This is a genomic window from Aurantimonas coralicida DSM 14790, from assembly GCF_000421645.1.
In the GTDB taxonomy this organism is placed as follows: Bacteria; Pseudomonadota; Alphaproteobacteria; order Rhizobiales; family Rhizobiaceae; genus Aurantimonas; species Aurantimonas coralicida.
Genome location: NZ_ATXK01000003.1, coordinates 56,217 through 171,559, shown reverse-complemented (window position 1 = coordinate 171,559; position 115,343 = coordinate 56,217). Strand labels below are relative to the sequence as shown.

103 protein-coding genes (1 of these 103 only partly in view) are annotated in these 115,343 nt (G+C 68.1%); 62 read left to right on the top strand and 41 right to left on the bottom strand.

The window, feature by feature from the left end:
- Positions 1-87 precede the first annotated feature (87 nt).
- The 9 genes from H536_RS0109350 to H536_RS0109310 form a co-directional block, all read right to left on the bottom strand.
- Entirely contained in the window at positions 88-270 is a 183-nt protein-coding gene (locus tag H536_RS0109350) for a hypothetical protein (protein WP_024350225.1), read from the bottom strand.
- Between the two features lie 143 nt (positions 271-413).
- The gene (ggt, locus tag H536_RS0109345; RefSeq protein ID WP_024350224.1) at positions 414-2,033 is read right to left on the bottom strand and encodes a gamma-glutamyltransferase; all 1,620 of its coding nucleotides are present in this window, start codon (positions 2,031-2,033) and stop codon (positions 414-416) included.
- A 29-nt stretch (positions 2,034-2,062) separates the two neighbouring features.
- Positions 2,063-4,090, bottom strand: coding sequence for an alpha/beta hydrolase domain-containing protein (locus H536_RS0109340; protein ID WP_024350223.1), 2,028 nt, complete (start codon positions 4,088-4,090; stop codon positions 2,063-2,065).
- Positions 4,091-4,101: 11 nt separating this feature from the next.
- On the bottom strand, positions 4,102-5,088 hold the full coding sequence (locus H536_RS0109335; RefSeq protein ID WP_035694797.1) for an ABC transporter ATP-binding protein: 987 nt from the start codon (positions 5,086-5,088) through the stop codon (positions 4,102-4,104).
- Positions 5,085-6,116 carry an ABC transporter ATP-binding protein gene (locus H536_RS0109330; protein ID WP_029702967.1) on the bottom strand — a complete coding sequence of 344 codons (1,032 nt, stop codon included), beginning with the start codon at positions 6,114-6,116 and terminating at the stop codon, positions 5,085-5,087. The genes H536_RS0109335 and H536_RS0109330 overlap by 4 nt, the downstream gene beginning before the upstream one ends.
- Positions 6,113-7,009 carry an ABC transporter permease gene (locus H536_RS0109325; protein WP_024350220.1) on the bottom strand — a complete coding sequence of 299 codons (897 nt, stop codon included), beginning with the start codon at positions 7,007-7,009 and terminating at the stop codon, positions 6,113-6,115. The genes H536_RS0109330 and H536_RS0109325 overlap by 4 nt, the downstream gene beginning before the upstream one ends.
- Before the next feature lie 5 nt (positions 7,010-7,014).
- Positions 7,015-7,932 (bottom strand): ABC transporter permease, encoded by a 918-nt coding sequence (locus H536_RS0109320; RefSeq protein WP_024350219.1) that lies wholly within the window; start codon positions 7,930-7,932, stop codon positions 7,015-7,017.
- A gap of 51 nt (positions 7,933-7,983) precedes the next feature.
- Positions 7,984-9,528: an ABC transporter substrate-binding protein gene (locus H536_RS0109315; protein ID WP_024350218.1), complete on the bottom strand. Its 1,545-nt coding sequence runs from the start codon at positions 9,526-9,528 to the stop codon at positions 7,984-7,986.
- A gap of 23 nt (positions 9,529-9,551) precedes the next feature.
- Positions 9,552-11,393 carry a CocE/NonD family hydrolase gene (locus tag H536_RS0109310; RefSeq protein ID WP_024350217.1) on the bottom strand — a complete coding sequence of 614 codons (1,842 nt, stop codon included), beginning with the start codon at positions 11,391-11,393 and terminating at the stop codon, positions 9,552-9,554.
- 106 nt (positions 11,394-11,499) lie between these two features.
- On the opposite strand from H536_RS0109310, the gene H536_RS0109305 reads away from it, so the two are divergent.
- The gene (locus H536_RS0109305; protein ID WP_024350216.1) at positions 11,500-12,432 is read left to right on the top strand and encodes a LysR family transcriptional regulator; all 933 of its coding nucleotides are present in this window, start codon (positions 11,500-11,502) and stop codon (positions 12,430-12,432) included.
- Between the two features lie 99 nt (positions 12,433-12,531).
- A complete protein-coding gene (locus H536_RS0109300; protein ID WP_024350215.1) occupies positions 12,532-13,923 on the top strand; it encodes a M20 family metallopeptidase in 1,392 nt (463 codons plus the stop codon).
- A gap of 74 nt (positions 13,924-13,997) precedes the next feature.
- Here the strand turns inward: H536_RS0109300 and oiaX are convergent, their stop codons facing one another.
- Positions 13,998-15,245 carry a 3-oxo-isoapionate-4-phosphate decarboxylase OiaX gene (gene oiaX / locus H536_RS0109295; protein WP_029702964.1) on the bottom strand — a complete coding sequence of 416 codons (1,248 nt, stop codon included), beginning with the start codon at positions 15,243-15,245 and terminating at the stop codon, positions 13,998-14,000.
- A gap of 141 nt (positions 15,246-15,386) precedes the next feature.
- Here oiaX and H536_RS0109290 point away from each other — a divergent pair, with 141 nt between their 5' ends.
- From H536_RS0109290 to nanR, 7 genes are all read left to right on the top strand, one after another.
- Positions 15,387-16,331, top strand: coding sequence for a D-ribose ABC transporter substrate-binding protein (locus H536_RS0109290; protein ID WP_024350213.1), 945 nt, complete (start codon positions 15,387-15,389; stop codon positions 16,329-16,331).
- Between the two features lie 75 nt (positions 16,332-16,406).
- A complete protein-coding gene (locus H536_RS0109285) occupies positions 16,407-17,054 on the top strand; it encodes a DUF2291 family protein (RefSeq protein WP_024350212.1) in 648 nt (215 codons plus the stop codon).
- A 1-nt stretch (position 17,055) separates the two neighbouring features.
- Positions 17,056-18,615 (top strand): sugar ABC transporter ATP-binding protein, encoded by a 1,560-nt coding sequence (locus H536_RS0109280; RefSeq protein ID WP_024350211.1) that lies wholly within the window; start codon positions 17,056-17,058, stop codon positions 18,613-18,615.
- Entirely contained in the window at positions 18,615-19,685 is a 1,071-nt protein-coding gene (locus H536_RS0109275) for an ABC transporter permease (protein WP_024350210.1), read from the top strand. Before H536_RS0109280 ends, H536_RS0109275 begins: the two co-directional genes overlap by 1 nt.
- Positions 19,686-19,697: 12 nt before the next feature.
- Positions 19,698-20,717, top strand: coding sequence for a Gfo/Idh/MocA family protein (locus H536_RS0109270; protein WP_024350209.1), 1,020 nt, complete (start codon positions 19,698-19,700; stop codon positions 20,715-20,717).
- A complete protein-coding gene (locus H536_RS0109265; RefSeq protein ID WP_024350208.1) occupies positions 20,714-22,510 on the top strand; it encodes a D-apionate lactonase family protein in 1,797 nt (598 codons plus the stop codon). The genes H536_RS0109270 and H536_RS0109265 overlap by 4 nt, the downstream gene beginning before the upstream one ends.
- Before the next feature lie 4 nt (positions 22,511-22,514).
- Positions 22,515-23,261, top strand: a complete 747-nt coding sequence (gene nanR, locus H536_RS0109260) for a transcriptional regulator NanR (RefSeq protein WP_024350207.1) — start codon at positions 22,515-22,517, stop codon at positions 23,259-23,261.
- Positions 23,262-23,285: 24 nt separating this feature from the next.
- On the opposite strand, the gene H536_RS0109255 is transcribed toward nanR, so the two are convergent.
- The gene (locus tag H536_RS0109255; protein ID WP_024350206.1) at positions 23,286-24,656 is read right to left on the bottom strand and encodes a four-carbon acid sugar kinase family protein; all 1,371 of its coding nucleotides are present in this window, start codon (positions 24,654-24,656) and stop codon (positions 23,286-23,288) included.
- Positions 24,657-24,762: 106 nt separating this feature from the next.
- Between H536_RS0109255 and H536_RS0109250 the strand changes: the two genes are divergently transcribed.
- Positions 24,763-25,590, top strand: a complete 828-nt coding sequence (locus tag H536_RS0109250; protein ID WP_024350205.1) for a phosphogluconate dehydrogenase C-terminal domain-containing protein — start codon at positions 24,763-24,765, stop codon at positions 25,588-25,590.
- Positions 25,591-25,684: 94 nt separating this feature from the next.
- On the opposite strand, the gene H536_RS0109245 is transcribed toward H536_RS0109250, so the two are convergent.
- The 4 genes from H536_RS0109245 to H536_RS24335 are packed head-to-tail and all read right to left on the bottom strand — an operon-like array spanning position 25,685 to position 27,225.
- A complete protein-coding gene (locus H536_RS0109245) occupies positions 25,685-26,101 on the bottom strand; it encodes a GFA family protein (protein WP_024350204.1) in 417 nt (138 codons plus the stop codon).
- 38 nt (positions 26,102-26,139) lie between these two features.
- Positions 26,140-26,604 (bottom strand): SRPBCC family protein, encoded by a 465-nt coding sequence (locus H536_RS0109240; protein ID WP_024350203.1) that lies wholly within the window; start codon positions 26,602-26,604, stop codon positions 26,140-26,142.
- Complete coding sequence (locus tag H536_RS0109235; protein WP_024350202.1) at positions 26,601-26,921, bottom strand: ArsR/SmtB family transcription factor; 321 nt, start codon at positions 26,919-26,921, stop codon at positions 26,601-26,603. Before H536_RS0109235 ends, H536_RS0109240 begins: the two co-directional genes overlap by 4 nt.
- Positions 26,911-27,225: a hypothetical protein gene (locus H536_RS24335; RefSeq protein ID WP_155898443.1), complete on the bottom strand. Its 315-nt coding sequence runs from the start codon at positions 27,223-27,225 to the stop codon at positions 26,911-26,913. Before H536_RS24335 ends, H536_RS0109235 begins: the two co-directional genes overlap by 11 nt.
- Here H536_RS24335 and H536_RS0109230 point away from each other — a divergent pair.
- Complete coding sequence (locus H536_RS0109230) at positions 27,224-29,629, top strand: ATP-binding protein (protein WP_024350201.1); 2,406 nt, start codon at positions 27,224-27,226, stop codon at positions 29,627-29,629. The two genes, H536_RS24335 and H536_RS0109230, sit on opposite strands and share 2 nt — an antisense overlap.
- A 42-nt stretch (positions 29,630-29,671) precedes the next feature.
- Here the strand turns inward: H536_RS0109230 and H536_RS23220 are convergent, their stop codons facing one another.
- Together H536_RS23220 and H536_RS0109220 are read right to left on the bottom strand one after the other, a co-directional pair.
- Positions 29,672-33,562, bottom strand: coding sequence for a PAS domain S-box protein (locus tag H536_RS23220; protein ID WP_024350200.1), 3,891 nt, complete (start codon positions 33,560-33,562; stop codon positions 29,672-29,674).
- A 172-nt stretch (positions 33,563-33,734) separates the two neighbouring features.
- Entirely contained in the window at positions 33,735-34,109 is a 375-nt protein-coding gene (locus H536_RS0109220; protein ID WP_029702955.1) for a response regulator, read from the bottom strand.
- A gap of 254 nt (positions 34,110-34,363) precedes the next feature.
- Here H536_RS0109220 and H536_RS0109215 point away from each other — a divergent pair, with 254 nt between their 5' ends.
- The 5 genes from H536_RS0109215 to H536_RS24330 all read left to right on the top strand — a co-directional run bounded on the left by H536_RS0109215 (position 34,364) and on the right by H536_RS24330 (position 38,745).
- A complete protein-coding gene (locus tag H536_RS0109215) occupies positions 34,364-35,599 on the top strand; it encodes a GGDEF domain-containing response regulator (RefSeq protein WP_024350198.1) in 1,236 nt (411 codons plus the stop codon).
- Positions 35,596-35,961: an Hpt domain-containing protein gene (locus tag H536_RS0109210; protein ID WP_024350197.1), complete on the top strand. Its 366-nt coding sequence runs from the start codon at positions 35,596-35,598 to the stop codon at positions 35,959-35,961. The genes H536_RS0109215 and H536_RS0109210 overlap by 4 nt, the downstream gene beginning before the upstream one ends.
- The gene (locus H536_RS0109205; RefSeq protein ID WP_024350196.1) at positions 35,958-37,235 is read left to right on the top strand and encodes a GGDEF domain-containing protein; all 1,278 of its coding nucleotides are present in this window, start codon (positions 35,958-35,960) and stop codon (positions 37,233-37,235) included. Before H536_RS0109210 ends, H536_RS0109205 begins: the two co-directional genes overlap by 4 nt.
- A gap of 183 nt (positions 37,236-37,418) precedes the next feature.
- A complete protein-coding gene (locus H536_RS0109200) occupies positions 37,419-38,390 on the top strand; it encodes a tripartite tricarboxylate transporter substrate binding protein (RefSeq protein ID WP_035694841.1) in 972 nt (323 codons plus the stop codon).
- A 214-nt stretch (positions 38,391-38,604) separates the two neighbouring features.
- A complete protein-coding gene (locus H536_RS24330; RefSeq protein WP_155898442.1) occupies positions 38,605-38,745 on the top strand; it encodes a hypothetical protein in 141 nt (46 codons plus the stop codon).
- 15 nt (positions 38,746-38,760) lie between these two features.
- On the opposite strand, the gene H536_RS0109190 is transcribed toward H536_RS24330, so the two are convergent.
- Positions 38,761-39,522: a class I SAM-dependent methyltransferase gene (locus H536_RS0109190; RefSeq protein ID WP_024350194.1), complete on the bottom strand. Its 762-nt coding sequence runs from the start codon at positions 39,520-39,522 to the stop codon at positions 38,761-38,763.
- An 83-nt stretch (positions 39,523-39,605) separates the two neighbouring features.
- Positions 39,606-41,912: a bifunctional diguanylate cyclase/phosphodiesterase gene (locus tag H536_RS0109185; RefSeq protein WP_024350193.1), complete on the bottom strand. Its 2,307-nt coding sequence runs from the start codon at positions 41,910-41,912 to the stop codon at positions 39,606-39,608.
- A 134-nt stretch (positions 41,913-42,046) separates the two neighbouring features.
- On the opposite strand from H536_RS0109185, the gene H536_RS0109180 reads away from it, so the two are divergent.
- Positions 42,047-42,574: a hypothetical protein gene (locus H536_RS0109180; protein ID WP_024350192.1), complete on the top strand. Its 528-nt coding sequence runs from the start codon at positions 42,047-42,049 to the stop codon at positions 42,572-42,574.
- Here the strand turns inward: H536_RS0109180 and H536_RS0109175 are convergent.
- The gene (locus H536_RS0109175) at positions 42,562-43,317 is read right to left on the bottom strand and encodes a hypothetical protein (protein ID WP_029702945.1); all 756 of its coding nucleotides are present in this window, start codon (positions 43,315-43,317) and stop codon (positions 42,562-42,564) included. The genes H536_RS0109180 and H536_RS0109175 overlap by 13 nt on opposite strands.
- 314 nt (positions 43,318-43,631) lie before the next feature.
- On the opposite strand from H536_RS0109175, the gene H536_RS0109170 reads away from it, so the two are divergent.
- From H536_RS0109170 to H536_RS0109155, 4 genes are all read left to right on the top strand, one after another.
- Entirely contained in the window at positions 43,632-44,531 is a 900-nt protein-coding gene (locus H536_RS0109170) for a metal ABC transporter substrate-binding protein (protein ID WP_024350190.1), read from the top strand.
- Between the two features lie 88 nt (positions 44,532-44,619).
- Entirely contained in the window at positions 44,620-45,567 is a 948-nt protein-coding gene (locus H536_RS0109165; RefSeq protein ID WP_024350189.1) for a manganese/iron ABC transporter ATP-binding protein, read from the top strand.
- Positions 45,564-46,451, top strand: coding sequence for a metal ABC transporter permease (locus H536_RS0109160; protein WP_024350188.1), 888 nt, complete (start codon positions 45,564-45,566; stop codon positions 46,449-46,451). The genes H536_RS0109165 and H536_RS0109160 overlap by 4 nt, the downstream gene beginning before the upstream one ends.
- Positions 46,448-47,326, top strand: a complete 879-nt coding sequence (locus tag H536_RS0109155; RefSeq protein WP_024350187.1) for a metal ABC transporter permease — start codon at positions 46,448-46,450, stop codon at positions 47,324-47,326. The genes H536_RS0109160 and H536_RS0109155 overlap by 4 nt, the downstream gene beginning before the upstream one ends.
- 65 nt (positions 47,327-47,391) lie before the next feature.
- On the opposite strand, the gene H536_RS25335 is transcribed toward H536_RS0109155, so the two are convergent.
- From H536_RS25335 to H536_RS0109135, 4 genes are all read right to left on the bottom strand, one after another.
- Positions 47,392-47,523 (bottom strand): hypothetical protein, encoded by a 132-nt coding sequence (locus H536_RS25335; protein WP_280137473.1) that lies wholly within the window; start codon positions 47,521-47,523, stop codon positions 47,392-47,394.
- A gap of 160 nt (positions 47,524-47,683) precedes the next feature.
- Positions 47,684-48,265 (bottom strand): copper chaperone PCu(A)C, encoded by a 582-nt coding sequence (locus tag H536_RS22520; protein WP_024350186.1) that lies wholly within the window; start codon positions 48,263-48,265, stop codon positions 47,684-47,686.
- Positions 48,266-48,321: 56 nt separating this feature from the next.
- Entirely contained in the window at positions 48,322-48,732 is a 411-nt protein-coding gene (locus H536_RS0109140) for a hypothetical protein (protein WP_024350185.1), read from the bottom strand.
- Between the two features lie 85 nt (positions 48,733-48,817).
- Positions 48,818-49,564, bottom strand: coding sequence for a siderophore-interacting protein (locus H536_RS0109135; RefSeq protein ID WP_024350184.1), 747 nt, complete (start codon positions 49,562-49,564; stop codon positions 48,818-48,820).
- 371 nt (positions 49,565-49,935) lie between these two features.
- Here H536_RS0109135 and H536_RS0109130 point away from each other — a divergent pair, with 371 nt between their 5' ends.
- From H536_RS0109130 to H536_RS0109115, 4 genes are all read left to right on the top strand, one after another.
- Positions 49,936-50,808 (top strand): siderophore ABC transporter substrate-binding protein, encoded by an 873-nt coding sequence (locus H536_RS0109130; RefSeq protein ID WP_192844227.1) that lies wholly within the window; start codon positions 49,936-49,938, stop codon positions 50,806-50,808.
- Positions 50,809-50,884: 76 nt separating this feature from the next.
- Positions 50,885-51,856: an ABC transporter permease gene (locus tag H536_RS0109125; RefSeq protein ID WP_024350182.1), complete on the top strand. Its 972-nt coding sequence runs from the start codon at positions 50,885-50,887 to the stop codon at positions 51,854-51,856.
- 91 nt (positions 51,857-51,947) lie between these two features.
- Positions 51,948-52,868 (top strand): iron chelate uptake ABC transporter family permease subunit, encoded by a 921-nt coding sequence (locus H536_RS0109120; protein WP_051141565.1) that lies wholly within the window; start codon positions 51,948-51,950, stop codon positions 52,866-52,868.
- Positions 52,865-53,623: an iron ABC transporter ATP-binding protein gene (locus H536_RS0109115; RefSeq protein ID WP_024350180.1), complete on the top strand. Its 759-nt coding sequence runs from the start codon at positions 52,865-52,867 to the stop codon at positions 53,621-53,623. The genes H536_RS0109120 and H536_RS0109115 overlap by 4 nt, the downstream gene beginning before the upstream one ends.
- 103 nt (positions 53,624-53,726) lie before the next feature.
- Here H536_RS0109115 and H536_RS0109110 read toward each other — a convergent pair whose 3' ends face one another.
- On the bottom strand, positions 53,727-54,281 hold the full coding sequence (locus H536_RS0109110) for a carboxymuconolactone decarboxylase family protein (protein ID WP_024350179.1): 555 nt from the start codon (positions 54,279-54,281) through the stop codon (positions 53,727-53,729).
- Positions 54,282-54,489: 208 nt separating this feature from the next.
- Between H536_RS0109110 and H536_RS0109105 the strand changes: the two genes are divergently transcribed.
- Positions 54,490-55,101: a TetR/AcrR family transcriptional regulator gene (locus H536_RS0109105; protein WP_024350178.1), complete on the top strand. Its 612-nt coding sequence runs from the start codon at positions 54,490-54,492 to the stop codon at positions 55,099-55,101.
- A gap of 60 nt (positions 55,102-55,161) precedes the next feature.
- Positions 55,162-55,806, top strand: a complete 645-nt coding sequence (locus H536_RS0109100; protein ID WP_024350177.1) for a DsbA family protein — start codon at positions 55,162-55,164, stop codon at positions 55,804-55,806.
- A gap of 64 nt (positions 55,807-55,870) precedes the next feature.
- Here H536_RS0109100 and yghU read toward each other — a convergent pair whose 3' ends face one another.
- The gene (gene yghU / locus H536_RS0109095) at positions 55,871-56,749 is read right to left on the bottom strand and encodes a glutathione-dependent disulfide-bond oxidoreductase (protein WP_024350176.1); all 879 of its coding nucleotides are present in this window, start codon (positions 56,747-56,749) and stop codon (positions 55,871-55,873) included.
- Between the two features lie 361 nt (positions 56,750-57,110).
- The gene (locus H536_RS0109090; protein ID WP_024350175.1) at positions 57,111-59,174 is read right to left on the bottom strand and encodes a TonB-dependent receptor domain-containing protein; all 2,064 of its coding nucleotides are present in this window, start codon (positions 59,172-59,174) and stop codon (positions 57,111-57,113) included.
- Positions 59,175-59,609: 435 nt separating this feature from the next.
- Between H536_RS0109090 and H536_RS0109085 the strand changes: the two genes are divergently transcribed.
- From H536_RS0109085 to cls, 5 genes are all read left to right on the top strand, one after another.
- Positions 59,610-61,532 (top strand): IucA/IucC family protein, encoded by a 1,923-nt coding sequence (locus H536_RS0109085; protein ID WP_081651880.1) that lies wholly within the window; start codon positions 59,610-59,612, stop codon positions 61,530-61,532.
- The gene (locus H536_RS0109080; protein WP_024350173.1) at positions 61,529-63,259 is read left to right on the top strand and encodes an IucA/IucC family protein; all 1,731 of its coding nucleotides are present in this window, start codon (positions 61,529-61,531) and stop codon (positions 63,257-63,259) included. The genes H536_RS0109085 and H536_RS0109080 overlap by 4 nt, the downstream gene beginning before the upstream one ends.
- Positions 63,256-64,506 (top strand): AMP-binding protein, encoded by a 1,251-nt coding sequence (locus H536_RS0109075; RefSeq protein WP_024350172.1) that lies wholly within the window; start codon positions 63,256-63,258, stop codon positions 64,504-64,506. The genes H536_RS0109080 and H536_RS0109075 overlap by 4 nt, the downstream gene beginning before the upstream one ends.
- A gap of 8 nt (positions 64,507-64,514) precedes the next feature.
- Positions 64,515-65,801, top strand: coding sequence for a DUF6005 family protein (locus tag H536_RS0109070; protein ID WP_024350171.1), 1,287 nt, complete (start codon positions 64,515-64,517; stop codon positions 65,799-65,801).
- A gap of 195 nt (positions 65,802-65,996) precedes the next feature.
- Positions 65,997-67,394, top strand: a complete 1,398-nt coding sequence (gene cls, locus H536_RS0109065) for a cardiolipin synthase (protein WP_024350170.1) — start codon at positions 65,997-65,999, stop codon at positions 67,392-67,394.
- Positions 67,395-67,438: 44 nt separating this feature from the next.
- Here the strand turns inward: cls and H536_RS0109060 are convergent, their stop codons facing one another.
- Positions 67,439-69,013: a gamma-glutamyltransferase gene (locus tag H536_RS0109060; protein ID WP_024350169.1), complete on the bottom strand. Its 1,575-nt coding sequence runs from the start codon at positions 69,011-69,013 to the stop codon at positions 67,439-67,441.
- Between the two features lie 89 nt (positions 69,014-69,102).
- A complete protein-coding gene (locus tag H536_RS0109055; protein ID WP_024350168.1) occupies positions 69,103-69,882 on the bottom strand; it encodes an IclR family transcriptional regulator in 780 nt (259 codons plus the stop codon).
- Positions 69,883-70,018: 136 nt separating this feature from the next.
- On the opposite strand from H536_RS0109055, the gene H536_RS0109050 reads away from it, so the two are divergent.
- The 8 genes from H536_RS0109050 (at position 70,019) to H536_RS0109015 (ending at position 80,664) form a co-directional block, all read left to right on the top strand.
- Positions 70,019-71,632 (top strand): ABC transporter substrate-binding protein, encoded by a 1,614-nt coding sequence (locus H536_RS0109050; protein WP_024350167.1) that lies wholly within the window; start codon positions 70,019-70,021, stop codon positions 71,630-71,632.
- An 83-nt stretch (positions 71,633-71,715) separates the two neighbouring features.
- Complete coding sequence (locus H536_RS0109045; RefSeq protein WP_009210491.1) at positions 71,716-72,657, top strand: ABC transporter permease; 942 nt, start codon at positions 71,716-71,718, stop codon at positions 72,655-72,657.
- On the top strand, positions 72,657-73,550 hold the full coding sequence (locus tag H536_RS0109040; protein WP_024350166.1) for an ABC transporter permease: 894 nt from the start codon (positions 72,657-72,659) through the stop codon (positions 73,548-73,550). The genes H536_RS0109045 and H536_RS0109040 overlap by 1 nt, the downstream gene beginning before the upstream one ends.
- The gene (locus H536_RS0109035) at positions 73,550-75,241 is read left to right on the top strand and encodes an ABC transporter ATP-binding protein (RefSeq protein WP_024350165.1); all 1,692 of its coding nucleotides are present in this window, start codon (positions 73,550-73,552) and stop codon (positions 75,239-75,241) included. The genes H536_RS0109040 and H536_RS0109035 overlap by 1 nt, the downstream gene beginning before the upstream one ends.
- Complete coding sequence (locus H536_RS0109030) at positions 75,238-76,779, top strand: M81 family metallopeptidase (RefSeq protein ID WP_024350164.1); 1,542 nt, start codon at positions 75,238-75,240, stop codon at positions 76,777-76,779. The genes H536_RS0109035 and H536_RS0109030 overlap by 4 nt, the downstream gene beginning before the upstream one ends.
- A gap of 46 nt (positions 76,780-76,825) precedes the next feature.
- A complete protein-coding gene (locus H536_RS0109025) occupies positions 76,826-77,989 on the top strand; it encodes a M20 aminoacylase family protein (RefSeq protein ID WP_024350163.1) in 1,164 nt (387 codons plus the stop codon).
- 37 nt (positions 77,990-78,026) lie between these two features.
- On the top strand, positions 78,027-79,163 hold the full coding sequence (locus tag H536_RS0109020) for a M20/M25/M40 family metallo-hydrolase (RefSeq protein WP_024350162.1): 1,137 nt from the start codon (positions 78,027-78,029) through the stop codon (positions 79,161-79,163).
- 28 nt (positions 79,164-79,191) lie between these two features.
- Positions 79,192-80,664, top strand: coding sequence for an amidase (locus H536_RS0109015; protein WP_024350161.1), 1,473 nt, complete (start codon positions 79,192-79,194; stop codon positions 80,662-80,664).
- A 51-nt stretch (positions 80,665-80,715) separates the two neighbouring features.
- On the opposite strand, the gene iolB is transcribed toward H536_RS0109015, so the two are convergent.
- The 8 genes from iolB to H536_RS0108975 all read right to left on the bottom strand — a co-directional run bounded on the left by iolB (position 80,716) and on the right by H536_RS0108975 (position 90,336).
- On the bottom strand, positions 80,716-81,525 hold the full coding sequence (iolB, locus tag H536_RS0109010; protein WP_024350160.1) for a 5-deoxy-glucuronate isomerase: 810 nt from the start codon (positions 81,523-81,525) through the stop codon (positions 80,716-80,718).
- Positions 81,526-81,588: 63 nt separating this feature from the next.
- Positions 81,589-82,494, bottom strand: coding sequence for a myo-inosose-2 dehydratase (gene iolE / locus H536_RS0109005; protein WP_024350159.1), 906 nt, complete (start codon positions 82,492-82,494; stop codon positions 81,589-81,591).
- Between the two features lie 48 nt (positions 82,495-82,542).
- On the bottom strand, positions 82,543-84,372 hold the full coding sequence (gene iolD / locus H536_RS0109000) for a 3D-(3,5/4)-trihydroxycyclohexane-1,2-dione acylhydrolase (decyclizing) (RefSeq protein ID WP_024350158.1): 1,830 nt from the start codon (positions 84,370-84,372) through the stop codon (positions 82,543-82,545).
- The gene (locus H536_RS0108995) at positions 84,369-86,288 is read right to left on the bottom strand and encodes a bifunctional 5-dehydro-2-deoxygluconokinase/5-dehydro-2-deoxyphosphogluconate aldolase (RefSeq protein ID WP_024350157.1); all 1,920 of its coding nucleotides are present in this window, start codon (positions 86,286-86,288) and stop codon (positions 84,369-84,371) included. Before H536_RS0108995 ends, iolD begins: the two co-directional genes overlap by 4 nt.
- Positions 86,288-87,067, bottom strand: a complete 780-nt coding sequence (locus tag H536_RS0108990; protein ID WP_009210502.1) for an ATP-binding cassette domain-containing protein — start codon at positions 87,065-87,067, stop codon at positions 86,288-86,290. Before H536_RS0108990 ends, H536_RS0108995 begins: the two co-directional genes overlap by 1 nt.
- Before the next feature lies 1 nt (position 87,068).
- Complete coding sequence (locus tag H536_RS0108985) at positions 87,069-88,175, bottom strand: ABC transporter permease (RefSeq protein WP_024350156.1); 1,107 nt, start codon at positions 88,173-88,175, stop codon at positions 87,069-87,071.
- Positions 88,176-88,435: 260 nt separating this feature from the next.
- Entirely contained in the window at positions 88,436-89,362 is a 927-nt protein-coding gene (locus tag H536_RS0108980; RefSeq protein WP_024350155.1) for a sugar ABC transporter substrate-binding protein, read from the bottom strand.
- A gap of 137 nt (positions 89,363-89,499) precedes the next feature.
- On the bottom strand, positions 89,500-90,336 hold the full coding sequence (locus H536_RS0108975) for a MurR/RpiR family transcriptional regulator (protein ID WP_024350154.1): 837 nt from the start codon (positions 90,334-90,336) through the stop codon (positions 89,500-89,502).
- Between the two features lie 80 nt (positions 90,337-90,416).
- Between H536_RS0108975 and H536_RS0108970 the strand changes: the two genes are divergently transcribed.
- Genes H536_RS0108970 through H536_RS0108960 form a run of 3 tightly spaced genes read left to right on the top strand, consistent with a single transcriptional unit; the run spans position 90,417 to position 93,367 of the window.
- A complete protein-coding gene (locus tag H536_RS0108970; protein ID WP_024350153.1) occupies positions 90,417-91,541 on the top strand; it encodes a Gfo/Idh/MocA family protein in 1,125 nt (374 codons plus the stop codon).
- 10 nt (positions 91,542-91,551) lie between these two features.
- Complete coding sequence (gene iolG, locus H536_RS0108965) at positions 91,552-92,553, top strand: inositol 2-dehydrogenase (protein ID WP_024350152.1); 1,002 nt, start codon at positions 91,552-91,554, stop codon at positions 92,551-92,553.
- A 28-nt stretch (positions 92,554-92,581) separates the two neighbouring features.
- Positions 92,582-93,367: a TIM barrel protein gene (locus tag H536_RS0108960; protein ID WP_024350151.1), complete on the top strand. Its 786-nt coding sequence runs from the start codon at positions 92,582-92,584 to the stop codon at positions 93,365-93,367.
- Here H536_RS0108960 and H536_RS0108955 read toward each other — a convergent pair whose 3' ends face one another.
- Positions 93,368-94,228: a DMT family transporter gene (locus H536_RS0108955; protein WP_024350150.1), complete on the bottom strand. Its 861-nt coding sequence runs from the start codon at positions 94,226-94,228 to the stop codon at positions 93,368-93,370.
- A 164-nt stretch (positions 94,229-94,392) separates the two neighbouring features.
- Here H536_RS0108955 and H536_RS0108950 point away from each other — a divergent pair, with 164 nt between their 5' ends.
- From H536_RS0108950 to H536_RS0108915, 8 genes are all read left to right on the top strand, one after another.
- Positions 94,393-95,751: an aminotransferase-like domain-containing protein gene (locus H536_RS0108950; RefSeq protein ID WP_024350149.1), complete on the top strand. Its 1,359-nt coding sequence runs from the start codon at positions 94,393-94,395 to the stop codon at positions 95,749-95,751.
- Positions 95,752-96,220: 469 nt separating this feature from the next.
- Positions 96,221-97,288 carry a TRAP transporter substrate-binding protein DctP gene (gene dctP / locus H536_RS0108945; protein ID WP_024350148.1) on the top strand — a complete coding sequence of 356 codons (1,068 nt, stop codon included), beginning with the start codon at positions 96,221-96,223 and terminating at the stop codon, positions 97,286-97,288.
- A 173-nt stretch (positions 97,289-97,461) separates the two neighbouring features.
- Positions 97,462-98,010 carry a TRAP transporter small permease subunit gene (locus tag H536_RS0108940; RefSeq protein ID WP_024350147.1) on the top strand — a complete coding sequence of 183 codons (549 nt, stop codon included), beginning with the start codon at positions 97,462-97,464 and terminating at the stop codon, positions 98,008-98,010.
- Entirely contained in the window at positions 98,007-99,320 is a 1,314-nt protein-coding gene (locus H536_RS0108935; protein ID WP_202814802.1) for a TRAP transporter large permease, read from the top strand. Before H536_RS0108940 ends, H536_RS0108935 begins: the two co-directional genes overlap by 4 nt.
- Positions 99,321-99,349: 29 nt before the next feature.
- Positions 99,350-99,664: an NIPSNAP family protein gene (locus H536_RS0108930; RefSeq protein WP_024350145.1), complete on the top strand. Its 315-nt coding sequence runs from the start codon at positions 99,350-99,352 to the stop codon at positions 99,662-99,664.
- Positions 99,661-100,461, top strand: coding sequence for an alpha/beta fold hydrolase (locus tag H536_RS0108925; RefSeq protein WP_024350144.1), 801 nt, complete (start codon positions 99,661-99,663; stop codon positions 100,459-100,461). The genes H536_RS0108930 and H536_RS0108925 overlap by 4 nt, the downstream gene beginning before the upstream one ends.
- 52 nt (positions 100,462-100,513) lie before the next feature.
- Positions 100,514-101,275 (top strand): SDR family oxidoreductase, encoded by a 762-nt coding sequence (locus H536_RS0108920; protein WP_024350143.1) that lies wholly within the window; start codon positions 100,514-100,516, stop codon positions 101,273-101,275.
- A gap of 206 nt (positions 101,276-101,481) precedes the next feature.
- Positions 101,482-102,123, top strand: coding sequence for a TetR/AcrR family transcriptional regulator (locus H536_RS0108915; protein WP_024350142.1), 642 nt, complete (start codon positions 101,482-101,484; stop codon positions 102,121-102,123).
- Positions 102,124-102,138: 15 nt separating this feature from the next.
- On the opposite strand, the gene H536_RS0108910 is transcribed toward H536_RS0108915, so the two are convergent.
- The gene (locus tag H536_RS0108910) at positions 102,139-102,858 is read right to left on the bottom strand and encodes a GntR family transcriptional regulator (protein ID WP_024350141.1); all 720 of its coding nucleotides are present in this window, start codon (positions 102,856-102,858) and stop codon (positions 102,139-102,141) included.
- Positions 102,859-103,094: 236 nt separating this feature from the next.
- On the opposite strand from H536_RS0108910, the gene H536_RS0108905 reads away from it, so the two are divergent.
- From H536_RS0108905 to H536_RS0108860, 10 genes are all read left to right on the top strand, one after another.
- Positions 103,095-103,481, top strand: coding sequence for a cupin domain-containing protein (locus H536_RS0108905; RefSeq protein ID WP_024350140.1), 387 nt, complete (start codon positions 103,095-103,097; stop codon positions 103,479-103,481).
- An 81-nt stretch (positions 103,482-103,562) separates the two neighbouring features.
- Positions 103,563-104,513, top strand: a complete 951-nt coding sequence (locus tag H536_RS0108900) for a 3-hydroxyacyl-CoA dehydrogenase (protein WP_029702936.1) — start codon at positions 103,563-103,565, stop codon at positions 104,511-104,513.
- Positions 104,514-104,515: 2 nt separating this feature from the next.
- Positions 104,516-105,313: an aspartate dehydrogenase gene (locus H536_RS0108895; protein WP_029702935.1), complete on the top strand. Its 798-nt coding sequence runs from the start codon at positions 104,516-104,518 to the stop codon at positions 105,311-105,313.
- 84 nt (positions 105,314-105,397) lie between these two features.
- A complete protein-coding gene (locus tag H536_RS0108890; protein ID WP_155898441.1) occupies positions 105,398-105,586 on the top strand; it encodes a hypothetical protein in 189 nt (62 codons plus the stop codon).
- Between the two features lie 205 nt (positions 105,587-105,791).
- Positions 105,792-106,490, top strand: coding sequence for a DUF2848 domain-containing protein (locus tag H536_RS0108885; protein ID WP_024350136.1), 699 nt, complete (start codon positions 105,792-105,794; stop codon positions 106,488-106,490).
- Positions 106,491-106,878: 388 nt separating this feature from the next.
- Positions 106,879-107,757, top strand: a complete 879-nt coding sequence (locus H536_RS0108880) for a maleate cis-trans isomerase family protein (protein WP_024350135.1) — start codon at positions 106,879-106,881, stop codon at positions 107,755-107,757.
- On the top strand, positions 107,754-108,791 hold the full coding sequence (locus H536_RS0108875) for a TRAP transporter substrate-binding protein (protein WP_024350134.1): 1,038 nt from the start codon (positions 107,754-107,756) through the stop codon (positions 108,789-108,791). Before H536_RS0108880 ends, H536_RS0108875 begins: the two co-directional genes overlap by 4 nt.
- 91 nt (positions 108,792-108,882) lie before the next feature.
- Positions 108,883-109,437 (top strand): TRAP transporter small permease subunit, encoded by a 555-nt coding sequence (locus H536_RS0108870; RefSeq protein ID WP_024350133.1) that lies wholly within the window; start codon positions 108,883-108,885, stop codon positions 109,435-109,437.
- A 42-nt stretch (positions 109,438-109,479) separates the two neighbouring features.
- Positions 109,480-110,787 (top strand): TRAP transporter large permease, encoded by a 1,308-nt coding sequence (locus H536_RS0108865; protein WP_024350132.1) that lies wholly within the window; start codon positions 109,480-109,482, stop codon positions 110,785-110,787.
- A 5-nt stretch (positions 110,788-110,792) separates the two neighbouring features.
- Positions 110,793-112,202 carry an amidase gene (locus H536_RS0108860; protein ID WP_024350131.1) on the top strand — a complete coding sequence of 470 codons (1,410 nt, stop codon included), beginning with the start codon at positions 110,793-110,795 and terminating at the stop codon, positions 112,200-112,202.
- On the opposite strand, the gene H536_RS23215 is transcribed toward H536_RS0108860, so the two are convergent.
- The gene (locus H536_RS23215) at positions 112,148-112,984 is read right to left on the bottom strand and encodes a hypothetical protein (RefSeq protein WP_024350130.1); all 837 of its coding nucleotides are present in this window, start codon (positions 112,982-112,984) and stop codon (positions 112,148-112,150) included. The genes H536_RS0108860 and H536_RS23215 overlap by 55 nt on opposite strands.
- Positions 112,985-113,112: 128 nt before the next feature.
- Between H536_RS23215 and H536_RS0108850 the strand changes: the two genes are divergently transcribed.
- A complete protein-coding gene (locus tag H536_RS0108850; protein WP_024350129.1) occupies positions 113,113-113,823 on the top strand; it encodes a GntR family transcriptional regulator in 711 nt (236 codons plus the stop codon).
- A gap of 86 nt (positions 113,824-113,909) precedes the next feature.
- Here H536_RS0108850 and H536_RS0108845 read toward each other — a convergent pair whose 3' ends face one another.
- On the bottom strand, positions 113,910-115,343 hold the 3' portion of the coding sequence (locus H536_RS0108845; RefSeq protein WP_024350128.1) for an ABC transporter ATP-binding protein. Its footprint extends 375 nt past the window's final position; only the last 1,434 of its 1,809 coding nucleotides appear in the window; the start codon falls outside the window, past its right edge; the stop codon is at positions 113,910-113,912.

The window sequence follows — 115,343 nt, the reverse complement described above, 5'->3', positions numbered from 1 at the left end:
TCGACGACGCCGCCCGGCCGAAGCCCGCACGCCGCCGCGCGGTTTGCGGCGTCAGCGGTCAGGAATGTTGGGGTGGGGAGAGGCCGCCTAGCGGCCCTGGGCCATCTGCTTGGGCCATTCGACGCGATCGCAGCCCCAGCCGGCGTCCTCGTGTTCGAGCCCGGCCTTGGCGTAGAGACTGTCGATGCTCTCGACGAGCGACTGCTCGATCGCTTCTGCTTCGGTGATGTGGCCGCGCTCCAAAGCGCTCACGATCTCGGATGCCAGCATGTCACGATCTTTCGTTTGTTACTCGTGTGCCAACGCGGCACATGCCGGCCGGTTCCGAAGAAATGCTCCGTTCGGTCATGTCGTGTGCCGCTGCGGCATCCGGCCGCGGCCGGCCCCGGTTCCGGCACTGACGGGCGAAGGCTTCAGCCAAGGCCGTAGGCCACCCCGTCGCGGCCCGGATCGGCGGCGCCCTCCAGCGTGCCGTCGGGGCGGATTCCCACGGCATGAACCCAGCCGATCGTATGTCCGTAGGGATTGCGGATCACCTCATAGCCCTCGCTCTCCAGTTCCCGGGCGACCGAGCGCCGGATGCGATTGGAGACGTCGATGGGGTTGCCGGTCGAGGAAAAGCGCGGCGCGGCCACCGCTTCGCCGACGGACATGCCGAAATCGACGACGTTGAGGATGGCCTGCAGGACGCCCATGACGATCTGGGTGCCACCCGGCGCCCCGAGCACCAGTTCGGGCCGGTCCCCATCGAAGACGATGGTCGGGCACATGGCACTGAAGCGCGACTTGCCGGGTGCGATGCTGCCGGCGCGGCCGGGGCGCGGGTCGAAGACGCCCATGCAGCCATTGTAGAGGAAGCCCAGCCCGTCGGTGATGACGCCCGAGGGCATGCCCAGCGAATGGGTCATGGAGACGCAATTGCCGTCGCCGTCGACCACCGACAGATGGGTCGTATTGACCGGCACCGCGTTCGGCGCCTGAAGCCGCGGCACCTCTGCGCGCACGCCGGCGCGGATCTCGCCCGCCAGTTCGCGCGCATAGGCCTTGTCGGTCAGATGCGCCAGCGGCACGTCGAGGAAGCGCGGATCGCCGACATGGCGGTCCTTGTCGATGGTGGCGCGCTTCATCGCCTCGCAGACGGTGCGGATGTAGTCCGGCGAGTTGTGCCCGAGCCCGGCGAGGTCGAAATTCTCCAGGATGTTCAACATCTCGACCAGCATCACGCCGCCGCCCGGCGGCTGATTGGTGGTGATGCGGCGGCCGCGATAGCTGGCGGTCAGCGGTGCGTTGCGCTGCGGGGCATAGTCGCTGAGATCGTCGCCCGACAGCAGCGCGCCGTTGGCGGCCATGTCGGCGGCGATGCGGGCGCCGATCTCGCCGGTATAGAAATCCTCGGCGCCGTGTTCGGCGATCCGCCGCAGGGTCGCGGCGTAGTCGGGATTGCGGATCGGCTCGCCGACCGTCAGCGGCGTGCCGTCGGGGCGGCAGTAGAGCGCGCGCCCGGTGGCGCTGAAGGCGAGGCGCTCGGCCGTCGCCGCGCGGCCCATCTTGGAGCCCTCCATGAAGAAGGTGTACATGGCCGGGCGCACGAAATAGCCGTTCTCAGCCCACTCGATCGCCGGCTGCAGGATGGTTTCCCAAGACAGGCGGCCATGGGCCCGGTGCACCTCCTCATAGGCGCGCAGGGCCGCCGGAACGCAGATCGCGCCATAGCCGAGATCGTTGACCCGGTCCTTCAGGACGAAGCCGAAGCCGTCGCGCGTCTCGCCCTCGACGCGGTCTTCCCACATGTCCGGGCGGGCAGCCTTCGGCGCCGGGGCATGGAAGTCGAGATATTCGTGCAGCCCCTTCCCCGGCATGTAGAGGCCGAGACTGCCGAAGCCGGCGATGCCGCACATCAGCGGATCGACGACCGTCTGGGCCAGCGCGCAGGCGATCGCCGCGTCGACGGCATTGCCGCCCTTCTCCAGCATCTCGATGCCGGATTCGGCCGCTTCGGGCTGCGGACAGACGACCATCGCCTGAGACTGCATGCTGTCGCTCCTGTCGGGGATCGGAAAGGTCAGAGACGCACGAGGTGGCGCGGCCGGCCCCATTCGCCGGCATCGGCGACCGCGCGGGAGACGTCCTCGCGCAGCATCAGCCCGTCGGCGACCAGCGCCTCCGCGGCCTGGCGGATCGCCGCCACATAGCCGTCGGCGGTGCCGTAGCGGGCGAGGACCGAGCGCCGGGGGTCGCCGGTCTGGCCGCGTTCGTCCTCGCTGTCGGGAAACGGAATGTAGCTGCCGGTGATGCCGACCATGGCACCATGGCCGACGTCGCGGCGGCGCACGCTCCAGCCGGTATAGGTGCCGAGCGGCGCCTGGACCATCGGCGCGCGGATGCCGGCGAGATCGTTGCCGTCGCCGTCGACGGCCGGCACCTGCACCGGGTAGCACTCGCCGGCCAGGATCTCCGGCGGCTCGTTGGCGATCATCCCGGCATCGATGTCGGGACCGAAGTCGAGCCGCTCCAGCTTGCTCGGGCCACGCGGCAGGGCGACGCCGGGGATATGCGGGAACGCCGCCCGCCACATGTCCTCGGCGACCAGCGTGCCGTCGGCGCGCGCCGGAATGCGGCTTGCCGGGGGCGGCGTGCCCTCGCTTGCCCATGCGTCGAGATTGTCGAGCCCGGCGCGAAACAGCATCGAGGTGGCGACGACGTTAAAGCATTCCTGCGCCAGCCCCTTGGCGGGCGCGGTAACGAGCGGCGAGGCGTAGTGCTGGGAGCTTGCCCACAGATACACCCGGACATTGTCGGGCTGGGCCAGGTCGCGGCCCTTGGTGTCGGTGTGCACCAGCGAGGCCCGGCGGTGCCAGTATTCGCAGGCGGTATCCGTATGGATGACCAGCGGATCGGTGTCCGGCCGCTTGAGGATGGCGTCCTCGCAGCCCGAATAGTGATCGGTGGACATCGCATAGGAGAAGGGAAAGCGATCGGCCGGCGAGAAATGGTTCTCGTGTTCCTGGCCCGGCAGCAGCACCAGATTGGCGAAGCGGTGGTTCATCCACATCTTGCCGGCACCGGCGACGTGCGGCATCACGCCGTCGAAGACCTTGCGGTTCCTCGCGTCGGCATTGAAGCCGAGATACAGGAAGTCGCGGATGCAGCGCCCGGTCTGGGAGCGGCCCCAGGCATAGGCCTTCTCGACGCCGACACCGTTGTCGCGCAGCGGATTGGCCTGCCCGCTGGCGGTCGTCTCCCCGTGCTTCAGGAAGCTGACGAAGTCCCGCACGGCAACATGGCCGACGCCGAGAACCAGCGGGTCGCGGGCCTCGTAGACGATCTCGTAGATCCAGCCGGTCTCGAAGCCATCCGGCAGGAAGACATGGCTGTCGGAGGCGATGATCGCCTCCTCCATGCCCTGATTGTCGACACCACCACCGCGCTCGGTGCGGGCAAACGCCCAGGCATCGGCCGGGATCTCCTCGCGCACGCTGTGGGCGTAGCGCCGGCGGGTCAGCCGCGCGGTGCGGGTGTCGAGCGAGACGGTGGGATAGCTGCGCGTCGAGACCAGCGAACTCAGCGGGAATACCCGCGTGCCGGGCTCCACCGCGATGAATTCCGAGCGGGTCCGGCCGGTGATCGAACGGCCGTTCTCGCTCGCCACCGGTGCGTCGAGCAGCATGCGGCCATTGCCCGGCAACAAATCGCCTTGCCAGGCGAGCCAGCCGACCGAATAGCCGCGCCGCATCAGGAAGCCGTTGCCGGCATCGGCGCGGCTGCGCGGGTCGTTGGTGGACGGCGCGTCATTGAAGAACTGCAGCGCGCGCTTGTTGCCGCGATTGCCGTAGTCGAAGAACAGCCGACGATTGCCGCGCGACAGATCGACCGGCTTGAGGATGCAGAAATCGGCCGCGAAGACGACGCGGCCCTCGGCATCGACGGGGGCAAGGCCGATATCTGTCACGACGCGCTGGGCCTCGGCCGCGGGATCGACCCGGAAGATCACCCGGCCGGACAGCCGCTCGTAGGGACCTGCGGCGCCGAAGCTCTCGCCCTCGGCGAACAGGCAGCGCTCGTCCAGCCGGTAATCGATCTCGGAATCCATATGCGGTCCCTTCAGCCTGCCGCGCGCGCGGGATGCGCCGCGGCGCCGAAATTGTTCGGGTGGTGACAGCGAAAGACCGGGTCGATGCCGGCAGGGTTCGGATCGACCTCGGCGCACAGCGCGTCGGCCTTGGGGCAGCGCGGATGGAAGGCGCAGCCGGAGGGCGGATTGACCGGGCTGGGGAACTCGGCCTCGAGCCCGAGTTCGGGCAGTCGGGCGCCGGCGCGCGGCGGCAGCACCGCCTTCAAGAGGGCATCGCTATAGGGATGGCAGGGCCGCTCGAAGATGGCGTCGGCGTCGCCGCGCTCGACGATCTGGCCGAGATACATCACCGCCACCTCGTCGGCGAGGTGGTGCACCACGGCCAGGTTGTGGCTGATCAGGATCATCGTCAGGTTCAGTTCCTGCTTCAGCCGGTGCAGCAGATTGAGGATCTGGCTCTGCACCGAGACGTCGAGGGCCGAGGTCGGCTCGTCGCAGATCAGGATTTCAGGCTCGCCGATCAGCGCCCGGGCGATCGCGACGCGCTGGCGCTGGCCGCCGGAGAGCTGGCTGGGATAGGCCTCGACCAGATGCCGCGGCAGTCCCACCTCGCCCGCCATTTCGTGGACGCGCGCGCGCCGCGAGGCAGCCGTCCCCTCGCCGCGCACCTTCAGCGGCGCGCCGATGATCGCCTCGACGGACATGCGCGGATTGAGCGAGGAATAGGGATCCTGGAACACCGGCTGGATCAGCCGGGCCCGAGCCAGACGCTCATAGTCCTGGATCGGCCGGCCGGAGACCAGCACGGTCCCCGCGGTCGGGTCCTCGATGCCGAGGAGGATGCGGGCGAGCGTGCTCTTGCCGCAGCCCGATTCCCCGACGAGGCCGAGCGTGCGGCCGCGGTCGACGCTGAGATCGATGCCGCGCAGGGCCCGCAGGGTTGCCTTCTTGCGGAAGGCGCCGCCGACGGCATAGTCGCGCGTGACGCCGCGCATGCTGAGAACGGTCTCGGTCATGAGCTTGCCTCCGACTGCCGTGTCCAGGCTTCGGGATCGCGTCCGCTGCCGTCGGCCGGCAGGACGCAGCGCATCAGATGGCCGCCGCCGGCATCGCGCAGCGCGATCGGCCCTTCGGCGCAGGGCGCATGGGCATAGGGACAGCGCTCCAGGAAGCCGCAGCGCGTCAGGTCGCCGGTCTGGCGCGGCACGACGCCCGGAATGAAACCCAGCGTCTCGCCGCGCCGGGTCTCGCCCGGCACCGGGATCGAGCGCATCAGGCCCTCGGGATAGGGGTGCAGCGGGCGGGCAAGCACCTCGTCGCAGGTCCCCGCCTCGACGACCTCGCCGCCATACATCACGACGATGCGGTCGGCCATGCCGGCAACCACGCCGAGATCGTGGGTGATCAGGATCAGGCCGATGCCGGTCTCGCGCTGGATGTCGCGCAACAGCCGCAGGATTTGGGCCTGGATGGTCACGTCGAGAGCCGTGGTGGGCTCGTCCGCGATGATCAGTTCGGGCTCGCACAGCAGCGCCATGGCGATCATCACGCGCTGGCGCAGGCCGCCGGAAAGCTGGTGCGGATACTGGGTCAGCCGCTCCTCGGGCGACGGAATGCCGACCTTGCGCAGGAGCTCCAGCGAGCGCTCGCGGGCGGCGCTGCGCGAGACCTTGCGGTGCTGCCTCAGGATCTCGGCCATCTGGTCGCCGATCCGGTAGCAGGGATCGAGGGCCGTCATCGGATCCTGGAAGATCATGGCGATGCGGTCGCCGCGCAGCTTGCGCCAGCGCCGCGGCGAGGCCTCGCTCAGGGATTCGCCGTTGAGGTCGATGCGCTCGGAGGTCAGCTTCGCCTGGCGCGGCAGGAGGCCCATGATGGCCAGCGCCGTCAGGCTCTTGCCGCAGCCGGATTCCCCGACGATGGCAACGGTCTCGCCCTTGGCGACGCTGATGTCGATGCCGCGGACAGGGCGCAGCACGGTGTCGCGGACGGGGATCTCGACTTTGAGGCCGGTCACTTCGAGGATGGGGGCGGTCATGCTCATGCCTTGCCCTCCGGCGTGGTGACATCGCGCAGGGCATCCCCGACGAGATTGATCGCGAAGATCAGCAGCACCAGCGCGGCACCCGGCACGGCGATCATCCAGGGGCGGAACAGGAGCTGGCTCTTGGCTTCGGCCACCATCAGCCCCCAGGACACGTTCGGCGGCTGGACGCCGAGGCCGAGGAAGGACAGCGCTGCCTCCAGGAGGATGGCGTGGGCCAGCTCGATCGAGGCGACGACGATCAGCGGCCCCATGATGTTGGGCAGGATCTCCCGGATCAGGATGCGGCTGGTGGAGCTGCCGATGGTGCGTGCCGAGGTGATGTATTCGCGCGAGGCCAGCTGCTGGGTGGCGCTGCGCATGACGATAGCGAAGCGATCCCAGAGCAGAAGCCCGATCACCATGACCAGCAGCGACAAAGAGCTGCCGACCAGCGCCACGACGACCAGCGCGACGAGGACGACCGGCAGCGTCAGGCGGATGGTGATGATGAAATTGACCACCAGATCGACCCAGCCGCCCCAGTAGCCGGCGGCGACGCCCATGGCGGTGCCGATGGTGCCGGAGATGAGAATGGTCAGGAAGCCGATCATCAGCGAGATGCGGGCGCCGAAGAGGAGCCGCGTGAGGTAGTCGCGGCCGAGCCCGTCGGTGCCCAGCGGATGCGCCCAGCTGCCGCCCTCGGCCCAGACCGGCGCGACGAAGCGTTGGCCGAGATCCTGGATCGACGGATCGTAGGGCGTCAGCCACGGCGCGAACATGGCGGCCAGGAAGATGACGAGGATGATCAGCCCGCCGACCCAGAAGCTGCCATGCCGGAGGGCGCGGCCGACGGCCACGCGGGTCGGCGAGACCGCGATCTGGAGAGGCGGAGCGTGGGTGACTGGGGGCATGGAACTCACGAGATGCGGATCCGCGGATCGAGGGCCGCGTTGAGGAGGTCGGCGACGAGGGTCAGGATCGCGTAGGCGACGGCGATCAGCAGCAGGATCGCCTGGATCACCTCGATGTCGGCGCGCTGGATGGACTCCCAGGCGAGATGGCCGATGCCCTTGAGGGAAAAGATCGTCTCGATGACGATCGAGCCGCCCAGCATGAAGCCGAGCTGGACCGCGGCGAGCGAGACCACCGGCACAATGGCGTGGCGCAGGCCATGGCGCACCACGACCCGCCAGGGCGTCAGGCCATAGGCGCGGGCCGTGCGCACATGGTCGGCCTGCATGACGTCGAGCATGCCGGAGCGGGTCAGGCGCATGATCGCCGGGGTGGCGTAATAGCCGAGCGCCACCGAGGGCATGATGAAATGCGCCCAGGTGGAATCGCCGGAGATCGGCAGCCAGCGCAGATAGACGCCGAAGAGATACATCAGGCCGAGCGCGAAGAGGAAGGACGGCAGCGCCTGGCCAGCGACCGCCAGCCACAGCGAGATGCGGTCGATCATTGTGTTGGGGCGCAGCGCCGCCAGGACGCCGAGCGGAATGGAGAGCGCCAGCGCGAAGGTCAGCGCCAGGACGCCCAGTGTTGCAGTGACCGGCACGTGCTCGGCCAGGACATCCACAACGTCCATGCGCAGGTAATAGGAGCGGCCGAAATCGCCCTGCAGGAGACGGCCGATCCAGTCGAGATATTGCAGGATCAGCGGGCGGTCGAAGCCGAAGAGTTCACGCACCGCCGCGATGTCGCTGGCCGAAGCCCCCTCGCCGGCCATCGCCGCCGCGGGATCGCCGGACATGTGGACGAGCAGGAAGGCGATCACCGAGGTGACAGCCACCACGAGAAACGTCACCAGCAGGCGTTTGAGAATGAAGAAGAGCATTGAGCCTCGGGTCGGTGGCCGGGGAGCCTGACGCTCCCCGGCGGACGCTGGTTATTTCCACTTGGCGAGATAGAAATGCGCCATCTCGTCGGGGGTCACCGGATAGTCCAGGTCCTTGTTGAAGGCGTAGGTCCGGCCATAGATGAAGAGCGGGATGTAATAGGCTTCATCCGCGATCTTCTTGAGCGCCTTGGAGTAGAGCGCCTTGCGGGCCTCGGTATCCGTGGTCGTCTCGGCTTCCGTCAGCCAGTCGCGCACTTCCTCGTCGCGGGCGTAGTCGTCCGGCCCGAACTGGAAGTAGTAGCCGGTCGAGGCCGAGGCATCGAGCATGCCGTTGGAGCCGAAGGTCAGATGCGCGATCTGGGTCTCGTCGCCGGCGATCAGCGGACGCAGGGCCCGCCACTGCAGGAACTGCAGGTCACCCTTGATGCCGACGGCGCGCAGATAGTTCAGCACCGCTTCCGAATAGGGCCGGTCGCGATAGGCGTGGAACGGAACCTCGAAGCCATCGGGGTAGCCCGCCTCGGCCAGCAGCGCCTTGGCCTTCTCCGGATCGTAGGGGTACTGGGTGACATCGGTCTCGCAGCCGAACTGCACCGACACGCACATGGATTTCTGCACCGTCGAGCCTTCGCCGACGAGGTTCTCGGTGATCGCCTCGCGGTCGATGGCATGGGCGATGGCCTGACGCACGCGGATGTCGGTCATCGGCGTCTCGCCGGTGCGGCCGGCGGCGTCCAGCGCCAGGAACGACATGCGCATGGTCGGCGCCGAGACGACGGTGAGGTTGTCCATGTCATTGAGCATGCCGGCATTCTCGGGCGGCACGCCCCAGATCCAGTCGACGCCGCCGGTGACGACCTCGGCGATCTGGGTCTCGGGGTCCTTGATGGTCCGGTAGATGATCTTGCCGATGGACGGCTTGCCCTTCGGGCTGCCCTCGAAATAATCCGGGTTGAGCTCCAGGGTCAGCGACTGGCCGGCCTGGTAGTCGGTCAGCTTGTAGGGCCCGGTGCAGACCGGGTTGACGGCGCCCCAGTCGCGGCGCGTCGTGCCGTCGGCACCCGGCACTTCCGGCGCGCTGTCGTAATGGCCGGCCGGATAGATCGGCGAGGTGCCGGACAGATATTCGAAGGCCGCCGGCGTCGGCGCCTTGGCATGGATGCGGACCTTGTGGTCGTCCACCACCTCGACATTGTCGATCCAGTCGACGATCACGCGGATCTTCATGTCGCTGTCGGGCGCCGCGACATGGTTCAGCGTGTCGGCCACGTCCTGGGCGTCGAAATCGGTGCCGTCGTGGAACTTGACGCCTTCGCGCAGGTCCATCTCCAGCGTCTTGTCGTCGACCCATTCCCAGCTCGTCGCCAGCAGCGGCTGGTACTCGTTGGTCTCCGGGTCGCGGTGGATCAGGCTGTCGCACTGGGCGTAGGCGGTGATCAGCGCCTCGCGCTGGTTGCCGTAATAGAGGTCGGGGGTATCCATCTCGGTGGATGTCGCCCAGACGAAGGTGTCGTTGTCTTTGCCGGCCAAGGCCGGCGAGGCCGCGAGCGTCATCGCGCAGGCGGCCATCAGGGTATTTCTCAGCGTCTTCATCGTGCTTCCCTCTCCTGGTTTCCTCATCGCGGCTGGCTCGCCGTCATCGGCAGTTCGACCAGCGACCCGCCGGTTCCGCCTCGAACGATCGTCAAAAGGGGCGGTCGCCCGTGCGGCAGCTGCACGTAATGATCGCAGTCCGCACCGGCGATCGAAAGGCGGATGCAGCTTCCGGCGCCGAACGTCCACGACGTCGGCAGCAGCGCGAAGCGCATCCGCGCCGGCTTGCCGGGCACCATCGGTACGGCGCTGGCCCGGCTGAAATCGCGATAGGGCCACGACCAGTCCTGATCGGCCGGCGCCGGCATCTCGTGCCGGTGCAGGGCCCGCAGCACCCCCTCGGTGACGTAGCGAACGGTGCCGTCGGCCTCGACCTCCGACAGATAGACGTGAATCACCGCGTCGCCCTCGCTGGACGCGATGGACAGGTCGACCACCGGATGGCCGGACATGCGCGCGGCGGCTTCGAGCGGCGCGCTGGTATAGGACTGCATCGCCGCGTCGCGGCCCTGCCAGTCGGCGTAATAATCGGTGGTGTTGAGGGCGGCGAGGCGCTCATGGCGCGTGTCGTTGCCGGTGCCGACGGTATAGTCCACCTGGTAGGCGTCCTCGCCGGCAACGCCCCTTGCGGAGGCCAGACGACCGCCCTCGTCCAGATGCAGGACCTGCCGCTGTTGATGCGGCGGCCATGCGTCGGCGGCCTGCCAGACTTCCTCGTGCATGGAGAAATAGTGGATCGGCGCCTCGTCCTTCAGCCCGGTGTCGAGGCCCATCAGATATTCGTCGAAGAACCGCAGCACTCCGGCCAGGACGTCGAAGTCCGGAGCGGTGTGATCCCGCCAGGGCGACACATTGGTGCGGGCGCCATGGTCCCACGGACCCAATAGCAGATGCTGCCGGCGATTGGGGAGCGACCGATAGCGGGCGATGGCGCCATTGGCGAAGCCGGCCCCGTCCATCCAGCCCGAAATCGAGTAGATCGCCACGTCCGGCGCGATGTCGGCGGCGTAATGGTAGGGGCTGAAGCAGTGCGCCCCGAAGGACGGATCGTAGGGCAGCCGGTCGTCGGCGAAGGGAAACTCGCCGATGAAGTCCGGCATGTGGAAATTGCCGAGATGTTCGCGCACCGCTGCACGGCAGAGCGTGCCGTCGCCGTCCTCGTCCACCGGCTGCGGACCGGCAAAGTCCGGATTGTCGAAATAGGGCTGGTTCGCCAGCACGTCGCGGCGGTCATGGTCGAGCCCGACCATGATGTCGTCGTAGCTCGCCGCCAGTTTGTTCAAGAGCACGCCACCCGGATAGAGGTGATCGACCCAGGTGTTCCAGACCGCGAAGAGCGGCGCGATCGCCTTCACCGCCGGATGGCCGGTACTGGCGAGGAAACAGGCGGCCGCGCCGAGATAGGAAATACCGGTCGAGCCGATGGTGCCGTCCGACCAGGGCTGGGCGACGATCCAGTCGGCGATCTCGCGGAAATCCTCGCGCTCGGCTGGGGAGCGGAAACTGTCGCGGGTGCCGAAGCTGGCGCCGGTGCCGCGCACGTCGACCACCACCACCGCATAGCCGCGCGGCACGAAGGCATCGCGGTAGCGCGCCGCGTTGGGGCTGGGCTCGGTGTCGGCGGAGGCCCCGTCCCGCAGCGCGAACCGGCGGTAATAGGGCGTCAGGATCAGGATGGTGGGAATGCGGTCCGGCCGTTCCGGCCCTTCCGGCAGGTAGATGTCGGCGGCGATCCGGCAGCCATCGCGCATCTCGATGTAGCAGGAGGCCGGCCGGGCCGGCAGCGCGAACTGCGCGGGGCGCTCGTCCCGATAGCGCGACGGCGGCTTTCGCCAGGCGTCACCTTTCGTATCGCTATCAGACATCGGAACTCCGTACGCGCCTCTCAGGGTGGTCAGCGTACGGGGCCTGTGCCATGCGTCAATTTCGATCTTCGCAAGATCTCATGCGCAAAGCGAATGGAGTGAACCGGTGAATCTGAAGGGTCTGGAAGCCTTGCGCGCCTTCATGGAGGGCGGTTCGCTGAACGGGGCCGCCGAACGTCTGCACCGCACGCAGCCGCAGGTCAGCCGGCTTCTGGCCGCGCTGGAGGACGAGGTCGGCTTCGCGCTGTTCACTCGCACGAAGCGCCGGCTGGTGCCAACCACCGAGGCGCGCGAATTCTACAGCCATGTGGAGCACGCGCTCTACAGCCTCGACGAAGCCATGCACGCGGCGCAGCGGGTCAAGGCGCGCCAGCGCCGGCATGTGCGCATCCTGACCGCCCCGAACATCACCGGCGCGCTTCTGGGGGATGCCATCGCGACGATGACGGCGGAAGACCCCGGCTTCACCGCCGCCATCGATTCGCGTTCGCGTCTCGACATCGAGAAATGGCTCGGCCGCGAGCAGTTCGATCTGGGCATCACCGTCCTGCCGATGGACAATGACGCCATCGACATCGAGCCGATCGCCTCGATCCGCGCCGTCGCCGTCATGCGCCACGATCACCCGCTGGCCGGGCGCCGCCGGATCCACGCCGAGGATCTGCGCGACCTGCCGCTGATCGCCAACGCGCCGCGTACCGTCATGCGGCAATCCCTGGACGCCGCGTTTCGCAAGATCGACGCCACGCCGACGATCCGGCTGGAAACACCGAACGGCATCGTCGCCTGCGAACTCGCCGGTCTCGGCGTCGGCGTCGCCGTCGCCGACGGCTTCGTCGCCCGCTCGAGCCTCAAGCCCGGCATGGTGATCCGCCCGTTCGAGCCGGCAATCGAACTGCATTACGTGTTCATCCTGCCGAAATGGCAGGCCCGCACGCCGACGATCAACCGGCTGACCTCGCTCGTGCGGTCCGCAGCGATCGAGGAAGCCGCGCTGGCCAACCAGCAATGGCTCGAATCCGAAGATAAGCCGGCCTGACGTTCATGCGCGGGGCGCAAGCTCACTTGTGTTTTTGGCATTTGACGCGGGAGCGCCCGGTGGCGAGGCTTCGCGCGAAGTCGAGGAGGAGATCTGCCCGTGAGTCGTGACGCCGCCATCGCCCTTGCCCAGGAATCGTTCGATTCCGGTCGTTTCCGCGCCGAACTCGCACGCCGCGTGGCCATGCCGACCGAGAGCCAGAACCCCGAGCGGCGGGCGGAACTGCTGCGCTATCTCGAAGAGGAGATGACCCCGGCGCTGGAGAAGCTCGGCTTCACCACCGAGATCGTCACCGACGACAGCGCGCCGGGCCCGTTCCTGATCGCCGAGCGGATTGAAGACCCGGCGCTGCCGACCGTCTTTGGCTACGGCCATGGCGACGTCATCCGCGGTCTCGATGCCGAATGGGAAGACGGCCTGTCGCCCTGGTCGGTGACCGATCGCGGCGATCGCTGGTACGGCCGCGGCGTCGTCGACAACAAGGGCCAGCACGGCATCAATCTCGCCGCGCTGGAAGCGGTGCTGGAAACCCGCGGCCGCCTCGGCTTCAACGCCAAATATCTGATCGAAATGGGCGAGGAAGTCGGCTCGCCCGGCCTGCATGCGGTTTGCGACACATATCGCGACCGGCTGAAAGCCGACGTCCTGATCGCGTCCGATGGTCCGCGCCTGACGGCCGACCGGCCCACAATCTTTCTCGGCTCACGCGGCGGCGTGAATTTCGACATCTGGATCGACGCCCGCGAGGGCGGCCGGCATTCGGGCAATTGGGGCGGCCTCCTCTCCAACCCGGCGGTGCAGCTCTCCCACGCCATCGCCAGCCTGGTGGGGCCGACCGGCCAGATCCGCATTCGCGAGATGGTGCCGACCCATGTGCCGGATGCGGTACGCCGGGTGCTGGCCGATTGCGACATCACCGCCGGCGAGGAAGGCAAGATCATCGAGCGGGACTGGGGCGAGCCGGGCCTGACGCCGTCGGAGCGGGTCTTCGGCTGGTGCGCCCTGGAAGTCCTGGCTTTCGAGGCCGGCAATCCGAAGACGCCGGTCAATGCCATCCCGCCGCGAGCCTGGGCCCGGATGCAGCTGCGCTACGTCGTCGGCATCGATCCGCAGGCGGTGATGCCGGCGATCCGCCGCCATCTCGACCGGCAGGGCCTCGGCATGGTGCAGATCGGCCTGACCAGCGACGGCATCTTCAAGGCGACGCGCCTCGATCCCGACGACGCCTGGGTCGGCTGGGCAGTGGATTCCATCGCCAAGACGACCGGCGCCAGGCCGGCGATCCTGCCCAATCTCGGCGGCTCGCTGCCCAACGACGCCTTCTCCGAAGTCCTGGGCATGCGCACCATCTGGGTGCCGCATTCCTATCCGGGCTGTTCCCAGCATGCGCCCAACGAGCATGTGCCCACCGGCATCGTGCGCGAGGGCCTGGCGATGATGGCCGGTCTCTATTGGGACCTCGGCGAGAACGCACCCGCCGTCGAACGGTAGGACGTCACGAAAGAGGGCCGGGAGCCTGCTGCCCGGCCCTGCCTCCTTCGCATGTCAGCGCGGATACGGGGCGCTCAGCCCCATTTGGTCAGCGAAGCGGCCAGTTCGGGATGGTCCCGCGCCTTGTTGGCCAGCGACAGGCCCTCGGCCGCCGCGTCCCAGGCCTGGCGGATGGCGCGCACGCCGGCGGCCGGCCCCATCGGATGGCCATGGATGCCGCCACCGCCGAGATACATCAGGTCGAGCGTGCGGCCGGTGCGCTCATAGGTCTCGACCGCCTGCCCGCCCCACTGGCCCGAACAGACGACGGGCAGCGGCCGGTCGGCCTCGGAGAAGATCGGCGTCATGCAGTCTTCGAAGGAGCGCACGAAGCTCTCGTCCGGCTCCCAGTATTTCGCCTGGATGCCGTTGATCTGGAACTGGTCGACGCCGAGCAGCCGCCAGATCTTCTGATAGGCCCGGAATTCCAGACCCAGCCCCGGATGGCGGGTCAGGATGTCCCAGCCATTACGGTGGGCATGCAGGCACAGCGCCGAGCGCTTGCGCAGGAAGCTCATGCCGCCATAGCCGATGGAGTTGATGTTGACGACGGCGGCGTTGCCGCCGGCCTCGACCACGCGGTCATGGTTGCGCATCATCGTGTCGGGATCGGCCGACGAAATGCCGAAGGCGTACATCACCCGCTTGCCGGTCTTCTGCTCGTGATCCCGGATCACCGGCATGATGGCCGCGATGCGCTGCTCGAGCGGCGAATAGGCCGGGCTCATCAGCTTCTCGTCGTCCTTGATGAAATCGACGCCGGCGGCGCAGAGATCGGCGACGACCGCGGCGGTCTCGTCCGGCAGAAGCCCCAGCGACGGCTTGATGATCGAGGCGATCATCGGTCCCGCCTCCACGCCCATCAGCCGGCGCGAGCCGGCGATGCCGAATTGCGGCCCGGGATGGCACGCCCAGGCCTGCGGCAGGTCGATGTCCATCACGCGGATGCCGGTGACGCCCTTGACCGCGAAGACGCCGCCGATGGTGATCGTCATCAGCGCGGCGATGTCGGTGCCGACGGCCTCCAGCGGATAGGCAATGGTGACGTCGGCGCGGTGATACGGGCCCTGCCCTGCCGGATCGGGAATCGACGGGACGGCCAGCGGCTCGAGCGGCGTGACCTGCTCGACGCGGGCGGCGCAGCGGGCGCGCACGGCCTCGGTCTCTGTCGGCAGTTCGGTGAAGGTGCCGGTCGACTGGTCCGACGCGATCTTGGCGGCCATCGCCTCGACGTCGCCGGCGCATTCGATGCGATAGGTCACCCTGATCATGTCGTCCGCCATCGCATTATCCTTCTTGTCGCACGCCATCTCAAATACTCATCATACCTGTTGACATAGTAATGACGATCTCTCAAGCTTCGGGCCGATCTAGGGAGGAGGGCATCCGCACCGGGTGCCACGAATGATCGGGAGGAGCCTTTCATGCTGTTGAACCGTCGTATTCTCATTTCCGCGCTGGCTGGCGCTGCCAGCCTGATCGCGATGCCGGCATTCGCCCAGGACAAGGGCCTGATTGCCATCATCACGCCGAGCCATGACAACCCGTTCTTCAAGGCCGAGGCCGTCGGCGCCGAAAAGCGCGCCCAGGAACTCGGCTACGAGACCCTCGTCCTCGTCCATGACGACGACCCGAACAAGCAGTCGGAAATGTACGACACGGCGATCGCGCGCGGCGCCAAGGCGATCATTCTCGACAATGCCGGCGCCGACGCCTCCGTCGCGCCCGTACGCCGTGCCAAGGAAGCCGGCATCCCGTCCTTCCTGATCGACCGCGAGATCAAGGAAAGCGGCATCGCCGTCAGCCAGATCGTCTCCAACAATTACCAGGGCGCGCAGCTCGGTGCCGAGAAGTTCGTCGAGCTGATGGGCGAGGCAGGCAATTACGTCGAGCTGCTCGGCCGCGAAGCCGACACCAATGCCGGCATCCGGTCCTCGGGCTATCACGACATCATCGACCAGTATCCGGACATGAAGATGGTGGCGCAGCAGTCCGCCAACTGGTCGCAGACCGAAGCCTACGAGAAGATGGAGACCATCCTCCAGGCCAATCCGGACATCCAGGGCGTCATCTCCGGCAACGACACCATGGCGATGGGCGCCTGGGCTGCGCTGGAAGCGGCCGGCCGCACCGACGTCATCCTCGTCGGCTTCGACGGTTCCAACGACGTGCGCGACTCGATCAAGAAGGGCGGCATCAAGGCCACCGTGCTGCAGCCGGCCTATCGCCAGGCCCAGCTCGCCGTCGAGCAGGCCGACCAGTACCTGACCACGGGCTCCACCGGCCAGCCGGAGAAGCAGCTCATGGACTGCGTGCTGATCGACGAGAGCAACGCCGACAAGCTCGAGACCTTCGCGCTCGCCGACTGACGCTACTCGTCTCCCAAGACACGCTCGTGCCTGGCCATCGTGCCAGGCACATCACCGTTCAGGGGCAGGCCTGCCATGCGCAACAGAACCATCCGCACCACCATTCTCGCCGCCTCGGTCCTCTGCCTCTGCGGCTTCACCATCGTCTGGGAATCCGAGAAGACCGCCGGTGAAGGCGCCGCGGTCGCCGCGACCGACGAGACCCGCATGGCGGCCTATGCCGAAGAGGCATGGGAGCCGAAGGTCATGCCGGAGATCGCCAGCCACGTCGTGCCGCTGACCGATCTGCGCGCCGCCATGGCCAGCGATCCCGACGCCGCCGGCGAACAATACGGCTTTCCCCGCGACGGCGAGACCAGCCCGTGGAACTTCGCCGTCTCCGGCGAGGGCAAGATCGTCGAAGCCAAGCTGAAGAGCCGCGCGGCCAAGCTGCAGGTCGACACCGACGGCGACGGCAAGGGCGACGTCACGGTCCAGCTCGGACCGATCATCCGCGGCACGGCGCTGCGCGACGCCATGCCGTTCATCGTCTTCACCGATTTCCGCGACCAGATCGAATTCGCCAAGCTCGCCAATGCGCTGAACGCCGTCGCCCATTCGCGGCTGACGCTTCCCGAGGGCGACGTGGTCGGCCAGACCGCCCGTTTCGAGGGCGTCATCGCGCTGAAGGGCAACGCGCAATCGGTCGAGCTGGTCCCGACCCAGCTCCAGATCGGAGAGTGAGATGGCCGACGCTGCCCATCCGATCGGCCTGTCGATCCGCAACGGCCTGAAGGTCTATCCGGGCACGGTCGCCCTCAAGGACGTCGATTTCGACCTCTATATGGGCGCCGTGAACGTGCTGGTCGGCGAGAACGGCGCCGGCAAGTCGACGATGATGAAGGTCATCGCCGGCGTCGAGCAGCTGACCCAGGGCACCATCCTGATGGACGGCGAGGAACGGGTGTTCCGCTCGACCGACGAGGCCGCTCGCCACGGCATCGGCATCGTCTTCCAGGAGCTCAACCTCTTCCCCAACCTGTCGGTCAGCGACAACATCTTCATCGCGCGCGAAAAGACCCGTGCCGGCGTCGACATCGACATGGCCGCGCAGCGCGAGGAAACCCGCCGCCTCCTGCGCCGGCTGGAGCACGACATCGACCCCGACACGCTGGTCGGCGACCTCAAGGTCGGCCAGCAGCAGATCGTCGAGATCGCCAAGAGCCTGGCGCAGAACGCCCGCATCCTGATCCTCGACGAGCCGACCTCGGCGCTGTCGGCCTCCGAGGTGGAGATCCTGTTCCGGGTCATCGCCGATCTGAAGGCCAACGGCGTCGGTATCGTCTACATCTCGCACCGGCTGGAAGAGCTGATCCGCGTCGGCGACTACATCACGGTCCTTCGCGACGGCGCCATCACCGGCGCCCGCTCGATGGACGGCGTCGACGTGCCCTGGATCGTGCGCAACATGATCGGCGAGGCCTCGAAGGATTTCGCCAAGGAGGTCGAGCACGATTACGGCGCCGAGATCTTCCGGGCCGAGCATATCTCGCTGCCCAACAAGAGCGGCGGACTGGCCGTGGACGACGTCTCCTTCTCGCTGCGCGAGGGCGAGATCCTCGGCGTCTACGGCCTGATGGGCGCCGGGCGCTCGGAACTGCTCGAATGCATCATCGGGCAGCAGCGCGACTATGCCGGCTCCTTCTTCATGCGCGGCGAGCACCTGGCCAAGCGCGGCGTCTCCGACCGGATTGCCCGCGGCCTCGCCCTCATTCCCGAGGACCGCAAGCAGGACGGGCTCGTGCAGATCCTGTCGATCCGCGAGAACATGACGCTGTCCAGCCTCGGCGCCTTCACCCGCGGCATCCACATGTCGCTGAAGCGCGAGGCCGAGACCGTCGCCGACTTCATCCGCCGCATGACCATCAAGATCGCCTCCCCCGAGCACGAGGTCTCCTCGCTGTCGGGCGGCAACCAGCAGAAGGTCGTCATCTCCAAGGCGCTGATGACCGACCCGAAGATCCTGCTCATGGACGAGCCGTCCCGCGGCATCGACATCGGCGCCAAGGCCGAGGTGTTCCGCGTCATGCGCAAGCTGGCCGCCGACGGCCTCGGCATCGTCTTCGTCACCTCGGACCTCGAAGAGGTGATGTCGCTGTCCGACCGGATCCTGGTGATGTCGAACGGCCGGGTGACCGGCGAGTTCAGCAAGGACGAGGCGACCGAAACGGCGCTCGTCGAGGCTTCGGCAATGGGGCACGCCCCCGACCACGCACCCAGTTCCGCCTTCAAGGAGGCCTCGTGATGACCGCCCAGACCGCCACCGCCGTTCCCCGCCGGGAGATGGACAGCACCTCGATGCTGCTCGTCATCCTGAAGGCGCGCACCTTCATCGCGCTGATCCTCGTCTTCGTCTTCTTCGCCTTCGCCGCGCCGAACTTCCTGTCGACGGCGAACATGGTCATCATGTCGAAGCACGTCGCGCTCAACGCCTTCCTCGCCATCGGCATGACCTTCGTCATCGTCTCCGGCGGCATCGACCTGTCGGTGGGCTCGATCGTCGGCCTGTGCGGCATGGTCGCCGGCTGGCTGATCCTCAACGGCATCGATCTGGGGCTTGGCTGGTCGATCCAGTTCAACACGATCGAGATCTGCCTCCTGGTCATCGTCGTCGGCGTGGCCGTCGGGGCGATCAACGGGTTCCTCATAACCAAGCTCAACGTCGCGCCCTTCATCGCGACGCTGGGCACGCTCTATGTCGCCCGCGGTGCCGCCATGCTGTCCTCGGACGGCCGGACCTTCCCCAACCTCAACGGCAACGCCGAATACGGCTCGGACACCTTCCGGATGATCGGCGCCGGCGACTTCCTCGGCATTCCGATCTCCATCTGGATGCTGATCGCGGTGGGCTGCGTCGCCGCCTATATCGCCAAGCGCACGCCGCTCGGCCGCTACATCTATGCCGTCGGCGGCAACGAGAAGGCCGCGGCCCTGTCCGGCGTGAAGGTCAACCGGGTCAAGTATTTCGTCTACATGTTCTCGGGCTTCTGCGCCGCGCTGGTGGGCATCATCATCGCCTCGCAGCTCGTCGCCGCCCATCCGGCCACCGGTGACACCTTCGAGCTCAACGCCATCGCCGCGGCGGTGCTCGGCGGCACGTCCATGTCGGGCGGGCGCGGCAAGATCGGCGGCACCATCATCGGCGCCTTCGTCATCGGCGTCCTGTCGGACGGCCTCGTGATGATGGGCGTCTCGGCCTTCTGGCAGACCGTGATCAAGGGTCTCGTCATCATCGCCGCCGTGGTCATCGACCAGGCCCAGCAGCGCGTCCAGAGCCGCGTCGCCCTGCAGGCCCAGGCGGCCCTCGGCAAGTAAGGAGAGTACCCCATGAAAGGCGCATTGATCGGCTGCGGCTTCTTTGCACAGAACCAGCTGCATGCCTGGCGCGACATCGACGGCGCGGAGATCGTGGCGCTCTGCGACCGCGATCCCGAGCGGCTCGCCGCCACCGCCGAGACCTTCGGCATCGCCCGCACCTATACCGACGCGGCGGCAATGTTCGCGGCCGAGGAGTTGGACTTCGTCGACATCGCGACGACCGTCCAGAGCCACCGGCCGCTGGTCGAGATGGCTGCCGGCGCCGGCTGCCACGTCATCTGCCAGAAGCCCTTCGCCGAGACGATGGACGACGCCCGCGCCATGGTGGCCGCCGTCGAGGCCGCCGGCCGCACGCTGATGGTGCACGAGAACTTCCGCTGGCAGTCGGCCGTGCGCAAGGCCATCGAGACCGTACGCAGCGGCGCGATCGGCACGCCCTTCTTCGGCCGCGTCGCCTTCCGTTCGGGCTACGACGTCTATTCCGGCCAGCCCTATCTGGCCGAAGGCGAGCGCTTCATCATCGAGGATCTGGGCATCCACATCCTCGACATCTCGCGGGCGCTGTTCGGTGATGTCGAGCGTATCGCGGCGACCACGCAGCGGGTCAATCCGAAGATCAAGGGCGAGGACGTGGCCACCATGCTGCTCGCCCACGAAGGCGGCGTGACCTCCGTCGTCGACTGCTCCTATGCCACCCGCCGCACGCCGGAGACCTTTCCGCAGTCGCTGCTGGAGATCGACGGCACCGAGGGCACGCTGCGGCTCGACGCCGGCTACAGCCTGGTTGTCCAGACCGGTGGCGACGAGACCGTGACCGACGTGTCGCCGCCCGTCCTGCCCTGGGCCGAGCGTCCCTGGCATAACATCCAGGAGAGCGTGCGGATCATCCAGCAGCATTTCGTCGCCTGCATCGACGCCGGCACCCAGCCGGAAACCTCGGGCGCCGACAATCTGAAGACCCTGGCGCTGGTCCAGGCCGCCTACCGCTCGGCCGAGACCGGCGAGACGGTGAGGCTGTCCGACATATGAGCGATCCGGTCGAACTCTACGGCACGGACCAGCCGCTCGAAACGGCGCGTTCCGTCGAGCTCGGCCCCGTCGCCTTCGCCTTTCGCAACGGCGCGATCTCCCACCTGACCGTGGGAGGCCGCGAACTCCTGCGGCAGGTGGCGTTCCTCGCCCGCGACCGCGACTGGGGCACGCTGTTTCCCGAGATGGGTCCGGTACGCGAGAGCCGCGAGGGCGATGCGCTGGTGCTCCGCTGCGCCCTCGCCTTCACCAACCCGCCGGGACGGCTCGATGTGAACCTGACCATCCGCGTCCGGCCGGACGGGCTGGACTTCGAGGCGGTCGGCAAGGCGAGCGGCCGGTTCGAAACCAACCGCACCGGCTTCACGGTCCTCCACCCGATCACCGGCCAGGCCGGGGCACCCGTCACCGTCACCCATACCGACGGACAGGTCGAGGAGGGCCATTTCCCGCAGCGCATCGCGCCGTGGCAGCCCTTCATGGACATGGCCGGCATCACCCATCGGGTCGCGAGCAAGGAGTGCCGCTGCCGTTTCGAGGGCGATGCCTTCGAGATGGAGGATCAGCGCCAGTGGGGCGACGCCTCCTTCAAGACCTACAACCGGCCGATCGCCCTGCCCTGGCCCTACGACATCGCCGATGGCGAGGAACTGCGCCAGGCCGTGCGCCTGACATGGTCGGGCGTCCCGGCAGCCGCGCCGAAGACCGCCGCACCGCCGGCCGCCGGAACGACGTTCCCGCAGACGGCCATTCTTGTTACCGCCGACCATGCCCGTCGGGCCGTTACCAGTCTCGGCGATCTCGACGCGGTCCGGCCGCAGCGCCTGCTCTGCCATGTCGACGCCAGCCTCGGCGATGTCGCCGGGCAGTTCGTCGCCCACGCCGCCCTTCAGGCCGCCGCGCCCTCCCATGGTTTCGACCTGGAGATGATCGCCGATTTCGGCGGCGATGCGGATGTCGATCCGGACCCGATCCTCGCCGGCTATGCCGACGCCATGCGCGCTGCGGGCTTTGCGCCGGACAGCGTCATGGTCTGCCCGTCGGTCGACCGGCAATCGACGCCGCCCGGATCGGCCTGGCCGCCCTGCCCGCCGCTCGACGCGATCCATGCCGCCGCACGCCGCCGGTTCGACGTGCCCCTGATGGGCGGCGGCATGGCGAGCTTCTTTCCCGAGCTGAACCGCAAGCGCCCGCCGGTGGAGATGCTCGACTTCGTCGTTCATTCGCTGTGCCCGATCGTCCACGACGCCGGCGACCGCGCCGTGATGGAGACGCTCGAGGCCGTCGCCCACATCACCGCCTCGGCGCGGGCGATCATCGGCGATCGCGACTACCGCATCGGCCCGTCGACCATCGCGATGCGGCAGAACCCTTATGGCGCCCGCACCATTCCGAACCCGGATCGCCGCCGCGTCGCCATGGCCGACGACGATCCGCGCCATGCCGGCCGATTTGCCGCCGCCTATGCGGTGGGGCTCGCCACCGCGCTGGCCCCGGCGGGGATCTCGGTCTGGACGCCAGCCGAACTCTATGGACCCCGCGGCCTCTTCGCGCCGGACGGCAGCCGCCTGCCCCTGACCGAAGCGATCGCGGCGCTGGCGGCATGCGCCGGGATGGCGGTGGTGGCGAGCGAAGTGGACACACAACGCGCCCATCTTGCCCTGTCGGGCGCCGTGTTCGACGCAAACCTCACATTAGAACCCTTCGAAGACTTGCCACCTTTTGGTTGGAAGGTAAGAGACGACGTCGGCGCAACGCTGCGGCAGGGCGGCGCGACGAGATCGAAGAGGTAAAGCGGTGTTCCAGCTCGATTCAGGCCAGGAGGGCGAAAAGATCGTCCGGCGCAAGCTCTCGGATCAGGTGCTGGACAAATTGCGCCACATGATCCGGTCGCGCGAATTGCGCGCCGGCGACTACATGCCCTCCGAGCGCGCCCTGATGGAGCGCTTCGGCGTCGGCCGACCGGCGGTGCGCGAAGCGCTGCAATCGCTGCACAATGCCGGTCTGATCACCATCAGCCATGGCGAGCGCAGCCGGGTCAACGAGATCACTGCCGGCACGGTTCTCGACCAGACCGACGAGATTGCCCGCCTGCTGCTCAACGCGGTGCCGTCGAACCTGGAGCATCTGAAACAGGCGCGGCGCATGTTCGAGCTCGGCATCGTCCGAGTGGCCGCCGAGAACGCCACCGACGCCGATGTCGCAGAACTGCGCGAACTGGTGCAGCGCCAGCGCTCGCTCCTCGGTGGCGACCCGGTGCCGTTCATCGAGGTCGACATGGCGTTCCACACGCGCATCGCCGACATCGTCGCCAACCCGATCATCTCGGCCGTCTCGGTCGCCATGCTGCGCTGGCTGTTCCAGTACCACACCTCGCTGCTGCACTGGTCGAACAACGAGGAGATCACCCTGACCGAGCACGACTGCATCGTCGACGTGATCGCCGCGCACGATCCCGACAAGGCGGTGGAGACCATGCGCGGCCATCTCAACCGGTCGCTCGACTTCTACAGCTTCGGCGACGGCGAGACGCCGCCGCGCTGATCGCCCGGGCCCGGTGACTGGGGTTCAGCCGCGCGGGCCGCCGCCGTCCCTGATCCAGCCGAAGAAATCCTCCGAGCCCATCTGGCCGCCCTTCAGGGCAATCTGCAGCCCGTCATGGGCGCCCTTGCCATAGGCGGTGGACAGCGACGCGCCCGGAATCGTCGGCGCGCAGGCGACCAGCGCGTCGAGACCCAGTTGCCGCATGCCGTGACCCGACGTGTCGCCGCCCGAGATGACGGCGCGGCGGATCCCGGTCTCGCTCAGCGTCCGGTCGAGGATCCGGCCGAGGGCCTCACCGATGCGCCGGTTGGCGATCTCGATGGTCAGGCCGCTCTGCGAAACCGTCGACCGGAAGGCCGCGACCGCCTTGTCCTGGTTGCCGAGCGCCGAATGGACCAGCGGGCTGGCGCCATCTGCGGCCGCCTCGCAGGCCGCCGCGACGAGCCGGTCTTCCTCCGCCGCAAGGTCCGCCGGCGAACCGCAGACGCGCGTCGCGTCGAAGGGCAGCAGCGCAAAACCGTTGGCGGCGGCCCAGGTGAGCTGCGCGCCGGTCATCGGCGACACCGATCCCGAGATCACGGCGATCCGGTCGACGCGCCCGGCGCTGCCGGCCGGTTCGGCCGGGGCGATCAGGCCGATCTCCAGCCAGTGGCGCAGCAGCGCGAATTCGATGCCCTGGCTGCCGACCACGAAGCCGAGCCGGTCGCGGTTTTCCCACAGAAGCCGGCCTGCCGCCGTCTCGCTCGCCGGCTCCATCGAATCGATCGACAGGAGCCGCGCACCGTCGCGCAGGGCCGCCTCCAGCCGCGGCTGCGGGCCGGACCACAGTGCCTCCAGGTCGATCAGCGCCGAGGGCAGCGACGTCTGCTCGGCCAGATGCTTCAGGAGATCGGCCTCGTGCATCGGCGTGACCGGATGGTCCGACATCACCGGATGCCGGTCGAGCCGGTAGACGCCGTCGAAGGTGCCGGCGAAGAGATGGCCGAAGGCCTGGTAGCGGCGCATCTGCGGCGCGGCGGTCAGGATCGGCACCGCGTCGGCCGGACGAATGGCGAGGCCGAGATCGATCGCCTTGCCGATATTGCCGGTCTGCGGCGAGGAATCGAAGGTCGAGCAGACCTTGTAGTGCAGCAGCGGCGCGCCGAGATCGTGCAGGAACTGCAGCGGCGCCGGCATGTGCTCCGCCATCCACTCCGGGCCGTGGCTGCGCGCGGTGGACGCGATGCCGATCGCCCGGCAGGCGCTGAAGCGGGCAAGCAGTTCGGCGTCCGGCACGTCGCTGAACAGAACGGTCGGCACGCCCGCGAAGGCCAGCGCTTCCATCACGGCGGCCGATCCGGTGAAGTCGTCGCCGTACCACGTCACCCAAGGCGTGACGGGCTCTGTCTCTTGCATGAAGCTACCTCGAAGGCCCGTGGCGGGCGTTGACATTTCGGTCCTATTATTATCTCATCATACCAGTTTAGGAAAGGTCCCGTCGGACCTCGGAGGAGTGTAGGCAATGACCACTGTGGCGCTGTTCGGCGCAGGCGGCAAAATGGGTGTCCGTCTTTCCCGCAATCTGGCGAAATCGGATTTCGACGTCCGCCATATCGAGGTCGACCCGAAGGGCCAGGAGCGCCTGAAGGATGCGATCGGCGTCGATTGCGTCGACCAGGAGACCGGACTGGACGGCGCCGACGTGGTGATCCTCGCCGTACCGGACACGGTGATCGGCAAGGTCGCGTCACTGGTGGTTCCGAAGGTCGCGCCGGGCACCATCGTCGTCGTGCTCGATGCCGCGGCGCCCTTCGCCGGCCATCTCCCGGAGCGGGCCGACATCACCTATTTCGTCACCCATCCCTGCCATCCGCCGATCTTCCACAACGAAGAGACCGAGGCCGGCCGCAAGGACCATTTCGGCGGCGTCGCGGCCCAGCAGGGCGTCGTCAACGCGCTGATGCAGGGCCCGCAGGAGCATTACGAGATCGGCGACAAGGTCGCCCGCGCCATCTACGCGCCGGTGGCCCGCACCTACCAGGTGACCGTCGAGCAGATGGCCTATCTGGAGCCGGGCCTGTCGGAGACGGTCTGCGCCTCGCTGCTGGTGGTCATGCGCGAAGCCATGGACGAAGTGGTCAAGAAGGGCGTGCCGCATGATTGCGCCCGCGACTTCCTGCTCGGCCACATGAACATCCTCGGCGCGGTGATCTTCGACGAGGTCGACGGCGTGTTCTCCGACGCCTGCAACAAGGCCATCGAATTCGGCAAGCCGATGCTGATGCGCGACGACTGGAAGCGCGTCTTCGACCGCGACGAGATCGCCGCAAGCATCCAGCGCATCACCTGAGGCACGACGCTTCATCGACCTGACAGGAAACGGGCGCGTCGCAGGACGCGCCCGTTTCGTTTGTGATCGACGCTGCCCGCGCTTCGTCTGCCGTCTAGCCCGGCGGCATCTCGGCAAAGCTCTTCAGGCCCGGACCGACCCGGTCCCATTGCTGGGCGCGGGCCGCATAGGTCACCATGCCCGGATGGAAGCAGCTCGGGTCGTCGAGACTGCCGACATGGATCGCGATCATTTCGGGCATCGCCTCGAACGTCACGAAAACAGGCGAGCCGCAGATCGGGCAGAAGGCGTTGTGCTTGACGTTGCCGCTGTCACCGGCGACCGGCCAGGACTTCAGCTCACCCTGGACGATCAGGTCCTCGCGCCGGTCAAGAACCACGTAGGACGCATGGCCGGTGCCGCTGCGCTGCTGGCATTGGCGGCACTGGCAATGAAGCGCGGCGATCGGTACGCCGGCCTTTTCGTAGCGGATCGCGCCACAGGCGCATCCGCCGGTATAGGCTTCAGACATCTTCCGTATCCTCGAAAAGCGCAGCGCTCCGCGCCGCGTCAGGCGGCCCTCGCCCTGCCGGACAGATCGAAGCCCCGGCCCGTTTCCAGATAGGATTTCAGGCTGGACAGGACGAGCGGCCAACCCTTGCTGACCCCGGCGGCCATGCCGCTGCCGACCTGCAGGTCGTCATGGCTGACGCTCAGCCGGACGCCGTGATCGTTCGGCTCGATCTGGAATGTCACCCGGCTGTAGCTGTCCGGGTCGGATGCCTGGGACGCACCGGTCCAGGTCATGACCAGACGGTGCGGCGGCGCGCTCTCGACCACCTTGCCGACGATCTCCACCGGCCGCTCGTCATTGTCGCGGACATGCCGCCAGGTGGAACCCGGGGTCCATTCGGAGACATTCTCGTGGCCCCAGTAGAGCCGCGCGACATCCGGCCGGGTGATCGCCTCGAAAACCTTCTCCGGCGTCGAAGCGATGTAGGTAATGTAGACAAAACTGGTCCTGTCCTGCGTCATTTCCGTTCTCCTTCGAGTTCGTTCTTCAGGTCGTGCAACAGGGTGAGCCGGTGCGTTTCGAACTTGCGCACCCAGCGCTCGTAGATGTCGTGCAGCGGCACCGGATTGATGAAGTGCCGCTTCTCCCGCCCGCGTTTGACGGTGCTCACGAGATTGGCCGCCTCCAGGATTCCCAGATGCTGCGTGGCCGACTGGCGAGCCATCTCGAGATTCAGGCAGAGCTGCCCGAGGGTCTGGCCATTCTCTTCGCAAAGGCGGTCCAGCAGCTTTCGGCGGGTCGGATCGCCGAGCGCCTTGAAGACCTTGTCATCGTCCATCGATCTCATTTCCATGCTGACGGCCCATGATATGCAGTTTTTTACCTGCATGTAAAGACAGACAGGTTTTTACCTGCATATCGCGGCGCCGCGCCTTGTCGGGTGTGTCACGGAAAGGCAACGCTCGCAGCCATTCTGCGACCGGCAATGTCGCACGAGGCGGGGCGGCAACAGGTCCTGCCCGGTCGGCGTGAAGGGATTGGTGAACCGTCTTTGCCGAAATCGCCGTGCTTGTGGTACCGCTGCGCCAGATAGATCGAGGGCGCTTCACATTCGGCCCGGATCGGCAGACTGCGAGCAGCATGACCCCTCTCTGGCAATCCCTCTTCGCCAATCTGGCGCTTGTTTCGATTCTCGTGCTCGCGTGGGATTTCGTCACCGAATGGACGACCCGGCTGTCGCCGAAGATCCAGTCCCTGCTGCTCGGGCTGATTCTCGGCATTGGCGCCGTCGTCTCCATGGCCTCGGCGCAGCCGTTGATCGCCGGCTTCGTGATCGATCTGCGGGCGCCGCTGGTCGCCGCCGCCGGCTTCTTCGGCGGGCTGCCGGCGGTCATCATCGCCGGCGTCGCTGCCCTGTTCTACCGCGTGTATCTGGGTGGCGCGGGCGCCATGGCCGGCGTCGCGGACATCGTCATCACCATCGTCGTCGGACTGGCCGCCTATTGGTGGACACGCACGCGTCCGCGCACGATCAGCGTCATCCTGGTCTTCGGCCTGGCGGTGGCCTTCGGCCGGCTGGTGGCGTTCCTGGCGATCCCGGCCGATCTGCGGCTGTCGCTTCTCGCCCGCACCGGCGTACCCTTGCTGGTGCTGACCTTCATCAGCGCCGTGCTCATCGCCGTCGTCCTGCAATGGCAGGCACGCCGCCGCGAATTGTCGGCGACCAACGCCATCTACCGCGCCATGGTGCGGGAGCTTCCGGACTGCCTCAACGTGAAGGACGTCGACGGGCGGTTCATCGCCGCAAACCCGGCCACCGCCACGATGATGCGGGTTCGCGGTGCCGCCGACCTGATCGGCAAGACCGATTTCGATTTCTACCCGCCCGAACTGGCGACGCGCTTTCGGGCCGACGAGGTCGCCATGCTGGAGAGCGGAAAGGCGATCCGGACCGATCAGATGACCGTGTTCCCGGACGATTCCGAGGGCTGGCTCAACACGCTGAAGGCGCCGTTCCGCGATCATACGGGCCGGATCGTCGGCATCATCACCTATAATCGCGACGTCACCGAGCAGAAGCGCAATGCCGCGGTGAAGAACGAGTTCATCGCCACGATCAGCCACGAGCTGCGTACGCCGCTGACCTCGATCCGCGGCTCGCTCGGCCTGATCACCGCCGGTGTCACCGGCGAATTGCCGCCCAAGGCCGCCCACATGGTCGAGATCGCCCACAACAACAGCGAACGGCTGGTGCTGCTGATCAACGACATTCTCGATCTGGAGAAGCTGGAATCCGGCAAGATGCCGTTCGACCTGCAGCGAACGCGCTTGCGCCCCCTCCTGGAACAGGCGATCGCCGCCAGTTCCAGCTACATGCCCGAGCGCCGCGTCACCATCCGGCTCGTCGACGAGGCGCCCGACATCGAGGCGAAGACCGACACCAACCGCCTGCATCAGGTCTTCGCCAATTTCCTCTCCAACGCGGTCAAGTTCTCGCCGGTCGACGGGACCGTCACCGTCACGATCGCGCGGCTCGGCGAGGACTGGGTGCGCATGTCGGTCTCCGACCAGGGCCAGGGCATCCCCGAATCCTTCCGCAAGCGCATTTTCGGCAAGTTCGAACAGGCCGACGCCACCGACAATCGACAGAAGGGCGGCACGGGGCTCGGCCTCAGCATCGCCAAGACGATCGTCGAGAAGCTGGGCGGCAAGATCGGCTTCGATACCGGCGATACCGGCACGACCTTCCATGTCGACCTGCCCGAACTGGTCGCCCGGCAGAACGATCCGGCCGGTGTCATCGACCATCGGCCCCGCGTTCTCGTCTGCGAGGACGAACGGGATATCGCCGAGATCGTGGCCGCCCATCTCGACGCGCAGGGGTTTGCCAGCGACATCGCGCCGGGCATCGCGACGGCGCGGACGCTTCTGTCCAACTTCGAATATGTTGCCGTCACGCTCGATATCCGGCTGGCCGGTGACAGCGGCATCGAGCTCTTCCACGAGATCCGCCGGTCGCCGCGCAATCCCGATCTGCCGGTTCTGGTCATCTCGGCCGTGGCCGACGAGACCCGCGAAGCGCTGAACGGATCGGCCGTCGGCATCATCGACTGGCTGGCCAAGCCGATCGACACGGCCAAGCTGCGTGCCGCGCTGGACCGCGTGGCGATCCGCTCGCCCGAGAGCCGGCCGCGCATCCTGCATGTCGAGGACAATCGCGACGTCACCGAAGTGCTTGCCGGCGGGCTGGGCGGCGATGTCTGCGTCACCTCTGCCCGCACGCTGGAGGCGGCGCGCGAACTGGTGGCGCGGCAGCCCTTCGAGCTGGTCATCCTCGACATCAACCTGCCGGACGGCTCTGGCCTCGATTTGTTGCCGGACCTGTCGTCGGACGTCGCGGTGATCATCTTCTCGGCCGACGAGGTCGATCCGAACCTGCCTCGCCGCGTCAATGCGACCCTGACCAAGACCCGCTCCTCGGAGCTCGACGTGGCGCGGCTGGTGCGCAGCTACCTGCCAGGCGGGCCGCAATCCGGCGGCGCCTGATCGCCGCGCGGCTGCGGGGCCGTACGCCCCGCCGGCTGCGTTCTAGGCCCTGAGCCTTCCCGGCTCCGGGGCTTCGCTCTCGCCGCTCGCCAAGGACAGGATCGACGCCACGATGCGGGTTTCGGTCACCCGCGACTTCACCAGGATCTCGTCGACCCGGTCGTCGTCGATCATCACGTCGGCGGCCGACAGGACGAGGGTCGGCACGCGCCCGCCGTCGGTGCGGCTGAGCTCGTCGAGAAACGCCAGTCCGTGGCCGTCGGGCAGCGTCAGGTCGAGCACTGCGAAATCGAAATGCCGGTCCTTCAGCGCCTGCCGTGCCTCGGCGAGGCTGCCGGCGCTGACGAGTTCCACCTTGCCGCGCAGCATTGCCGACAGGATCTCGACGAAGTCGCCGTCGTCCTCCAGATGCAGGCCGACCGGCAGGCCGCGCGGCCCGTCATACGCGGCTTCCGCCTCCGACCGACCGGGCGGCAGGGCCGCCGGCTCGGCTGCCTGGCATGGCATGTCGATCCAGAACCGCGCGCCCGCCCCCGGGACATTGGCGAAGTCGATCGTCCCGCCCATCGTCTCGATGATCTGGCGTGTGATGTGCAGGCCGAGCCCGGTGCCGCCCTTCTCGCGGGTGGCCGAGGAATCGGCCTGGGTGAAGCGGTCGAAGATGCGCGACTGGAACTCGGCGGGGATGCCGGTGCCATGGTCCGTGACCGAGATCCGGATCGCGCCGTCGATCGGCTCGATCGCCACGTCGATGACGCCCCCCTGCGGCGAGAATTTCGCGGCGTTGGACAGGAGATTGGCCAGAACCTGCTGGAAGCGGGCCGGATCGACCGGGATCCACGCCTCCCCCTCGCCTGTCGCGGTGAACGCCACGGAGACGCCGAAGCGCTCGAAATAGGGCTGGTTGGCTTCGATCGCCTGGGTGACCGCCGCGTTCGGATCGACGAGGACGGTCTCGAAGGCCATCATCCCGGCGGTGATCTTCTCCAGATCGAGAATGTCGTTGATCAGCGCGACCAGCCGCTCGCAATTGGCGACTGCGATGGTCAGGAGACGCGTCGCGGCCGGCGGAACGTCCTTGGCCATCACGCCCTGGATCAGGCCGAGCGAACCGCGGATCGAGGTCAGCGGCGTGCGCAGCTCGTGGCTGACCGTGGCGACGAACTCGTTCTTCAGACGGTCCATCTCCTTGCGGTCGTTGATGTCCTGGACGTGGGAGACGAGATAGGCCTGGCCGTCGTGGTCATGCACCAGCGACACGCTGAACAGGCACCAGAGCGCGCGGCCGTCGCGATGCAGGAAGCGCTTCTCGACCTGGTAGGTCGGCAGCGTCTGGGCGATCATCTGCGCCATCTGCTCGTGGTCGATCCCGACGTCGTCGGGATGGGTCACGGCGGCCAGATCGCGCTCCAGAAGCTCGTCCTCGCTGTAGCCCAGGAAGGCGCAGAGCGCCTGGTTGACCCTGATCCAGCCACCGTTCAGATCGAGCATGGCCATGCCCACCGGCGCGTCGCGCAGGGCGAGACGCACCCGCTCCTCGCTGGAGCGCAGGGCCGCCTCGGCGGTTTTCAGCTCGGTGATCTCCGACTGCGTGCCGATCACCCGCATCGGCTTGCCGGCCTTGTCGCGCTCGATGACGATGGAATCCGAGCGCAGCCAGATCCAGACATTGTCCTTGCGGCGGATCCGGTATTCCGCCTCCGACCGGAAGGTCCCGGTGTCGTAATAGGCGTCTTCGACCGCCTTGAGGGCCGGAAGATCCTCGGGATGGATGCGGGCCAGCCATTCGGCCCGCGGCTCGATGTCGTCGTTGGGCGAAAAGCCCAGCATCTGTTTCCAGGTGTCGGAGACGAAGGACTGCCCGCGGCGGAAGTCGATGTCGAAGACGCCGATGCCGGCTCCTTCAAGCGCATGGTTCCAGCGGCGCTCGTTCGCCTCCAGCGCTTCGACCGCCAGACGCTGCGCCGTCACGTCCCGGATGATCAGCGTATGGCGCAGGTCGCCGGATTCGGTCGACCAGTCGTTGCGCTGCACGTCGAGATACAGGCGCTTGCCGGCCTTGCTGCGGGTCCTGATGACCACCGGCGAATCCGACGCGGGCTCGCCCTCGCCGACCGCCGTGGCGAGCGTGACGGCGGTGATGGCATCGTAGCTGAGGATGGTCTCCACGTGCCGGTCGCGGATCTCGTCGGCGGTGTGACCGAAGATCGCCTCCACGGCGCGGTTGACCGACAGGATATGGCCGGCGCTGTCGAGGACGATGAAGCCGACCACGGCGGTGTCGACGATCGCGCGGTTCTCGCGTTCGCGCGCGGCGATGGCGTGGGTCTTCATCTCGACGGTGTTGCGGATCGATTCCTCGCGGCGGGCGTGGGAGTACAAGAGCGCGCCGAACAGCACCGTCAGCAGCATGCCGCCGACCAGGATCAGCGTCGCCTCGTTGCTGGCGACGCTCGTCTCGAAATCGGGCGTGCTCTGCCAGGAGACCGTCCATTGCTGCCCCATGACCGGCAGCACCTTCTTGACCCGGTAGGCGGGCTCGTGCCCCCCGGACCCGGCGGCCTTGCTGGAATAGATCAGCTGTTCGGGATCGGCCGTGCCGCCGTCATAGACGCTGAGATCGACGCCGACGCCCTGGCTTGCGGTGAGATTGTCCATGAACAGCGGCGCGATGAAGGGCGCATAGACCCAGCCGAGAAAGGCGCGGCGCCGCTCGGTGATGCTGCGCAGCGGCCGGCCATTGGCGTAGAGCGGGCGCAGCAGCAGGAAGCCGGCGCTCTTTGTGGTGTCCTGCACCAGGAAGATCCGGCGGGTGATCACCGCTTCGCCGGTGTCGCGGGCTCGCACCGCTGCTTCGTAGCGATTGGTTTCGAAGGCGATGTTGAGCCCGAGGGCCTTCAGGTTGCGATCGCGCGGTTCGATATATTTGATGACGAACCTTGCCGGTGCCGGCGTGTCGGGATGCACCTGCATCGGCCCCACCCCGTCGCGGAACGCCTGGTCGAGGAAGCTCTGCAGGCCGCCCAGGCCGACCGGCTGGATGAAGCCGATGCCGTTGATGCCGGGCAGATTCTCCTCGATGTTCAGGGCCTCGACGAAGGTCTCCCACTCCTGCGCGGTGGTCGATGCGGAGGCCAGGAACAGGCCCGAACCGCCGTCGAGGCTCTGCTTGTAGGAGGAGATGCGGTGCAACAGCGCCTGAAGGCTGTCTTCGGCCAGCACCGCGAAGGACGCCTGGTTCTTCTGTTCGGAAATCTCCGTCGTCATCTTCCAGGCGTAGAGGGTCAGGGCAAGCGGGACGATCAGCGCCAGCAGCGACGGCGCGGTGAAACGCGTGACCGGCTGCCCCGACCAGCGCAGGCTCCAGTTCCGCCAGGGCGCGACCAGCGCGAGCGGCAGGACGATCAGCACGCCGGCGACATCGCCGAACCACCATGTGAACCAGTTGCGGGCCAGCGCCTCCGGGGCAACGAGGCCGGCGAAATAGAGCGAGCCAACGCCGATCGAGGCGGCGACGAGGCACGGCAGCGGCCCGGCACACAGCGCAAAGAGGACCAGATCGCGGCGGCTCGACAGATTGACCGGCACGCCGAAGACGCGGCGCACGAGGCCGGCCGCGACCAGCGCCTGGATGGTCGAACCGACCGCGATCGCGACCGCGACGGCGATGCCGGTCGCCGCGATCCCGTCCGGCGCGGCCGCATGCCCGGCGCTCAGATTGACGATCAGCGAGCCGAGCAGCACGCCCGGCCAGAGGCCGGCTCCGTAGAGCAGCAGCGCCGCCACGGCGATACCCGAGGCGGGCCACAGAACCGTCGCGTAGCCCGGTGGTACGGCGAGGAGCAGCCCCAGCCAGCCCGCCAGGCCATAGAGAATGATCACGATCGCCAGACGGATCGGATAGAGCTGGGTAAGACGGTGCAGGCCGGTCATGACAGTATCCCCGCGCACCGGACGGCAAGTGTCGACCGGGCAATGCTAGGCGAGCATTCCGTCTTTCCTTTGAGAATAGCTTAAGCTGACGCGACGAGATTGCGCCCTGCGACAAGTCGGCAGTTCCCTACCCCCGTCCGTCGGCACGATCGGCCGTGTTCCGGCAGACCGGTCAGCGGTCCAGGTAGCTGCGGGCCTCGCCGGCCAGCGCCATCGGATCGAACGGCTTGGGGATCACGCCGAGGGCGCCGAGACCCAGAAAGCGCTCGACATCGGCCGATTGCGTGCGGGCGGTCATGAAGACCACCGGCACCTCGGCGGTGCGCGCGTCTTCGCGCAGGCGTCGCAGTGTCTCCGGGCCGTCCATGCCCGGCATCATCACGTCGAGCAGCATGAGATCGGGCACCCACTCGCTGGCCACCGCCAGGGCTTCGGCGCCCGAGCTCGCGCCGCGGACCTCGAAGCTCGGCTCCAGTTCGAGACACATCACGGCGATTTCCCGGATGTCAGCCTCGTCGTCGACATGGAGAATGCGATGGGTCGTCATGGATATCTTCCTGTCCTGACAGTCTCCGGTACGGCGCATGCCCGGCCCCTCGCGAGGGCTGCGGACGGCGCCCTGCCCGCAATGGCACGAAAGCGCCACGATGTCGAAAAGCGGGTTGGCGGTGCAACGCTCTTATTCGTAACCATCTGGATTCAAAGCGCTATCAATCCATCCTTAACGCCGATCCCGGACTATCCGGCGCAACACCCACCCTTGGGCAATGTCCAAGGTGCAGGCAAATGGACGGATAGCATATGGACCGCGACATCGGCCTCGCCGTCGTAGACGACGACCCGCTCTTCCTCGACTATGTCTCCAATCTTCTTGCCCTGCAGGGCGGGATGCGGGTCACCTGTCTGGAATCGGAAACCGCGCTGTTCGACACCCTCGGCACCGAGCCGTTCGACTGCATTCTCATGGATTACGACCTCGGACAGAACAACGGCCTGTCCGTTGCCGAACGCGTCAATGCCATGCTGTCGGACCCGCCTCCCATCGTCATGCTGACCGGCGGCGGCAGCGAACGGACCGCGGTCAAGGCCTTCCGCAGCGGCTTCAGCGACTATGTCTCGAAGCGGGACCTGAAGGTCACCGAGCTGGTCGGCGCCGTGCGCGGCGCGGTCGACCGGCACGAGGCCGCACAGGGCGCCCGGGCCCGGACCGAAGCGCTGCAGGAACGACTGGAATTCAACGCCACCACCGGCCTCTACGACCAGCGCTTCATGCAGGCGCGGCTGGCCGACTTCACAGCACCCGGCGCGGCCCGGCGCTTCGCGGTCATCGTCATCGACATCCGTGAACTCGCCACCGTGCGCGCCGAGCTCGGCTACATGGCCGGCCAGCGGCTGTCGAACGCCTTCGCCGCCGAACTGCGCAGCCAACTGTCCGCCGGCGACATCGCCGGCCATCTCGGTGAGGACGGCTTCGTCATCATCGTCGACCGGCCGGCGGCCCTGGCGGATGTGGACACGATGGTCCAGCGCCTGCGGCAGGCGCTGACCCGGGGCTTCACCCTCGACCGGGCGCAGGTCCATCTCACGCCGCAGATCGGCGTCGCGCTCCACCCGGACGCTGGGACCAGGGGCGACGGCCTGATCGCCGCAGCGCGTCCTGCGCCCACCGGCGAAGCCGCGACCGTGACGGCCTTTTCGGGCACGCCGACCGCCGGCGACGCGGAGGCTGTCCCGGCCGCACGGGCTGAAGCCCAGTCGGGCCAGACGCCGATCACCCAGGCGACGGAGCGCCGCAAGGAGCGACGCCAGCGCGTGCTGCGACAGGCCAAGATCCTGATCAACGGCCGCAGCACCATCATCGACTGCAATGTCCGCGACCTGACCGCTTCGGGCGCGCGGCTGAGGGTCGACAGCTATTTCGCCGTGCCGGCGGAATTCGACCTCGCCATCGTGGGAACCGGGATCACCCGACGGGTGACCACGCGCTGGCAGATCGGCCGCGACATCGGCGTCGAATTCGTGGTGGGCGTCGCATGAGCGCACAGCCCGACACCGCCGCCATCGAGGCCCGGCTGATGCGCCTGCGCGAACAATTTGCCGGGCGCGCCGCCACCCATGTCGCGATGCTCGACGCGCTGGCCGGACGGCTGGCCGACGAAGGCGCGCCCGCCGATCGCGAGGAAGTGCGGCGCATCGCCCATTCGCTGGCCGGTGCCGGCGGGACCTTCGGCTTCGCCGTCATCTCGAAAAGCGCCGCCGAGCTGGAAGACTTCATCGCCGCCGATCCCGACGACATGGCGCTCGCCGCTCGCATTCGCGGTACCGTCGCGGCCATCCGCGACAATCTTGCCGCAGACGGGCTCGCAGTCGGCGAACCGGCAGAAGGAGACGGCGCATGACCGCCCAGGCAGCCCCCCTCGCCGTTTCCGACCTCGACACCGCCATGCGCCGGCAGGATGAGGGCCCGGCGCGCCAGATCGTCTGCGCCTTTGCCGATGACGGCCGTATCTCCGGCCTGCTGCTGGCCCTGTCCGGCCTCGGCTATGAGGCCGTGGACGGCCGCTCAGGCGTGCCGGACGGCTGCCTCGCCGCGGTCGTGTGCGGCGCTTACGATCCCGATCTGGCGCTGAGCCGTGTCCTGAAGAACCAGGTGCGGGTGGTGCTGGCCGAAGCGGCGCCGTCCTTCGCCCGGCGGCTCGCCGTGGCGCGAGCCGGCATCGAAGCGATCATCGCCACGCCCGTCGACACGGTCGAACTCGGCGCGTGGCTGTCGGATTTCGAGACCAGCGGCGACCGCCAGCAGCGCCTGTCGATCCTCATCGTCGACGACGACGAGCTGATTGCCGAAAGCTACGCGCTGGCGCTGGAAGCGGCCGGCATGGACGCGCGGGTGGTAACCGATCCCGCCGACGCGCTGCGGCACATCGCCGAGGTCACCCCCGATCTCGTCCTTCTCGACATGCATATGCCGGGCGCCAGCGGCCTCGAACTGGCGCAGATCATCCGCCAGTCGCGCCAGACCCTGCCCCTGCCGATCGTCTTCCTGTCGGCCGAGCGGGATATCGCCGCGCAGACGCAGGCCCGCCAGATCGGCGGTGACGATTTCATCCGCAAGCCGGTGGACCTCGCCCATCTCGCGGCCACCGTGCGGATGCGGGCCGAGCGGGCGCTGGCGCTGCGCCAGATCATGGAGCGCGACAGCCTGACCGGCCTGTTGAACCACGCCCGGTTCAAGGAGCGGGTGACGCTGGAACTGGAGCGCTCGCGGCGCACCGGCGCGCCGCTGACCGTGGCGCTGATCGACATCGATCATTTCAAGCAGGTCAACGACACCCATGGCCACCAGACCGGCGACCGGGTGATCCAGGCCCTGTCGCAATGTCTCGTCGGCGGGTTGCGGCGCACCGACGTGGTGGCCCGTTATGGCGGCGAGGAATTCGGCCTGCTGCTGCTCGACACGCCGGTTGCGGCGGCGCAGGCCGTGCTCGACCGGATCCGCCTACGGTTCTCGCAGATCGGCCATGCCGGCGACGACACCTTGTTCCGGGCAACCTTCAGCGGCGGCATCGCGGGCACCCGCGAGGGAACCGACAGCACGGCGATGATCGCCGCAGCGGACGCGGCGCTCTACGGCGCCAAGCGCGCCGGGCGCAACCGCATCACCGGCGCCTGACCGCGGCGCTACCGGCAGGGCGCGGCGGCTCCGCCTTCGCTTAGCAGGCTCGGAAGCCTGCTGCGCCGGGTCGTTTGCAGCCGAAACAACCCTGACGCGCTTTCGTCATTCCCGAAGGTCATCCAGACTGATTGTTCGCCGGACTTCATGGGGGAACCGGCGCGATCCGTCTGGGAGGACATCATGAAACTGCTCGTCAACGCCGTGGCCGGTCTGATCGCCGGCCTTTTCGCCGTCGCGGGGCCGGCACACGCCTTTCCCGATCGGCCGATCTCGATCATCGTACCCTGGGCGGCCGGCGGCGGCACCGACGCCGTGGTGCGCACCTTCGCCGCTGGCTTCCAGGAAGAGCTCGGCGTGCCGGTCAACGTCATCAACCGCACCGGTGGCGGCGGCATCACCGGCCACTCGGCCATTATCAATGCCGAGGCCGATGGCTACACGCTCGGCGCCGCCAGCCCGGAAATCGGCCTCTACCGTACCCTCGGGACGGCCGACATCTCGCTCGACGATCTCGACCTGTTCTCGCGGCTGGCGATCATCCCGGCCGGCGTCACCGTGGCGGCGGATTCGCCCTTCGAGACGCTGGAGCAACTGATCGCGGCGATCCGCAGCGAGCCGGCGGGAACCTACTCGTCCTCGGGAACGGGCGTCGGCGGATCCTGGCATGTGGCCGCGGGCGGGCTTCTCGCTGCTGCCGACATCGACCCGCAGAAGCTGAAATGGGTACCGAGCCAGGGCGGCGCACCGGCGCTTATGGAGGTCATGTCCGGCGGCATCACGATGTTCACCGGCTCGCCGGTCGAGGCGTTGAGCCTCCTCGAGGCCGGCCGGGTGCGCACCCTCGCGGTGATGCTGGACGAGCGTTCCGAGACCTTCCCGGATGCGCCGACCGTCAGGGAGGCGATCGGCAAGGACTGGTCCTATGCCAACTGGTTCGCGCTGGTCGCCCCCAGGGGGATCGACGCCGAGGCTCGCGACATCCTCTATCAGGCGGCAGCGCGTGCCAACGCCCGTCCCGAGGTCCAGTCGGCGCTGAAGGAACGGGGCATCACGCCGGTCTGGGACGAGCCCGGCGAGTTCGACGTCTTCGCGGCGGATTTCACGGTCACGGCGAAATCGGTTCTCGAAGGCCTGGGGCTGGCCAAGAACTGACGCGCTCGGCCGTTACCGATCCCGGCCGGGCGACTGGCCGGGATCGCGCTGACGGCGGCCATGGGCGCGCCGGGCTGAGCGGGACTGGCGGGAGGACGCCGACCGACAGCTTTAGACTGGCCGCCGATATTTGTCGGGCGGAACGAAAACACGGATGCGTCTTTTTGAGCGGCGCTCCGTAACTTCGTGTCCCGCCGCCTGACGACAGTCCTTCATGCCCTTCGATCATCTGCGCGAACTCGGCCGTGTCCCGAACCCCGGGACCATGACGCCTCGCGCCATCCTCGCCTGGGGTGGCGCCGCGATGGTCGTCGGCTGGGCTCTGGCGATCCTCGTCGCCCTGTCGATGATGTGAGCCGGCCGGCGGCGGTCAAACCGCGCGGGCGGTCAGGAACAGCATGCCCGAATAGCCACTGCGGATCTCCGCCTCGACGATGCCGATCCGCTCGGTCCTTATGTCCGTCGCCAGCGGCGCGAAGACGTCGAGAATGTCTTCCTCCGAGACGTTGAGAACCGGAAACGGCCGGCCGGCCACGGCATAGCCCGACGAGCCAACCAGGAACGCCGCGATCAGGCTGCCGCCCGGTTTCACGCAGCGGGCGAAGCGGTTGCAGGCCAGATCGAACTCGCTGCGCTTCTCGGTGATGGATTCGGCGCAGAAGAACATGGTGGCCGCGTCCCATGTGCGTTCCGGCAGATCATAGACCGATCCGCGCCGGACCTCGGCGGTCGCACGCAGCATCGGCAGCGGATCGTCGGGCAAGGACAGTTCCGGCTCACAGGCGGCCTGCGCCACCTGCCAGAAATGCTGCCATTGCGGGCGCAGGGTCGTCGCCGCCAGTTCGGCCCGCAGCCAGCCGACATTGCTTTCGGCATATTCCCAGGCCGTGATCCGCCTTGCCCGCGGCGCCGCGCACATCAGCGGAAAGAGGTTCGGCCCGGTGCCGACATCGACGATGTCGAGCTTGCCGCCCAGGGGCTCGGCGCGCTTGAATGCGGCGCAGGCGGACCGGATGACCGCCTCGTCATCGGCGTGCGGCTCGCCGTAATAATGGTTGAAATAGTATTCCGGATCGAAGTCCGACCAGCTGTAGCTGGCGTTCCCGGCCGGCCCGTCCCTGTCTGGCGTCACGCTGTTCTCCCCCGGCTCGTCGATCCTGCCATGGCAGGCGCCGGCGCTTTCGCACCGCAGGCGCCGCCTTTGCCGACCAGCCCTTAGCCGAGGCTGCCGTTCGATTGAAGCAGATTGCTCGCCTCGTCGAACTGCAGCGCCACGCTGGAGGAATTGTACGAGCCGATGAAGGCGATGAGTTCGTCGGCCGGCAGTGGCCTCGAGAAGAAGTAGCCCTGCAGGTGATCGCTGCCCCAGAAGCGCATGGTGACGCTGTCCGTCACGGTTTCCACGCCCTCGGCGACCACTTCCATGCCCAGCGCATGGCCGAGGCGGATGACCGCCTGCACCACGGTCTGGGCCGACCCCGCCTGGGAGATCGCGCTGACGAAGCTGCGGTCGATCTTCAGCTTGTCGAAGCGGTATTCGACCAGATAGCTCAGGCTGGAGAAGCCGGTGCCGAAATCGTCCAGCGCGATCTGGAACCCAAGGTCCCGGATCGCCTGCAGCGTCGCCATGATGCGGGGCGAGGGTTCGAGCAGCAGCCCTTCGGTGATTTCCAGCGTGACCATCGTCGGGGAGACGCCGGTCTCGGCGATCAGCTCCTGCAGCCGGATCTCCAGATCGCTCTGGTAGAACTGGGCCGGCGAGAGGTTGATCGTGACTTCGATGTCCGGCCAGAGCGCGGCCGAGGTCATGGCGCGTTTCAGCACCCAGTCGCCGAGCTTCGACATCAGGCCGATCTCTTCGGCGATCGGAATGAAGACGCTGGGGCTGATCATGCCCTTGACCGGATGCTTCCAGCGCAACAGCGCCTCGACGGCGACGATCCGGTTGGAACGGGCCGAGATGATCGGCTGGTAGTGAAGGTCGAACTGTTCGCCGTTCAGCGCCTCGAGAAGATCCATCTCGATCTCGCGCTTCTGGCGCAGGCTCGCCGCCATCTGGGTCGTGAACCACGCCGCATGCCCGCGGCCGAGACGCTTGGCCTCGTAGAGCGCGATGTCGGCATGGCGCATCAGGTCCTCGATGGAGGCCCCGTGCTCCGGGAACTGCGCGAGGCCCAGCGAGGCGGTGACGGTGATCTCGTGACCTTCGATCAGCAAGGGCTGCTGGAACGCCTCGACGACGAGCGAGGCCAGCGGCTTGGCGAAGCTGACACCCTTGCGCGACCGGAAGATCGCGAATTCGTCGCCGCCGAAGCGGGCGAGGAAATCGTGCGGCCCCAGATGCTGGCGCAGTCGCTCGCCGAACGCCTTGATCAGCCCGTCGCCGATATGATGGCCGAGCGTATCGTTGATGTCCTTGAAGCGGTCGACGTCGAGATAGCCGATGGTCATGCTGCCGCCCCGGCCCCGCTCCTGGAGCCCGTCGAGGGCCTGATTGGCGGCGAAGACGAAGGCCGGCCGGTTGGGCAGCTTGGACAGGGAATCGTGGGCGGCCTCGTAGCGGGCGGCGGCTTCGCGGGCCGACAGCTCGTTCGATGCCCGGATCAGCCGGCGCAGCATGACGGCGCACAAAAGGCTGAGGCCGATCACGGCAACGGCGACCAGCGGCAGCACGATCGTCAGGAGCGGCTGGCCCGGTCGCTTCGTGGTCCAGTTCAGATATCCGGTGGAGCGATTGTCGTCGGTGACAAAGGCCTCCGAGATGGTCGCGGCCCCGGTGCTCTCAGCCGCCGCGAGGGTGATGTCCGGGATCAGCAGGAACTGGCTGAGCTGCTGCAGGAAGTCGGCGTCGATCCAGTCCACGCTCAGAAGGACGTAAGGCGGCTGGCGCAACAGCGTCATGTCGACATTCGGGACGATCGTGATGGCGGTCACGATGGCCGGTTTCTCGTCGACGGTCAGGATCGCGCCTTGCCAGGACGCGACGCCCAGCACCTTCTTCAGCACCTCGTAGTGCTTCTGGCGCTCGGAGAAGAAGTCGTCGCGCTCGGCCAGGCCTGCATTGCCGCCGGTGCGCGTCGCCGTCAGCACCTGCAGCACTTCCTGCCGCCGGGCCTCGAAGGCATCGGGCTCCTGCCGCCCCTGGTCGCGATAGGCGTAGACCGGCTTGTTCTGGGAATCGACGATGTAGACCTCGTCGTGCCCGTAGGTCTCGGTCAGGAAGATGCCGAAATTGCTGTCGATGAAACCGAGATCGGGCGTATCGACGATCAATCGGACGGCATCGTCCCACCAGGCGACGCTCTTCTGCTGGTCGAGGGTCCGGGCAACGCTCTGGTTCAGCGCATTCTCGATCCTGGCCCTTTCGGCCTGGACCTCGGTGCGGTTCGCCTTGATGCCCGTATACACGATGACACAGATCAACAGGGCGCTGGCCACGGCCACGGTGCCGCCGACAACCTGCGCGAGGCGACGCAGATTGGGCCGGGGGCGAGCCTCACTTTTCTTCGGGATGTCACGCATCTCAATCTCGCTTTCCCCTTTGGCTTAGGGGCGAAGCGCTAAGAATAGTTGAAGGAATGGTGGGTTAGGCTGATTCCCATCCGGCACAGTCCTCGCCCGAGGAGCCGCCGCGCCACCAAAGGATGGACCCGCCCATGCCGCTCGACATGGCCGCCGCGGCGTTCGGAAGCTGGGTCCCTTCACTGGTGGCCGACAGCCTCCGGCGCAGTGGCGAAACGCAACAGCCGAGCGAAGCCGTCATCGCCGCGCATCGGGGATTCCTCGCGGCCAACGAGCCCCGGGTCGCGAATCTCGAGATTCTCGCCGCCTATCTGGCCCCAGGAGCGGTGCTCCGGGAGGCGCCGGTCGCGCCCGACGCCGCCGATCAGCAAGACGTTGTGCCCTCCCTGCCGGACGCTCTCGCCGACCTCCTCGCCCTCACCCGCTCCGGCCTGGCCTCGGCCGACGAGGCGGTGCAGCTCTTCGCGATGCTGCGCCCCTTCACCATGGGCAATGGCCGCGTCGCCCGCGCCCTGTGGCTATGGCGCACGATCCGCGAGCCCGGCATGAGCGCCGAGGCGATCGCAGCCCTGTCGTTTCCGCAAGCGCCGGCATCAGCCGACGGAGACGGTGCCCCGGCGCTGACGGCTTACGTCGGCCATCCGAAGGGTCAGTGCGTGTAGGCCACCCAGACATTGGGTTCCGAATAGGTGCCGCGCTGGCGTTCGACGTCGATGGCGACCGGCACCAGGCCGCCGGCCAGCGTATAGTCGCCCGAGGTCTCGAACCGCCGCCCCGCCCAGGTCTCCCAGAAGGCGATATGCTCGCTGACGACCATGGAGCGTTCGCAGGGGTGAACCACCCGGCCGCCTTGCGCGAGATGGCTGCGGAGCCAGGGATCGAAGCAACGGCCGCGCTCGTCCTGCCAGCCGATATAATCGGCCATGGACGCATGGGGATGGACGGTCTTGGCGGAGGGGCGCACCGGCGCGATCATCCGCTCGAAGCCATTGGCCTCGGCGATCCGGTGCAACTCGCCGATCATCCGGAAGGCGTAGCCCTTGCCGCGCTCGGCGACCGGCACAGAGATGGCCAGCGCGCCCAGAACATTGGCCTGGCTGCGGCGACCGGTCCCGCCGGTCTCGACCAGCCAGTCCCAGCCTTCCGCCGGGAGTTCGGACAGATCGCCCCCGAACGCCACCGGCACGCAATTGGCCAGCGCGACCGGGCGGCCCGTCGCCTCGTCGACGAGGCAGAGCTGCAGGTCGGCATGGTCTTCCAGCAGCCTGTCGTAATGTTCACGATGGGCCCGTGTATGGTTCAGGAAGCCCAGCGGGCCCCAGACGGCATCCTCGACCTCGACCGCCTGCCGGCGCAGCACATCGCTGTCCGCCCGTGTCCGTACAACGAGTTCACTCAATGCCATGCCGTTTTCCGCCCGTTAACCATTCGCTCAAGTTCTAATCAAATCTTAATGATTCAGGCCAGCTTGAAATACCGTGGGATCGCTCCAGCCGACTGTGCCGACGAAAGCTGATGCGAGGCCGTCCAGACCGGACGCATCGGCGGTGATGGCGAGGATGACTGCGGGATGCGAAAGGCGGTTCCGCGGAGCCTTCGGAGGCCTACATCCCGCAGGCGCGACTGCGCTCCTCACGGAACCCAGTTGCAAACGATTTGCACTTGCAAAAGTCGGAATTGGCAGGCAGCGTGCACCGACCGACAGAGATTGGAGACCCCATGCCGTTCGTTCGAACGACGATCCTCGCCGCCTTCGCCGCAGCGCTCCTGGCGACGGGCGCCACCGCGCAGGAGCGGCTCAAGGTCGTGACGACCTTCACGATCCTGTCCGACATCGCGCAGAACGTGGCCGGCGAACATGCGGATGTGGTGTCCATCACCAAGCCCGGCGCCGAGATCCACGGCTACCAGCCGACGCCGCAGGACATCGTGCGGGCCAGCGGCGCCGACCTGATCCTGTGGAACGGCCTCAACCTGGAGCGCTGGTTCGAGCAGTTCGTCGCCAATCTCGGCGACATGCCGTCGGCCACATTGAGCGACGGCATCGCGCCGATCTCGATCGCCGAGGGCGATTACGAGGGCCTCGCCAATCCGCATGCCTGGATGGGGCTGGAAAACGCGATGGTCTATGTCGACAACATCAGCGACGCCCTCGCCACAAACGACCCGGACCATGCCGACGCCTACCGGGCGAATGCCGAGCGCTACAAGCAGCAGATCACGGAGACGATCGCGCCGCTGCGCGACCGGATCGCCGCCATCCCGGAAGACCGGCGCTGGCTGGTCACCTGCGAGGGCGCGTTCAGCTATCTCGCCCGCGACTTCGGCATGAAGGAGCTGTATCTGTGGCCGATCAACGCCGACCAGACCGGCACGCCGCAGCAGGTGCGCAAGGTGATCGACGCGGTGCGCGAGAACGACATTCCCGCCGTGTTCTGCGAGAGCACCGTCAGTTCCGCGCCGGCCGAACAGGTGGCGCGCGAGACCGGCTCGACCTTCGGCGGCGTCCTCTACGTGGATTCGCTGTCCGGGCCGGACGGGCCGGTGCCGACCTATCTCGATCTCCTGCGGACCGACGCCGAGACGATTGCCGACGGCCTGGCAGTGGACAGCCAGTAACCGCCTCTCCATCTACGGTGGCAAGCCGCGGCGACCTTCGCACGACGGCTTCCCCATCCGAGCAGCCAAGGGATCTGACAGGCACCCCATGACCATCACGCGCGAGACGTCTGACGTAGCGGACGACCGGCCTGCCGGCAGCACTGCGACCGGCGACGGCATCTCGGCGCACAACGTGACCGTGACCTATCGCAACGGCCATACCGCGCTGCACGACGCGACCTTCCAGATCCCGCGCGGCACGATCACCGCGCTAGTCGGCGTCAACGGCGCCGGCAAGTCCACCCTGTTCAAGGCGATCATGGGCTTCGTGCCGGCGGCGCGCGGCGAGATCACCCTGCTCGGCCGTTCGGTAAAGCAGGCGCTGCGCGAGAACCTCGTCGCCTATGTGCCGCAGTCGGAAGAGGTGGACTGGGCGTTTCCCGTCCTCGTCGAGGACGTGGTGATGATGGGCCGCTACGGCCATATGGGCTTCCTGCGCCGCCCCGGCGCGGCCGATCGCGCCGCCGTCGACCAGGCGCTCTCGCGGGTCGGCATGCAGGATCTGCGGCACCGCCAGATCGGCGAGCTCTCCGGCGGCCAGCGCAAGCGGGTCTTCCTCGCGCGGGCCCTGGCGCAGGACGGCCAGGTGATCCTCCTCGACGAGCCCTTCACCGGCGTCGACGTGAAGACCGAGGAACAGATCGTCGCCCTCTTGCGCGAGTTGAAGGCCGAAGGCCGGGTGATGCTGGTCTCCACCCACAATCTCGGCTCGGTGCCGGAATTCTGCGACCGGGTCGTCCTGGTCAAGGGCACGGTGCTGGCCTACGGGCCGACCGCGACGATCTTCACCCGGCGCAATCTGGAGCGCGCCTTCGGCGGCGTGCTGCGCCACGTGACGCTGGCGGGCGCTGCCCTGCACGACGATGACGATCCACGCGAATTGTCGATCATCACCGATGACGAGCGCGCCTTCGTCCATTACGGCGAGCCGCGCGCCACCGCCGCACCGGCCGCGGCACCCGGCAAGGCCCCGCAGGACGGGGAGCGGCGATGATCACCACGCTGCTCGAGCCGTTCCAGTACAGCTACATGACCAACGCCATGTGGGTCTCGGCCCTCGTCGGCGGCGTCTGCGCCTTCCTCTCGGCCTATCTGATGCTGAAGGGCTGGTCGCTGATCGGCGACGCGCTCAGCCATTCGGTCGTGCCGGGCGTTGCCGGCGCCTTCATGCTCGGCCTGCCCTTTTCTCTCGGCGCCTTCATCGCCGGCGGGCTGGCGGCCGGCGCCATGCTGTTCCTGTCGGGACGCTCGGGCCTGAAGATCGATGTCATCATCGGCATCATCTTCACCTCCTTCTTCGGGCTTGGCCTGTTCATGGTGTCGATCAGCCCGGTCTCGGTGTCGATCCAGACCATCGTCATGGGCAACATCCTCGCCATCACGCCTGAGGACACGCTGCAGCTGGCGATCATCGGCCTCGTCTGCCTCGTCGTGCTGCTCGCCAAGTGGAAGGACCTGATGGTCACCTTCTTCGACGAGAACCATGCGCGCTCGATCGGCCTGCGGCCGGACCTTCTGAAGGTGATGTTCTTCATGCTCCTGTCGGCGGCGATCGTCGCCGCGATGGTCACCGTCGGCGCCTTCCTCGTCATCGCCATGGTGGTGACGCCCGGCGCCACCGCCTATCTCCTGTCGGACCGGTTTCCGCGGCTGATCGGCCTGTCCGTCGCCATCGGCGCCGTCACCAGCTTCGTCGGCGCCTATCTCAGCTACTTCCTCGACGGGGCGACCGGCGGCGTGATCGTCACCCTGCAGACGGTGATCTTCCTCGTCGCCTTCGTCTTCGCGCCCAAGCACGGGCTGATCGCCGCCCGCCGCAAGGCCGCCGCCGCGCTCGCCACGCCGCGACCGGACGCCATCCGGGAGGAAGCGGCATGAGCCTCGACCAGCTTCTCCTGCCGTTCCAGTTCCCGTTCATGCAGAACGCCTTCTGGATCGTCCTGATGGTCGGGCCGCCGACCGCCCTCCTCTCCTGCTTCCTGGTGCTCAAGGGCTGGGCGCTGATGGGCGACGCGGTCAGCCACGCCACGCTGCCGGGCGTCGTCCTCGCCTGGGTGCTCAACATCCCGCTGATCGTCGGTGCCTTCGTCGCCGGCATGACCTGCGCGCTGCTCACCGGCTATCTCTCGCACAACAGCCGGGTGAAGCAGGACACGGTGATGGGCGTCGTCTTCTCGGGCATGTTCGGGGTCGGCATCATCCTCTACACCTCGATCCACACCAACGAGCATCTCGACCATGTCCTGTTCGGCAACATGCTGGGGATCGGCGCCAAGGACCTGATGACCTCCGGCATCATCGCGCTGGTCGTCTCGGCGCTGCTGCTCTTGAAATGGAAGGACCTGCTGCTCCATGCCTTCGACCCGGCGCAGGCCCAGGCCTCGGGGCTCAACACCGGCCTCCTGCACTATGGATTGCTCGCCAGCCTGTCCTTGACCATCGTGGCGACGCTGACCTCGGTCGGCCTGATCCTCGCCGTGGCGCTCTTGGTGACGCCGGGCGCCATCGCCTTCCTGCTGGTGCGCAGCTTCGGCCGGATGCTGATCGTCTCGGTCGCGGTCTGCGTGTCGGCGATGCTCATCGGCACCTATCTCAGCTTCTTCCTCGACAGCGCCCCGGCGGCGACGATCGTGCTGGTGCTGACGGCGATCTTCATCGCCGCCTTCGTCAACCGCCTACGTACCACCCGCCGGCACTCGCGCCGCGCCCGCGAGGACGCGCCCGCCATGCTGGCACCCACCGCAGCGGAGTGACGCGGGCAGGCCTCTAGGCATCGCCGGCCCGGCAACGCCGGACCGGTGACTTCTGCCGCGTGCGATCAGGCCCGTCCGCGCCGCCAGAACCGGCTGAGCGCAAGATCGAGCGTCAGCATCACGATCAGCGACAGGCCGACCAGCGGAAACAGCACCCCGCCGATCGCGAGGATCGCCAGCAGGCCCGCGGCCCGCAAAGACTCAGGGCGACGCCATGGCCGATCCTGCGATGGCTGACGGAGGAAGGAGAAGCGGCTCGGACGCGCTCCGCGCCGGGACCGCAAGACGACGCCGTGGCGCGGCCTCGCGATCCCTCGTCGGGCGCAGCCCGCAGGCTACGTTCGGAGAGAGTGCGGCCTAGTGCTGGTGCGGCTCGGCGCCGTCGCTCATGGCGTCGTGTCCGCCCGTCTCGGCCGGCATGTCGCCGGCACCGTGCGACATCGCCGCACCGCCATGCTGGTCGTGGTCCATCGCGGCCGGTGCCCGGGCGCCGATGCCCTCGACCGCCAGTTCCATCTCGACCGGACCGGCCTTTTCGAACCGCAGGGTCAGCGGCACGCGGCTGCCTTCGGTGAGCGGCTCCGTCAGGTTCATGAGCATGAGGTGATAGGCGCCGGGCTCCAGCGCGACCGTGGCGCCGGCAGGCACCGCGACACCGTCTTCGAGCCGGCGCATCTTCATGATGTCGCCGTCCATCTCCATCGTGTGGATCTGGACCTCGCCGGCGATGGGGGTCGCGCCGCCGAGCAGCCGGTCATCCGACGCGCCGTGGTTCTCGATGACCATGTAGCCGCCGCCGACGGCGGCATTGGGCGGCGTGGCACGGCTCCACGGATGAGCGATGGTGAGGTCGCCGACCTTGTAGTCATGGGCGGAAGCGGCCGACAGCAGGCCGAGCGTGAGGGCTGCTGCGGCAGCCAGCGTGATGCGAAGGGACATGGAAGTCTCCATTTGAACAGGACAGGCAGGGCCGCGACAGGTGTCGGGCCGTTTGTTCAGACGGAGAGAAGCGGTGGGCCGCGTTGCAAAGCGAGCCCCGGCGGCGGCGCGCGCGGGCCGAGGGCGGCGGCCGACGGCGTCCAGGCAACGACCGCGTCGGTGGCGCCGGCGGCGATCGCGTAGGAGGCGAGATCGGCCATCGCCGGCAGGGCCGGGCTCTGGCCGCATCCGGCCGCGGAGGGGCAATCGACGCAGCAATCGTGCTCGGACTGATTACCCGCCGGAGCCGACCGCGTCTCGAAGCCGTCGCCGACGCAGATGACGGTCACGCCGGCCGCGGCGGACGCGTCCATCCTGGCGCAGGCAAAACCCGATGCCGCCGCCTGACCCAGGAGAAGCTGGGTCAGGATCAGCATGGCCGCGAGGGCCGCGGATCGGTCCGCAAGGAAGCGCCGGAGCGTCGTCATGTCCGGCAGATATCACGCGATCCGCGGCAAGGGTAGCTGCCGGACCCGGCTTTCGTCGGTGCAGACCGGGTGCGGATGCCGGTGCTCAATCGTCGAATTCCTCATGGCTGTCCTTGGTGCCGAGCTTCCAGTAGCCGCTGGATTTCAGCCATTGCTTGGGATGGCCCCAAACGTCGGTCACATGGGCGCGGACGGCCTTGGCGACGCGGCTTTCTGCCGCGATCCAGACGAAGCCCTCGCCCTCCGGCAGCGACAGATCGGCCAGCGCTGCAAGAATCGGCGCGGGGTCGGAGGCGGCCGCAAGCGGCCGGTGCACCCAGAGCGGCCGATGCGCTGCCCGGGTCGCAAGCGCCTGCTCTTCTTCCGGGCCTTCGACCGCGACCAGCGTGGTGACCGGCGTGCCGGGCGCGAACTCTTCCAGCCGCCGGCCGATCGCCGGCAGCGCGGTCTCGTCACCGACCATCAGCCACCAGTCGAAATCATGCGGCACGATGGACGACCCGCGCGGCCCTCCGATTTGCAGGCGATCCCCTTCCTTCGCCGAGCGCGCCCAGAGCGTGGCCGGGCCTCCGTCATGCAGCGCGAAGTCGAGGACCAGCGACTGCGTCTGCGCATCGTAGCGGCGCGGGGTGTAGTCGCGCATCGCCGGCTCGCCGTCGGACTGCGGAATGAACAGCTTCACATGGTCGTCGGCGGACGGGCTGTGGAACCCCTCCAGTTCCTCTCCGGTCAGGGTCATGCGGAGCATGCCCGGCGTCGGATATTCGACCCGGCTGACCTCAAGGTCCCGTCGCCGCAATTCATGGCGAACGCGAATGATCTCGTGCTTCATGCGGCACTGCTTCCCTGTCTGTCATTACGGCGGCGGGCCTCGTCGCCCCAGCCCGCCCGTCCGGCACGGCGCGACGGCCACCGCCGGTTCTTCCGGGCCGCCATAGCCCGGACTAAACATGATTTCAATTCTCAGGTTATGTGGAAGTGTTGCGGAAGCTCGCCGGTCCGCGCCCTGCTGCCAAAGCACTGCTAATCTTGACAATGATTTTCATATTATCCACTCAGCCCTGTCGGCCCGCCGTCCGGCAGACTCGCAAAGGATCAGACATGTCCGCATTCCAGCCCGTTTCGGCCCGCTTTGGGGCGCCATCGTCCCGCCGCCGCCTCTTGCCGCACCTGATCGCGGCCTGGTGCGGCCTGGCGCTGTCCATGGCGCCGGCGCTCGCCCAGGAGCCGGCATCCGGCGAGATGACGGTCTCGACCTATCGCGGCGACGTCGTCATTCCGGCCGAGCCGAAGACGGTCGTCGTCTTCGACATGGCGTCTATCGATACGCTCGACGCGCTGGACGTTCCCATGGCCGGTCTGCCGGCCGCGCCGTTCCCGGACTATCTCGCCCACTATGCCGGCGACGCCACGCCGAAGGTCGGCTCGATCTTCGAGCCTGATTTCGAGGCGGTCGCCGCCCTCGCCCCCGACCTTATCATCGCCGGCGGGCGCTCCAGCGAACAGACCGAGGCGCTGGCACGGATCGCGCCGACCATCGACATGACCGTCGATGGCGGCGATCTCCTCGCCAGTGCCTTCGAGCGGATCACCACGCTCGGCGCCATCTTCGGCAAGGCCGACCTGGCGGAGCAGCGGATCGCGGATCTGCAGGGCCGGATCGCCGCCCTGAAGGAGACGTCGGCCGGCATCGGCACCGGCCTCATCGTCATGACCACCGGCAACCGCATCAGCGCCTTCGGCGCCGGCTCGCGTTTCGGGCTGTTGCACGCCGAGTTCGGCGTCACGCCGGCGGACCCCGGCCTCGAAGCCGCCAATCACGGCGAAGCGGTCTCGTTCGAATATATCGCCGACACCGATCCGGACTGGCTGTTCGTGATCGACCGCGACGCCGCCATCGGCCAGGGCGCCGCAGCGGCGCTGCTGGAGAACGAACTGGTCGAGAACACCAAGGCGTGGCGTTCGGACCATGTCGTCTATCTGAACCCAGCCACCTGGTATCTGACCGCCCCGGGCCTGACCTCGCTCGAGACCAATGTCGAGCAACTGACGACGCGCTTCGACAAGGGCTCCTGACGCGAAGGGGCCCCGCCCCGACGCACGCTCCCTTTGCGCCCTGCCCCGTCCTGCGCCGGCAGCAACCATGACCGCCATGTCCCATTCCCGCATCATCGCTGGCCTGATCGCCACGATCGTCCTCCTGGCTCTCGCCAGCGTCTTTGTCGGCGCCGGCGCATTGTCGGTCGGCACGCTCTCGGCCGGGGGGCGGGACGCGGATGGCCTGCGGCTGCTGCTGGTCAGCCGGATTCCCCGCACGCTCGCGGCGCTGCTCGCCGGGGCCGGCCTCGCCGTCGCCGGCCTGATCATGCAGATGCTGTCGTCGAACCGCTTCGTCGAGCCGTCGACCGTCGGCACGACGGAATCGGCGAGCCTCGGCCTGCTCGCGGTGACGATCCTCGCCCCCGGCCTCCCGGTCTTCGGCAAGATGCTGATCGCCGCCGGATTCGCGCTGGCCGGCACGGCGCTGTTCATGGCGATCATCGCCCGGCTGCGGCTGCGCTCCGGCATGCTGGTGCCGCTGGTCGGGCTGATCCTGTCGGGCATCATCGGGGCCGGGGCGAGTTTCCTCGCCTATCGCTTCGATCTGCTGCAGTCGCTCGGCGCCTGGGTGAGCGGCGATTTTTCGATGGTGCTGCGCGGCCGCTACGAACTCCTCTGGATCGCCTTCGGCCTGACGATCCTGGCGGTCTTCGCCGCCGACCGCTTCACCCTCGCCGGCCTCGGCCGCGACGTGGCGACCAATCTGGGGCTCTCCTACGAGCGCGTTCTGGCGCTCGGCCTCGTCGTCGTCTCGCTCGTCGCCGCCGTCACCATCGTGTCGGTGGGCAGCATTCCCTTTGTCGGCCTCGTCGTGCCGAACCTCGTCTCCATGCTCGTCGGCGACAATGGCCGGCGCACGGTGCCCTATGTCGCCCTGTCGGGCGCTGCGCTGGTGCTGGCCTGCGATCTCGTCGGGCGGCTGGTGCGGGCGCCCTATGAAATCCCGGCCGGCACGATCATGGGTGTTCTCGGCGCCTGCGTGTTCCTGGCGATCATTTTCCGCCGGAGGCCGAGCCTTGGTTGACCTCGGCGCCACCCATGGCCGCACAGGGACCGCCCGCGCGGCGACGCCGCCCCGTCGGAGCGACCGGCCCGAACACGTCGCCCTCCTCGTTCTGGCGGCGCTGGCGATCCTCGCCTGCGTCCTCTTCCTGACGCTCGGGGCGCGCGGCAACTGGTCGTTCGTGCTGCCGTTCCGCGGCGCCAAGCTGGCGGCGATGCTGCTCGTCGCCCACGCCATCGCCACGTCCACCGTTGTGTTCCAGACGATCGCCGGCAACCGCATCCTGACGCCATCGATCATGGGGTTCGACGCCCTCTACCGGCTGATCCAGACGCTGCTCGTGTTCCTGACCGGTGCGGCCACCACGGCGGCGATCGCTCCCGCCGCGCTGTTCGCCGGCGAGCTCCTGGTCATGGTGCTGTTCGCCTGCGGCCTCTACGGCACGCTGATCGGCGCCGGCACGCGCGACATCCACCGGCTGCTCCTGATCGGCGTCGTTCTGGGCATCCTGTTCCATTCCACCGCTGGTCTCATGCAGCGGCTGATCGACCCGAACGATTTCGTCGTCCTGCAGGACCGGCTCTTCGCCAGCTTCAACACCATCGAGACCGATCTTCTGGGCATCGCCGCCGTGCTGATCGGCGGCGCCAGCCTCGCTTTGTGGCGCATGACCGCGACGCTCGACGTCCTGTCGCTTGGCCGCGACCGCGCCATCTCGCTGGGCATCGCCCATCGCCGCGCCGTCATGCTGGTCCTTGCCACGGTGGCCGTGCTGGTATCGGTCTCAACGGCACTGGTCGGTCCGGTCACCTTCTTCGGCCTGCTCGTCGCCAGCCTGGCGGTCAGCCTCGTCGGCGCGCGCAGCCACCGCCTGACCATGACGGCGGCCTCGCTGATCGCGATCATCTGCCTCGTCGGCGGCCAGACGCTGCTCGAACACGTCCTGCATTTCGACACGGCGCTGGGAATCGTCGTCGAGTTCGCCGGCGGCCTCGTCTTCCTCGCCCTCATCCTGAAAAAAGGCATCGCATGATCGAGGCCGAGCACCTGACCAAGCGCTACGATCGCGCCCTGGTGGTCGATGGCGTCAGCCTGTCGCTTCCGGCGGGCGGGGTGACGGCGATCATCGGACCGAACGGCGCCGGCAAGTCGACGCTCCTGTCGATGATCGCGCGGCTCCTGCCGATGGATGGCGGCCGCGTCCTCGTGGACGGCCTCGACGTCACCCGCACCAAGGGCGACGAACTCGCCAAGCGGCTGGCCATCCTGCGGCAGGAGAACGGGCTGTCGGTGCGGCTGACCGTGCGCGATCTCGTCGGTTTCGGCCGCTTTCCCCATTCGAAGGGCCGGATGAGGGCGGCCGACCACGCCAAGGTGGCCGAGGCCATCGCCTATCTCGATTTGTCGGATCTGGCCGAGCGCTATCTCGACGAACTCAGCGGTGGCCAGCGCCAGCGGGCCTTCGTCGCCATGGTGCTGGCGCAGGACACCGGCACCATCCTCCTCGACGAGCCGCTGAACAATCTCGACATCCGCCATGCGGTGGCGATGATGCGGCTGATCCGCCGCGCCGCGGACGAACTGGGCAAGACGATCGTCGTCGTCCTGCACGACATCAATTTCGCCAGCGCCTATGCCGACCGCATCGTCGCCATGTGCGACGGAAAGGTCGCCCATGAGGGTCCCGTCGCGGCGGTAATCACCGAAGAGGTGGTCGAGGCGGTGTTCGGCCTGCCGGTGATGATCCGCGAGATCGAGGGCCAGCGCACCTGCCTGTTCCGGCGCTGAGATGACGCCGGCCGAAACGACGACGGCCCGCCATCTAAAAGGATGGCAGGCCGCGCGTTCGGTGACGAGACAGGCTTGTCCCGGCGTGCTGGCTGGCTGACGCTCAGGCGCCCTTCTGCCAGGCGAATTTCTGGAACGGCTTGTCGACCGGCGTCTGCGCCAGATGGTTGGTGTAGTTCGACATCACCTTCTGCGAATAGCCGAGCACCACTTCGAGAATGTTGCGCCTGGTGAAGCCGGCATCGAGGAACGCCTGCACCTTCGCGTCATCGACATTGCCGCGATCGCGCACCACGCTGAGGGTGAAGTCGCGCAGCGCCTCGAGCCGGGCGTTGGGCAGCGGGGTCTCGTTGCGCAGCGCCTCGGTGATGGCGTCGTCGACGCCCATCGCCTTGGCGATGCCGGTATGGGCCGGGACGCAGTAATGGCAGTTGTTCTCGACGTTCACCGTCTGCCAGACGACGGTGGTCTCGTCCTTGTCGAAGCTGGAGTTCAGGAACAGCTCGTGGACCTGCTGATAGGCGTCCAGCAGTCCCGGGGCCTCGGCCATGACCGCATGCAGGCCCGGGACCATCCCGAAGGCCTTCTGGGACTTGGCGAGCAGCGGCTTGCTGTCGTCCGGCGCGGTGGTTTCGTCGTGCAGGGTAAAGTCGGTCATGATCGCTTCCTGATGTCGGTGCCGGACGGAGGTCCGGAATGTCTGCGGGTCCGTGGGGACGGTCCGTGTTCCGGCCGCCGTTCGATGAGCGGGAAGCTAATCATCTTGAGCGATCGCTCAAGTAGCGAATTGAGCAATCACTCAAACTTGAAAGTCGAGGGGCCCGGCGGTACAGACAGGCTGCCTTGCGCGACCTACATTGGACGACATGAAACGCAGCCGCCCCAACGCCCGGCCCTACGACCGCGACGCCGCCCTCGATGCCGCCCTCCGACTGTTCTGGGCGAAGGGCTATCACGCGACGTCGCTGAAGGATCTGGAAGCCGCGCTGACGATGAAGCCCGGCAGCATCTATGCCGCCTTCCAGAGCAAGGAGGCGTTGTTCCTGGCGGCGCTGGAGCGCTATTTCCTGCGCAACCGCGCCGGCCTCGCCGCGCGGCTGGCGGCGGCGCCGACGCCGATCGCCGGCCTGACCGACTATCTGCGCGCGCTGGGGCGCGGCGAACTCGGCGAGGACCCGGTCCATGCCTGCATGCTGGTCAAGACGCTGCTCGACGCAACGCCCAACGATCCGGCGATCGCCAATGCGGCGCGGCACTATCTCGACCTGATGCGGGCCGAGATCGCCGCCGCCTTCGAACGCGCCAGGACGGCCGGCGAGATCCCGGACGATGCCGATGCCGAGCGGCTGGCGACGCGATTCCAGTCCGATGTCACCGCCCTGCGCATCGAGGCGCATCGCGGCACCGACCGGGCGGCGCTGGCGCATCTGGCCGACGGCATGGCGGCGGATATCGCCCGCCAATGTCAGCCGGCCTGACCGGCGGACGCCGCGACACTCCTTTCAAACCCGACCCGCAACGACAGATTGGCAATCGACATGACAGACGGTCTGCAGGCGATCTATTTCGCCGACCCCATGTGCTCCTGGTGCTGGGGCTTCGCACCGACCATCGAGACGATCCGCAAGACCTATGGCGACGCCCTGCCGGTCCGGGTGGTGATGGGCGGCCTGAGGCCGGGCACCGAAGAGCCGATGACGGCGCAGTCCAAGGCGGAAATCCGCAATCACTGGCAGCATGTGCACGAGCGCTCGGGCCAGGCCTTCGACTTCGATTTCTTCGAGCGGGACGGCTTCGTCTACGACACCGATCCGGCCGCGCGGGCCGTGGTGGCGGTCCGGGCCGAGAACCCAGAGCTGGAACTGCCCTTCCTCGAGCGCGTCCAGCGCGCCTTCTACGCCGAGAACCGCGACGTCACCCAGGCGGAGATCTTGGCCGACCTCGCCGAGGAGATGGGTCTGGAGCGCGAGCCGTTCCTGATGCGGCTTGAGTCCGAGGCGGTGCGCGATGCCACACGCCTCGACTACGCCACCTCGCGCAATGCCGGTGTGCAGGGCTTCCCGACACTGGTCGTCGGACCGAATGCCGAAGGCACCTACACGATGCTGACCCATGGCTATCGCGGGGCGGACAAGCTGATGCCGCTGGTGGCGAAGGTGCTGGAAGCGCACGGCGCCAGCTAATTCTTCTCTTTGCAGGAAACCCGGCGGCCATACAGAGCCGCCGGGTGTGCATCGGTGTTCCGCGCTATTTCGCGGCGGGCGCGATCTTGTCCTGCGTCTTCGTATCGAAGTCGGACGCGTCATGGCGCTCGTGGAGCTGGCTCGACGGCTCGCCCATCACGCGGTTGACCATCCGGCCGCGCTTGACTGCCGGGCGGGCATAGACCGCCTCGGTCCAGCGCTGCACGTTCTTGTAGTCCTGCACCTGCAGGAACTCGCCCGCATCGTAGAGCAGACCCTTGGCCAGCGCCCCGTACCAGGGCCAGATCGCCATGTCGGCGATGGTGTATTCGGGCCCGGCGACGAACTCGTTGTCGGCCAGCCGGCGATCGAGCACGTCGAGCTGGCGCTTCACTTCCATGGCGTAGCGATTGATCGGGTATTCGTACTTGACCGGCGCATAGGCATAGAAATGCCCGAAGCCGCCGCCCAGGAACGGCGCCGAGCCCATCTGCCACTGCAGCCAGGACAGGCACTCGGCCCGCGCGGCCGGGCTGGTGGGCAGGAAAGCGCCGAACTTCTCGGCCAGATAGATGAGGATCGCACCGGATTCGAACACCCGGATCGGCTCCGGTCCGCTGCGGTCGTTGAGTGCCGGGATCTTGGAGTTCGGGTTGATCTCGACGAAGCCGCTGGAGAACTGGTCGCCCTCGCCGATCTGGATCAGCCAGGCGTCGTATTCGGCGCCGCTGTAGCCGGCGGCCAGAAGCTCTTCCAGCATGACCGTGACCTTGACGCCGTTCGGCGTGGCCAGGGAATAGAGCTGCAGCGGATGCTTGCCGACCGGCAGCTCCTTGTCATGGGTCGGGCCGGCAATGGGGCGGTTGATGCTGGCGAACTTGCCGCCGCTTTCCTTGTCCCAGGTCCAGACGGCGGGCGGCGTGTAGTCGGCATTGTCGGTCATCGACATCTCCATTTTCGAATTTTTGCGGGTGAAGGGCGACCGGGTCCGGTGGCTGGCGGCGAATGTCGGCCGCGCCGACGTGCCGTTTTCGGGAAAACCGCGACGGATCCCGGGAGCGGGTCCTTGCGCCTTGCAGCTCACTATAGGTGCGCGGCCGCGCGGCTCAAGCCGGCGACGCCGGCTGCGACGGCAACGGAGCGTCACCGTCGGGCAGACAGCGGCACTGCTCGCCCGCCGGCACGCGCGAACGCCCCCGCGATGGCGCCGGTCGACGCAGAAAGGGGCCGGGAAGTCTCCTCCCCGGCCCCTGTCCATGATGGGTTCTTCGATGCGGCGAGCCCTGTGCCCGCCGCCCTGGTGATCAGAACTCGATGCGGGCCGAGACGCCGAAGGAGCGGCCGGGGCTGCGCAGCGGCACGACGGTGGAGAATTCCTGGCCGTATGTGGCGCGGTCGGAATAGGTCTCGTCGAAGATGTTGTCGACCTTGGCGCGCAGCGTGACGTTGCTGAGCTGCGGCGGGACGTACTCAACGAACGCGTTGACGACCGCGTAGCTTTCCAGCGGGCGCACACCGGCCGGATCGGCGCCGTTCTTGGCCGGCGCGTCTTCCTCCAGCGCGAACTCGGCATCGGCGCCGAAGGTCAGGCCGTATTCGTCGACCCGCTGGACCAGGGCGAGGGTGAAGATCTCGCCCATCGGCACGGTGAAGTAGTTGCCGACATAGGAGTCGACACCGTTGCCGTCCATTTCGGTGGTCACGCTGGTGAAGCCGCCGCGCACATTGCCGGTGCCCCAGTCATAGCCAGCCGTCAGGTCGAAACCGGTGCTGGTGAAGTCGTGGGTCAGCGACGGGCCGCCGCGATAATCCGGCGTACGGCCGTTCTCGATGTCGGTGCGGAACAGCTGACCGTCGAGCATGAAGCCGGCATAGCGGAATTCGAAGCCCGCAAAGCCGTTGTCGCCGCGCACCGGATCGATGTCGGTGTAGATCCAGGCCGGGTTCTGGATGAAGGTCTCGGCCAGGACGATGCCGCCGAAGACGCTGGAGACGCCGGCCTTCAGGGCGAAATGGTCGGTCAGGGCATATTTCACCGAAGCGTTGCCGCTGGCGCCGGTGTTGCGCTGGTCTCCGCCGTTGGTGCCGGTGAAGACCTGGTGGTCGATACGGCCACCGAAGGAGAGCGACAGCTTGTCCGTCGGGTCGAGACGGGCCTGCGCGAAGGCGCCGATATTGTCGGCCTTCTCACCGGTCGAGTAGGTCGCGTCGTAGAAATCCGCGGTCTCGCGATAGACGTCCACACCGGCGTTCACCGATCCCATCTCGAGATGGAATTCGTTGGCGAAGGTGGCGTTGAAGCTCTCGGCCTTGGCCTCGTAGCGGGCCTTGTTGCCGCTGGGCACGCCGCCGAGCAGGATGTCTTCCTCGGTTTCCAGATCGGTCGTGCTGTAGGCGAGCGTCACCTTCGGGTCGAACCAGCCGGTGGCCTGCGTGTTCTCGTAGGAGAAGACGACGTTCTGGCGGTCGAGATCGTAGATGCGGGTATCGGGAACCGGACGGCCACCGATGATCGAGCCGATATTGGCGCGATAGGGGCGCACGCCGTCGTCGGTCACGCGCTCGTAGCTGAACTCGAAGCGATCGCCCGACAGACCCTCATAGGCCACCTTGCCGAGGCCGCTGACGAGGCCGGCGCCGGTGCCGGTCACGGTGCGGCCGTCGCCATCCTCGTAATCGTCGCCGTCGACGCGGTTCAGGAAGCCGAGCACCTCGAAGCCGTTGGAGCGGGCATAGCCGGCGCCGAGCGTGCTGAAGGTGTCGCCATTGGTCTGGAAGCCGCCCTCGACATAGCCGCCCCAGTTGCGCCCGTCGCGCAGCAGGTCGTCGACATCGACGGTCTCGTAGGCGATCGCGCCGGCCAGGGCGCCCGGACCGGCGTCGGCGGCGGCAACGCCGGCATCGACGCGGGCCGCCTTCAGGAGCCGCGGATCGATGACGTTGGTGGCGTTGTGGTGGAACAGCTTGTTGTTCTGGCGCGCGCCGTCGATCGACACGGCGAGATTGGTCTCCTCGATGCCGTGGACATAGACCTTCTGGTTGGTCGCGATGGTGCCGCCGACGGACACCGCGGGCTCGCGGCGGAAGAGGTCCTGGACCGTCTGCGGGCGGAAGGTCTCGATCTCGGTGTAGTCGACGACGGCGACGGTGTTGCCGTCCTCGATGGATTCCTCGCTGCCGCCGGAACCGGCCACGACAACTTCGCCGAGCATGACCGTTCCGGTCTCACCGGTGGCGGCGGTGGCCTGCGTATAATCGCGAGCCGGCGATTGCGCGAAAGCCGTGCCGGCCGCGAAGACACAGATGACGGGACTTACCGTCAGGAGAAGCATGCGGCGCAGCGAGGTCGTCGCCCGGTCGTCGGTCATCGATCATTTTCCTTTACTCGAACCATGGAAACACGCGCTCGGCACCGTGGCGGACAAGTTGCGTGTGAGAAGATGCGTTACGAAACATGACTCGTAGAATCAACTTTGTATATTGCCGTTGCAACCGCGACGCCGCGACTGTGGCAAAACTGCACTGACTCTGGAATCGCTTTAAGAAAGGGCCTGGAGACCGCCAGTCCGGCGCCGTCCGCTTCTCACGGGCCGCCATTGCGGCGCATTCCCGCCCTGCAATCGCCACACTGCCTTCCCGGCTGAGTTGCGGCCGAGGTCCCAGCCCGCCTCCTTCGCGGTCCGCCACTACAAAACATGATTCTTTTGTTCATGTTTATTGTCACGGGGCGGGAAGCCGGTTAGGCAACGCCACGCAATCGGGCGGCACGCGGGTGCGGTCCGGACGCTTGCCCGGAGAGGACGATGGCTCAGCGCGACAGAATGGTCGGTGACGGAACGGATTCGGACCGCCGTCCGCAATCCGGGCCCGTGCCGGTGATCGTCGCCCGTGCACCGGATGATGCCGCTCGCCCGATCGGCGCCGAATCGGTATGGCGGCGCCCGGCGGCCTATGGTCCGCGGCTTGCCCCGACCCTCGAGCCGAGCTGGACCGTGGCGGAACGCGCCGCGTTCCGTGCCTTCGCCAATTGCTATCTGCGCGAGATCGACGCCGGCCGCTTCGTCGCGCGCGACGGCCCGGCGCCCTCCTTCATCGAATGGCGACTGACGGGGCAGCGCCGGCGCCTGCGTGCCGCCCTCGCCTATCGCTCGCTCTGCGGGGCGCATGAATTCGGCCTCGTCCAGGCCGCCGATCTCGGGGACGGACGCTTCCGCTCGATCAGCTGGCTGACCGGCATCCAGCTGATGATCGCCGAGGCGAGCGAGCGCAATGGCGGCGCGCTGGCCGGCAGCGCCAACAGCGCCGCGCTGCTCTCCCGGGTGATCCAGAGCATCCGGGCGATCGACGCCAATCTGGCACGCGCCCGGACCACCGTCCCCGGCCACGATTTTCTCGCGACGGAGCAGTCGCTGGTCTATGGCCACTGGCTGCACCCGACGCCGAAGAGTATGGAGGGCATCACGCCCTGGCAGCGGGAGGTCTACGCGCCCGAAGCCGGCGGCCGCTTCCAGCTCGTCGCCTTCGCCGTCGACCGGCACCATCTCCGCGAGGACCATGCCTATGGCCCGAAACCCACCGAGATCGCCGCCAGGCTGGCCGGCGACGACCTGGCCAGGTGCGGACTGGACGACCGGGAGGCCGTCCTCCTCATGCACCCGCTGCAGGCGGAATATCTGCAGCTGTCCCCCCATGTCGCGGCGGCGCGCCGGGACGGCATCCTGCGGCCGCTGGGGCCCGTGGGGCCCGACTTCTTCGCCACCTCCTCGATGCGGACGGTCTGCTCGGCCGAGGCCGGCTACCAGCTCAAGTTCTCGCTGCCGGTACAGATCACCAATTCGGTGCGGCGCAACGGCCGGGAGGAGATGAAGGCGGGCGTCGCCATGGCGCGGTGGCTGAAGCGGCAGGGCGCCGGTGCCGTAGCCGGCGGCCTGTCGTTCCTCCCCGACCCGGCCTGGGTGACGGTGGAGCTTCCCGGCCAGACCGACACCGGTTTCGAGACCATCTACCGCGAGACCGTCGCGCCCGACGTGGAACCACCGGTGATGCTCGCGGCGCTGACGGCGGCGCCGGTGCGGCCGCGCCCGTCGATGCTGAAGGGCCTGATCGCGCGGCTCGCCGCACGTGATGGTGCGACGCCGCAGGCCACCGCGGCCCGCTGGTTCGACGCCTATCTGAAGGCCAGCGTGGAGCCGGTCGTCGGCTTCTTCGACCGCACCGGCATCGCGCTGGAGGCGCATCAGCAGAACTGCCTCTTGCGCCTCGCCGACGGCTGGCCGGTCGGCCTGGTCTATCGCGACAATCAGGGCTTCTACCTGTCGGAGGCCGAACGGCCGGCGCTTTCCGCCGACTTCCCGGAGGCGATGGGGATCGACGGGCTGTTCTTCCGCGAGGAGGAGATCGTCGGGCGCCTCACCTACTACCTCCTGGTCAACCAGGTCTTCTCGGTCATCGCCCGGCTCGGCGAGGACGGGCTTCTGCCGGAAGACGCCGCCCTCGGGCAATTGCGCCGGACCCTCTCCACGCTGGCCGGCCGCACGTCGCGCGGCGGCCGCCGCTTCTGCGACACCGCCCTTGCGGCGCCTGACCTGGTGCTCAAGGCCAATCTCGGCCTGCGGCTGGCCGATACCGACGAGCTCGCAAGCCCCACCGGCGCCGGCGTCTACACACGCTGGCCCAATCCCCTCATCGCGCCGGGCCCCACCCGGCCGCAACGGCTGGCCTCATGACACTCGTTCTCGATCTTCCCGGCCCTGACGGCGCCGCGCCCCGCGTTCTGGCGCAGCTCGTGTCGGCAGCCCTCTACGAGGGTTTGCTAACGGTCGAAGCCGAGGGCGCCCCGGGTCCCGACGGCCGCAGGACCATGCGCCTGGGCGCCGCCGGTCTCGTCATCGACGCGGAGCTCTATACCGGCGCCTTCGGCCGGCCGCGAGTCGTGCCGGGCACCGTGCGGCTGAACGGCCTGCCGGCGCCCGCCGATGCCGCGGCATCGATCATCGCGGCGCTGGTGCCCGAGCCGGTGCGCCGGACGCGCCTTCAGGACGAGTTCGCCCGCACGGCCAGCGGCCTCGCCCACGCCATTCGGGTGGCCCCCGCCAATCGCCGCGAGCTCGACTTCGCCCGGCTCGATTCGGCGATCTACGAAGGCCATCCCTACCACCCCGCCTTCCGGGGCCGGCTGGGCTTCAACGACGCCGACGACATGCGGTTCGGGCCGGAAGCCAAGGCCGGGTTCCAGCTTCGCTGGCTGCTGGTCCGCGACGACCGGCTGCACCGCAGCGGACCGGATCTGCGCGGGCCGGACGGCTGGGCCCAGCTGGCCGGGCCGGTGGTGGCCGCGATGGCGCTGGACCGCATCGGCGCGGACGCGGCGCCGCAGTGGCAGCTGATGCCGGTCCATCCCTGGCAATGGCGTGCGAAGACCTCCGCCATCGTCGCCCCGGCGATCGCGCTCGGCGAGGTCCACGACCTCGGCGTGGCCGGCGAAAGCTACCGCGCCACCCAGTCGCTGCGCACGCTGATCAATCTGGACCGTCCGGACGCGCCGCACCTCAAGCTGCCGCTGGCGGTGGTGAACACCTCCGTCGCCCGCACGCTCGACCCGCACTGGGCGCTGGCCGGTCCCGCCATCTCCGACTGGCTTGCCACGCTGGTGGCGAACGACCGCTGGCTGAGCGATGGCAATCGTCTGATCGTATTGAAGGAAACCCGGGCCCTCGTCTTCGACCGGAACGGCACCGAAGCCGAACACACCGGCGCGATCTGGCGCGACAACCCGGCCGCCAGGCTGGCGCCGGGCGAAGGGGCGGTGCCGCTCAACGCCCTCTTCGCGGTCGAGGCCGATGGCGACCCGTTCGTCGCGCCCTGGATTCGTCGCTATGGCTGCGCGGGCTTCGTCACGCAGCTGATCGAGGTGGTCGTGCGGCCGCTGTTTCACCTGCTTCTGGCCTACGGCCTGGCATCGGAAGCGCATGGCCAGAACCTGGTGCTGATCCATCGCGACGGATGGCCGGTGCGGATCGCCCTGCGCGACTTCTCCGACAATCTGGAATGGGTGCCGGACTTCCTGCGCGGCGCGCCGCCCCTGCCCGATTTTACCGCGATCGACCCGCTGTTCGCCGACCGCACGCCCAACCGCTTCTACTGGATGCAGGACGTGGAGGAGCTGCGCTGGCTGTTCACCGACGCCGTGCTGGTCTTCTCGCTCGCCGACTTCGCCTTCCTGATGGAGCGGCGCTACGGCCACACCCAGAAGGCCTTCTTCGACCAGATCCTGTGCCTCGTCACCAACCACGCCAAGGCCCTGAAGCTGGAGCACCGGGCCGACCAGCTCGGGCTGCATGCACCGACCGTGGTCACCGACCGGCTGCTCTCCGCCAAGCTCGGACACGCCGCCGAAGGCCCGCTGGTCGTTCCCAATTCCCTTGCCCGCAAGCCCTGGAAGGCCCTGGCATGATCCGTTTCGATGACCGCGACTACGATTTCGCCGCGCTGCTGGCGCTCGCCGCGCAGATGCAGCGCGACGGCCGGCTGGGGAGCACGCTGCACGGCACCCACGCCATCTGCCTGACCGATCCGGCCGAACTGATGGCGGCGTTCCTGTTGATCCGGCAGGAGGGCGGCAGCGTCATGCCGCTGCACCCGGCGACGCCGGCAACGGCGGCCCGGCGCATCGCGCTCAGCGCCTGCTGCGACACGCTGACCTTCGGCCGTGCGCCGGCCGAGGCGCTGGAGCCCGACGCCCGCCAGCCCGAATTCGGCCATCGCCTGATCCAGACCAGTTCCGGCACGACGGGCGAGCCAAAGATCATCGCCCGGACCTTCGAGGACATCGAGGCCGAGATCGAATCCTATGTCGGCTTCTTCGAGGGCGCCCACGACAAGGTGCCGGTGGTGGCCTGCCCGATCAGCCATTCCTACGGCCTGATCTGCGGCCTCCTGGCCGGTGTCGCGCGCGGCGTGACCCCGCTGGTGCTATCGCCGGACAATCCAAAATACGTCCTGTCCCGCATGGCCGAGATGGAGCGGCCCCTCCTCTACGCCGCGCCGGCCTTTCTCAACGTGGCGGCCCGCTTCCTGAAGCCGGGCGAGACCATGCATGCGGCAATGACCTCCGGCACGCTGCTGCCGGCGCCGTGGTTCGAGGCGATCCGGGCGAAGACCGGCACCCTGTTCCAGCAATATGGCTGCTCGGAAGCCGGCGTCGTCGCCGTCAGCGAGGATCTGGTTGCAGCGAACGAGATGGGCCGGCCGCTGCCCCATCACCGGGTGCAGGCCGGCACCGCAGCGGAACCGGCGGAGATCATCGTCGACACGCCCTGGGGCACGGTCGGCACCCGCGATCTCGGCCATCTGCGCGACGACGGCGTTCTCGTCTTCGACGCGCGCCTCGACGACACGATCATCGTCTCGGGCCTCAACGTCTATCCGCGCGAGGTCGAGGACGTGGTCATGGCCATGCCGGGCATCGACGACGCCGTGGTGTTCGGCTTGGACGACGCGTTTTCCGGCGGGCGCGTCGCGCTCGTCTACACCGGCGCCGACGACGTCACCGAGGCCGCCATCGCGCAATGGTGCGGCACGCAACTCGCCGGCCACCAGCGCCCGCGCGAGATGCGCCGCGCCGCCGCGATCCCGCGCGGCGGCACCGGCAAGATCAGCCGCCGCGAGATCCGCAGCCTCTACACCGAAGACCGACTCTAGAGATCATCATGGACCAGCCCGCAGCGCCCTCCCTTCTCGACACCGTCCGCAGGGTCCTCGCCGAGGAGATCCGGCATCCCGGCATGGAACGCTTCGCCCTCGCCGCCCGGCTGCGCGAGGATCTCGGGATCGATTCCGTCATCCTGATGGAGCTTCTGGTGCGGCTGGAAACCGGCCACGGCTTCGAGGTGCCGAAGACCGCGCTGGACAGCGCGCGGCTGATCACCATCGGCGATCTGCTCGCCCAGTTCGGCCCCGACCAGGCCGGCACGGATCTCGCCCCGCGACCGCGGCCGGCGATCGATCCGGCGGCCGGGCGCGCCGAGGCCCGGGCCGCGGCCGGCGTGCATGGCGAAATGCCCATGGACATCAAGGTCCATTGCTATGTGAGCTGTCTCTGCGACGGCTTGAAGCGCCGCGACGGGATCGACCACCGCCCCTTCTACGCGGCCATCCCGGATTCGCCCTTCGCCCTCGATGACCGGATGCGGATCCGCTACCACGCGGCCGGCATGACCCATGGCGATTTCCGCGACTGGTTCGCCTCGCTCTACGGCGCCACGATCACGCCGGTCGCGGATGCCGACACGCTGCTCACCGCCGCGGAGTACCCGGTCAATGGCATCGACACGATGGTGATGGTCGACCTCCACCGCCTGCCGGAGCGCGAGAACCCGTTCGACCGCGATCCCTTCCCCCATTACGCGCTGCTGGCGCCCCATGACGAGCCGGGCAAGCTGCTCATGCGGGATGTCGATTTTCGATGGGAAGGGCCGATCGCGGCCGACCGGCTGGCCGCCGCCATGGCCAGCCCGCATGTCTCGGGCGGCTTCCTGATCGACCATCGCGATAGCCGTCCACCGGAGCCGGCGGCGCTGGCCGCCTTCTTCCGGTCGGTGATCCGGCTCGACGTGAACCCCTTCGCGACCGGGCTCAGACGCGTGCTCGCCACCCATGCCGGCGCCCGCGCGACGCGGCCGCTGGCGGATCTGCCGGAGGCCGTCGCCGAACTGCCGATCCTGGTGATCCGCAAATATGCCTATGAGCATGTCATCGCCTATTTCTGGCGCACGCTCGGCCGGGACACGGCGAGCTTCGACTTCTGGGCCGACGAGATCGAGCGTCTGGTGCAGGGCTATCGCAGCGCGCATTTCGAATGCGCCAAGCTGGCCGCCGGCCAGGCCCCCGTCGACACGACGCAGCTGGAACGGCTGATCGCAGGCCTCGAAGCGCTGGAAGGAGCGATCAAGGCGGAGATCCTGCGCTGCACGAGCGAGCTCGAACAGGCGGCCTGAGTTCCTCCCGAGGGGCCCCCGCCGCGAGGGCCATTGACAGAACGGGCCGGCTCCGGCCGTCTGTCTCCGACGCCAGACCGCCAGCCTCACCGCTCCGGTCCGGCGTCGGGGGCGGCATGGGGAGACCGGCACGATGACGAGAGATTGCCAGGCACGGCCGCCCGGGCCGGCGCGCCGGTCCGCATAGGCGCGGGCATGTTCGACCTTCCGAGCCTCACGCTCACCTATCTCCTGTGCGAATGGGCGGTCCGCCTGGTGATGATCGTGGTCATTCCGCTGCGCCGGCCGCCGGAATCGGCGCGCAGCTGGCTGCTCCTGGTCCTGTTCCTGCCGATCCCGGCCCTGATCCTCTACCGCCTGATCGGCCGGGCCAGTTTTCCGGCCTGGCGCACCGCGCGCTTTGCCGCGACGGCGCCGGAACGCGCCCAGGTGGCGCGCGACCTGCCTGTCCCCGCCCACGCCCCGGACCGGCTGTCGCGGCTTGCCGAGGCGCTCGGCGGCTTTCCGGCCTGCGAGGGCAACCGGGTCGACCTCTTCACCGATTACGACGCGACGATCGACGCCATGGTGGCGGCCATCGACGGCGCCCGCACGCAGGTCCACCTCCTCACCTATATCTTCGCCGACGACCGGACCGGCACGAAGATCGCCGATGCGCTGGGCCGGGCCGTCGCCCGCGGCGTGGCCGTCCGGGTGCTGATCGATGCGCTCGGGTCACGGCCCTGGGCTGCACGCAGCCTGCCGATGCTGAACGCCCGCGGCGTCGATGCCCGGCTGGCGCTGCCGGTGCGCTTCGCAGCGCTGCGCCGAACCCGCAGCGATCTTCGCAATCACCGCAAGCTCTGCCTGATCGACGGCGAGATCGCCTTTGTCGGCTCGCAGAACATCGTCGACCGCGACTTCAAGCCGGGCATCCGCAACGACGAACTGGTCGGCCGGGTAGAAGGCCCCGCCACCGCCGCGCTGGAGGCGGTCTTCGCCGGCGACTGGTATCTGGAGACCGAGACGCGGCTCGCGCCCCTGCCTGTCGCGTCCGCCGCCGGCGATGCCGTTCTCCAGGCGATGCCGAGCGGACCGGATTTCGGCGTTCCGGGCTATGAAAGACTGCTGATCGAGCTCGTCCACGGTGCCGAACGCCGGGTCGCGATCGTGTCGCCCTACCTCATTCCCGACGAAGCGCTGCTCACCGCCCTGAAGAACGGCGTCACCCGCGGCGTGGAGATCAACCTGATCGTCTCGCAGGTCGTCGACCAGCGGCTCGTCAGCCTTGCCCAGCGATCCTATTATGACGAGCTTCTGGCAGCCGGCGTTCGCCTCTACCGCTATCGCGACCATCTGCTGCACGCCAAGAACGTCTCGATCGACGGGCGGGTCGGCGTCATCGGCTCCAGCAACACCGACGTGCGGTCCTTCATGTTGAATGCCGAGATCAGCCTGATCCTGCATGGCGAGGAGGCCAGCAATCGCCTCGACGCCGCCCAGCGCCACTACATCGCGCACAGCGACCCGCTGACGCTGGAGGACTGGCGGGCGCGCCCGCGCGGCACGCGGCTTCTGGAAAACCTCGCCCGGCTGGTCAGCCCGCTCCTGTAACGACACCCCCCGATGCGGCGCTCCGGCCCGTGCGGCGCCCGGCGCTACGCGGTGGCCGCGACATCCTCTTCGGCGACCGCGTCGCCCCAGGGCGAGACGATCTCGGTGGCGCCCCAGTTGGTCGCCCCCTGCCGCGCCACGCCGGAGGGACAGGCGAAGGCATAGGGAAAGACCGTCCGCGGCACGGTCTCGACCCGGTGGGCTCGCCGCAGGGACGCGAGATCGGCGTCCGGGATCGCCTCGTCGGCGATCACCATATCGCCGCCCGACACGTCGATGCGCGGCGCGTGGAAGGCGGCGTCGAGGTCGCCTCCGGTCAGCATGTGGCGGGCAAGCTGGAACACGGCCGGCAGGATCTTGCGTCCGCCCGAGGCACCGAGGGCAAACCGCGTGTCTCCGCTTTCGCCGAGAATCGGGCAGACATTCATCAGGCAGCGCTTGCCGCCGGCGAGCGCGTTCGGCCCGCCCTGTTCGGGATCGAACCACATGATGCCGTTGTTCAGAAGCAGTCCGGTCGAAGGCGAGACCACCCGCGACCCGAAGACCGACAGCAGCGTCTGGGTCATCGCGACCATGTTGCCGTGCCGGTCGACGATGGAAAAATGCGTCGTCGAGCCGGGCGCGGCGGGGCTGTCGTGGTCGCCCATCCGCGCCAGGCGATCCGAATAGGCCCCGGACAGCGCATCCGCCGTCGCCGCCAGTTCGTCGCCGGGCCCGGCGAAGGATCCCGCCGCCGCGTAGCGCGCAAAGGCATCGGCCAGCGTCGGCCCCGCCGTCAGTTCCTGCGTCACGTGCAGCCGGCCACCTGGCGCCGCGAAGGGCAGCGGCGTCTGGATCTCGGCACGATAGGCCGCCAGATCCGCATAGGTCAGCGATCCGCCCTTGTCGGCGACGTCGCGGGCGAGTTCGCGGGCGACGTCGCCCTCGTGCATCTCGCGCGGCCCGTTGCGGGCGATCGCATCCAGCGTGTCGGCCATCCGGCCCATGGCCAGGCGGATATCGGTCAGCGCCGTCCAGCCGCCGACCGGCGGCCAGACCCCGTCCTCCAGGAACAGCGCCGCCGCGTCCGGATCGCGCGCCAGCGAACGCGCCGCCGAGGCGATCATCAGGCCGGCGTACCAGTCGATCTTCAGCCCCTCGCGGGCCATCGCCGCCGCCGGCTGGACGAGATCGTGCCAGGGCATGCGCCCCCAGCGGGCATGGGCGATGCCGATGCCGTCGACGACACCCGGCACCGCCACCGCCGTCGCGCCCTCGATATTGCGATCGCCGACCACCCGCTTCCAGGGAAAGAGGTCACTCGCCCGGCCTACCCCGGCCAGCGGAAACGCCGCCGGGTCGAGCCCGGCGGGCGCGCGCATGCCGTAATAAACCGCGTAGGGTTTCGCCTCGCCGGCGCGCCACACCATCATCGCGCCGCCGCCGGCCGGGCCGCTCATCCAAGGCTCCAGCACCCCCATGCCGAAGGAGACGGCGGTCGCCGCGTCGAGGGCGTCGCCGCCGGCCGCCAGAACCTGTGCGCCGAGTTCCGCGACCCGGCGATGCTGGGCCGCGACGATGCCGGTCTGCGACATCCGGGCCGGCTTGCTGACGATCTGGGAGCGGGAGAAATTGGTCATGGACGTCCCCGGATACGGGTGAGTGGTGCATGGGCAGGACGGGACGGGCGCGGTGTTGCGGCCGCGGCCGTTCGACATGCGGGCGCCGGTCAGCCGACGCCGTTGGCGGCATCGAGCAAGGGTGGGATGATCTCGGCCTCCAGCCGATCGCGGGTCCAGGCGGTGCCGCTGACCGAGCAATGGATCGCCCCGCCGGTCTGCGGGTCGCGGCCGACGGCCACGGCGACGCCGAGCTCGTTCATCTGCACCTCGTTCTCGGCGATGGAGTAGCCGGTTTCGGCCGCCGCCTCGACGAGGGCGCCGACGGCACCGCGGTCCATCACCGTCGCAGGCGTGAACCGCCGCATCGGCCATTCCTCGACGCAGCGGCGGCGGGTCTCGGCGCCGAGGCGCGACAGCATCACCCGGCCGCTTGAGGTGTTCAGGGCAGGAACCCGGCGTCCAACGATGGAGGCGCCGAAGCTCGTGCGGGCGCTGGGCAAGCGAACAATGTAGACGATGTCGGGCCCGTCGATGCGCGAGAAATTGATGGTTTCGCCCAGCGACTGGTGCAGGTCGATCAGCTTGGGCATCGCCGTATGGACCAGCTCCTGCGACCAGAAATAGGCGTTGGCGAGCTCGGTCATCCGGATCGAGGGACTGTAGCGACGGGTGGTCGGGTCCTTGTCGAGATAGCCCAGACGGGTGAAGGTGGTGACCAGACGCTGAACGCTGCTGCGGTCAAGCCCGGTCGCCTCGGCCAATTCGGTCAGGCCCATGCGCGAACGCTCGGGCGCGAAGGCCTCCAGAAGGGTCATCGCCTTGCCGAGCGAGGCAACGAAGTGGCCGTCCCTTTGAACTTCCCGGTCTGCCGGCATGCTGCGCTGCACACTATTTGATCAATTCGGAGTGTTGACTGAATCGTAGCCGTGTTCCTACGATACCACAATCCGCAAACGGTTATCGGCATGCGATAACGGGCGGAGATGTCCCGGCCCCCGAGCCCTACCCTTCGGAGACGCATTGATGTCCTTCTTCTCTGCCGCTTCCACCTTCCGACCAACCCGGGCGATCCGATCCGCCCTGCTCGCCTCAGTCGTCGCCATGACGGGCCTTGCCGGCGGCCCCGCCGCCGCCCAGGAAATTCGCGCCGTGATGCATTCGGGCATCCGCGTCCTCGACCCCGTGATCACCACGGCGCACATCACGCGCAACCACGGCTACATGATCTACGACACGCTTCTGGGCATGGACGAGAGCCTGAAGCCGCAGCCGCAGATGGCCAGCTGGGAGATCTCCGACGACAAGCTCACCTACACCTTCACCCTGCGCGACGGCCTGAAATGGCATGACGGGGAACCGGTGACGGCGGCCGACGTCGTCGCCTCGCTGAAGCGCTGGGGCGAGCGCGACGGCGGCGCCCAGATGATGTTCAAATATGTCGAGAGCCTCGAGGCCAAGGACGACAAGACCGCCGTCCTGACCCTGTCCGAGCCGTTCTCCTACGTCCTCGAACTGATCGCCAAGCCGTCGGGCCTGCCGTCCTTCATCATGCCGGAGCGCGTCGCCCAGACGCCCTCAGGCGAGGCGATCACCGACTATACCGGCTCCGGCCCGTTCACCTTCGTCGAGGCCGAGTTCGAACCCGGCGTGCGCGCCGTCTACGACAAGAACCCCGACTATGTGCCGCGCGACGAGGCGCCGAGCTGGACCGCCGGCGGCAAGGTGGTGAATGTCGACCGCGTGACCTGGGTGGTCATGCCGGACGCCCAGACCGCGGTGAACGCCATCAATGGCGGCGAGATCGACTATATCGAGCAGACGCCGACCGATCTCCTGCCGCTGCTGCAGGGCAATCCCGAGCTGACGGTGATGACCCTCGCCGATTACGGCTACCAGACCATGGGCCGGCTCAACTGGCTCTACCCGCCCTTCGACAATGTCGAGATCCGGCGTGCTGCCATGGCGGCGCTCGGCCAGGAGCCGATCCTTGCCGCGCTCGTCGGCAATCCGGAATACCAGGACACCTGCGGCTCGATGTATGGCTGCAACACGCCCTTCGCGACCGAGGCCGGCGACGAGCTGATCATGAAGGGCCCGCAGCCCGAGGTCGCCAAGAAGATGCTCGACGAGGCCGGCTATGACGGCACGCCGGTCGTCCTGATGCAGCCGACCGATGTCGGCTCCGTCGGCCCGCAGCCGGTGGTCGCCGCCCAGCTCCTGCGCCAGGCCGGCTTCACCGTCGACATGCAGCCGATGGACTGGCAGACCCTCGTGACCCGCCGCGCCAGCCAGGCCGCGCCCGCGGACGGCGGCTGGAACATGTTCTTCACCAACTGGATCATCCCGGAGGTGTGGAGCCCGCTCAACAATCCGATGCTGAACGGCGGCGGCAAGGAAGCGGCCTGGTTCGGCTGGCCGGACGATCCGAAGCTGGAGGAGCTGCGCGTCGCCTTCGCCAAGGCCGGCGACGAGGCCGAGCGCAAGAAGATCGCCGAGGACATCCAGGCTCACGCCTATGACGTCGTCAACTACATCCCGGTCGGCGAGTACCGGATCCCGACGACGATCTCCAACAAGCTGACCGATGTCATGAAGATGCCGGTTCCGGTGTTCTGGAACGTCCAGAAGACCGACTGACGCCATGCCCGTGACGCCGCGTCGCTGACGGCGCGGCGTCACCCGTTCCCTTCTGCAGCGTCCTGCGCCGCGAGGCTCGACCCATGCTCGCCTACATCTTCCGCCGCGTCCTGGCCTCCGTGCCGGTGCTGATCGTCGTGGCGCTGTTCGTCTTCCTCTTGTTGCGGCTGACGCCGGGCGACCCGGCCGCCATCATCGCCGGCGACATGGCGACCCCCGAACAGCTCGCCCAGATCCGCCAGAGCCTCGGCCTCAACGAGCCGCTGGTGACCCAGTTCATCACCTGGAGCGGCCAGTTGCTGAGCGGCGATTTCGGCCGCTCGCTGATCTCGCGCACGCCGGTCCTGACCCTGATCGGCCAGCGGCTGGAGCCGACACTCAGCCTCGCCCTCGTGACCATGGCGATCACGCTTCTCCTGTCGATCCCGATGGGCGTCCTCGCCGCCTGGCGCCACGGCACGCTCACCGACAACGTCATCATGGCGATCTCGGTGCTCGGCTTCTCGATTCCGGTCTTCGTCACCGGCTACATCTTCATCCAGATCTTCGCCATCGACCTGAAACTTCTCCCGGTCCAGGGCTTCAAGAGCATCTTCGACGGCGTCGGGCCGTTCCTTGCGCGCATCATCCTGCCGGCCTTCACCCTGGCGACGATCTACATCGCGCTGATCGCCCGCATGACCCGCGCCGCGATGCTGGACGTTCTCGACGAGGATTATGTGCGCACCGCCCGGGCCAAGGGCCTGTCGGAGCGGATCGTCCTGTTCCGCCACGCCCTGCGCAACGCCGCCGTGCCGATCCTCACCGTCGTCGGCACCGGTTTCGCGCTGATGATCTCCGGCGTCGTCGTCACCGAAAGCGTCTTCAACATTCCCGGCCTGGGGCGACTGACCGTCGATGCCATCCTTGCCCGCGACTACCCGGTGATCCAGGCGCTGATCCTCCTGACCAGCGGCATCTACGTGGTGATCAACCTCCTGATCGACATCTCCTACGCGTTCATGGACCCGAGGATCCGATACTGATGGCGAGGAGAGACACCCTGCCCCCGATTGCCGAGCCGGTCATCAAGCGCCGCTTCCTGCCGCGGATCGAACTGGCGGATCTGCGCTTTGCGCCGACCCTCGCCGCGATCTGCCTGGCGGTCATCGTCATCGGCGCGCTTTTGGCGCCGGTCATAGCGCCCTTCGACCCGATCGCCATGAACCCGATGGAACGGCTGGCAGGCGCCAGCGCCACCCATCCCTTCGGCACCGACGCCTATGGCCGCGACGTCTTCTCGCGCACGCTCTACGGCGCCCGCGTCTCGCTGATCGTCGGCATCGGCGCGGCCCTCGTGGCGGTGCTGATCGGCCTGCCGCTTGGCCTGATCTCGGGCTTCTTCCGCTGGCTCGACGCCATCCTGATGCGGATCATGGACGGCCTGATGGCGATCCCCAGTGTGCTCCTCGCCATCGCCATCGTGTCGCTGGCCGGCTCCAGCCTCTGGACAGTGCTCATCGCCATCACCATTCCGGAAATCCCGCGGGTCGTGCGGCTGGTGCGCTCGGTCGTCCTGTCGGCGCGCGAGGAGCCCTATGTCGAGGCCGCCATCGCGGTCGGCTCCAGCCTGCCGAAGATCATGTGGCGGCACCTGACGCCCAACACCATCGCGCCGCTGATCGTCCAGGGCACCTATGTCTGCGCCTCGGCGATCCTGACCGAGGCGATCCTGTCGTTCCTGGGAGCCGGCATCGGCACCGAGACGCCGTCCTGGGGCAACATCATGTCGGAGGGCCGGCTCTACTTCCAGCTCAAGCCGTCGCTGATCTTCTGGCCGGGCCTGTTCCTGTCGCTGGCCATCCTGTCGATCAACATTCTCGGCGACACCGCCCGCGACGTCATGGACCCGCGCCTCGGCAAGAAGAGGGAGGCCTGATGAGCGACCACGCCCACCCCGCCGCCGCGAGCAGCGGCGACGTGCTCGTCGTCGAGGATCTCGTCGTCACCACACGCGGCCGTGCGCCGGCCCCGATCCTCGACGGCATCTCGCTGCGCGTCGGCGCCGGCGAGACCGTCTGCCTCGTCGGCGAAAGCGGCTCCGGCAAGTCGGTGACGTCGCTGGCCACGATGGGGCTGTTGCCGAAGGGGGCGCTCACCGCCCGCTCGGGCCGTATCCTCGTCGAGGGCGAGGATGTGCTGACCGCCAGCCCGACGCGGCTGCGCCAGCTGCGCGCCACCCGCATGTCGATGATCTTCCAGGAGCCGATGACGGCGCTCAACCCGGTGATGACCGTCGAGAGCCAGCTGGAGGAGGTGCTGAGCGCCCATGCCAGCATGGGCACCGCCGATCGCCGGACGCGCATTCGCGACATTCTCTCGCTCGTCCATCTGCCGGATGTGGAGCGCATGTGCCGCTCCTACCCGCACCAGCTCTCGGGCGGCCAGCGCCAGCGGGTGATGATCGCCATGGCGCTCGTCCTCGAACCCAGGCTGCTGATCGCCGACGAGCCGACGACCGCCCTCGACGTGACCACCCAGAAGCAGATCCTGAAGCTGATCCGCGAGATCCAGGAGCGCCTCGGCACCTCGGTGCTGTTCATCACCCACGACATGGGCGTCGTCGCCGACATCGCCGACCGGGTCTACGTCATGCGGGCCGGCGAGATCGTGGAATCCGGGCCAATCCAGGCGATCCTCACCGCCCCGACCAAGCCCTATACCCGCAACCTCCTGACCGCCGTGCCGGCGCTGCGGCCGCGCGACGCCCGCCCCGCGGCCTCCCGCGAGATCGTGCTCGAGACCAGCGAACTCGGCATGACCTACAGCCAGGGCTCGCTGTTCCGCAAACGCGAGGGCACCGTCGCGGCCAGGGACGTCAACCTGATCCTCGGGCGTGGCCGCACCCTCGGCATCGTCGGCGAGAGCGGCTCGGGCAAGTCGACCGTGGCGCGCTGCGTCATGCGGCTGATCGAGCCCACCGCCGGCAGCATCCGCCTGCGCGGCTCCGACATTTCGGGCCTGTCGCGCCGGGCGCTGCGGCCGTGGCGCAAGCGCATCCAGATGATCTTCCAGGACCCCAACCGCTCGCTCAATCCGCGGCTGACGGTGGGCGACAGCATCACCGAGGGGCCGATCAACTACGGCACCCCGCCCCGCGAGGCGCGCGAGCAGGCGAAGACGCTTCTGGAACTCGTCGGCCTGCCCAAGGACGCCATCGATCGGCATCCGCACCAGTTTTCCGGCGGCCAGCGCCAGCGAATCGCCATCGCCCGGGCGCTCGCCATGGAGCCGGACGTTCTCGTCGCCGACGAGGCGGTGTCGGCCCTCGACGTGTCGGTGCAGGCCCAGGTCCTCGACCTTCTCGACGACATCCAGGCGCGGCTCGGCGTCGCCCTCCTGTTCATCACCCACGACCTGCGCGTCGCCGCGCAGATCTGCGACGAGGTGGTGGTGATGCAGCGCGGCCGGGTTGTGGAATACGGCCCGACCGCCGAGGTGCTGGGCAATCCGCGCGAGGCCTATACGCGCGAGCTGATCGACGCGGCCCCCGGTCGCTACTGGGACTTTCCGAACTTCCGCCCGCTACCCGGCGCCGCGGGCTTCAGGGACACGACCGTGCCGGCATGACAGACGACAGCACAGGGACGCCCGCCCCGCGCATCGCGGTCGGCGGGTTCATGCACGAGACCAATACGTTCGCGCCGACCAGAGCGGACTACGCCGCCTTCGAGCATGGTGGTGGCTGGCCGGCGCTGGCGGAGGGCCCGGGGATGATCGCGGCGACGCGCGACGTCAACATGGGCATCTGCGGCTTCGTCACCGAAGCCGAGCGACGCGGCTGGCACCTCGTGCCAACGCTGTGGTGCGCAGCGGTGCCCTCCGCCCATGTCACCGAAGACGCCTATGAGGCCATCGCCGCCCGCATCGTCGCGGCGGTCGAGGCCGCACTGCCGCTCGACGCGGTCTATCTCGATCTCCACGGCGCCATGGTCTGCACCCATCTCGACGATGGCGAAGGCGAGCTTCTGGCGCGGGTGCGCCGGGTCATCGGCCCCGATGTGCCGCTGGTCGCCAGTCTCGACCTGCACGGCAACGTCACGCCGCAGATGGTCGCCGAGGCCGATCTCCTCGTCGCCTACCGCACCTATCCCCATGTCGACATGGCCGAGACCGGACGCCGTACCGCCGAACAGTTGGTCCCGCTGCTCGCCGGCCAGCGCCACGCCAAGGCGTTCCGTCAGATCCCCTTCCTGATCCCCATCGCCTGGCAATCGACCAGCATGGAGCCGAACGCCACGCTTTATTGCGGCCTGCCGGAGATGGAGACGGGCGGCATTGCCAGCGTTTCCTATCTCTGCGGCTTTCCGGCCGCCGACTTTGCCGATTGCGGCCCGTCCGTCCTCGCCTATGGCGCCGATCAGGCGGCGGCCGATGCCGCTGCGGACGCCCTGGCCGCCAGGGTCGCCGCCGCGCGTTCCGCCTATGCCGGCAAGGCCTTCGCCCCCCTGGACGGGGTGCGCGAGGCGATGCGGATCGCGGCAAGCGCCACGCGCCCGGTCGTCATTGCCGACACCCAGGACAATCCCGGTGCCGGCGGCGATTCCAACACCACCGGCATGCTGAAGGCGCTGGTCGAAGCCGACGCGCAGCGCGCCGCGATCGGCGTGATCTTCGATCCCAAGGCGGCGGCCGCCGCCCATGCGGCCGGTGTCGGCGTGACGGCCGAGATCACCCTCGGCGGCGCCGACGGCGTTGCCGGCGACACGCCCTTCACCGGGACCTTCGAGGTCACCGCCCTGTCCGACGGCGACCTGATCGCGTCCGGTGCCTTCTACGGCGGCGCGCGCATGCGGCTCGGCCCCTCCGCCTGCCTGAGGATCGGCGGCGTGCGCGTCGTCGTCGCCTCGGCCAAGGCGCAGATGGCCGACCGCGAGATGTACCGCTTCGTCGGCATCGAACCGGAGGAGGAGGCGATCCTCGTCAACAAGAGCTCGGTGCATTTCCGCGCCGATTTCGCGCCGATCGCCGAGACCATCCTGACCTGCACGGCGCCGGGGCCCATGCCTTTGTCGCCGGCCGACCTGCCCTTCCGCCGGCTGCGGCCCGGCATCGAGCTGTCGCCCATCGGCCCGGTGTTCGATCCCGCCGAATCCCATCCGTCGTAATGCCTGCGACCGCCTAGCTGCGGCCGCGAAACGAGGAAACCCGACCATGACCATCATTCCCGAGATCAAAAGTTTTGCCGAAGACCTGACGGCGATCCGCCACGATTTGCACGCCCATCCGGAGATCGGCTTCGAGGAAAAGCGCACCGCCGCCATCGTCGCCGCGGCGCTGAAGAGCTACGGCGTCGACGAGATCCACGAGGGCATCGGCGGCACCGGCGTCGTCGGCATCCTCAGGGGCACCGGCGGCGAGGGCCGGACCATCGGCCTGCGCGCCGACATGGACGCCCTGCCGATGGAGGAGATCACCAACCTTCCCTACCGCTCGACCAATCCGGGCCGCTTCCATGGCTGCGGCCATGACGGCCACACCACCATGCTGCTCGGCGCGGCGCGCTATCTCGCTGCAAATCGCGGTTTCAAGGGCACCGCGATGTTCGTCTTCCAGCCCGCCGAGGAGGGGCTGGGCGGCGCCCGCGCGATGATCGCCGACCGCCTGTTCGAGCGCTTCCCCTGCGACGAGATCTACGGGCTGCACAACATGCCCGATCTGGAGCTCGGCGAGGTCGCCGTCTTCCCGGGCAAGGCGATGGCCGGCGCCAAGTTCTTCGACATCCAGATCAAGGCGCGCGGCAGCCATGCGGCGATGCCGCACAATTCCAAGGACCCGATCGTCATCGCCATGACGCTTGGCCAGAGCCTGCAGTCGATCGTCAGCCGCAACGTCAATCCGCTGAAGCCGGCGGTGCTGTCGATCACCAAATTCGCCGCGGGCTCGGCCTACAACGTCATCCCCGAAGAGGCCGCTCTCGGCGGCACGATCCGCTACTTCCACGACGATGTCGGCGAGCTTGTCGCCACCCGTATCCGCGAGATCGCCGCCGGTTTCGCGGCGAGCTACGACTGCGAGATCGTGGTCGACATCCGCGACGTCTTCTCGGTGCTGGAAAACCACGAGGCCGAGACCGAGGCGCTGCGCGAAGTCGCCGTCGAGATCGTCGGCCAAGACAAGGTCTTCACCGATCCGCGCCCGACCATGGGCAGCGAGGATTTCGCCGACATGCTGCACGCGGTCCCCGGCTCCTATTGCTGGGTCGGCCATGGCGGCACCATGCCGCTGCACAATCCCGGCTTCATCCTCGACGACGGCATCCTGCCGATCGGCTCCAGCCTTCTGGCCCGCATCGTCGAGAAGCGGCTGGCGGCCTGACCGGCCGGTTCGAGACCTCAGGAAAGCGAGAGTGACGATGGACGTGACCAAGATCCCGCTGGATGCGGAACAGATGCTGAGCGGCCTGAGGCGCTGGGTCGAATGCGAGAGCCCGACCTATGACAAGCCGGCGGTCGACCGGATGATGGCTCTGGCCGCCGAGGACATGCAGGCCATGGGCTTCGAGGTGGAGACCATTCCCGGCCCCGAGGGGCTCGGCAATTGCGTGCGCGGCGCGTTTCCGCACCCCAAGGCCGGCGAGCCCGGCATCCTGATTATCGGCCATCTCGACACGGTGCACCCGCTCGGCACGCTGGAGAAGCTGCCGTTCCGGCGCGAGGGCGACATCTGCTGGGGCCCCGGCATCTGCGACATGAAGGGCGGCAACTACATCGCCATCAGCGCCGTCAAGGCGCTGGCCGACATGGGCGTCGAGACGCCGCTGCCGGTGCATGTCCTGCTGACCTCCGACGAGGAGATCGGCACCCCGGGCACCCGCGCGCTGATCGAGGCCGAGGCCGCCAAACACCGCTACATCCTGGTGCCGGAGCCGGCCTGGGCCCGCAACACGGTGGTCACCGGCCGTTACGCCATCGCCCGCTACCACCTGACCGCCATGGGACGCCCGAGCCACGCCGGCGCGGCGCTGAAGGCCGGCCAGTCGGCGGTGAAGATGATGGCCCGGCAGCTCATCGCCATCGAGGACATGACCGACGAGGACTGCACCTTCTCGGTCTCGGTCATGCATGGCGGCCAGTGGGTCAATTGCGTGCCGACCATCGCGCGGGCCGAGTGCCTCTCCATGGCCAAGCGCCAGGAAGACCTCGACCGGGGTACCGAGAACATCCTCGCCTTCGACAGGCGCGAGCCGGACGGCACCGGCTTCTTCGTCGAGAAGAGCGTCGTGCGCCCGGTCTGGGAAGCCAGCGAAGGCACGATGGAGCTCTACGAACGCGTCCGGCGGATCGGCAACGAGCTGGGCTTCGACCTTGCCCATGCCAGCGAGGGCGGCGGCTCGGACGGCAATTTCACCGGCGCCATGGGCCTGCCGACGCTGGACGGCCTCGGCGTCGTCGGCGCCGACGTCCATACGCTGAACGAGCATATCGAGGTGTCGAGCCTGGTGTCGCGCGGCCGGCTTCTGGGCGGCCTTCTGGCCGAACTCGGCGCCTGATGCGACGCCCCGCGGGAGGCCTGCGCCGGTGACATCCGGCGGGGCACATCAACAGGCGGACGGCGAGACGCTTTCGCCCTTCGACCGGCCGGGCCATCTGCGCGCGCCGGAGGCGGTGTCCGGAATCTGCGCCATGGACGCGACGGCGTTGATGGCGGAAATGCGTGCCGGCCGCCTGTCCTCGGTGGAGGTCGTGACCGCCTTCCTCGACCGGATCGACGCGCTCAACCCGACCTACAACGCCATCATCTCCCGGCGTCCGCTGGAGGTGGTGCTCGCCGAGGCCGCGGCCGCCGACCGGGCGCTGGCCAGCGGCGCCGACACCGGACCGCTGCACGGCCTGCCCATCGCCATCAAGGATCTGTCGCCGACAAAGGGGCTGACCACCACCTTCGGCTCGCCGATCTATCGCGACCACGTGCCCGATGGCGACGGCCTCTCGACGGCGCGCATCCGGGCGGCCGGGGCGATCATCGTCGGCAAGACCAACACACCGGAATTCGGCCTCGGCTCCCACACCTTCAACGAAGTGTTCGGCGCGACCGGCAACACCTTTGCGCCGGAGCGCAGCGCCGGCGGCTCCAGCGGGGGTGCGGCCGTCGCCATCGCGACGCGCATGCTGCCGCTGGCCGACGGTTCGGACATGGGCGGCTCGCTGCGCAATCCCGCCGCCTTCAACAATGTCTACGGCCTGCGCCCCTCCTTCGGCCGGGTGCCGAGCCTGCCGGCCGGCAATGTCTTCGAGGCAGCGCTGGCCACCGACGGACCGATGGCGCGCACCGCCGACGATCTCGCCTTGCTGCTCGGGGTCCAGGCCGGCGCCGATCCGCGCCAGCCGCTGTCGGCGGGGCTTCCCGACCTCGATGCTTCGACGCGCGACAAGGACGCGCCCCTCCGGATCGGCTGGCTGGGTAATTTCGACGACCATCTCGCCATGGAGCCGGGCATTCTCGACACCAATCGCGCGGCGCTGGAACGCATTCCGGGCGCGGTGGTCGAGGCTGCGGCTTTGGGCTTCGATGCCGAGCGCCTGTGGCAGAGCTTCGTGATCCAGCGCCATGTGGCGGTCACGGCCCGCTATGCCCCGCTCCATGCTGATCCGGCGACGCGCGACCTGTTGAAACCGGAAATGGTCTGGGAGATCGAGAACGGCCTGCGTCTCTCCGCGCTGACCGTCGAGGCCGCCCGCGAGCTACGGACCGCCTGGCATCTGCGGCTCGTCGACCTCTTCGCCCGCTTCGACCTTTTGGCCCTTCCGGCCGCGCAGGTCTGGCCATTTCCGATCGGCGAGCGCTGGCCGCAGGCCATCGATGGCCGGGCGATGGACAGCTATCACCGCTGGATGGAATGCGTGGCGCCCGCCACCCTTTCCGGCTGCCCCGTCCTCGCCTTGCCGGCCGGCTTTCGCGGCGGCCTGTCGACAGGAGTCCAGATCATCGCGCCTTTGGGCCGCGAAACCGATCTCCTGGCGCTGGCACGGCAGGTCGAGCGCGCGGGCTGAGCCCCGCGGCGCCGTCGGTTCCCGCTTCCTTCGCCTTTGCCGGTCGGCCGTTCACTCCGCGTCGCGCTGGGCGATCCAGTCGTGGTCGGGATGGTTCTCGAACCGCCACTGGCGGCGGGGGCCCGCCATGACGTTGAGATAGTACATCTTGTAGCCATGCGGCGCGCCGCAGGGATGGTGCCCCTTCGGCACGAGGACGACATCGCCGTCATGGACGGTCATGGTCTCGTCGAGGCTGCCGTCGTCGGTGAAGACCCGCTGGAAGCCGAAGCCCTGCGGCGGATCGAGCCGGTGGTAATAGGTCTCTTCCAGATAGGTCATGCGCGGAAAATCGTCCTCGTCGTGCCGGTGCGGCGGATAGGACGACCAGTTGCCCGCCGGCGTGTAGACCTCGGTCACCAGCAGGCTGTCGGCGACGTCGCGCTCCTCCATGGCGATGGCGTGCACCTTGCGAGTGTTGGCCCCCTTGCCCTTGACGATGGTCGGGATGCCCTGCGGACCGATCACCCGCGCGGCGTGGCCGCCCTTGCCCGGGGCGCGGCAGACCGCCAGCGTCAGCGGCGTCGTCGCCGTGACCTGCCAGTGCGAGCCGTTCGGCACATAGACCGCGTGGGGCGGCACCAGTTCGAAGACCGACATGCGCGCGCCGAGTTCGCCGAACTCCTGGTCGCCGGCGCTGACCTCGCCCTTGCCCTCCAGGAGAACGAGGATCGCTTCCTCCTCGCCGGTCTCCGCCGATGCCATCTCGCCGGCTTCCAGCCGATGCAACGCGAAGCCGACATAGGACCAGCCGGCATCGGCCGGGGTGATGTCGTGAACCAGGCCATGCCGGCCGTTCGGGCGACGAAGAAGGTCGGGCATCGTGATCCTCCGCAATGCTGTTGATCGTCCGCAGGGCACGCCCCGCGAACCGGGTCCGCCTGGTCAGTCCGCGACGAGGCCGGTTTCGGCGGCCAGCGTCTTCAGGGTCTTCAGGCCGAGGCTCTGATATTCGACCGGATCGTGGACCTCCGGGTCCTGCTCGGCCTCGATGACGATCCAGCCGTCGTAGCCATGCTCCGCCAGAACCCCGAGGCAGGGGCCGAAATCGACACCACCTTCCGCGTCGCCCGGCACGGTGAAGACACCGCGGCGCACGCCCTCGAGAAACGACAGCCCGTCGCGGCGCACATCCGCCATCACGGCCGGCCGCACGTTCTTGGCGTGGAAATGCGCCACGCGATCGACATGCCGGGCGAGATAGGGCGCCGGATCGACGCCGTTGCCGCCAAAATAGAAATGCCCGGCATCGAACAGAAGCCGGGTCGCCGGCCCGGTATGGGCCATGAACAGGTCGAGCTCGGCCGGCGTTTCGACGACCGTGCCCATGTGATGATGGTAGACCAGCGGCACGCCCTCGGCGGCGCAATGGGCCGCGACCTTCTCGACCCGGGCGCCGAACTCCGCCCATTGATCCACACTCAGTACCGGCGAGGCCGCCAGCCCGACGGCGTCGTTGCCGTGGATCGCGTTGGAGGTCTCGCAGGCGATGCAGACGGTGCAGCCCATCGCCTTCAGCCGGTCGAGATGCGGCTGGATCAGCGCGATCTCCTGCTCGGCCGAATGGACGAGGAGGTTGAGCGAATACCAGGCCGAGACGAAGGCGAGGCCGTGCGGCTGGAGGACCGCCCGCAATTCGGCCGGGTCCCACGGAAATTTGTGGCCGTTCTCGATGCCGTCGAAGCCGATCGCGGCGGCCTCACCGAGGCATCGGTCGAGCGGGATATGGGCACCGAGGCTCTGGTCGTCGTCGTTCGACCAGGCGATGGGGTTCGTGCCGAAGCGGATCATGGGCAGTTTTCCGGTCAGGAGATCGAGGGCGGACGGGGCGGCGACCGGTCAGCCGCCGGCGCGCATCCGCAATTGCGCTTCATAGGCCTTGCGGGCGGCTTCCACCGCCGGACGGGCCGAGACCTCCGGCACCGCGACGTCCCACCAATGGCCGCCCGGCCCGGTGCTGGGATAGGGATCGGTGTCGATCACCAGTACCACCGGACCGTCCGCCTCGCCCGCCGCCGCCAGTGCGACTTCCAGCTCGGCGATGGAGGTGACATGGGATGCGGTGGCGCCCATCGAGGCGGCGTGGGCGGCGAAGTCGATCCGCGACGGGTTCACGTGATGGGCGTGTTCCAGGAGATTGTTGAACTCGGCGCCGCCGGTGCTCATCTGCAGCCGGTTGATGCAGCCATAGCCGCGATTGTCGGTGACGACGACAGTGAACTTGATCCCCAGCATCGCCGCCGTGGCGAGCTCGGAATTGGCCATCATGTAGCTGCCGTCGCCGATCATGCAGACCACGTCGCGATCGGGCTCGGCCATCTTGATGCCCATCGCGCCGGCAATCTCGTAGCCCATGCAGGAGAAGCCGTATTCCATGTGGTAGGCGCCAGGGCGCGGCGCCTTCCACAGGGTATGGAGTTCGCCCGGCATGGTGCCGGCGGCGCACATGACGACGGTATCGACGCCGCTGGCCCGCTGCACCGCGCCGATCACCTGCTGGTCGGTCGGCAGGGCATTGCTGTCCTTTGGCGCCGCGGTCAGCGGATCGACGGCGGCGAACCAGTCGCGTTTCAGGGCCGCATCGGGCGCGGCGAATGCATGGTCGCCCAACGCTGCGCCGAGCGCTTCCAGCCCGACCAGCGCGTCGCAGCACAGCGGTTCGGCGCCGTGCTTCATGGCGTCATAGGCGGCGACGTTCAGGCTGACGAGCCGGCGCCCGGGATTGCGGAACAGGTTCCACGAGCCGGTGGTGAAGTCCTGGAAGCGCGTGCCGATGCCGAGGACGAGATCGGCCTCGGCGCAGATCGCGTTGGCCGACGCCGCCCCGGTTACGCCGACCGGGCCGAAATTGAGATCATGATCCCAGGCGAGCGCCGACTTGCCGGCCTGGCTCTCGACCACCGGAATCCGGTGATCGCTCGCAAAGGCTTCCAGCGCGTCGCAGGCACCGGCGTAATGCACGCCGCCGCCGGCGACGATCACCGGCTTTTCGGCGCGGCGCAGGAGCTCCGCGACACGCTCCAGCTCGACCGGGTCGGGATGCGGCCGGCGGGTCCGCCAGACCCGCGGCTCGAAGAAGGCCGCCGGATAGTCGTAGGCTTCGGCCTGCACGTCCTGGCAGAAGGCCAGGCACACCGGGCCGCATTCGGCCGGATCGGTCATCACCCGGAAGGCGCGCGGCAGGGCGGTGAGAAGCTGTTCGGGGCGCATGATGCGGTCGAAATAGCGGGTCACCGGCCGGAAGCAGTCATTCACCGTCACGGTGCCGTCGCCGAAATCCTCGACCTGCTGCAATACCGGATCGGGGCCGCGATTGGCGAAGACGTCGCCGGGCAGGAGCAGCAGCGGCAGCCGGTTCACATGGGCGAGCGCGGCGGCGGTCACCATGTTGGTGGCGCCGGGCCCGATGGAGGAGGTCACCGCCATGGTCCGACGGCGCTGCAACTGCTTGGCATAGGCGATGGCCGCATGGCACATCGTCTGCTCGTTGTGGCCGCGCAGCGTCCGGATCTGGTCCTTCTCGGCATGCAGCGCCTCGCCGAGCCCGGCGACGTTGCCGTGGCCGAAGATCGCCCAGACCCCCGCGATGAACGGCTCGCCGTCCTCGGTCATCTGGGCGGTGAGATATTTCACCAGAGCCTGCGCCGCTGTCAGACGGATCGTCGTCATGCCGCTTTCTCCCCTGCCCGGCGTGCGTCGTCCCACAGGGCGCACAGCCTGCTGTATCGTTCCGCCATCTGTCGCACCGCCGCCTCGGGCGTGATGTCGCCGGTCATGTAGGCCTTCGCCGCGTCGGCGAAGATCGTCCGGCCGACGGCAAAGCCCTTCACCAGGTCGAAGCGGGCGGCGACGGAGAAACTCTCGATGAGCGCCGCCTCGGAGGCTTCGAGACCCAGAACGACGATGCCGCGCACATTCGGATCGTTGTCCCGGATCGCCGCGCAGGCCTTCTGCCAGCCGGCCTCGCTGGTCATCGGCTCCAGCTTCCACCAGTCGGGATAGACACCGAGATCGTAGAACCGCCGGATCACCGTCGCGGCGGTGTCATCGTCCACCGGCCCGACCTTGGAGGGAATGATCTCCAGCAGGAATTCCAGCCGGTTGCGCCGGCAGGTGTTGTAGAGGCGCAGGATGGTCTCCTCCTGGGCGCGCCACAGATCCGGGGCGTCGTTGGGATGGCAGAAGCACAGGCATTTCACCACGTGCTCGCTCGGCCATTCCGACAGGCCGCCGAAATCCGAGCCGATCTCCGGCTCCAGCGACAAGGGCCGCGATCCCGGCCATTCGACCGGCCGGCCGATCCACAGGCCGCGACCGGCGGCGCGGTAGAGCGCCTGCCGCCCCAGCCGGCCGTCGCACAGAATGCCGTGGCCGGGCGCACCGTCCTGGACCCGCAGCGCCGCGTCGAGACAGAGCTGCTTGAAGGCGCCGATCCGGTCGGGGGTCGCCCCTTCCAGTTCCTCGAACTGCATGCGGTGATCGAAGGCGAATACGCGCATGGTGGACCAATCGGTCTTGCGGGTCGTTGACCAGTGGATCTGCTCCAGCTCCGCGTCCTTGCGCAGCGCTTCCTTCTCCTTCAGGACGCCGCGCTTCAGGAAGTACTGCAGTTCCTGCCAGCTCGGATAGGCCGGCGTGCAGCCATGGCGCGACACGGCGAAGGCGCCGCAGGCATTGGCGTAGGTCAGGGCCGTCGGCCAGGTTTCGCCGTCGAGCCAGCCTTTCAACAGGCCGGAGATGAAGCCGTCGCCGGCGCCCAGCACGTTGAACACCTCGATGGGGAAGCCGGGTCCGGCCTGCCCCTCGTCGAGACTGTTGCGGATCGGGCCCTCGAAGGCGACCGCGCCGGCCGCACCGCGCTTGCAGACCAGCGTCGCGCCGGTGACCACGCGGACCGCCCGCAGCGCCGCGATGGTGTCGGTGGTGCCGCCGGCAATGTGAAACTCTTCCTCGGTGCCGACGATCAGGTCGAAGAGATGCAGGGTGGATTGCAGCTTCGCCGTGACCGCCGCGGAGGCGATGAAGCGTTCCTCGCCGGCGCCGTGGCCGGCAAGGCCCCACAGATTGGGGCGATAGTCGATGTCGAGCGCGGTGCGGGCGCCATTGGCGCGGGCAAGCTCCAGCGCCTTCAGCACCGCCGCCTCGGTGCGCGGATTGCTGAGATGGGTGCCGGTGACGACGACGGCCCGCGTCCTTGCGATGAGCGCCTCGTCGATGTCGTCCTCGCACAGCGCCATGTCGGCACAGTTCTCGCGATAGAAGATCAGCGGAAACTGCTCGTCGTCGCGGATGCCGAGGATGACCAGTGCCGTGAGCCGGTCGGGGTCGGTGACGACGCCCGTCGTGTCGACGCCCTCGCGCTGCAGTTCCTCGCGCAGGAACCGGCCCATATGCTCGTCGCCGACGCGGGTGATCAGGGCCGAGCGCAGGCCCAGCCGGGCGGTGCCGGTGGCCATGTTCGTGGGCGAGCCACCAACATATTTCTCGAAGCTGCGCATGTCCTCGAGCCGGCCGCCCACCTGTGCGCCATAGAGGTCGACGGAGGACCGGCCGATGGTGATGAGATCGAGATCCTTCGCCGCCATCACACGGTTCCTCCGAGCGAGCCCTGCAGGGTCGCCAGTTCCTGGCCGCCGGCCATCAGGTCCTGCAGCTCGTTGGCGGTGATCTCGCCGCGCGGCGCGGTGCCCAGCGTGCGGCCGCGGTTGAGGACGGTGAAGCGGTCACCCACCGCCATGGCGTGGCGGACATTGTGGGTGATGAAGACGACGCCGATGCCCTGGTCGCGGACCTTCTCGATGGTCGCCAGGACATTGGAGGTCTGGCGCACGCCGAGCGCCGACGTGGGCTCGTCGAGGATCAGCACCTTGGCGCCGAAATACACAGCGCGGGAGATCGCCACCGTCTGGCGCTCGCCGCCCGACAGGGTGCCGACCGCCTGGTCGGGACCGCGCAGGGCGATGCCCATCTTGCGCATCTCCTCGATGGTCACCGCGTTGGCCGTCTCGATGTCCATGCGCTTGAACAGCCAGCGTCCCTTGGTGGGCTCGCGGCCCATGAAGAAGTTGCGGGTCACCGACATCAGCGGGATCATGGCGAGATCCTGGAAGACCGTCGCAATGCCGGCCTCCATGGCGTCGCGCGGGCTGTCGAAGGACATCGGCTGGCCTTCGAAGTAGATCTCGCCCTTGGTCGGCTTGTGGACCCCGGACATGGTCTTGATGAAGGTCGACTTGCCGGCACCGTTGTCGCCGAGAAGGCAGTGGCACTCGCCGGGCAGGACGTCGAAGCTGACGCCGGCCAGGGCGATGATGTTGCCGAAATGCTTCTCGATGTTTTCCATGTGAACGATGGGCTTGGTCATGTCAGCGCTCCCCGGTCACTTGCTTGCGGATGTAGTTGTTGAAGAGCACCGCCACGAGCAGCATGCCGCCCAGGAAGATCTGGAACCAGTCCTGGTCGAAGCTCGTGTAGGTCAGGCCGATCGTGACCATGCCGAAGATGATCGCGCCGAAGAAGGCGCCGATCGCCGAGCCGTAACCGCCGGTCAGGAGGCAGCCGCCGATGACCGCCGCGATGATCGCCTCGAACTCCTTCATGAAGCCGCGACGGGCGTCGGTGGAGCCCGCGTCCATCACCGTGATGATGGCGACCAGCGCACCGCAGCAGGCGGCGAACATGAACAGCGAGATCTTCACCTTGCGCACCGGCACGCCGGAATTGGAGGCCGCGACCTTGTCGCCGCCGGCGGCAAAGATCCAGTTGCCCTGCGGCGTGCGGGTGAGAACGTAGGTCGCCAGCAGCGCCAGGCCGACGAACCAGAGGATCTCGACCGGAATGCCCGGCACCTTGGGCGTGCCGTTGTTGAAGGTGTCGATGATCCCGGTCTCGGCCATCCAGGCGAACAGGCCGGTGAAGGCGTCGCCGGAAAAGATCGGCATCAGCCAGTCGCTTTCCACCGAGTCGCGGACGCCGCGCAGCTGCGTCGAGCCGCCGGTGGCTATCTTCAGGCCGACCAGCGAGGCGCCGCGCAGGATGAACAGGAAGGCCAGGGTCACGATGAAGGAGGGCAGCCCGGTCTTCAGGACGATGGTGCCGTTGACCGAGCCGATCGCGGCCGCGACCATGAAGGTGATCGGGATCGCCAGGATCAGCGGCAGACCGAGCGTCACCGTGCAGGCCGCGAAGATCAGGCCGGCGAAGGCGACCATGGAGCCGATCGACAGGTCGAACTCGCCGCCGATCATCAGCATCGCCGCGCCGATCGCCAGGATGCCGAGCTGGGCGGCCGGGGTCATGAAGTTCATGATCCCCGACAGGGTGAACATGGAGCTGTCGGCGGTGACCATGAAGAACACCGTGACCACGACCAGACCGGCGATGGCGCCGAGCTCCGGCCGCTTCATCAGCCGGGCCCCGAAACTCTCCCGCTTGAGGCGCTCGTCGGCGACCACCTGGGGTGTGTCAGACATCGTTTCTCCTCCTTCTGGACAAGGCTTCGCCGTGGCCGCGGGGCCGCGGGGCCGGCATGCCGGGTCGAAGATGCTTCGGGTCGTCGGTTCCGCCGGATGCGGGCTGCCGTGCGGACGGACCGCCGGGCGTGGCGCGGCGTGCGCGCAGGCACCTCGGACGGCGGATCGGCCGGCAAGGTCGGGAAGCGGTCCGAAGACCCCTTCCCTCACCGGGGCTGCGGGTTCACCGCAGTCCCGGCGTCGTGATCGGACCCTGAGGCCTAGCGGATGCCCTGCGCCGACAGTTCGACGACCTGGCCGGCCTTGTCCTGCGTGACGAGGTTCGGACCCGACGGCACGTTGCCGCCCGGGACCAGACCGTATTTCGCGTTGAGCGCCAGGAAGGTCACCGGCAGGTAGCCCTGCAGGAACTGCTGCTGGTCGATGGCGAAGGTGGCCTTGCCCTCGGCGACAGCCTCCAGGAAGGTCGCCGACAGATCGAAGGTCGCGATCTTGACGTCGCCGGTCCGGCCGACGGCTTCGACGGCCTTCAGGGCGGGCTCGCCGACGAGCGAGGCGCCCAGCCCCAGCACGGTGTCGATATCCGGGTTCGAGGTCAGCGCAGCCTGGATCTTCGACTGGACTTCGGCCGGATCGTTCTGGGTCGGCACGACCTCGACCTGCCCGCCGAAGCCCTCGGCAAAGCCCTCGCAGCGCTGGTCGAGGGAGACGTTGCCGACTTCCTGGTTGACGCAGATCGCGACCTTGCCGCCATCCTTGGCGAGCTGCTCGCCGGCCGCCTTGCCGGCAGTGAACTCGTCCTGGCCGACATGCAGCAGCGCGCCGAGCCCCTTGGAGGCGTCGGAGCCCGAATTCATAGAGATGACCGGGATGCCGGCCTGCACGGCCCGCTCGATCGAGGGTCCGAGCGCGTCGGCGTCGGGGATCGATACCACCAGCCCGTCCGGCTCCTGATTGACCGCGGCGTCGATGAGCTGGCTCATCTGCACCATGTCGAAGGTCTCGGGCGCCCGGTAGTCGACCTCGGCGCCGCTATCCTTGGCGGCCTGGTCGACGCCGTTCTTGACCACGGACCAGAACGGGTCGTTGGCCTGGCCGTGCGAGACCACGATGATCTGCTGGGCGAAGGCCGGGCCGGTGAAGGCGATGGCCGCGGCCGCGATGGTCGATTTCAGGAAATTGTTCATGGATCCTCCCGTTGAGCACATGCGGGTTCTCCCGCATTTGGAACCGGCCGAAACCGGGTTCAGGTCGTTCCACCGGCCCTCACTCCCGAGCGCTTTTTGGAACAATTATTCTATAAGGGCCCTCGCGGCGGCCGGAGTCAAGCCTTTTCCTTACGTAATCCGCCAATGGCCACGGCCAGCGCCGTGACGAGCGCCAACCCGGCATTGGGCGCACGGAAGCCCCCGACCTCCACCTCCCGTGCAATCAGGAGGTTTTCCGCAACATCGGCGAGCGGGCAGGTCGTGGTGTCGCTCATCGCCAGAACCGGGATGCCGCGCTCCGAGACCCGCTTGGCGAGCGTCAGGGTCTCCTGCGAAAACGGCGCGAAGGTCACCGCGAACAGCGCATCGTCCGGCCCGATCGCATGGTCGCTTTCGATCTGCCCGGTGGTGTGGTGCAGCATCGAGGCCACGCCCATCTTGTCGAGGAGATAGGCGAGATAGACCACCACCGCGAAGGCGCGCCGCAGGCCCACCAGATGGATCGTGCGGGCTCCGGCCAGCCGCTCCGCCACCGCCTGCAATTGCTGGGCATCCAGCTCTTTCGACATGTCCATCAGGGATCTGATGCCGGCCTCGGCGAAATCCGCGGCCAGGCGCCCAGCGCCCGATGCGCCCTCCGCCCGCAGCCGCGTCAGGCGTTCGGTGTAGTCCGGTCGCATCTGGGCATATTCGGCCCGAAACAGCGCCTGCATCTCCGAATAGCCGGAGAGGCCGAGGGTCTGGCAGAAGCGCATGAAGGCCGAGGGAGGGACCTCGGCCAGCTGCGCCATGTCGGCGACCGTGGAGACGGCGACGCGATCGAGATTGGCGCGCAGGCAGATGGCGCATTGCTTCAGCCGCTTGGGCAGCGCGCCGTCGATCCTGTCGAGGCGAGCGAGCAATTCGGCGACACTGGCCGGCGCCCGGGGCACCCCCTCGGCAGAACTGTTCATCTCGCTCTCCTGACTTGACTCCCGCCCGCTGCGAGCGCATCCCTTTATGGAATTTATATTCCAATCGGCGGGAGGAGTCGATGGTGGTGGGTCTTGGTCTCATCGGGACCGGCTTCATGGGCAAGGCCCATGCGCTGGCCTATGGGGCGGCACGCGCGGTGTTCGGCGACGTGCCGGCGGTCCGCATGGCATGCCTGTGCGACGCCGAGCCCGCACGCGCAAGGGCGTTCGCCGATCAGTTCGGCTTCGCGGCGGCGACGTCGGACTGGCGGGCCGTCATTGCCGACCCGGCGGTCGATCTCGTCTCGATCACAACGCCCAACGCCCTGCATCGCGACATGGCCCTCGCGGCGATCGCGGCGGGCAAGGCCGTCCATTGCGAAAAGCCGCTGGCGCTGACGCTGGCCGACGCACAGGCCATGGCGACGGCGGCCGACGCAGCCGGGGTCGCCACGCTCGTCGGGTACAATTACGTCCACAACCCCGCCTTCACCCATGCCTGCCGGCTGATCGCCGAGGGCGTCATCGGCAAGCCGGTCCTTTTCCGCGGCTGGGTGGACGAGGATTACCAGGCCGACGGCGATCTCGCCTGGACATGGCGCGCCCGGCGGGCCGATGCCGGCCTCGGCGCGCTGGGCGATCTCGGCTGCCACCTCGTCTCCATGGCTGTCGCGCTGATGGGGCCGATCGCGAGCCTGATCGCCGACACCCAGATCGTCCATGCGACGCGGCCCATGCCCGACGGCTCCGGCGACGCCGCCGTCGAGAACGAGGACACGGCCTCGGCCATCGTTCGCTTCGCCAGCGGGGCGCAGGGGACATTGTGCACCTCGCGCGCCGCCTGGGGCCGCAAGAACCGCCTCGACTGGGAGGTGCACGGCACGCGCGGCACGCTCCTCTTCAGCCAGGAACGGCTGAACGAATTGCAGCTCTATGTGAACGAGGGCCCGGCCGCTCGCCAGGGCTTCCGCACCATCCTCACCGGTCCCGAGCACGCGCCCTACGGCGCCTTCTGCCCGGCACCCGGACACCAGCTCGGCTTCGGCGACCTCAAGACGATCGAGGCGGCCGGCATGCTGCGCGCCATCGCCGGCGGCCCGCCGGCCCGGCCGAACTTCACCGACGCCCTCGCCTACGAGGCCGTCATCCACGCCATCGACGACGCCAGCCGGACCGGTCAGCGCGTCACGCTCCAGACCTCCTGAGGACATTGCCATGAAAGTCGCACTCTTCGGCGCCGGCCGCATCGGCAAGGTGCATGCCGCCTCGATCCGCATGGACCGGCGCTGCGAACTCGTCGCCGTCACCGACGTGATGAGCGATGCCGCCGACGCGCTGGCGGCCGAGTACGGCATCGCCGCGCGGCAGGCCGACGACATCCTCGCCGACGCCAGTATCGACGCCATCCTCGTCGCCTCCTCCACCAACACCCATGCCGACCTGATCGAGAGGGGCATCGCGGCGGGCAAGGCGGTGTTCTGCGAAAAGCCGATCGACCTCGACCTGCAACGCGCCCTCCGGGTCAAGAAGGCCGTCGCCGCAGCGGGTCGCCCGGTGATGATGGGCTTCAACCGGCGGTTCGATCCGAACTTCTCGGCCCTGCGCGAGGCCTTCGTTGCCGGCGAGATCGGCGAGGGCGAACTGCTGGCGGTGACCTCCTACGATCCGGCGCCGCCGCCCGTTTCCTACATCAAGGTCTCCGGCGGCCTCTTCCGGGACATGATGATCCACGATTTCGACATGTGCGCCTGGCTGTTCGGCATGCCCGAGACGGTGACGGCGACGGGTTCCTGCCTTGTCGACAAGGAGATCGGCGCGGCCGGCGACATCGATACGGCGGTCGTGGTGCTCGGCTATGCGGACGGGCGCATCGCGACGATCCGCAATTCGCGCCGGGCCGTCTATGGCTACGATCAGCGGGTGGAAATGCTCGGCTCGGACGGCATGCTCGAGGCGCAGAACGTCGCCGAGAACACCGTCGCCAAGTCCACCACGGCCGGCGTCGTGTCGGCCAAGCCGGTCTATTTCTTCCTCGAACGCTACATGCGCGCCTATGCGATCGAATGGTCGCGCTTCGTCGACAGCGTCGTCGACGGCGCGCCGCTGGCGGCCACCGTCGATGATGGCGTCAACGCCCTCGCCCTGGCGGAAGCCGCCAACATCTCCTTTGCCGAAAACCGCCGCGTCGCCATCACCGCCGCGATGACCGGCCATTGACCGCGACGCGGCAGGACAGGATCGCGACATGACCCGTGGACCGTTTCAACTGGCCGCCTGCGCGGAGATGATCTGGCGGAACCGGCCGTTGGAATGGCGGCTGCAGCGCCTGACCGAACGCGGCCTCGCCGTCGGCCTGTGGAACTGGCCGGACCATGATCTGGCCATGCTGGAGCGCTCAGGCGCGGCCTTCTCGATCATGAACGGCTATCTGCGCGGCCGTCTTGCCGACGACGAGGGCGCGGCCGAACTCCTCGCCACCGCCCGCGAGACGGCCCATGTCGGCAAGCGGCTCGGCGTCGCCCGGCTCAACCTCCACGGCACGGGGCTCGGGGATGGCGGCCTGCCGGTGGTGCCCAGCGAGACGATGACCGGGGCCATGTGGCTGAAAGCCCGCGACACGCTGGCGAGGATCGCCGACCTCGCCGACGAGATGGACGTCGTCTTCACGCTGGAAAATCTCAACCTGCCAGTCGATCACCCCGGCGTTCCCTTCGCCCGGGCGCAGGACACGCTGGCGCTGGTCGCGGCCATCGACCGGCCGGGCCTGCGGCTGAACCTCGACCTCTATCATGCCCAGATCGGCGAAGGGAATCTGATCGAACTCTGCCGCAGCGCCCTGCCCTATATCGGGGAAATCCAGGTGGCCGATGTGCCCGGCCGCATGGAGCCCGGCACCGGCGAGATCGCCTATGACCGCATCGCGCGTGCCCTTGCCACCATGGGCTATCGCGGCCCGGTGACGATGGAGGCCTTTGCCAGCGGCGACCCCGACGCCGCCCTCGACGCCTTCGAGCGCGCCTTCACCCTCTGATCAGGCGAAGCGTCGGGCGCCGGCGACGCACGCAGCCACCAGGGCCGAGGCGCCGATCATCGTCCAGGCGACCGGCTCGCCCAGGAGCAGGCCGGCCAGCGCCAGGCCGAAGAAGGGCTGCAGCAGCTGCAATTGCCCGACGCCGGCGACCCCGCCCAGCGCCAGGCCGCGATACCAGAAGACGAAGCCGACCAGCATCGAGAAGACCGACACATAGGCAAGGCCCGCCCAGGCCGGCGCGGCGACATCCGCGAAACTTGCGGGCCAAGAGACAGCGGCGATCGCCGCCATGACCGGCAGGGCGAAGACGAGGGCCCAGGAGATCACCTGCCAGCCCCCGAGGCGGCGGGACAGCGCGGCGCCCTCGGCATAGCCGAGCCCGCACAGAACGATCGCCGCGATCATCAGGAGATCCCCCGCCAGCGAGGCCGCACCGTCCTGTGCGAGGGCAAAGCCCGCCACCACTGCCGCCCCGGCCACCGAGAACAGCCAGAAGGCAGGGCGTGGCCGCTCGCCGCCGCGCAGCACCGCGAAGATCGCGGTCATCAGCGGCAACAGGCCGATGAAGACGATCGAATGGGCCGCCGTCACATGCTGCAGCGCCAGCGCCGTCAGCAGCGGAAAGCCGACCACCACGCCCGCGGCGACGATGACCAGCGGCAGGGCATCGCCGATGGCCGGCCGCCTCTGGCGGAGCAGGAGCAGCAACAGCGTGGCGAGGACCGCGGCGATGACCGCCCGGGTCGAGGTCAGGAACAAGGGCGTGAACCCGCCGACGGCAACGCGGGTCGCCGGCAGCGAGCCGCTGAAGATGATGACGCCGAGGAGACCGCTGCCCCAGCCCGCTGTCGTTCGATCCATGAAAAGGCTCCACCCTGCCGCATCCCTCCTTCTAGGTCCACCGGTCTGGCGCCGGTAGCGACAATCCCCTACAATTTCGCCAAACTGTATGGGTTACGGAGACCGCACACTTGGGCGTTTCCCGACACGCGACCGGGCCGGGAGCGACCCGCACCGCGGCGCTGATGGACGAGATCCGGCGGCGTCTGGCTGCCCGCAGCCTGGTCGCCGGCGAGAAGCTGCCATCGGTGCGCGCCTTTGCCCGCACCATGGGCGTCTCGCCCTCGACCGTCGTCGAAGCCTATGACCGGCTGGCCGCTGAGGGGCTGATCCGGTCGCGGCCGGGCTCCGGCTTCTATGCGGCGGCCGGCACGGCGCCGCCGCTGGCGCTGGCCGAGATCGCGCCGCGGGCCGAACGCGACATCGACCCGCTATGGGTGTCGCGCCAGTCGCTGGATGCCGCCCCCGACACGTTGCGCCCCGGCTGCGGCTGGCTGCCGGCGGACTGGATGCCGAACGAAGCGGTACGCCGCGCCCTGCGCAAGCTCGCCCGGGCCGACGACGCCGTCCTGTCGGACTATGGCGGCACCCGCGGTTCGCTGCCGCTGCGCCAGCACCTGGCCCGGCAATTCGCGGCGGAGGGCATCGCGGCCGGGACCGAGCAGATCCTGCTCACCGGATCGGGCACCCAGGCCCTCGACCTTCTGTGCCGGTTCTTCCTGCAGCCGGGCGACACCGTGCTTCTCGACGATCCCTGCTACTTCAATTTCCAGGCCCTGCTGCGCGCCCATCGCGTGCGGATCGTCAGCGTGCCGCAGACGCCGAGCGGGCCGGACCCGGTTGCCTTCGCGGCCGTGATCGCGGCCCATCGCCCGAGGCTCTATGTCACCAATTCGGCGATCCACAACCCGACCGGCGCGACGCTCTCGCCGCAGGCCGCCCACCGGATCCTGACTCTTGCGGCGGCTGAGGACATGATCATCGTCGAGGACGACATCTTCGCCGATTTCGAACCCGAGCCCTCGCCGCGTCTCGCCGCTCTGGACGGGCTCGAGCGCGTGGTGCGGATCGGCAGCTTCTCCAAGACCCTGTCGGCCTCGGTGCGATGCGGCTATATCGCGGCGCGGAGCGACTGGATCGACGGGCTGGTGGACCTGCAGGTCGCGACGCATTTCGGCAGTGCCAGTCCGGTCGCCGCCGGAATCGTCCATGCCGCCCTCGGCGATGGCAGCTATCGCAAGCACATGAGCGCGCTGCGGACGCGCCTTGCCCGGCGGCAGAAGCAGACGATCGCGGCGCTCGGCACCCTCGGCATCACACCCTGGACCCTGCCCCGCGGTGGCTTTGCGCTGTGGTGCCGGCTGCCGGACGGGGCGGACGCCACCGAACTCGCGCGGCACGCCCTGCGGGACGGAGTGCTGCTCGCCCCCGGCAACGTCTTCAGCGTCGCCCGGACCGCCCCCGACATGATGCGCTTCAACGTCGCGCAGATGGAGGAGAAGGTGATCGCGGTCCTCAAGGCCTCGCTCGCAAGCCGGCGCTGAGCACGCGGCGGCGCACCCGTACCCGCACCCCATCGCTGTGCAACGTCGGCCCGCCTGACTGCCGCGACAGGCCAATCGCAGCGCAAGCGGCCAAGGCGCTCATGCGCCAGCCCTCCCTGCCCCATGATCCGGCCCCCGCGCCGGGCCTTGTGCAAAGAAATTTTGCATGGCGCGGCATTATGCAATTGACAGGTTGCGCTCGCGCAGCTTCACTTACTTCCATGTCAGTAAGTTGCTCAGACCAGACGAATCCATACGCGCCGACCACCGCAGCAACGGCTGCGACGACCGCTTCAGGCGTCACCGCCGGCCGTGGCCGTCTGCCCGCATCCACCGGCTTCGTCTCTCCCGCACCCGGCCGCGCTCCGCCTTCGCGCCTGCGGCCGCATCCGCGTCACTGCCGGCCTCCGGCCGGCGTCTGACACGCCTTCCGCAACCGCTATCTCCGGCCAAACAAAAGGATGTTTGCATGCAGTTTTTGAGGACAACCGCCAGCGCAGCGCTGCTCACGCTCGGCATGGGACTGGGCCTTGCCCCCCATGCCGCCTCGGCGCAGGAGACGATCGAACTTAACATGACGACGCCCTGGGCGGGCGGCCACTGGCTGGAGATCGGCGCCAAGAAATATGCCGAGGCGGTCGAGACCGTCACCGACGGCCGCGTCAAGATCAACGTCTACCCCGCCGGCGCGCTCGGCCAGGCCCTGAAGGTCACCGAGACCGTGCAGATGGGCATTGCCGACATGGGCCATGCCTGGGGCGGCTATGACTGGTCGGTGGATCGCACCAGCGCGATGTTCGGCGGCTGGCCGGGCGGCCCGACCCCGGAAGAGTACATGATGTGGCTCTATAACGGGAACGGCCTGGAGCTCTGGAAGGAGTGGCGCGACGACGTCTTCGACGTGGTGGCGATCCCCTGCGGCGTCACCGAGACCGAGATTTTCATGCATGCCCACAAGCCGGTCCGCACCGTCGAGGACCTCAAGGGCCTGAAGCTGCGCACTTCCTCGGCCTGGGCCGAGATCGCGCCGAAGCTCGGTGTCTCCACCGTCATCCTGCCAGGTTCGGAAGTCTTCTCGGCGCTGGAGCGCAAGGTGGTCGACGCCATCGAATGGGGCGGCCCCGGCGGCAACATGCAGGAGGGCTTCGACAAGATCGCCCCCTACATGATGATGCCCGGCGTCCACTCGCGCGCTGCCGTCCATGACTGCATCTACAACAAGGACGTCTGGGAGCGCATTCCGGAGAAGGACCAGAAGCTTCTCGAAGTCGCCGGCAAACTGACCATGCTGGAGACCTATCTGGGTTACGCCAAGATGGATCTTGCCGCCTACGAGACGATGAAGAAGGACTCGCCGGCCGAGATGATCCAGATCGACGAGAGCCTGGTGAAGGCCGTCAACGAGGCCTCGCGCGAATGGGCCGAGGAGCAGTCCGCATCGAACGAGTGGTTCAAGCGGGTCTACGAGGACCAGGCGTCCTTCCTTGGCTCGCTGTCCGGTCTGTCCGAGTTCCGCTTCGCCCCCGGCTCCCGGTAACGGACCGGCACAACCAGGACAGGAGGGGCCGTCCATCCGGCCCCTCGACGTCCCATCACCGGGCCCACGGCCCGACCCGACGATCCTCCCACAGACCGAGCCAGCCCCGTGCTTCCAGCCCTGCCCATCGGCCAGCCGCGCCGTGCCGCATCCACGATCCGACGGAGGCATGCATGCAAGCCGTCCTGAACGCCATCGAAACACTGTCGCTCTGGTCGGGACGGATCGCAGCCATGCTGCTGCTGCCGCTGGTCTTCGCGATGGTCTACGAGGTTCTCAGCCGCTACCTCTTCGACGCGCCGACCCAATGGGCCTTCGAGGTCAGCTACATGCTGATGGGCACGATCTTCCTGCTCGGCCTGTCCTACTGCCTGCGCAACGACGCGCATGTGAATGTGGACTTCATCCACGCCCATCTGCCCCGCCGCGTCGTCGCCCTCATCGACAGCCTCGCCTTCCTGGCGATGACCGGGCTGCTGCTGTGGCTGACCCTGACCCTCTACGACGGCATCCTGCGGACCTACCGGACCGGCGAAGGCTCCGGCCTGTCGGCCTGGAACCCCAAGGTCTGGCCGTTCCGCGTCATCTACACGATCGGCTTCGCGCTGTTCACGCTGCAGATGGCCGGCAAGGCGCTGCGGGCCTTGCGCGCGCTCTCCGGCAAGCCCGATGCCACCCCGCCCCATGAGCCCACCATCGACGAACAGGCGGGCGCGGCATGATGGGCGACACCGTACTCCTGATGTTCCCGGCGCTGATCGTCCTGATCGCGCTCGGCATCCCCATCGCCTTCTCGATGATGCTGGTGGCGCTCGGCTTCGGCCTCGTGCGCTTCGGCGACATCCTGATCCTGCAGATCGCCCAGCGGGTCGACGAGGTCGCGACCAATTACGTTCTGGGCGCGATCCCGCTGTTCATCTTCATGGGCGCGATCCTCGAGCGGGCCGGCATCGCCGAACGGCTGTTCGACGCGATCTACATGTGGACCCGGCGGCTGCCCGGCGGACTGGCGATCGCCGCCCTGCTCATGTGCACGATCTTCGCCGCAGCCTCGGGCGTCGTCGGCGCCACCGAGACGCTGGTCGGCATGCTCGCCATTCCCGGCATGCTGAAGCGCAACTACAATCACTCGCTGATCGCGGGAACGGTCTGCGCCGGGGGTTCGCTGGGCACCGTGATCCCGCCTTCGATCCCGGTGATCGTGCTGGCGCCGATCGCGGCCCTGCCGGTCGGCGATCTTCTCGCCGGCATTCTCCTGCCGGGCCTGCTGATGGCGGCGATGTTCGCGATCTACATCATCGGCATCTGCATCATCAAACCGTCCTTCGCGCCCGGCGACCCCGAGCCCGATCCGCGCTCGTTCCACGAGAAGATCATCTTCACGCTGACCGCGCTGGTGCCGCCGCTGATCCTGATCGCCACGGTGCTCGGCACCCTGTTCTCGGGTCTCGCGACGCCGACGGAGGCGGCGGCCTGCGGTTCGTTCGGTGTGCTGGTGCTGGCGGTCCTCTATCGCCGGATGACCTTCAAGCTGCTGCTTGAAGCGTCGCTTCAGACGATCTCGCTGACCGCGATGATTCTCGCCATCGTCCTGGCCGGCTCGATCTTCTCGGGCGTGTTCTTCGCCTCGGGCGGTATGATGTCGGTGCGCGGCATGCTCGACGCCTTTGGCCTTGAAGCCTGGTCGGTCGTCGCGCTGATCCTGGCGATCACCTTCGTCCTCGGCTTCGCGGTGGACCTGATCTCGATCGTCCTGATCATGATGACCATCGCGGTGCCGGTGCTCGCGGCCTACGGTGTCGACCCCTTGTGGTTCGCCATCGTCTTCCTGGTGACGCTGCAGACCAGCTACCTGACGCCGCCGATGGCGCCGTCGATCTTCTATCTGCGCGCCATCGCCCCGCCGGAGATGAGCCTGAAGTCGATGTACTGGGGGGTGATCCCGTTCATCTGCTGCCAGCTCTTCGTCCTCGCCCTTCTGTTCATCTTCCCGTCCCTCGCCACCTGGATGCCGAAAGTCATCTACGGCTGAGCCGGAACGCCAACAACGGACCCTTTCCCATGATCTACGAAGAACGCGACTACCATATCCGGCCGGGCAAGCTCGGCGCCTTCGTCGCCTGCTACCGCGACCACGGCCTTGCCCTGCAGAAGAAGTACCTCGGCACCTTCGTCAGCTACTTCACCACCGAGATCGGCGAGCTGAACCACGTCGTGGCGCTGTGGGGCTACGAGAGCCTCGACGACCGCGCGGCGCGCCGCAAGGCCATGCTCGCCGACCCGGAATGGCAGGATTATCTCGCCCGCGTCGATGGCCTCATCGAGCGCCAGAACACGCGGATCCTCGTCCCCACGGACTTCTCGCCGCTGCAATGAGCGACTTTTCCGTTTCCACCGCCGATGGCGCCGTCCTCAAGGCCAGCCGCGAGGGTGCCGGCGCCCCGCTCGTCCTTGTCAGCGGGCTCGGCGGCACGGCCGGATTCTGGGCGCCGGTCGCAGCAAGACTGCGCGACCGCTTCGAGATCATCACATTCGACCAGCGCGGCATCGGCGCCTCGACGCGGGGCACGGCCGAAACGGACATTGCGCAACTGGCCGATGACGTTCAGGCGGTGCTCGACGCCGCCGGGATCGAGGCGGCGACCATCGTCGGCCACTCGACCGGCGGCTGCATCGCCCAGAGCCTGGCGGCACGGGCACCGGAGCGGGTAACCGGCCTCGGGCTCAGCGCCACATGGCTGCGGACCAGCCGCTACATGACGGCCCTGTTTCGGACCCGCCTCGACCTGTTGCGCCACGACCCCGTCGCCTACACCGCCACGGCGACGCTGATCTCCTATGCACCGGAATGGCTGGAGGCCAACTGGTCGGCCTATGAGCGGGCGGTGGCGAAGGCCCCCACAAGCGACACGGCCCGGCAAATCGTCGCCGAGCGGATCGAGGCGTTGCTCGCCTTCGACGGCAGCGCAGCGGTGTCGCAACTGACGATGCCCGCGATGATCATCGGCGCTGCGGACGACATGATCGTGCCCGCCTTCCTGCAGCGAGATCTGGCCAAGGCACTGCCCGCAGCCCCCCTGACCCTTCTGCCCGAGGGCGGCCATTTCTTTCCGGCCTCGCAGACCGACGCCTTCGTGACCGCCGTCGCGGACTGGGCCGCCGGCCTTCGATGACCCGGCCCAGTCCCGCATCCAACAATATGCCCGCATCCAGGAGAAACGCTCCATGAAGCTCGCCGGCAAGATCGCCATCGTCACCGGAGGTGGTTCGGGGATCGGACATCAGACCGCACGGCTCTTCGCCGAGAACGGCGCCACCGTGCTGGTGGCGGACCGCAACGGGGAAGCAGCAACACGGGTCGCGGAGGAACTGGCAGCAACCGGCGCACGCGCCGAGGCGATGACGGTCGATGTCGCCAGCGAAAGCGACATCGAGGCAATGGTGGCGCGCTGCGTGGCGGCCCATGGCCGGCTCGACGTTCTCGTCAACAATGCCGGCTACGGCATCGCCGGCACCGTCGTGAACACGGCCGTCGAGGACTGGGACGCCCTGTTCGCGGTCAATGTCCGCGGCGTCTATCTCGGCTGCAAGCATGCCATCCCGGTGATGGAGCGACATGGCGGCGGCGTGATCGTCAACACAGCCTCGGGCGGCGCGATCGTCGGCATCTACGACCGCGCGGCCTATACCGCCTCCAAGGGCGCCGTCTCCGCCCTCACCCGCGCCATGGCGATGGACCATGCCGACGCCGGGATCCGGGTCAATTGCGTCGCGCCGGGCACGATCGAGAGCCCGTATTTCAAGACCATCTTCGAGACCGCGCCCGACGCCGCGGCCCTGCGCAAGAGCCTCGAAGACCGGCAGGTGATGGGACGGCTCGGACAGCCGGAGGAAATCGCCAAGGCGATCCTGTTCCTGGCCTGCGACGATTCCTCCTTCTCCACCGGCTCGACCCTGGTCGCCGATGGGGGCTGGACGATCCGGTGACGCACGCGCACCGGCTGGGCGTCGCCGGAACCATGGAAGGCGGCTGGCGCTTGTGCTGGAACAGCGCGATCGCACCGGCGGGAGGCCGGCGCCGCGCACCGCCAATTGGCCTTGACGCCCGTCGGGCGACGAACGTCTTGACAGCCGTGGCACAACCACGAAGACAGGCCGCGAGGAGGAGGGTCCGCAGTGATTGTCAGCGTTCGATGAAAGAGCAGATCGAGGAACTGAGCGTCGAGATGCTGATCCGGCACGGCTATCAGGGTTTCCGCTTCCGCGACATCGCCGACCGCCTCGGGACGACGCGGGCCGCGATCCACTACTATTACGGGAACAAGCAGAATCTCTGCGAGATCGTGGTGGTCAAGTATATCGCCAACCTGCTCGCCAAGTGGGAACGGAACTGGGCCGGCGAGAAATCCTTCACCGACAAGATCATCGGGATGATGGAGGCCAATCGCGAGCGCTACGTCCTGTTCAACGAGACCTACACCTCGACCAATTCCTGGAGCCTGATCTGCCGGATGCGGGTCGACCGCGACCTCATCGGACCGAAGGCCCAGGAAGCGCTGCACAGCTTCGCGGTCACGCTGGAGCGCTTCATCATCGCGGCCATCGATCAGGCGGTCGACCGCGGTGAACTCGTCGCCGACATTCCCAAGCGCGACGTGGCGCTGCAACTCGTCGCGATCGCCGACAGTGCTGGCGCGATCACCCAGGACGATGGCGGCTTCGAACGCCTGAACCAGCTCTACCGGTCCTTCGCCCATATCGTCGAACATGCCTATGGCTGCGAACGGGCACGCGCCGAGCAGCGCCCCGTCGCCCAGATCGCGACCAAGCACTAGGCGCGTTGCGGAGCGTCAGCGCAGGGCGATGTCGCGGGTGCGTCGCTGGCCCATGAAGTGGATGAAGCGCGAATGCACCTCCTCGGTGTGCGCGCGGGCCAGCCGTTCCGCCAGTTCGGTGTCCCGACGTTCGATCGCCTCGATCATCCGGTCGTGGGCGGCTGGCAGCTCCGGCGGCAGGTCGTCGTCATAGGACCGGTAATAGAGGCGCGCCATGCGGCGACCGCCGATCAGAAGCCGGCGATAGGCATCGTGGAGATAGGGATTGCGCGCGGCATCGCTCACGGCAAGGTGGAAATCGACATTCGTCTGGATCATGCCGAGAACGTCCCGCCCCGGGATCGTCGCCCGGTACAGCTCCTGCGCGCGGCGAATCCTGTCGAGGCAGGCCTCGGTGCGCAGCTCGGCCGCCAGCCGCGTGACGGCGCGCTGCACCAGGTCCAGCGCATCGATATATTGCGGGAACTCCTCGAGATTCATGCCCGCAACGACCGTGCCCTTGTTCGGCAGCGTGCTGACCAGCCCTTCCGCCTCCAGATGCACCAGCGCCTCGCGAACCGGCGAGCGCGAGACGCCGAAACGCTCGGCGAGGCCCACTTCGTCGAGAAGGTGGCCTGGCGGCAGTTCCAGCGTCAGGATTTCGTCGCGCAGGCGGTCGCGCACGGTCAGCGACCCGAATCCGCGGCGCTTTGCTGTGTCTGCCCCGTCGACGGGGTCCGCTCTGGTTTTCGGCATGACGCGCTCCCTTCGGGCGTTGTCGCAATCTGCCCAACCGGACGCCTGCGTGCAAGTTCTCCCTTGCTCTGTATTTTATTTGCGTACAATATGATCCGGCACGGAGCGATCAATTGCAGTTCTGCCGACCATCGGCGCGGGACACCCCGCTTCGTCCGCATCATCGACGCGCGCGGAACCGGCCATCCGGATCGCGAATGCACACGTCTTCCCGGACAGACGAAGGCAGGAATGTCATGCTGATCAAAGACCACAATGACGGCGTCCTCGAGAAATGGCGCGACGGTGTCATGACCCAGATGCGAGTGTCCGCCGTGACCGGCGCCCACCAGATCTGCGTCTTCGAGCAATGGTGCGAAAAGGGCCTCGGCGCGCCGACGCATCATCATGCGGTCGAGGAGATCCTCGAGGTCATGGGCGGCACCGCGGAAATCCATGTCGGCAGCGAGACCGTGGTCGTCACGGCCAACCAGTCGGTGCTGATTCCGGCCGGGGCCCGGCACGGCTTCCGCAATGTCGGCGACGACATCCTGCATGTGCGCGCCACCATCGCCTCGCCGATCTTCGAGGGGCGCTACGAGGACGAGAGCGAGCAGACGCGCCGCTGGGTTCCCGAATTCTGAACGCCTGCGGCGCCGCTGGGCGCCGCCATTCCCTGCCCTCTGCGATGCGTGCCCCGCATCGCGACGATGATCGGACGTCACATGAGCATTGAAAAAGTCGCCATCGCCGGTGCCGGCATCATCGGCGCATCCTGGGCGATCGTCTATGCGCGCAGCGGCCTGCAGGTCGCGATCTACGACCACAGCGCCGAGGGCCGCGCCGCCCTGCCCGGCCGGCTGGCCGAGGCGATCGCCATTTCCGACGCGCTGCTGCGGCCCGGCGAGACCGTTGCTCAGGTGACCGCCCGCATCACGATCCACGACAATCTCGCCGACGCGGTGGCCGATGCCGATTTCGTCCACGAATGCATCGTCGAGAAGCTCGACGCCAAGGTGGCGATCTTCGCCGAGCTCGACCGCCTGACCGGCCCGGACGCAATCCTCGCCACCACCACGTCGAGCTTCCCGGTGTCGAAATTCGCCTCGGATCTCGCCTGCCGCGACCGCTGCATCGTCGTCCACCCGGCGACCCCGCCGCATCTCCTGCCAGTCACCGAAATCTGCCCGGCGCCCTTCACCCGGGCCGACGTGACGGACGCGACCTTCCGCTTCATGGAGGCCTGCGGCCAGACGCCGGTGCATATCAAGCGCGAGATCCCGAGCTTCGTTCTCAACCGCATGCAGGCGGCGCTGGTCGTTGAGATGTTCCGCTGCCTCAACGAGGACCTGATCTCGGCCGAGGACATCGACAAGATCATCAGCCAGGGTTTCGGCCTGCGCTGGGCGTTTCTCGGCCCCTTCGAGGGCGTCGACCTGAACGCCAAGGGTGGCATTCGCCAGTATCTGGAGAATTTCGGCTTCCTGTTCAACGAGATGGCCAACGAGTTGGGCTTCGCCGACGTGGTGACGGACAAATCCATCGACGCGCTCGAAGCCTATGCCCGCACCAAGATTCCACTGGACAGGCTGCAGGAGAAGGTCGCTTGGCGCGACCAGTCGATCATCGCGCTGCGCGGGCTGAAGGATGCCCGCGGCACGGTCGACAGGGGTTGAGGATGGCGGCCCCGGACATGCGGCGCATCGGCCTCATCGGCTACGGCGCCGCCGGCCGTTCCTGCGCAAGGCTGCTCGCCGCCGAGACGGATTGCCGGGTCATGGTCCTCACCCGCCGGCCCCCGGCAGACGGCATTGCGGAGCGCGTGGCCTTCGCGGCCGATCTCGACGCCCTGATCGCCTGGAAGCCCGACGCGATCATCGAAGCCGCCTCGGCGGAGGCCTTCGCCGAGATGGTCCCACATTGCCTCGACAGCGGCATCGACGTCGTCCCCGCGTCGGTCGGCGCCCTGCAGTCGCCGGAGATGGCCGCACGCATCCATGCCATCTGCGCGCGCAGCGGGGCGCGGCTGATCATCCCGGCCGGCGCCGTCGGCGGGCTCGACTACATCGCCGCGGCCGCCCTGACCGGCGACATCGCCGTAACCTACACCTCCCGCAAGCCGCCCGCCGCCTGGGCCGGCGAACTCGCGGCGCTGGGCCTTGCCGACACCGCCCGCACCGAGCCGGTGACGTTGTTCGAGGGCAGCGCGCCGGAAGCGGCGAAGCTTTATCCCAGGAACCTCAATGCCGGGCTGACGATCGCGCTGGCCGCCGGCTTCGAGCGCACGCGGGTGCGGGTCGTCGCCGACCCTCAGGTCACCCGCAACACCCACGAGATCGCGATCACCGGCGCGGCCGGCGACGCCCTCCTGCGGTTCGAGAACCGCGCCTCGCCGGACAATCCCAAGACCTCCGCGATCACCGCCCTCAGCCTCGTCGCCACAGCCCTGCGCCGCTACGCGCCCGTCGGCACCTGACGACCAGTGCAGCCTGAGCCCTGTCGCCGGCAGGCGTGCAATCAGGAGGTGACCGAATCGATCGCGGGCCTGGAAGCCGCCACAATGCCCGAGGAACTGGCAGCGGAAGTGCTGTGGCGATTCCATCATGCCAATGCGCGCCGGCGCTTTACCGCGACAGCGCCGCACCAGGAATCGCTGGCGCTGGAGGCGGTGCCGCCGCCGTCGCGGGAAACCCCGGCGCTTCTGGCGCGGCTGGCGGAAAAGCCGTCCCTGCGCGCATTGCTGAGATAGCGGCGGACGCAAATCCCCGGCGCCGCATGGGCGATGGACGCGCCCCGTCCATTTCGGGGCGGTCTGGCACGGGCTTTGCAAGGGAAAGCGGAGCGCCGGGCCGTTCCCGCGGCCCTGCCCGACCGGCGGGATCTGTTGCACTCACCCTGCAACGGCCTCACCGTTGCGTCTCGTTCCCTCCTCAACCCGCTTTGCAGGTGTTTCCTTGTCCTCAACCCTCAGCTTCGAACGCGTCGGCCACGGCCCGCTGTCGATCACCATCCGCCAGGCGGTCATCGCCGGCTGGACCGGCCGCGACCGCGCGGCGGTCGATCACCACATCGCCGAACTCGCGGCGATCGGCGTCCCGCCCCCGTCCGAAGTCCCGCTGTTCTACCGGATCAGCGCACAGCTCCTCACCAGCGAGACGGTGATCCAGGTGGTCGATGCCACCTCGTCGGGCGAGGTCGAGCCGCTGCTGATCGACGACGGCGAAAGCCTGTATCTGGGTCTCGGCTCCGACCACACCGACCGCGAACTGGAGACCCATTCCGTCGCCCTGTCCAAGCAGGTCTGCGCCAAGCCCGTGGCGACCGCGCTCTGGGACTATCGCGACGTTCGCGACCATCTCGACGACATCCTCCTGCGGTCCTTCGTGCGCGACGATCCGGCGGCGGAGTGGACGGCGTATCAGGATGGCGGCGTGGCGAAGATCCGGCCGCTGGACCAGCTGATCGCGGCGTGTCCCTTCGCGGCCGGCGACGGGCGGCTGGAACCGGGCACGGCGATGATGTGCGGCACGCTGGGCGTCCTGTCGGGCGGGGTGCGTCCGGCCCGGTTCTTCCGGATGGAGATGCACGACCCGGTCCTCGATCGCACGCTCGTCCATGAATACGAGACCGCCAGTTTGCCCGCGGTGAAATAGGCGCGAGGCTGGCCGCTCCGTACGGGGCGCCAGCCCTCCGTCCGCCGCCGCGTTCCGCTGCCTCCACAGCGCGCAGCCAAGCCTGCCGACCAAGGGCCACACGGGTGCCTCGCCCGTTGCCGGCGCGCCCGTGCGGCGGCGATGATTCTGTCCCGCCCGGGGGGCCACGCACGGCCGTCCCAGCGTCCCGCTGCGTCAGGCCTCGCCGCCAAGGCCAAGTCTCCGGACGGCGCTCCAACCGCCTCCATCGCCGCCGCCGAATTGGGCAACCTGCAAGAATTTACGCCAGTGATTGGCGTATATTTCAGCGCTGACAGGGGTTTACACTGAATTCAATTAACAATTGAATGCTGCTCATCGAAAGACGTTGCGGCGAGGGTGAACCCAGTTGACGCAGGCAGGGGCCGAAGGGCCGGACAATCGGAAAGCAGGCGCCCCGCTTCGCATCGGGATGCTGACGCCGTCCTCCAACACCGTTCTCGAACCCTATACGGCCGAGATCCTGCGCCCCTTCGGCGCCGAGGCCAGCGTGCATTTCGGCCGCTTCAGGGTCACCGAGATTTCCATGTCGCAGGGCTCGCAGGCCCAGTTCGACCTCGCCCCGGTCCTCGACGCGGCGCGCCTCCTGGCCGACGCCCGCGTCGACGTCATCGCCTGGAACGGCACCTCCTCGGCCTGGCTCGGACTGGAGCGCGACGTCGAGCTGTGCCGCGAGATCGAAGCGGCGACGGGCATCGCCGCCACGACGACCATGCTGGCCTATGACCGGCTGTTCCAGGCGGCGGGCGTCACGCGCATTGCGCTGGTGACGCCGTATCTCGGCGAGGTTCAGGAGCGGATCGTCGCCAATTACGCCCGCCAGGGCATCGCGGTGGTGGCCGAACGGCACCTGGAAGACCGCGGCAATTTCTCGTTCTGCGAATACACGCCCGAGGCCATCGCCGACTGCGTGCGCGATGTCGCGGCGGCCAGGCCGCAGATGATCGCCATCGTCTGCACGAATTTTCGCGGAGCGCCGATCGTGGCCGCGCTCGAGCGCGAATGCGGCATTCCGGTCATCGACTCGGTCGCCATCACCGCCTTTGCCACGGCCCGTCTCGTCGGTCTCGACACCGCGCGGATCACCGGCTGGGGCCGGCTGTTCCCGGAGTTTTCCCAGATGACAGACCTGCGGCCAACGCAGGCTTTCGCGACAGGCGTCCCGTCCGCTTCGGGCCCTGACACATCCCCTGCCGGAAAGCCGGCATCAACGGAGAGTGCAACATGAAGATCAAAGCCCTGCTTCTTGCCGCCGCCTGCACGGCAGCCCTTGCGGCGCCCGCCCTGTCGCAGACCATCAGCCTCAAGGTGATGGGCCAGCCCTCGTCGACCGGCCTCATCCAGAAGAACTACGAAGCCCCGTTCTTCGAGAACATGGCGGAGAAGACCGGCCTCGACGTCAGCGCCACCTACACGCCGGTCGACGTCACCGGCGTCAAGGACACCGAGCAGCTGCGGCTTCTCAAGAGCGGCCTGTTCGACATCATCTCCCTGCGCATGTCCCAGGTCTCGCGCGACGAGCCGACCATTCTCGGCCTCGATCTTGTCGGCCAGAACCCGGACTATGCCACCGCCAAGAAGGCCGTCGACGCCTTCAGCCCGGTCGTCGACAAGCAGTTGCAGGAGAAGTTCAACACCAAGCTCCTCGGCGTCTGGCCGTTCGGGCCGCAGGTGCTGTTCTGCCAGCCCGACATCGCCAAGCTGTCCGATCTCAGCGGCAACAAGGTCCGCGTCTACGACCAGAGCCTGGCCAATTTCGTGTCCTCGGTCGGCGGAACGCCGGTGCCGCTCGGCTTCTCGGAAGTGCAGCAGTCGCTCGCCCGCGGCGTGATCGACTGCGCGATCACCGGCCCGAGCTCGGCCAACACCGCCGGCTGGCCCGAGGAAACCAGCAACATGCTGCCGATCGCCTTTCAGATCGCGGTGCAGGGCTACGGCATCAACCTCGACACCTGGAACAAGTTCTCCCCGGAAGACCAGGAGAAGCTGCAGGCGGCCTTCGACGGTCTCGTCTCGGAGATCTGGGCCTATTCGGAAGAGATCTTCGAGGACGCCGTGAACTGCAATGTCGGTGAAGAGCCCTGCGAGACGGTGAAGTCCTACGATCTCAAGCTGATCCCTGTCTCCGAGGAAGACAAGGCGACGATGCAGAGCGCGCTGCGCGACATCTCGTTCCCGGGCTGGAAGGAGATCTGCGACAAGGTCAACCCGACCTGCTCGGAAGACTGGCAGAAGACCGTGGGCAAGGCGCTCGGCTTCTAGTCTCCCCTCGCCAACAGACCGGGCGGCCCTTCGGCCGCCCGGCACCCTGCGGCGATCTCCACGCGCTGCGCTCACGAACGGGGACGGCTCCATGCATCACTTCGCCAGATTCGCCAGCTGGGTCTTCGGCCTGTCGCTTGTCGCGCTGTCCTTCTTCGTGGCGGCCGAGACCGTCGCCCGAAAACTGTTCAACTTCTCCTTCGAAGGCGCCGACGAACTGGGCGGCTACGTCCTCGCCATCGGATCGTCGCTGGCCTTCACCGTGGCCCTGGTCGACCGGGCGCATGTGCGCATCGATTTCCTTCATCGCCGCCTGCCGGCGACCATCCGTTCCATCCTCGACTGGCTGTCGATCGTCTCGCTCGCCCTGTTCGGCCTCTTCCTCGTCTATGTCGGCCGCTTCGTCATCGCCGACACCATCGCCTATGGCAGCGTCGCGCCGACGCCCTGGGCGACGCCGATGATCTATCCGCAGGCCGGCTGGTTCGCCGGTTACGTGCTCTTTGCCTTCGTCGCCGTCGGCCTCGCCCTCTACGCCACCTACCTCCTCCTGCGGGGCCGTCTCGACGCTCTGTCGGAGGCCTTCGATCCGAAGGGGGTGGAGGACGAGATCAAGGAGGAGCTGGACAATGTCCATGCGCGCTGACCGCCTGCCCCGTCCTTCCCTGACCGTTCCGGATTCCCGCCCATGACCGTCTCCGCCGTCCTCATCGGGTTCGTCGCCATGCTGGCCCTGCTCCTGGCCAGCGTGCCCGTGGCCGTCATCATGGTCGTCACAGGCGTCGTCGGCGGCACGCTGCTGTTCGGATGGCCGCTGGTCCAGTCCATGGGGCCGGTCGCCTGGGGCGTGCAGAACGAGAACGTCCTGACCGCCATCCCGCTGTTCATCCTGCTCGGCGAACTGCTCCTGCGCGGCGGCCTCGCCGACCGGATGTACACCGCCCTCGCCGTCTGGTTCGTCCGGCTGCCCGGCGGGCTGCTGCACACCAATATCGGCTCCTGCGCCCTGTTCGCCGCCACCTCCGGCTCGTCCGTCGCCACCGCCGCGACCATCGGCACGGTGTCCCTGCCCAATCTCGACAAGCGCGGCTACAAGCCCAGCCGGTCGCTGGGCTCGCTGGCCGCCGGCGGCACGCTGGGCATCCTCATCCCGCCCAGCGTCAACCTGCTGGTCTACGGATCGCTCGCCGAAACCTCGATCGGCCAGCTGTTCATCGCCGGCATCGTGCCCGGCGTCCTGCTGACCCTCAGCTTCATGATCTTCATCGCCGTCCAGAGCCTGATCGAGGAACACGGCTCCACCGTCGAGCGGGAGCCGCTGCTGCCCCTGCGCGAACGCCTCGCGCTCGCCCGCCATCTGATCCCGCCGCTGATCATCTTCCTGGTCGTCATGGGCTCGATCTATGCCGGCATCGCCACGCCGACGGAATCGGCGGCGCTGGCCGTCGTCGTGGCCATCGGCTTCATCTGGCGCGAGGGCCAGCTGAACTGGCAGGTGATCGACATCTGCTTCCGCCAGTCGGCCAAGACCACCGGCATGATCCTCCTGATCATCACCGCGGCCTTCATGCTCAACGTCACGCTGGCCCTCGGCGGCGCGGCCCAGGCGATGACCCAGTGGGTCGCCTCCTTCGGGCTGTCGGCGACCGGGCTCCTGCTCATCCTGATCGTCTTCTACCTCTTCCTCGGCATGTTCATGGACGTCCTGTCGATGCAGGTCCTCACCATCCCGATCGCCCTGCCGGTGGTCACCGCCGTCGGCGTCGACCCGATCTGGTTCGGCATCTTCGTCGTCCTGATGTGCGAGCTCGGCATGATCACCCCGCCGGTGGGCATGAACCTCTATGTCGTACAGGGCGTGCGAAAGGACGGCGGTCCCTTCACGGACGTGGTCTATGGCGCGTTCCCCTACGCGCTGATCATGATCGCCTTCACCATCCTTCTCATCTTCGCGCCGGACATCGTCCTCTGGCTGCCGCGCAACATGGCGGGATGAGCGCAATGACCATCTCCGCATCCACGGCCTGGCGCCACGACGCCTCGGCGCTGGTCGAAGAGTACCGGCAGGGCGCGAGCGACCCGGTAACGATCGTCGATCTGTGCCTTGCCCGGATCGCCCGCATCGATCCGTCGCTGAACGCCTTCGTCTGCCTGTCGCCGACGGCGCGGGAGGAGGCCGCCGCCTCGGCCGCGCGCTGGCGAAGCGGTGCGCCCATCGGCCCCCTCGACGGCGTGCCGGTCGCCGTGAAGGACAATCTCGTGGTGAAGGGCATGCCTGCCACCTTCGGCAGCCGGCTCTATGCCGGCACGATCGCGGCGCGGGACGAACTGCCGATCCGGCGTCTCCGGGAGGCCGGCGCGATCGTCATCGGCAAGACGAACACGCCGGAATTCGCCGTCGAAGGCTACACCTGCAACGACCTCTTCGGCGTCACCCGCAATCCGTGGGCGCCGGCGCTGACGCCGGGCGGCTCCAGCGGCGGATCGGTGGCGGCCGTCGCCGCCGGGCTCGTGCCGGTGTCGATCGGCACCGATGGCGGCGGATCGACCCGACGCCCGGCCGCCTATACCGGTCTCGTCGGCCTCAAACCCGGCATCGGCCACGTACCCCGCGCCGACGGGCTGCCGCAGGTGCTGCTGGATTTTGAGGTGGTCGGCACCTTCACCCGCTCGGCGCGCGACGCGGCGCTGCTCGACGGCGTGCTTGCCGGCCCCGACCGCGCCGACCCGGCCTCCCGCTGTCCATCAGACGCGCAAGCCGCCGATCGACCGCTCCGCATCCTTTCGGTCGAACGGATCGACGCCAATCCCTGCGACCCGGAGATCGTCACCGCCCTGCACGCCGCGGCGGACGCATTCGCCGCGCTGGGCCACCAGGTCACGCGCGCCAAGCTGCCCTTCGACACCGCCGGCCTCGCCGCGATCTGGTCGTCGATCGCCGAGATCGGCCTGGGACGCCTTCTGGCCGTCGAGCCCGACTTTGCCGACAAGGTGAACCCCAAATATGTCGCCATGGCCCGGCGCGGCGCGGAACGGTCGGCAAGCGACCTCCTGGCCATCCTCGAAACGGTGGCGGCCCTGCGGCGGCAGGTCTCGGAAGGCTTTGCGGACTTCGACCTGATCCTGATGCCGTCCTGCGCCGCCATGCCGTGGGCGGCCGACACGCCCTTCCCGGACAGGATCGACGGCCACACGGTCGGGCCGCGTGGACATGCTGTCTATACGGGCTGGGTCAATGCCGCCGGGCTTCCGGCCATCGCCCTGCCCTGCCCGGTCCCGCCCGGCACCCTGCCGATCGGCCTCCAACTGATCGGCGATCGCGGCGCGGAACCGACGCTTCTGGCGCTCGCCGCCGCCTATGAGGAACGCTGTCCATGGGACGATCGCTGGCCGGACATCGCCGCATCCTGACCGTTGCCAGCAGCGGCTTCGACGAAGGCCGTGCGCACGGAACCGAGGCCGGAAATCCAGCCTTCGATCACCGTGCCGGGCGCAACGAAGGGCAGGCCGGACAGGGTTCCGGTGGTCACGATCTGCCCCATCTGCAGGCCGCCGCAATGATCGTCGACCATCCGGGCAAAGGCCAGGAACACGGAGAAGGCGTCGCCGCCCGGCACCTTCTGGCGGCCTGTCACGACGTCGCGGCCGTCGAAGATCAGGCGCACCTCCGGCTCGGTGAGGTCGAGCGCCGCGTCGTCGGACTCAGTGCCGAAGACCAGGCCGCCATTGCTCTGGTTGTCCGCCAGCTTGGCCAGCGGCGCGGCGTCCATGAACCCGTCGATGCGGCCATCGACGATCTCGATCACCGCCAGCGGCGTCACGCAGTCCCGGGCCAGGGTCTCGAAATCGGCCGCGTCGAAGGGCGGCAGGGGGCGATCGAGACGAAAGCCGATTTCCAGTTCGACGCCGCAGGCGCCGAGTTCACCCGTCGAGAAGCTGGCACCGGAGGCGCGCAGACCACCCTTGAGCACCGGCGCCGCGATCACCGGATCGGCGACGCGCTTGCGCCCTGTCTTCCAGGCGGCGACCGGGCCGAAGGCCTCGCAGACCAGCCGCTGGACGGCATAGGCGCCCTCGGGACCGATCATGCCGGCCAGACGGTCGGCCTCATCGCGCGGCATCGGCGCGCGCGAACGCCGGGCCGCGATCAGGGCCGTTGCCAGCGCCTCGACGGGCGTCGCGTCATCGGCCATCAGCGTGCGGCTCCCGGCCGGACAGGCGGCACCGGGCGGAATGATGGGCGGGCTGACAGCATGCGCAGTTCTCCGAAAGAGCGATGCGCCTACATAGAACCGATCATGCCGGTCGAGAAAGTCCCCCGTTGAGCCCGAACCCCAGCGCCGCCGCCAGTCCTGCCCGCGCCCTCGGCGACAAGCCCCGCAAGGCGCGAATCCGCCGCCATTCGCTGCACCAGGAAGTGGCCGAAACCCTTCGCCAGATGATCATCCATGGCGAGCTGATGCCAGGCGAGAAGGTCCCGGTGGCGAGCCTGTCGGACAGCCTCGGCGTGTCGCCGACGCCTTTACGGGAAGCCTTGAAGGTGCTGGCCGAGGAACGGCTGGTGGTGATCGAGGTGAACCGCGGGGCAAGGGTCGCCTCCTACACGGCCGAGGAGGCGATCAAGCTGTTCGAGGTCATCGCGGCCGTCGAAAGCCTCGCCGCCGAGCTCGCGACGCGGCGGATGAGCGAGGCGGAAATCGCCGAGATCGAGGCCGTGCATGCCGCCATGACCGCGGCCTTCCATGCCGACGACAAGGACGTCTATTTCGACCTGAACTCGACGATCCACCAGATGCTGGTGACGGCGAGCGGCAACGAGGAACTGCAATTCGTCCACGAACGGCTGATGCTGCGGGCCCAGCGCGGCCGCTACATGGCCATTCTCGACGCCGACCGCTGGCTGCAGGCCTTCGAGGAACATGAGGCCCTGATGGCAGCGCTCCGCATCCGCGACAGCGCCGGGGCCGCCGCGATCTGGCGCGTCCACCTCCTCAACACCGGCAAGACCCTCGGCGACGTCCTGCGCCAGTAGCGCGGCGCCCTGCCCGCACGACGGGTCGCCACCGCGCGCCCTGCATAGGGCGCCCGCTTCAGCGATCCGGTCGATGTCGCCGCGGCTCAGGCCGCGACGAGATGCCCATCGCCGCAATCCTGCAGCATCAGCCGCGACGGCTCGTCGCCGACGCGGCGCACCGGGCTCGGGATATCGTGGTCCAGCCGCGGAAAGGCACGGCGGCGCATCGCGGGATCCGGCACAGGGACCGCCTCGATCAATCGCTGCGTATAGGGGTGCTGCGGGTTGCCGAACACCTGGCCCCGCGTGCCGATCTCGACGATCTGGCCGAGATACATCACCGCCACGCGATCGGAGATGTTCTCCACCACGGCCATGTCGTGCGAGATGAACAGATAGGCGATGCCGAACTCGTCCTGCAGTTCCCGCAGCAATTCCAGCACCCGCGCCTGCACCGACACGTCGAGCGCCGAGACGCTTTCGTCGGCGACGATCAGTTTCGGCCGCAGCGCCAGGGCGCGGGCGATACAGACGCGCTGGCGCTGGCCACCGGAAAATTCGTGCGGATAGCGGCGCATGTCCGACGCAGACAGGCCCACCCGCTCGAACAGGCCAGCGGTACGGTCATGCCGCTCGGGGCCCTCGGCGATATTGTGGATGAGCATCGGCTCGGCGACGAGGTCGCCGACCGTCATGCGGGGATCGAGCGAGGCGAACGGGTCCTGGAAGATCATCTGGACATCGCGGCGCAGGGCCTTGGTCTCCCTGCGCGTCAGGCCGGCCATGTTGCGGCCGCCAACGACGATGTCGCCCGAATACGGCACCAGCCCCGCCAGCGCCTTGGCGGTCGTCGACTTGCCGCAGCCCGATTCCCCGACGAGGGACAAGGTCTCGCGATCCCCGACAGAGAAACTGATCCCCTCCACCGCATGAACGCGCCGGTCGACCCGGCCGAAAAGCCCGCCATGGATGTCGAAGCGCACGGAGAGATCTCGGACATCGACCAGCGGGGCCGGAGCCGCGGACGGTTCGGCAACGGGCGGCGCGACGCTGGCGGCCGCCCGGTCGCGACCCCGGCCCATGCGCGGCACGGCGGCCAGCAATTCGCGCGTATAGGCCGCCTGCGGATCGGCGAAGATCGTTGCCGCGGCTCCCGTCTCGACCATGCGGCCGTGGCGCATGATGACGACGCGGTCGGCCATCTCGGCAACGACGCCCATGTCGTGCGTGATCAGGATGATCGCCGTGCCGAGGTCGCGCTGCAGATCACGCAGCAGTTCCAGCACCTCCCCCTGCACGGTGACGTCGAGCGCCGTCGTCGGCTCGTCGGCGATCAGCACGTCGGGGCGCAGGGCCAGCGCCATCGCGATCATCACGCGCTGGCGCATGCCGCCGGATAGTTCGTGCGGATGCTGGGCGAGGCGGCTGGCGGCCTCGGGAATGCGAACGGCATTGAGCGCCGCGATGGCACGGCGACGCGCCTCGCCGCGACCGACGCTCTCATGGGCCTCGATCGCCTCGATCAACTGCCGGCCGAT

Coding starts and splice junctions, on each gene's coding strand:
- H536_RS0108930 (WP_024350145.1), top strand. CDS start 99,350: ATGATCTACGAAGAACGCGACTACCATATCCGGCCGGGCAAGCTCGGC.
- H536_RS0108925 (WP_024350144.1), top strand. CDS start 99,661: ATGAGCGACTTTTCCGTTTCCACCGCCGATGGCGCCGTCCTCAAGGCC.
- H536_RS0109240 (WP_024350203.1), bottom strand. CDS start 26,604: ATGACGCAGGACAGGACCAGTTTTGTCTACATTACCTACATCGCTTCG.
- H536_RS0108865 (WP_024350132.1), top strand. CDS start 109,480: ATGACCGTCTCCGCCGTCCTCATCGGGTTCGTCGCCATGCTGGCCCTG.
- dctP (WP_024350148.1), top strand. CDS start 96,221: ATGCAGTTTTTGAGGACAACCGCCAGCGCAGCGCTGCTCACGCTCGGC.
- iolG (WP_024350152.1), top strand. CDS start 91,552: ATGAAAGTCGCACTCTTCGGCGCCGGCCGCATCGGCAAGGTGCATGCC.
- iolD (WP_024350158.1), bottom strand. CDS start 84,372: ATGACGACGATCCGTCTGACAGCGGCGCAGGCTCTGGTGAAATATCTC.
- H536_RS0108955 (WP_024350150.1), bottom strand. CDS start 94,228: ATGGATCGAACGACAGCGGGCTGGGGCAGCGGTCTCCTCGGCGTCATC.
- H536_RS0109290 (WP_024350213.1), top strand. CDS start 15,387: ATGCTGTTGAACCGTCGTATTCTCATTTCCGCGCTGGCTGGCGCTGCC.
- H536_RS0108890 (WP_155898441.1), top strand. CDS start 105,398: ATGCCCGAGGAACTGGCAGCGGAAGTGCTGTGGCGATTCCATCATGCC.
- H536_RS0109340 (WP_024350223.1), bottom strand. CDS start 4,090: ATGGATTCCGAGATCGATTACCGGCTGGACGAGCGCTGCCTGTTCGCC.
- H536_RS0109160 (WP_024350188.1), top strand. CDS start 45,564: ATGATCACCACGCTGCTCGAGCCGTTCCAGTACAGCTACATGACCAAC.
- H536_RS0109250 (WP_024350205.1), top strand. CDS start 24,763: ATGACCACTGTGGCGCTGTTCGGCGCAGGCGGCAAAATGGGTGTCCGT.
- H536_RS0108905 (WP_024350140.1), top strand. CDS start 103,095: ATGCTGATCAAAGACCACAATGACGGCGTCCTCGAGAAATGGCGCGAC.
- H536_RS0109275 (WP_024350210.1), top strand. CDS start 18,615: ATGACCGCCCAGACCGCCACCGCCGTTCCCCGCCGGGAGATGGACAGC.
- H536_RS0109320 (WP_024350219.1), bottom strand. CDS start 7,932: ATGCTCTTCTTCATTCTCAAACGCCTGCTGGTGACGTTTCTCGTGGTG.
- H536_RS0109270 (WP_024350209.1), top strand. CDS start 19,698: ATGAAAGGCGCATTGATCGGCTGCGGCTTCTTTGCACAGAACCAGCTG.
- H536_RS23220 (WP_024350200.1), bottom strand. CDS start 33,562: ATGACCGGCCTGCACCGTCTTACCCAGCTCTATCCGATCCGTCTGGCG.
- H536_RS0109175 (WP_029702945.1), bottom strand. CDS start 43,317: ATGGCATTGAGTGAACTCGTTGTACGGACACGGGCGGACAGCGATGTG.
- H536_RS0109180 (WP_024350192.1), top strand. CDS start 42,047: ATGCCGCTCGACATGGCCGCCGCGGCGTTCGGAAGCTGGGTCCCTTCA.
- H536_RS0109070 (WP_024350171.1), top strand. CDS start 64,515: ATGGACCAGCCCGCAGCGCCCTCCCTTCTCGACACCGTCCGCAGGGTC.
- H536_RS0108995 (WP_024350157.1), bottom strand. CDS start 86,288: ATGGCGGCGAAGGATCTCGATCTCATCACCATCGGCCGGTCCTCCGTC.
- H536_RS0108910 (WP_024350141.1), bottom strand. CDS start 102,858: ATGCCGAAAACCAGAGCGGACCCCGTCGACGGGGCAGACACAGCAAAG.
- H536_RS0108935 (WP_202814802.1), top strand. CDS start 98,007: ATGATGGGCGACACCGTACTCCTGATGTTCCCGGCGCTGATCGTCCTG.
- H536_RS0109325 (WP_024350220.1), bottom strand. CDS start 7,009: ATGCCCCCAGTCACCCACGCTCCGCCTCTCCAGATCGCGGTCTCGCCG.
- H536_RS0109125 (WP_024350182.1), top strand. CDS start 50,885: ATGTCCCATTCCCGCATCATCGCTGGCCTGATCGCCACGATCGTCCTC.
- H536_RS0109105 (WP_024350178.1), top strand. CDS start 54,490: ATGAAACGCAGCCGCCCCAACGCCCGGCCCTACGACCGCGACGCCGCC.
- H536_RS0109350 (WP_024350225.1), bottom strand. CDS start 270: ATGCTGGCATCCGAGATCGTGAGCGCTTTGGAGCGCGGCCACATCACC.
- H536_RS0109185 (WP_024350193.1), bottom strand. CDS start 41,912: ATGCGTGACATCCCGAAGAAAAGTGAGGCTCGCCCCCGGCCCAATCTG.
- H536_RS0109080 (WP_024350173.1), top strand. CDS start 61,529: ATGACACTCGTTCTCGATCTTCCCGGCCCTGACGGCGCCGCGCCCCGC.
- H536_RS24330 (WP_155898442.1), top strand. CDS start 38,605: ATGCCCTTCGATCATCTGCGCGAACTCGGCCGTGTCCCGAACCCCGGG.
- H536_RS0109280 (WP_024350211.1), top strand. CDS start 17,056: ATGGCCGACGCTGCCCATCCGATCGGCCTGTCGATCCGCAACGGCCTG.
- H536_RS0109310 (WP_024350217.1), bottom strand. CDS start 11,393: ATGTCTGATAGCGATACGAAAGGTGACGCCTGGCGAAAGCCGCCGTCG.
- H536_RS0109210 (WP_024350197.1), top strand. CDS start 35,596: ATGAGCGCACAGCCCGACACCGCCGCCATCGAGGCCCGGCTGATGCGC.
- H536_RS0109235 (WP_024350202.1), bottom strand. CDS start 26,921: ATGGACGATGACAAGGTCTTCAAGGCGCTCGGCGATCCGACCCGCCGA.
- H536_RS0109155 (WP_024350187.1), top strand. CDS start 46,448: ATGAGCCTCGACCAGCTTCTCCTGCCGTTCCAGTTCCCGTTCATGCAG.
- H536_RS0108940 (WP_024350147.1), top strand. CDS start 97,462: ATGCAAGCCGTCCTGAACGCCATCGAAACACTGTCGCTCTGGTCGGGA.
- iolE (WP_024350159.1), bottom strand. CDS start 82,494: ATGATCCGCTTCGGCACGAACCCCATCGCCTGGTCGAACGACGACGAC.
- H536_RS0109255 (WP_024350206.1), bottom strand. CDS start 24,656: ATGCAAGAGACAGAGCCCGTCACGCCTTGGGTGACGTGGTACGGCGAC.
- H536_RS0108960 (WP_024350151.1), top strand. CDS start 92,582: ATGACCCGTGGACCGTTTCAACTGGCCGCCTGCGCGGAGATGATCTGG.
- H536_RS0109135 (WP_024350184.1), bottom strand. CDS start 49,564: ATGAAGCACGAGATCATTCGCGTTCGCCATGAATTGCGGCGACGGGAC.
- oiaX (WP_029702964.1), bottom strand. CDS start 15,245: ATGGCGGACGACATGATCAGGGTGACCTATCGCATCGAATGCGCCGGC.
- H536_RS0109115 (WP_024350180.1), top strand. CDS start 52,865: ATGATCGAGGCCGAGCACCTGACCAAGCGCTACGATCGCGCCCTGGTG.
- H536_RS23215 (WP_024350130.1), bottom strand. CDS start 112,984: ATGGCCGATGACGCGACGCCCGTCGAGGCGCTGGCAACGGCCCTGATC.
- ggt (WP_024350224.1), bottom strand. CDS start 2,033: ATGCAGTCTCAGGCGATGGTCGTCTGTCCGCAGCCCGAAGCGGCCGAA.
- H536_RS0108950 (WP_024350149.1), top strand. CDS start 94,393: ATGGACGAGATCCGGCGGCGTCTGGCTGCCCGCAGCCTGGTCGCCGGC.
- H536_RS22520 (WP_024350186.1), bottom strand. CDS start 48,265: ATGTCCCTTCGCATCACGCTGGCTGCCGCAGCAGCCCTCACGCTCGGC.
- H536_RS0109090 (WP_024350175.1), bottom strand. CDS start 59,174: ATGACCGACGACCGGGCGACGACCTCGCTGCGCCGCATGCTTCTCCTG.
- H536_RS0108875 (WP_024350134.1), top strand. CDS start 107,754: ATGAAGATCAAAGCCCTGCTTCTTGCCGCCGCCTGCACGGCAGCCCTT.
- H536_RS0109020 (WP_024350162.1), top strand. CDS start 78,027: ATGGACGTGACCAAGATCCCGCTGGATGCGGAACAGATGCTGAGCGGC.
- H536_RS0109205 (WP_024350196.1), top strand. CDS start 35,958: ATGACCGCCCAGGCAGCCCCCCTCGCCGTTTCCGACCTCGACACCGCC.
- H536_RS0109025 (WP_024350163.1), top strand. CDS start 76,826: ATGACCATCATTCCCGAGATCAAAAGTTTTGCCGAAGACCTGACGGCG.
- H536_RS0108990 (WP_009210502.1), bottom strand. CDS start 87,067: ATGACCAAGCCCATCGTTCACATGGAAAACATCGAGAAGCATTTCGGC.
- H536_RS0109220 (WP_029702955.1), bottom strand. CDS start 34,109: ATGACGACCCATCGCATTCTCCATGTCGACGACGAGGCTGACATCCGG.
- H536_RS0109060 (WP_024350169.1), bottom strand. CDS start 69,013: ATGACCAATTTCTCCCGCTCCCAGATCGTCAGCAAGCCGGCCCGGATG.
- H536_RS0109110 (WP_024350179.1), bottom strand. CDS start 54,281: ATGACCGACTTTACCCTGCACGACGAAACCACCGCGCCGGACGACAGC.
- H536_RS0109335 (WP_035694797.1), bottom strand. CDS start 5,088: ATGACCGAGACCGTTCTCAGCATGCGCGGCGTCACGCGCGACTATGCC.
- iolB (WP_024350160.1), bottom strand. CDS start 81,525: ATGCCCGACCTTCTTCGTCGCCCGAACGGCCGGCATGGCCTGGTTCAC.
- H536_RS0109050 (WP_024350167.1), top strand. CDS start 70,019: ATGTCCTTCTTCTCTGCCGCTTCCACCTTCCGACCAACCCGGGCGATC.
- H536_RS0108860 (WP_024350131.1), top strand. CDS start 110,793: ATGACCATCTCCGCATCCACGGCCTGGCGCCACGACGCCTCGGCGCTG.
- H536_RS0109315 (WP_024350218.1), bottom strand. CDS start 9,528: ATGAAGACGCTGAGAAATACCCTGATGGCCGCCTGCGCGATGACGCTC.
- H536_RS0109265 (WP_024350208.1), top strand. CDS start 20,714: ATGAGCGATCCGGTCGAACTCTACGGCACGGACCAGCCGCTCGAAACG.
- yghU (WP_024350176.1), bottom strand. CDS start 56,749: ATGACCGACAATGCCGACTACACGCCGCCCGCCGTCTGGACCTGGGAC.
- H536_RS0109100 (WP_024350177.1), top strand. CDS start 55,162: ATGACAGACGGTCTGCAGGCGATCTATTTCGCCGACCCCATGTGCTCC.
- H536_RS0109075 (WP_024350172.1), top strand. CDS start 63,256: ATGATCCGTTTCGATGACCGCGACTACGATTTCGCCGCGCTGCTGGCG.
- H536_RS0108915 (WP_024350142.1), top strand. CDS start 101,482: ATGAAAGAGCAGATCGAGGAACTGAGCGTCGAGATGCTGATCCGGCAC.
- H536_RS0109085 (WP_081651880.1), top strand. CDS start 59,610: ATGGCTCAGCGCGACAGAATGGTCGGTGACGGAACGGATTCGGACCGC.
- H536_RS24335 (WP_155898443.1), bottom strand. CDS start 27,225: ATGCTGCTCGCAGTCTGCCGATCCGGGCCGAATGTGAAGCGCCCTCGA.
- H536_RS0108870 (WP_024350133.1), top strand. CDS start 108,883: ATGCATCACTTCGCCAGATTCGCCAGCTGGGTCTTCGGCCTGTCGCTT.
- H536_RS0109285 (WP_024350212.1), top strand. CDS start 16,407: ATGCGCAACAGAACCATCCGCACCACCATTCTCGCCGCCTCGGTCCTC.
- H536_RS0109200 (WP_035694841.1), top strand. CDS start 37,419: ATGAAACTGCTCGTCAACGCCGTGGCCGGTCTGATCGCCGGCCTTTTC.
- H536_RS0108900 (WP_029702936.1), top strand. CDS start 103,563: ATGAGCATTGAAAAAGTCGCCATCGCCGGTGCCGGCATCATCGGCGCA.
- H536_RS0109165 (WP_024350189.1), top strand. CDS start 44,620: ATGACCATCACGCGCGAGACGTCTGACGTAGCGGACGACCGGCCTGCC.
- H536_RS0109130 (WP_192844227.1), top strand. CDS start 49,936: ATGGCGCCGGCGCTCGCCCAGGAGCCGGCATCCGGCGAGATGACGGTC.
- H536_RS0109170 (WP_024350190.1), top strand. CDS start 43,632: ATGCCGTTCGTTCGAACGACGATCCTCGCCGCCTTCGCCGCAGCGCTC.
- H536_RS0108980 (WP_024350155.1), bottom strand. CDS start 89,362: ATGAACAATTTCCTGAAATCGACCATCGCGGCCGCGGCCATCGCCTTC.
- H536_RS0108985 (WP_024350156.1), bottom strand. CDS start 88,175: ATGTCTGACACACCCCAGGTGGTCGCCGACGAGCGCCTCAAGCGGGAG.
- H536_RS0108970 (WP_024350153.1), top strand. CDS start 90,417: ATGGTGGTGGGTCTTGGTCTCATCGGGACCGGCTTCATGGGCAAGGCC.
- H536_RS0109140 (WP_024350185.1), bottom strand. CDS start 48,732: ATGACGACGCTCCGGCGCTTCCTTGCGGACCGATCCGCGGCCCTCGCG.
- H536_RS0108975 (WP_024350154.1), bottom strand. CDS start 90,336: ATGAACAGTTCTGCCGAGGGGGTGCCCCGGGCGCCGGCCAGTGTCGCC.
- H536_RS0109045 (WP_009210491.1), top strand. CDS start 71,716: ATGCTCGCCTACATCTTCCGCCGCGTCCTGGCCTCCGTGCCGGTGCTG.
- H536_RS0109030 (WP_024350164.1), top strand. CDS start 75,238: ATGACAGACGACAGCACAGGGACGCCCGCCCCGCGCATCGCGGTCGGC.
- H536_RS0108895 (WP_029702935.1), top strand. CDS start 104,516: ATGGCGGCCCCGGACATGCGGCGCATCGGCCTCATCGGCTACGGCGCC.
- H536_RS0109230 (WP_024350201.1), top strand. CDS start 27,224: ATGACCCCTCTCTGGCAATCCCTCTTCGCCAATCTGGCGCTTGTTTCG.
- H536_RS0109035 (WP_024350165.1), top strand. CDS start 73,550: ATGAGCGACCACGCCCACCCCGCCGCCGCGAGCAGCGGCGACGTGCTC.
- H536_RS0109040 (WP_024350166.1), top strand. CDS start 72,657: ATGGCGAGGAGAGACACCCTGCCCCCGATTGCCGAGCCGGTCATCAAG.
- H536_RS0108920 (WP_024350143.1), top strand. CDS start 100,514: ATGAAGCTCGCCGGCAAGATCGCCATCGTCACCGGAGGTGGTTCGGGG.
- H536_RS0109215 (WP_024350198.1), top strand. CDS start 34,364: ATGGACCGCGACATCGGCCTCGCCGTCGTAGACGACGACCCGCTCTTC.
- H536_RS0109245 (WP_024350204.1), bottom strand. CDS start 26,101: ATGTCTGAAGCCTATACCGGCGGATGCGCCTGTGGCGCGATCCGCTAC.
- cls (WP_024350170.1), top strand. CDS start 65,997: ATGTTCGACCTTCCGAGCCTCACGCTCACCTATCTCCTGTGCGAATGG.
- H536_RS0109330 (WP_029702967.1), bottom strand. CDS start 6,116: ATGAGCATGACCGCCCCCATCCTCGAAGTGACCGGCCTCAAAGTCGAG.